The organism is Polyangium sp. y55x31, from assembly GCF_029946505.1.
Lineage (GTDB): Bacteria > Myxococcota_A > Polyangia > Polyangiales > Polyangiaceae > Polyangium.
The window spans coordinates 576,715-692,057 of record NZ_JARZHG010000002.1; the positions used below are offsets into that span (position 1 = coordinate 576,715).

The 115,343-nt window shown below is 69.0% G+C and carries 84 protein-coding genes (1 of these 84 running past the window's edge); 28 read left to right on the forward strand and 56 right to left on the reverse strand.

Going from position 1 to position 115,343, the window contains the following annotated elements:
* Both QHF84_RS05475 and QHF84_RS05480 read left to right on the forward strand, forming a co-directional pair.
* Positions 1–751, forward strand: the 3' portion of a protein-coding gene (locus tag QHF84_RS05475) for an SUMF1/EgtB/PvdO family nonheme iron enzyme (RefSeq protein WP_281312103.1). 437 nt of this gene lie to the left of the window's left edge; the window shows 751 of its 1,188 coding nt (coding positions 438–1,188); the start codon falls outside the window, past its left edge; the stop codon is at positions 749–751.
* A gap of 27 nt (positions 752–778) precedes the next feature.
* Positions 779–1,468 (forward strand): SDR family oxidoreductase, encoded by a 690-nt coding sequence (locus tag QHF84_RS05480; RefSeq protein WP_281312104.1) that lies wholly within the window; start codon positions 779–781, stop codon positions 1,466–1,468.
* Here QHF84_RS05480 and QHF84_RS05485 read toward each other — a convergent pair whose 3' ends face one another.
* The 4 genes from QHF84_RS05485 to QHF84_RS05500 all read right to left on the reverse strand — a co-directional run bounded on the left by QHF84_RS05485 (position 1,469) and on the right by QHF84_RS05500 (position 7,612).
* Positions 1,469–4,432, reverse strand: a complete 2,964-nt coding sequence (locus QHF84_RS05485; RefSeq protein WP_281312105.1) for a hypothetical protein — start codon at positions 4,430–4,432, stop codon at positions 1,469–1,471.
* A gap of 19 nt (positions 4,433–4,451) precedes the next feature.
* Positions 4,452–5,093, reverse strand: a complete 642-nt coding sequence (locus QHF84_RS05490) for a serine protease (RefSeq protein WP_281312106.1) — start codon at positions 5,091–5,093, stop codon at positions 4,452–4,454.
* 131 nt (positions 5,094–5,224) lie between these two features.
* Positions 5,225–6,790, reverse strand: a complete 1,566-nt coding sequence (locus tag QHF84_RS05495; protein WP_281312107.1) for a family 1 glycosylhydrolase — start codon at positions 6,788–6,790, stop codon at positions 5,225–5,227.
* 84 nt (positions 6,791–6,874) lie between these two features.
* Positions 6,875–7,612 carry an SDR family oxidoreductase gene (locus QHF84_RS05500; protein WP_281312108.1) on the reverse strand — a complete coding sequence of 246 codons (738 nt, stop codon included), beginning with the start codon at positions 7,610–7,612 and terminating at the stop codon, positions 6,875–6,877.
* Between the two features lie 164 nt (positions 7,613–7,776).
* On the opposite strand from QHF84_RS05500, the gene QHF84_RS05505 reads away from it, so the two are divergent.
* Positions 7,777–8,109, forward strand: a complete 333-nt coding sequence (locus tag QHF84_RS05505) for an FKBP-type peptidyl-prolyl cis-trans isomerase (RefSeq protein WP_281312109.1) — start codon at positions 7,777–7,779, stop codon at positions 8,107–8,109.
* Positions 8,110–8,255: 146 nt separating this feature from the next.
* On the opposite strand, the gene QHF84_RS05510 is transcribed toward QHF84_RS05505, so the two are convergent.
* Genes QHF84_RS05510 through QHF84_RS05520 form a run of 3 tightly spaced genes read right to left on the reverse strand, consistent with a single transcriptional unit; the run spans position 8,256 to position 16,360 of the window.
* Positions 8,256–12,770 carry a serine/threonine-protein kinase gene (locus QHF84_RS05510; RefSeq protein WP_281312110.1) on the reverse strand — a complete coding sequence of 1,505 codons (4,515 nt, stop codon included), beginning with the start codon at positions 12,768–12,770 and terminating at the stop codon, positions 8,256–8,258.
* Between the two features lie 49 nt (positions 12,771–12,819).
* Positions 12,820–13,062 carry a hypothetical protein gene (locus tag QHF84_RS05515; RefSeq protein WP_281312111.1) on the reverse strand — a complete coding sequence of 81 codons (243 nt, stop codon included), beginning with the start codon at positions 13,060–13,062 and terminating at the stop codon, positions 12,820–12,822.
* A 34-nt stretch (positions 13,063–13,096) separates the two neighbouring features.
* Positions 13,097–16,360: a serine/threonine-protein kinase gene (locus QHF84_RS05520; protein ID WP_281312112.1), complete on the reverse strand. Its 3,264-nt coding sequence runs from the start codon at positions 16,358–16,360 to the stop codon at positions 13,097–13,099.
* A 293-nt stretch (positions 16,361–16,653) separates the two neighbouring features.
* On the opposite strand from QHF84_RS05520, the gene QHF84_RS05525 reads away from it, so the two are divergent.
* The 6 genes from QHF84_RS05525 to QHF84_RS05550 all read left to right on the forward strand — a co-directional run bounded on the left by QHF84_RS05525 (position 16,654) and on the right by QHF84_RS05550 (position 23,291).
* Positions 16,654–16,965: a hypothetical protein gene (locus QHF84_RS05525; RefSeq protein WP_281312113.1), complete on the forward strand. Its 312-nt coding sequence runs from the start codon at positions 16,654–16,656 to the stop codon at positions 16,963–16,965.
* Between the two features lie 41 nt (positions 16,966–17,006).
* Positions 17,007–18,221, forward strand: a complete 1,215-nt coding sequence (locus tag QHF84_RS05530) for a hypothetical protein (protein ID WP_281312114.1) — start codon at positions 17,007–17,009, stop codon at positions 18,219–18,221.
* 34 nt (positions 18,222–18,255) lie between these two features.
* Positions 18,256–20,571 carry a hypothetical protein gene (locus QHF84_RS05535; RefSeq protein WP_281312115.1) on the forward strand — a complete coding sequence of 772 codons (2,316 nt, stop codon included), beginning with the start codon at positions 18,256–18,258 and terminating at the stop codon, positions 20,569–20,571.
* A 62-nt stretch (positions 20,572–20,633) separates the two neighbouring features.
* Positions 20,634–21,899 (forward strand): serine/threonine-protein kinase, encoded by a 1,266-nt coding sequence (locus QHF84_RS05540; RefSeq protein ID WP_281312116.1) that lies wholly within the window; start codon positions 20,634–20,636, stop codon positions 21,897–21,899.
* 88 nt (positions 21,900–21,987) lie between these two features.
* Positions 21,988–22,914, forward strand: coding sequence for a hypothetical protein (locus tag QHF84_RS05545; RefSeq protein ID WP_281312117.1), 927 nt, complete (start codon positions 21,988–21,990; stop codon positions 22,912–22,914).
* The gene (locus tag QHF84_RS05550) at positions 22,914–23,291 is read left to right on the forward strand and encodes a hypothetical protein (protein WP_281312118.1); all 378 of its coding nucleotides are present in this window, start codon (positions 22,914–22,916) and stop codon (positions 23,289–23,291) included. The genes QHF84_RS05545 and QHF84_RS05550 overlap by 1 nt, the downstream gene beginning before the upstream one ends.
* 297 nt (positions 23,292–23,588) lie before the next feature.
* Here the strand turns inward: QHF84_RS05550 and QHF84_RS05555 are convergent, their stop codons facing one another.
* From QHF84_RS05555 to QHF84_RS05570, 4 genes are all read right to left on the reverse strand, one after another.
* The gene (locus QHF84_RS05555) at positions 23,589–24,017 is read right to left on the reverse strand and encodes a biopolymer transporter ExbD (protein ID WP_281312119.1); all 429 of its coding nucleotides are present in this window, start codon (positions 24,015–24,017) and stop codon (positions 23,589–23,591) included.
* A 41-nt stretch (positions 24,018–24,058) separates the two neighbouring features.
* On the reverse strand, positions 24,059–24,472 hold the full coding sequence (locus QHF84_RS05560; protein ID WP_281312120.1) for a biopolymer transporter ExbD: 414 nt from the start codon (positions 24,470–24,472) through the stop codon (positions 24,059–24,061).
* An 87-nt stretch (positions 24,473–24,559) separates the two neighbouring features.
* Entirely contained in the window at positions 24,560–25,276 is a 717-nt protein-coding gene (locus QHF84_RS05565) for a MotA/TolQ/ExbB proton channel family protein (protein WP_281312121.1), read from the reverse strand.
* A 93-nt stretch (positions 25,277–25,369) separates the two neighbouring features.
* Complete coding sequence (locus QHF84_RS05570) at positions 25,370–26,137, reverse strand: energy transducer TonB (protein ID WP_281312122.1); 768 nt, start codon at positions 26,135–26,137, stop codon at positions 25,370–25,372.
* Between the two features lie 496 nt (positions 26,138–26,633).
* Here QHF84_RS05570 and QHF84_RS05575 point away from each other — a divergent pair, with 496 nt between their 5' ends.
* Together QHF84_RS05575 and QHF84_RS05580 are read left to right on the forward strand one after the other, a co-directional pair.
* A complete protein-coding gene (locus QHF84_RS05575; protein WP_281312123.1) occupies positions 26,634–29,894 on the forward strand; it encodes a TonB-dependent receptor in 3,261 nt (1,086 codons plus the stop codon).
* A 26-nt stretch (positions 29,895–29,920) separates the two neighbouring features.
* On the forward strand, positions 29,921–30,796 hold the full coding sequence (locus QHF84_RS05580) for a hypothetical protein (RefSeq protein WP_281312124.1): 876 nt from the start codon (positions 29,921–29,923) through the stop codon (positions 30,794–30,796).
* A 117-nt stretch (positions 30,797–30,913) separates the two neighbouring features.
* Here QHF84_RS05580 and QHF84_RS05585 read toward each other — a convergent pair whose 3' ends face one another.
* The gene (locus QHF84_RS05585; protein WP_281312125.1) at positions 30,914–32,392 is read right to left on the reverse strand and encodes a thioredoxin family protein; all 1,479 of its coding nucleotides are present in this window, start codon (positions 32,390–32,392) and stop codon (positions 30,914–30,916) included.
* An 86-nt stretch (positions 32,393–32,478) separates the two neighbouring features.
* Here QHF84_RS05585 and QHF84_RS05590 point away from each other — a divergent pair, with 86 nt between their 5' ends.
* On the forward strand, positions 32,479–33,168 hold the full coding sequence (locus QHF84_RS05590; RefSeq protein ID WP_281312126.1) for a hypothetical protein: 690 nt from the start codon (positions 32,479–32,481) through the stop codon (positions 33,166–33,168).
* 19 nt (positions 33,169–33,187) lie between these two features.
* Positions 33,188–33,592, forward strand: a complete 405-nt coding sequence (locus QHF84_RS05595; RefSeq protein ID WP_281312127.1) for a hypothetical protein — start codon at positions 33,188–33,190, stop codon at positions 33,590–33,592.
* On the opposite strand, the gene QHF84_RS05600 is transcribed toward QHF84_RS05595, so the two are convergent.
* The 3 genes from QHF84_RS05600 to QHF84_RS05610 form a co-directional block, all read right to left on the reverse strand.
* Positions 33,582–34,829 (reverse strand): hypothetical protein, encoded by a 1,248-nt coding sequence (locus QHF84_RS05600; RefSeq protein WP_281312128.1) that lies wholly within the window; start codon positions 34,827–34,829, stop codon positions 33,582–33,584. The two genes, QHF84_RS05595 and QHF84_RS05600, sit on opposite strands and share 11 nt — an antisense overlap.
* Before the next feature lie 70 nt (positions 34,830–34,899).
* On the reverse strand, positions 34,900–36,006 hold the full coding sequence (locus QHF84_RS05605) for a matrixin family metalloprotease (RefSeq protein WP_281312129.1): 1,107 nt from the start codon (positions 36,004–36,006) through the stop codon (positions 34,900–34,902).
* Between the two features lies 1 nt (position 36,007).
* Positions 36,008–36,556 (reverse strand): hypothetical protein, encoded by a 549-nt coding sequence (locus tag QHF84_RS05610; RefSeq protein WP_281312130.1) that lies wholly within the window; start codon positions 36,554–36,556, stop codon positions 36,008–36,010.
* 236 nt (positions 36,557–36,792) lie between these two features.
* Between QHF84_RS05610 and QHF84_RS05615 the strand changes: the two genes are divergently transcribed.
* Both QHF84_RS05615 and QHF84_RS05620 read left to right on the forward strand, forming a co-directional pair.
* On the forward strand, positions 36,793–37,569 hold the full coding sequence (locus tag QHF84_RS05615) for a hypothetical protein (RefSeq protein WP_281312131.1): 777 nt from the start codon (positions 36,793–36,795) through the stop codon (positions 37,567–37,569).
* Positions 37,570–37,771: 202 nt separating this feature from the next.
* Positions 37,772–38,629: a hypothetical protein gene (locus QHF84_RS05620; RefSeq protein ID WP_281312132.1), complete on the forward strand. Its 858-nt coding sequence runs from the start codon at positions 37,772–37,774 to the stop codon at positions 38,627–38,629.
* Between the two features lie 18 nt (positions 38,630–38,647).
* Here the strand turns inward: QHF84_RS05620 and QHF84_RS05625 are convergent, their stop codons facing one another.
* Together QHF84_RS05625 and uvrA are read right to left on the reverse strand one after the other, a co-directional pair.
* Positions 38,648–40,315 (reverse strand): hypothetical protein, encoded by a 1,668-nt coding sequence (locus QHF84_RS05625; protein WP_281312133.1) that lies wholly within the window; start codon positions 40,313–40,315, stop codon positions 38,648–38,650.
* Positions 40,316–40,317: 2 nt separating this feature from the next.
* Entirely contained in the window at positions 40,318–45,702 is a 5,385-nt protein-coding gene (gene uvrA / locus QHF84_RS05630) for an excinuclease ABC subunit UvrA (protein ID WP_281312134.1), read from the reverse strand.
* A 211-nt stretch (positions 45,703–45,913) separates the two neighbouring features.
* Between uvrA and smpB the strand changes: the two genes are divergently transcribed.
* The 3 genes from smpB (at position 45,914) to QHF84_RS05645 (ending at position 48,400) form a co-directional block, all read left to right on the forward strand.
* A complete protein-coding gene (smpB, locus tag QHF84_RS05635; protein ID WP_281312135.1) occupies positions 45,914–46,390 on the forward strand; it encodes an SsrA-binding protein SmpB in 477 nt (158 codons plus the stop codon).
* A 2-nt stretch (positions 46,391–46,392) separates the two neighbouring features.
* Positions 46,393–46,680: a hypothetical protein gene (locus tag QHF84_RS05640; protein WP_281312136.1), complete on the forward strand. Its 288-nt coding sequence runs from the start codon at positions 46,393–46,395 to the stop codon at positions 46,678–46,680.
* Between the two features lie 196 nt (positions 46,681–46,876).
* Positions 46,877–48,400 (forward strand): DUF362 domain-containing protein, encoded by a 1,524-nt coding sequence (locus QHF84_RS05645; RefSeq protein WP_281312137.1) that lies wholly within the window; start codon positions 46,877–46,879, stop codon positions 48,398–48,400.
* Here the strand turns inward: QHF84_RS05645 and QHF84_RS05650 are convergent.
* The 4 genes from QHF84_RS05650 to QHF84_RS05665 are packed head-to-tail and all read right to left on the reverse strand — an operon-like array spanning position 48,378 to position 51,491.
* Positions 48,378–48,923, reverse strand: coding sequence for a hypothetical protein (locus QHF84_RS05650; protein WP_281312138.1), 546 nt, complete (start codon positions 48,921–48,923; stop codon positions 48,378–48,380). The genes QHF84_RS05645 and QHF84_RS05650 overlap by 23 nt on opposite strands.
* A complete protein-coding gene (locus QHF84_RS05655) occupies positions 48,920–49,600 on the reverse strand; it encodes a hypothetical protein (RefSeq protein ID WP_281312139.1) in 681 nt (226 codons plus the stop codon). Before QHF84_RS05655 ends, QHF84_RS05650 begins: the two co-directional genes overlap by 4 nt.
* A 50-nt stretch (positions 49,601–49,650) precedes the next feature.
* Positions 49,651–50,856, reverse strand: coding sequence for an ABC transporter ATP-binding protein (locus tag QHF84_RS05660; RefSeq protein WP_281312140.1), 1,206 nt, complete (start codon positions 50,854–50,856; stop codon positions 49,651–49,653).
* Positions 50,853–51,491: a hypothetical protein gene (locus QHF84_RS05665; protein WP_281312141.1), complete on the reverse strand. Its 639-nt coding sequence runs from the start codon at positions 51,489–51,491 to the stop codon at positions 50,853–50,855. Before QHF84_RS05665 ends, QHF84_RS05660 begins: the two co-directional genes overlap by 4 nt.
* Positions 51,492–51,734: 243 nt before the next feature.
* Here QHF84_RS05665 and QHF84_RS05670 point away from each other — a divergent pair, with 243 nt between their 5' ends.
* Entirely contained in the window at positions 51,735–54,182 is a 2,448-nt protein-coding gene (locus QHF84_RS05670) for a hypothetical protein (RefSeq protein WP_281312142.1), read from the forward strand.
* 3 nt (positions 54,183–54,185) lie between these two features.
* Here the strand turns inward: QHF84_RS05670 and QHF84_RS05675 are convergent, their stop codons facing one another.
* Together QHF84_RS05675 and QHF84_RS05680 are read right to left on the reverse strand one after the other, a co-directional pair.
* The gene (locus QHF84_RS05675; protein WP_281312143.1) at positions 54,186–55,370 is read right to left on the reverse strand and encodes a formylglycine-generating enzyme family protein; all 1,185 of its coding nucleotides are present in this window, start codon (positions 55,368–55,370) and stop codon (positions 54,186–54,188) included.
* Entirely contained in the window at positions 55,367–56,857 is a 1,491-nt protein-coding gene (locus tag QHF84_RS05680) for a sigma-54 dependent transcriptional regulator (protein ID WP_281312144.1), read from the reverse strand. Before QHF84_RS05680 ends, QHF84_RS05675 begins: the two co-directional genes overlap by 4 nt.
* Positions 56,858–57,065: 208 nt before the next feature.
* On the opposite strand from QHF84_RS05680, the gene QHF84_RS05685 reads away from it, so the two are divergent.
* Complete coding sequence (locus QHF84_RS05685) at positions 57,066–58,013, forward strand: tetratricopeptide repeat protein (RefSeq protein WP_281312145.1); 948 nt, start codon at positions 57,066–57,068, stop codon at positions 58,011–58,013.
* Positions 58,014–58,163: 150 nt separating this feature from the next.
* Here QHF84_RS05685 and QHF84_RS05690 read toward each other — a convergent pair whose 3' ends face one another.
* From QHF84_RS05690 to QHF84_RS05725, 8 genes are all read right to left on the reverse strand, one after another.
* On the reverse strand, positions 58,164–58,814 hold the full coding sequence (locus tag QHF84_RS05690) for a CoA pyrophosphatase (RefSeq protein WP_281312146.1): 651 nt from the start codon (positions 58,812–58,814) through the stop codon (positions 58,164–58,166).
* 46 nt (positions 58,815–58,860) lie between these two features.
* On the reverse strand, positions 58,861–59,946 hold the full coding sequence (locus tag QHF84_RS05695; protein WP_281312147.1) for an SPFH domain-containing protein: 1,086 nt from the start codon (positions 59,944–59,946) through the stop codon (positions 58,861–58,863).
* 116 nt (positions 59,947–60,062) lie between these two features.
* A complete protein-coding gene (locus QHF84_RS05700; RefSeq protein ID WP_281312148.1) occupies positions 60,063–61,697 on the reverse strand; it encodes an adenylate/guanylate cyclase domain-containing protein in 1,635 nt (544 codons plus the stop codon).
* A gap of 9 nt (positions 61,698–61,706) precedes the next feature.
* A complete protein-coding gene (locus QHF84_RS05705; protein ID WP_281312149.1) occupies positions 61,707–62,108 on the reverse strand; it encodes a hypothetical protein in 402 nt (133 codons plus the stop codon).
* Positions 62,109–62,122: 14 nt separating this feature from the next.
* Complete coding sequence (locus QHF84_RS05710) at positions 62,123–64,069, reverse strand: YgiQ family radical SAM protein (protein WP_281312150.1); 1,947 nt, start codon at positions 64,067–64,069, stop codon at positions 62,123–62,125.
* 178 nt (positions 64,070–64,247) lie between these two features.
* Positions 64,248–65,546, reverse strand: coding sequence for a glycoside hydrolase family 71/99-like protein (locus QHF84_RS05715; protein ID WP_281312151.1), 1,299 nt, complete (start codon positions 65,544–65,546; stop codon positions 64,248–64,250).
* Positions 65,547–65,623: 77 nt separating this feature from the next.
* Positions 65,624–67,066: an alpha-amylase family protein gene (locus QHF84_RS05720; protein WP_281312152.1), complete on the reverse strand. Its 1,443-nt coding sequence runs from the start codon at positions 67,064–67,066 to the stop codon at positions 65,624–65,626.
* Between the two features lie 305 nt (positions 67,067–67,371).
* Positions 67,372–68,115, reverse strand: coding sequence for a hypothetical protein (locus QHF84_RS05725; RefSeq protein ID WP_281312153.1), 744 nt, complete (start codon positions 68,113–68,115; stop codon positions 67,372–67,374).
* A gap of 217 nt (positions 68,116–68,332) precedes the next feature.
* Between QHF84_RS05725 and QHF84_RS05730 the strand changes: the two genes are divergently transcribed.
* Positions 68,333–68,851: a hypothetical protein gene (locus tag QHF84_RS05730; protein ID WP_281312154.1), complete on the forward strand. Its 519-nt coding sequence runs from the start codon at positions 68,333–68,335 to the stop codon at positions 68,849–68,851.
* 42 nt (positions 68,852–68,893) lie between these two features.
* Here the strand turns inward: QHF84_RS05730 and QHF84_RS05735 are convergent, their stop codons facing one another.
* The 3 genes from QHF84_RS05735 to QHF84_RS05745 all read right to left on the reverse strand — a co-directional run bounded on the left by QHF84_RS05735 (position 68,894) and on the right by QHF84_RS05745 (position 76,175).
* Entirely contained in the window at positions 68,894–70,729 is a 1,836-nt protein-coding gene (locus tag QHF84_RS05735; protein ID WP_281312155.1) for a right-handed parallel beta-helix repeat-containing protein, read from the reverse strand.
* Positions 70,730–71,195: 466 nt separating this feature from the next.
* Positions 71,196–73,268 carry a phospholipase D-like domain-containing protein gene (locus QHF84_RS05740; protein ID WP_281312156.1) on the reverse strand — a complete coding sequence of 691 codons (2,073 nt, stop codon included), beginning with the start codon at positions 73,266–73,268 and terminating at the stop codon, positions 71,196–71,198.
* A gap of 9 nt (positions 73,269–73,277) precedes the next feature.
* A complete protein-coding gene (locus QHF84_RS05745; RefSeq protein ID WP_281312157.1) occupies positions 73,278–76,175 on the reverse strand; it encodes a hypothetical protein in 2,898 nt (965 codons plus the stop codon).
* Positions 76,176–76,859: 684 nt separating this feature from the next.
* Between QHF84_RS05745 and QHF84_RS05750 the strand changes: the two genes are divergently transcribed.
* Complete coding sequence (locus tag QHF84_RS05750) at positions 76,860–77,546, forward strand: isochorismatase family cysteine hydrolase (RefSeq protein ID WP_281312158.1); 687 nt, start codon at positions 76,860–76,862, stop codon at positions 77,544–77,546.
* Between the two features lie 38 nt (positions 77,547–77,584).
* On the opposite strand, the gene QHF84_RS05755 is transcribed toward QHF84_RS05750, so the two are convergent.
* Both QHF84_RS05755 and QHF84_RS05760 read right to left on the reverse strand, forming a co-directional pair.
* Positions 77,585–78,010, reverse strand: coding sequence for a hypothetical protein (locus QHF84_RS05755; RefSeq protein WP_281312159.1), 426 nt, complete (start codon positions 78,008–78,010; stop codon positions 77,585–77,587).
* A 414-nt stretch (positions 78,011–78,424) separates the two neighbouring features.
* Complete coding sequence (locus QHF84_RS05760; protein WP_281312160.1) at positions 78,425–78,691, reverse strand: FG-GAP repeat protein; 267 nt, start codon at positions 78,689–78,691, stop codon at positions 78,425–78,427.
* Positions 78,692–79,315: 624 nt separating this feature from the next.
* On the opposite strand from QHF84_RS05760, the gene QHF84_RS05765 reads away from it, so the two are divergent.
* Both QHF84_RS05765 and QHF84_RS05770 read left to right on the forward strand, forming a co-directional pair.
* Positions 79,316–79,756 carry an acyltransferase gene (locus QHF84_RS05765; protein ID WP_281312161.1) on the forward strand — a complete coding sequence of 147 codons (441 nt, stop codon included), beginning with the start codon at positions 79,316–79,318 and terminating at the stop codon, positions 79,754–79,756.
* Between the two features lie 65 nt (positions 79,757–79,821).
* Positions 79,822–80,190 carry a hypothetical protein gene (locus QHF84_RS05770; RefSeq protein ID WP_281312162.1) on the forward strand — a complete coding sequence of 123 codons (369 nt, stop codon included), beginning with the start codon at positions 79,822–79,824 and terminating at the stop codon, positions 80,188–80,190.
* 313 nt (positions 80,191–80,503) lie between these two features.
* Here the strand turns inward: QHF84_RS05770 and QHF84_RS05775 are convergent, their stop codons facing one another.
* From QHF84_RS05775 to QHF84_RS05810, 8 genes are all read right to left on the reverse strand, one after another.
* A complete protein-coding gene (locus QHF84_RS05775) occupies positions 80,504–82,003 on the reverse strand; it encodes a L,D-transpeptidase (RefSeq protein WP_281312163.1) in 1,500 nt (499 codons plus the stop codon).
* Positions 82,004–82,115: 112 nt separating this feature from the next.
* Complete coding sequence (locus QHF84_RS05780; protein ID WP_281312164.1) at positions 82,116–82,940, reverse strand: hypothetical protein; 825 nt, start codon at positions 82,938–82,940, stop codon at positions 82,116–82,118.
* 29 nt (positions 82,941–82,969) lie between these two features.
* A complete protein-coding gene (locus QHF84_RS05785) occupies positions 82,970–86,392 on the reverse strand; it encodes a hypothetical protein (protein ID WP_281312165.1) in 3,423 nt (1,140 codons plus the stop codon).
* An 81-nt stretch (positions 86,393–86,473) separates the two neighbouring features.
* Positions 86,474–89,062 carry a hypothetical protein gene (locus QHF84_RS05790; protein WP_281312166.1) on the reverse strand — a complete coding sequence of 863 codons (2,589 nt, stop codon included), beginning with the start codon at positions 89,060–89,062 and terminating at the stop codon, positions 86,474–86,476.
* A 21-nt stretch (positions 89,063–89,083) separates the two neighbouring features.
* Positions 89,084–90,502 (reverse strand): hypothetical protein, encoded by a 1,419-nt coding sequence (locus QHF84_RS05795; RefSeq protein ID WP_281312167.1) that lies wholly within the window; start codon positions 90,500–90,502, stop codon positions 89,084–89,086.
* A 100-nt stretch (positions 90,503–90,602) separates the two neighbouring features.
* On the reverse strand, positions 90,603–92,024 hold the full coding sequence (locus QHF84_RS05800; protein WP_281312168.1) for a zinc ribbon domain-containing protein: 1,422 nt from the start codon (positions 92,022–92,024) through the stop codon (positions 90,603–90,605).
* Entirely contained in the window at positions 92,021–93,850 is a 1,830-nt protein-coding gene (locus tag QHF84_RS05805) for a hypothetical protein (protein WP_281312169.1), read from the reverse strand. The genes QHF84_RS05800 and QHF84_RS05805 overlap by 4 nt, the downstream gene beginning before the upstream one ends.
* A 67-nt stretch (positions 93,851–93,917) precedes the next feature.
* On the reverse strand, positions 93,918–95,378 hold the full coding sequence (locus QHF84_RS05810) for a glycogen/starch synthase (protein ID WP_281312170.1): 1,461 nt from the start codon (positions 95,376–95,378) through the stop codon (positions 93,918–93,920).
* Positions 95,379–95,493: 115 nt separating this feature from the next.
* Here QHF84_RS05810 and QHF84_RS05815 point away from each other — a divergent pair, with 115 nt between their 5' ends.
* Positions 95,494–96,606 (forward strand): RluA family pseudouridine synthase, encoded by a 1,113-nt coding sequence (locus tag QHF84_RS05815; protein ID WP_281312171.1) that lies wholly within the window; start codon positions 95,494–95,496, stop codon positions 96,604–96,606.
* On the opposite strand, the gene QHF84_RS05820 is transcribed toward QHF84_RS05815, so the two are convergent.
* The 9 genes from QHF84_RS05820 to QHF84_RS05860 all read right to left on the reverse strand — a co-directional run bounded on the left by QHF84_RS05820 (position 96,600) and on the right by QHF84_RS05860 (position 107,900).
* Positions 96,600–97,310: a hypothetical protein gene (locus QHF84_RS05820; RefSeq protein WP_281312172.1), complete on the reverse strand. Its 711-nt coding sequence runs from the start codon at positions 97,308–97,310 to the stop codon at positions 96,600–96,602. The two genes, QHF84_RS05815 and QHF84_RS05820, sit on opposite strands and share 7 nt — an antisense overlap.
* 37 nt (positions 97,311–97,347) lie before the next feature.
* Positions 97,348–97,653: a hypothetical protein gene (locus QHF84_RS05825; RefSeq protein ID WP_281312173.1), complete on the reverse strand. Its 306-nt coding sequence runs from the start codon at positions 97,651–97,653 to the stop codon at positions 97,348–97,350.
* 11 nt (positions 97,654–97,664) lie between these two features.
* Complete coding sequence (locus QHF84_RS05830) at positions 97,665–99,041, reverse strand: ParA family protein (protein ID WP_281312174.1); 1,377 nt, start codon at positions 99,039–99,041, stop codon at positions 97,665–97,667.
* A 215-nt stretch (positions 99,042–99,256) separates the two neighbouring features.
* On the reverse strand, positions 99,257–100,834 hold the full coding sequence (gene purH / locus QHF84_RS05835) for a bifunctional phosphoribosylaminoimidazolecarboxamide formyltransferase/IMP cyclohydrolase (RefSeq protein ID WP_281312175.1): 1,578 nt from the start codon (positions 100,832–100,834) through the stop codon (positions 99,257–99,259).
* A 78-nt stretch (positions 100,835–100,912) separates the two neighbouring features.
* Positions 100,913–103,405, reverse strand: coding sequence for an endopeptidase La (gene lon / locus QHF84_RS05840; RefSeq protein WP_281312176.1), 2,493 nt, complete (start codon positions 103,403–103,405; stop codon positions 100,913–100,915).
* A 129-nt stretch (positions 103,406–103,534) separates the two neighbouring features.
* The gene (gene clpX / locus QHF84_RS05845; RefSeq protein WP_271924572.1) at positions 103,535–104,791 is read right to left on the reverse strand and encodes an ATP-dependent Clp protease ATP-binding subunit ClpX; all 1,257 of its coding nucleotides are present in this window, start codon (positions 104,789–104,791) and stop codon (positions 103,535–103,537) included.
* Positions 104,792–105,232: 441 nt separating this feature from the next.
* A complete protein-coding gene (locus QHF84_RS05850) occupies positions 105,233–105,946 on the reverse strand; it encodes an ATP-dependent Clp protease proteolytic subunit (protein ID WP_281312177.1) in 714 nt (237 codons plus the stop codon).
* A 270-nt stretch (positions 105,947–106,216) separates the two neighbouring features.
* Complete coding sequence (tig, locus tag QHF84_RS05855) at positions 106,217–107,482, reverse strand: trigger factor (protein ID WP_281312178.1); 1,266 nt, start codon at positions 107,480–107,482, stop codon at positions 106,217–106,219.
* Between the two features lie 247 nt (positions 107,483–107,729).
* Positions 107,730–107,900: a transcriptional regulator gene (locus tag QHF84_RS05860; RefSeq protein WP_281312179.1), complete on the reverse strand. Its 171-nt coding sequence runs from the start codon at positions 107,898–107,900 to the stop codon at positions 107,730–107,732.
* Between the two features lie 457 nt (positions 107,901–108,357).
* On the opposite strand from QHF84_RS05860, the gene QHF84_RS05865 reads away from it, so the two are divergent.
* From QHF84_RS05865 to QHF84_RS05875, 3 genes are read left to right on the forward strand one after another with little or no spacing between them, the layout of a single operon-like run.
* Positions 108,358–109,155, forward strand: a complete 798-nt coding sequence (locus QHF84_RS05865) for an AAA family ATPase (protein WP_281312180.1) — start codon at positions 108,358–108,360, stop codon at positions 109,153–109,155.
* Positions 109,152–110,060 carry a ParB/RepB/Spo0J family partition protein gene (locus QHF84_RS05870; RefSeq protein ID WP_281312181.1) on the forward strand — a complete coding sequence of 303 codons (909 nt, stop codon included), beginning with the start codon at positions 109,152–109,154 and terminating at the stop codon, positions 110,058–110,060. Before QHF84_RS05865 ends, QHF84_RS05870 begins: the two co-directional genes overlap by 4 nt.
* Positions 110,061–110,086: 26 nt before the next feature.
* Positions 110,087–110,638 (forward strand): VTT domain-containing protein, encoded by a 552-nt coding sequence (locus QHF84_RS05875; protein WP_281312182.1) that lies wholly within the window; start codon positions 110,087–110,089, stop codon positions 110,636–110,638.
* On the opposite strand, the gene QHF84_RS05880 is transcribed toward QHF84_RS05875, so the two are convergent.
* From QHF84_RS05880 to QHF84_RS05890, 3 genes are read right to left on the reverse strand one after another with little or no spacing between them, the layout of a single operon-like run.
* Positions 110,639–111,649 carry a tetratricopeptide repeat protein gene (locus tag QHF84_RS05880; RefSeq protein ID WP_281312183.1) on the reverse strand — a complete coding sequence of 337 codons (1,011 nt, stop codon included), beginning with the start codon at positions 111,647–111,649 and terminating at the stop codon, positions 110,639–110,641.
* Positions 111,646–114,432 carry a [protein-PII] uridylyltransferase gene (gene glnD, locus QHF84_RS05885; RefSeq protein WP_281312184.1) on the reverse strand — a complete coding sequence of 929 codons (2,787 nt, stop codon included), beginning with the start codon at positions 114,430–114,432 and terminating at the stop codon, positions 111,646–111,648. Before glnD ends, QHF84_RS05880 begins: the two co-directional genes overlap by 4 nt.
* Positions 114,429–115,241 (reverse strand): CheR family methyltransferase, encoded by an 813-nt coding sequence (locus QHF84_RS05890; RefSeq protein ID WP_281312185.1) that lies wholly within the window; start codon positions 115,239–115,241, stop codon positions 114,429–114,431. The genes glnD and QHF84_RS05890 overlap by 4 nt, the downstream gene beginning before the upstream one ends.
* Positions 115,242–115,343: the final 102 nt, after the last annotated feature.

Genomic DNA, 115,343 nt, shown 5'->3' on the forward strand with positions numbered 1-115,343 from the left:
CCGCAAGGAATGCCGCGAAGCGCGGAACACGGCCGGGGGATTCGAGCAGGACGAACCCGCGTGCGGCGCGCCGTTCATGACGCCGATCTACGACGCGCTCGCCGGCGAAAAGGAGGCGGACGCGCGGGTCTGTATCGATCGGTACGAGTTTCCCGGCATTCCGTGCGAGCACCCGGTCACGGGCCCGACGGCGAAGGAGGCGGCCGAGCTCTGCGCGGCGATCGGAAAGAGGCTCTGCGACGCGCACGAATGGGAGGGCGCGTGCGCGGGCGCGGTGCACGCGCCGGAGGTCGAGTATTCGTTCGGCAAGCCGCGCAAGGAATCGAAGGATCTGCACAACCGCGATCGGGAGATCGTCTGGGCGTACGGGCGCGAGAAGGACCATTCGAAGTGCGCGACGAAGAGCCGCAAGACGAAGGGGTGCACGTCGAGCGGATGGAAGCGCTGCGGGACGAATTCGTTCCCGGCTGGATCGTTCCCGGAGTGCAAGAGCCCGTTCGGCGTGTACGATCAGCATGGGAACGTGGCCGAGCACATGAACTTACCGCTCCGCCCCGAGGAGATGACGAGCCACGGGGGCACGGGTCAGACCGAGATGAAAGGGAGCTGGTTCATCTTCTCGGACTTCGAGGCGCACCCGGACGATTGCCGGTGGCGCGCGCCCGACTGGCACGGCACTCGCGTGACGGATCCCAACAGCCACGGCAATTACCACCTCGGTTTTCGCTGCTGCAAATCGATCGGGAAATGACGGAGAAGCCGTGCTAGACCCCACGGCATGCGAGTCGTGATCACTGGAGCGAACCGAGGCATCGGCCTCGAGCTCGCCCGTAGGTATCTGGAGCGCGGCGACCACGTCGACGCCGGTGTCCGAAACCCCGAATCCGCCCACGATCTCGCCGCGCTCGGCCAGGGAGCGGGCGGGCGGCTGCGGGTGTTCGCCTGCGACGTCGCGGACGATACGAGCGTGCGGGCCTTCGCCGCCGCGATCGGCGACGTGGCGGTGGACGTGCTCATCAACAATGCGGGCGTGATGGGCAAATGGCTTTCACTCGAGGACCTCGATTTCGAGGACGTGACGCGGACCTTCGACACGAACGCCGTGGGAGCGCTGCGCGTCACGTCGGCGCTGCTCCCGCACCTCCGGAAGAGCTCGGTGCGCAAAGTCGTGAACATGTCGAGCCGCATGGGCTCCATCGCCGAGAACACGGACGGCGGGGCGTACGCCTATCGCACGTCGAAGGCGGGGCTGAACATGGCCACGAAATCGATGGCGATCGACCTGCGGGGCGAGGATTTCACGGTCGTCGCCCTCCACCCGGACTGGGTGAAGACCGATATGGGCGGGCCGGACGCGCCGATGTCCGTCGAGGAGTCGGTCACCGGCATCATGAAGCTCGTCGATCGCCTGTCCCGCGCCGAATCGGGCGGCTTCTACCATTTCCGCGGCGATCCCATTCCGTGGTAATCAATCCGCGGCTCGGCCCGTGAAGAGATCGAAGAGCGTGACGTCCACGCTCGCGGCCACGCCGAACTGCAAGGCGTGCGCGCCCGGCATGCTGAGCCCGGACTCCCACGCGCGGAGTCCGGGCCGGAGCACGCCGTACACGCCGAGGTTGAAGGGGCTGTCGAACAGGCCCGCGCGCAGATACACGCCAGGCGCGAGCAACGTGAGGAGCTGCGCCCCGGGCAGACGGCCGGCCTCTTCGACGTCGTATTGCAGGTAGGCCGCCGGATCGATCAACGAGATGAAGGCGCCGAGGTTGTAATCACCGCGGCCGGTCGCGAAATCGAGGCCGATCGGCATGGCCAGGGTCGGCGCGACGACGTGTGGCACGCCGCCGCGCTCGGTGGTGGTCCCGTAGGTGCCGAAGCGCAGCTCGCCGCCGACGAACATGCCCGGGAATGCGCCGAGCGAGATCGTGGTCGCGCCGGGCGTGTTTTTCCGTCGCCAGCCGCCGATGGGCATGGCCGCCGCGTCGAGGGCCTCGGCGATACGCGAGGGGTCGGACTCGAACGCAATCGTCGCGAAGAGGCCGCTGTTTCGCGCGATGGCGTCGAGGGGGCGGCAAGGCCCCTTCCCCGCCGCGCAGAGCTTCTTGCACTCCTCGTCCTGGCACATGCGCTCGAGGTCGGCCCGCGCGGCCGCGATGACCCGCGCGACGACGCGGCCCCAGTCCTCGGCGAGCGCGGCCTCGAGGGTCTCGAGGCTCGCCGCGAGGCGCGCGAGATCGGCCCGCGCCGCGACGAAGATCGGCGTGATCTCGCCGGTCGAACAGGTGGCGGCCTTGCAGAGGCCGGGAAACGAGACGGCCTCGGAGAGCTGCTCGCCGGCCGCGACGAAGGCGAGCGCGAGATCGAGCGACGCGCGGGCGAGGACGACGGCGGCGCGCTGGAGGGCGAACGAATTGGTTTGGCTTGCCAAGCGTGACGTGTCGCGAGCGTACGCTTCGAGGGCCCGCACGATCTCGCCGATCTTCTTCCCGTCGACGTCGACGCCGATCTGCAGGGCCGGCGGGCTCACGAGCTTCGGATCGACCGTGGTTCGGAGCGCTTCGGCGGCAGCACGATAGGCGTCGAAGGCCGTGAGGACGGCGCTCCAGCGGGTGCCGATCTCGGCCGCGGGAAAACGCACGAAATTCGACCAGCGCGCGATCGTCGAGAGTTTTTCGAGGGGCGCCGTGGCTTCGAGCGACGAAAAGAGCGCCGCGTCCACGTCGCCAGAGGTGGCCGGGTCTTTGCGGTGACACGCGTGGGATCCGGTCGCGTCGGTGCTCGCGGAAAATGCGGGGCAATCGTTCCGGGAAAAACCTCGGCCGACGAGGGTGAAACACGCGGGGGACGTGGTGAGCGCGGCGAGCAGGAGCGCCTCGGTCTCCTCCGCTCGGCCGGGGCGGGTCTGGCGGACGAGCTCGCCGTATTCCTGGAAGACGTGCGGGAGAGATGCAGCGCACGCCGCGACTTCGAGGCGCTGGCTGAAGAGCCGCCGCGGCGTATTGCGAAAGAGGCGATATCCGTTCGCGCCGTCGAGCTCGTCGCCGAAATGGGAGAGGCTCAGGGCGGCATTCGCGCCGGTCGAGAGATCGGAGACGAGCTTGGATGCGGCCCCGCGCAGGCGTACTTCCGCGCCGCAAACGAGCCGCCGCTGGGCGCGGGCCTGGCAGGTGACGCGATCGGGCGCGCCGGCATCGCAGATCACCGGAGCGGTCGGGTCATCCGCGCACGAAAATAGGTTTCCGGCGAGGTTCACGTCCGCCCACAACGACGCGCCGAAGCCGAGGCCGAGGGCGACGCCGGGCCAGTTCTTCACATCGGAGGCGACGGCGCCGCGCAGCGCGCCGAGCAAGCTCTCGCCGCCGCCATATTGCGCGAAATCGAGGCGGCGCGTGGAGAGCGCGCAGGTCGTCGGGAGCCAGAAGGACCGGATCTCCCGGTACGAATCCCCCTGCGCGCCGGCGGGCGTCATCGCGGGGCCGCAGGCGTCTTCGTGCAATCGCTCGAGGAACCACACGAGCGCCTCGCGCCGGGCCCGATCGCCGACGAAGCTCGCGAGCGCGCGGACGCCGACGTCGAGCGTGGCGGCCGTGAAGGCGGCGACTTCGAGGCCGGTGTGCTGCACGGTGAAGACACGCATCGCCGCGGCGGGCACGTCGAGAAGGGGATATCGGCGGGCGAGCAGCGGGTCCGCATCGCCGATCTCGGCGAGGGAAAGCACGCTGCGATCCGCGAGGACGACGCGGATCGGCTCGAATTTACGGGATACGTACCGCGCGACGGCCTCGACACTGCGTTGATCCGCGATGACGGCCGCATTCGCGAGCGCGGGCGCCGAGAAAGCGCAAAGGTTGACCGGCGACGCGGCCGTATCCCCGCCGGCGCAAAGCTCGGCGCAGAGATCGACGCGCAGGCCCGTGAGGCTACGCGCGGGCTCGTCGAGCCTGCCCGCGACCTCCCGCCGCGCGGCGTCCTCGATGGCTTTCCGTTCGCGTTTCGTTGCCTCCAGCGTCGCGTTCGTACGCCCATCGAAAGGTTTTGCCGCGACCTCTTGCTCCAGCTTCTTTTGCCGCAATTCGACGGCCTCGATGCCCTTTCGCTGGGCCACGAGGCGCGCCGCGGCCTTTTCGAGCGCGGCTTTGGGATCGTCGCTCGCCGGCGCCGCGCAGGTGGCCCGCAAAGCGCGCGCGAACGAGGCGAGGGCGTCGACCCGGCCCACGTGAACCTGAATGGGATCCCCCGCGTCGCCCTGAGGCGCGATCGGGGTCGCCGCGGGCGACGTCACGGCTTGCGCGGAAGGCGCCGGGGTCGGGGGCGGCGGGAGCTGATCCGAGGGGACGACGACGGGCGTGACCTGGGCGCTCGCGTCCGCGAGCGGGACCAAGGCCAAAAGCGCGAGCCCGAATCCGACGATCGATGATTTGGTCCTCGTCCTCATGGCGTCTCTTTGCAAAGAATCAAGCGCAACCCATCGCGGCTTCCATGCTGGCGAGCACCGACGGGGCGGCGAGGGCCTGCGCCCTTCCACCGCCATTCGGGGCAGGTCCGAGGTAAATGCCGACGACCGCAGTGGGCGGCCCGTCGCCGACGACGGCGACCACGGGCCCGCCGCTCATGCCGATGCGGCCCTGGCGATCGAGCACGACCTTCCCCTCGCTCGGCCGCACCTTCGCCGGCACGACGAGAGGCGCGCGCGGCGCCTCGTTCCCGAGCGGATACCCCCATACCTGGCCGGCGACGGGCGCGTCGAGCGTGGCCATGCGCAGGGCGCTCGAGCACCGCGCGTTCACGCGGACGATGGCCACGTCGTCGGCCGCGACGCCGCCCGACGGATACGCGACGGCCACGGCCTCGAGCTCGACCCAGCGCCCGCCGGCGAGGACGCGCACCAAGACCTCCGCGGGCGCCGCGCCGTCCGCGAGCGCGACGACATGCCGGGCCGTGACGATCGAGGAGAGCCAGTCGGCGATGAAGAACCCGGTGCCCGAAGCCGCCCAGGTCTTGCCGAAACGCGCGCGGATGCGCACGACGGGGCCGTCGAGGCGAGGCTCGGCCGGATCGACGGTGGCAGCCCGGAGTTTCTGCGCGACGAGGCTCATCGGCCACGTCCCCGCGCGCGGGCGCCTTCGAGGTGGGGAGAGCGGGGCGAGGCGTGGAGCACGCCTCATCTTAACGCGCCCGGCCCCGGATGGGGCGTTTGCTGCGAAGGGTCCGGATGGTGGCCGGGCCCTCATCGCGGCGCCGGATACGCCACGAGGAGCTCGGGCGGGATCCGGCGCTCCTCGGCGATGATGCCATAGGTCTCGGCCGTCTTGCGCGGGGTGCGGTTCTTCTGCGGATCGGACGCGTCGACCGCGTAAAGCCCGAAGCGCGGGGTCATGCCCTGGTTCCACTCGTAATCGTCGACGAGGCTCCAGAAGAAGTAGCCGCGCAGGTCGATCCCTTCCTGCATCGCGCGGCTCGCCCAGGCGAGGTGACGGACGAGGAAGCTCGGGCCCGCGTCCTCGTCGTCGAGAGGGTGATCGAGCCCGTTGCCCGTCACGTAGAGGGGCAATCCATATTTGCGATGGGCGAGCTCCAGCATGTCGTGAAGGCCCTCGGGATCGACCTCCCCGCGGCGCACGTCCAGCGGATCGAACGTGCCGAGCGGCGTGACCTCCAGCAAAAGGGGCAGGCTCGTGCCCCGGACCGTCGCGCGTGTACCATAATTGATGCCGAGCCAATCCATGCGGCCCTCGAGATCGGCGCGCCGCGCTCCTTTGCCCGCGAGCTCCGCGTCGAGCTCCCCGTTCGCGACCGCATCGAGATAAGCCCAGTTGTAAAGGTAAAACATGTTCTCGGCCGCCTTCACGTCGAGCGCGCTCTTCGGATCGGCCGGGGAAGCGGGGGTCATTGCATACACGAGGCCGATGTCGGAGGGCATTCCATCGCCGTCGGCGTCGGCCGTGTCGTTCTCTTTCACCGCGTCGTACATGCGCGCGTGCGCCTCGACGAGCGCGACGAACACGTCTTTCACCGCGCCCGACGCGAGCGCGACGGCCGGCGGATGGCTGCGCTCGGCGCTCGGCGCGAGATAACCGGACAGGAGGACCGCAAAAGGCTCGTCCAGCGTGGCCCAGCGATCGACGTCCGCGCCGAACTCCCGCGCGACGAACCCCGCATACTTGGCGATCTCCGCGACGGTTCGCTCCCGATCGAGCCATCCCCGCGGCGAACACGTGGCGAGGTTCAGGTGGCACCCGACGGCGTCGTGAATCCACGCAGGGAGCGTACCGTGATTCAAGGTCACGATGGGGGACATCCCACGCACCCGCAGCCCGTTCAGCATCGCATGATAATGCGCGATCGCCGCCTCGTTCGCGACGGAGCGTAATGCCTCGTAACCCGTGATGCCATCGGTCGGCCCGGGAAAGATGCGACTCCATTCGATGCTGAAGCGGAATGCCCCATTGTGGAGCTCCCCCTGCGCGCGGTCGAGATCCAGCTCGTGGAGCTCCCAGAAGCCCGGGCCGACGACGGCCGGATCCTGCCCGGACAGGTATGTCATGGCAGAGTGCATCGTTTCGGACGAGGTGGCGAACGCATACCAATCCGATCCGTTATCGACGCAACCAGCGAGGCCGGGCGTCGGGCACCCCATGTCGGCCTGGAACCCGCCGATCGCAGTTCCGAAGAGAAATCCCTCGGGAAATGAGAGATCCTCGGCCACCTCGGGGACCTCGGTCACCGGAGGATCCTCCCCACACGCGGCCAGCAACAGCGTCATCGGTATGGCGAGGCGGAAATCGGTTCTCATGAAGGGGAAACCTAACATGGAACGGAAAAACCGCTGGGTGAGGTAATTCGGAAAAACGGCGTATGATCCAGCCTCGACGAACCCTCAAACAATCGAACGTCCACCGTCCACGGCGAGCACCTGCCCCGTCACGAAGTGGTTTTTCGCAAAAAACACCACCGCCCGCGCGACATCCCCAGGATCGCCGATCCGCCCGAGCGGTATCGTCCGGCAGAGCCGCTCGCGCCCCTCGTCGTCGACATCCGCAGGCGGGAGGACCGTGCCCGGCGAAACCACGTTCACACGTACGTCGGGCGCGAGCGCGAGGGAGAGGCCCCGCATGGCCGAGACGAGCGCGGCCTTGGAGATCGAATACGGGATGTAATGCTCGCACGGCCTTTCCGCGCTGACGCAGCCGATCGCCACGACGGACCCGCGCACAGCCCGGAGCTCCGCCGCGAGCGCGAGCGTGAGCAAATAAGGTGCCGTCGCGTTGAGCGCCATGGCCCGATCCCAGGCGCCCGCGTCGAGCGCGTCCGGAGAAACACGCTCGAAATGGGCGGCGTTGTGCACGAGGAGGTCGAGTTTGCCCGCGCCGAACCTGCGCGCCCGGGCAGCAAGGGCGCTCACCCCCGTTCGATCGGAGAGATCAGCCCGGCAGAGCTCGACGCGCGCGCCACGCGAAAGGAAGTGCTCCCGCGCCCCGCGCGCGCTCTCCTCGCTCGCCGCATAATGAATGAGGACCTCGTATCCGTCATCGACGAGCGCCTCGACGATCGTCCGCCCCACACGCACCGCGCCGCCCGTGACGAGCGCGATACGTCCCCTCTTCTGATCGCTCATAACCGAGGATCCTACCGCGCCCGCGAGCCCGCCGCGCACCTGGAATCGAGCAAGGTCGGAAAAAGACAGCACGCCCCGCGGCAGGGTAAGCTCGATTCGCTTGACGAGCGCCCCAGAGGCCGGTCGAATACCGGCCAACCACGGAAGAAGAGAGGAGAATCGACATGGCGACCGGTGAACTCGAAATCGAGACGCTCCAAGCAGGACACGGCGCAGAAGCCAAGGCCGGACACAAGGTCCAGGTACACTACGTGGGCACGCTCACGAACGGTAAGAAGTTCGACAGCTCTCGCGATCGGGGCCAGCCCTTCCAGTTCCAGCTCGGCGCCGGGCAGGTGATCAAGGGCTGGGACCAAGGCGTGGCCGGGATGAAGGTGGGCGAGATCCGGAAGCTCACGATCCCAGGGCACCTGGCCTACGGCGAGCGCGGGTTCCCAGGGCTCATCCCGCCGAACTCGACGCTCGTCTTCGAGGTCGAGCTGATCGGCGTGTCCTGAGGAGGGTGTTTCACGGCGTCGCGCCGGGGTTTCACCCCGGGCCCGACCAGGGGCTGTTCGCCCCTGGACCCGAACCAGGGCGCAGCCCTGGACCAAGGGTGCATCGACCGCGATGCGGTCGATGCACGCAGGGCCGTGGCCGGCGATCACTGTTGAAGGTCGAGTCGGCCGCGATCGACGCGCAAGTTCGATAACGTCCGCCCGACCGCGTCCGCAAGCGGCCGGCCCCGAGGGATGATCTCGCCCTCCACGCCCCCCGGCCGATCAAACGACCACACGAGCACCGATCCCCCCGCATCCCAAGGCACGAACCGCGTGCGACCCCGGAGCGGCATGCTGCCCACGATCTCGCGGCGCGCAACGTCGAGCGCAGCCACGCGATCAGCCGAGAGGAGGAGCATGGAGCGGCCATCAGGCGCGACGGAGACGTCCTCCCAGACAGTGGCGCCCGAAGCTTCGAGGAGGCGTTCCGGCCCACGCGCGCGGAGGACGACGACCCCCGTGTCGTCCGCATAGACGAGCTCCCCCGGCGAAGGTCCGTCGCCGAGCGCCGTCGCGCGCGGGCTCGCATACCCGAGGACACGGACCTCCGACGTGGCCTCGTCGATCCGCGCAAGCGCGCCAGAGCTCACCGCGATCCAAACGCCCGCGCCAACCGCGCCGCGCGCCGCGCTCGGGCGCACGTCGTACACGTAGCCGTCCGCCGAAGCGATCACGCGGGGCGCGGCAAGCGAAGCACCGTCGAGAGGCGTCGCCACGATCGCCCCGTCGAGCCGCTGCGTGTAGAGCATGCGGCAAACCGCGTCGACGGCGAGGACGAGGCCAGGCTCGTGGGCGACGTTTCCGATGGTCGCGCCGCTGCGGGCATCGAACACGTGCCAAGCCTCGCCTTCATGCTCCCACGCGGCGACGCGACCGTCCTGGCAACGGCGCAGCAAGTTGCCCTTGCGGCCAAGCTCGCGCTTGCCGTCGGCGACGCGATAGAAGCGGACCTCGTCGTCGACCTGGAACGCGACGACGTCGTTGCTCTCGCGGACCACGGCGCGCACCGAGCTCGTCGACGAGGGCGCGGGGCCATCGGCGGCGCGGAAGCGGACGAGCGCGTCGATCGCGCCGGTCGCGCCGGAGAGCAGGACGAGGTCGCCCGTCACGACGTGGCCGTTCTCCAGGCGATGGCCGCCGAGGAGATCCCGCGGGCCGATGGGGACACGCGCGAACGCGGGGACCTCGTCGGGCGAGGTGATGGGCGTGGGGCGCCTGGGGCGCGGCGCAGGCGAGCAAGGAGCGCCTTTGGGCAGCGCGTCGCCGGGCGCGCGGCCGCCGGGGCGGAGGTAGTGGAAGCGGCCGATGATCGACTTGTCGGGGCCGGTGGGATCGGTGCCGCAGACCGCGAGGTCGAGGCCGCCTTCGTCCCAGCGCAGGAACGAGGGCGCCTCGACGCTGGGGCCGCGGAAGAGCGGAGCCTCGGGCCGCGCAGGATCGACGATCTCGAAGGCGCCATGCTCGGCGAGGGCGAGCAAGGGCTCGCGCGGGCCGAAACGCGCGAGGACGACCGCGCTCGTCGGCTTGACCTCCGTGATGCTGCCGTCGGCCGGACGCCAGATCACGAGCTTCGAGCCGGACGCGGCCGCGACGAGCGAGCCGTCCGGCGAGACGTCGAGCACGATGCCCTGGAACGGATGCATTTCGACTTCGCCGGAGCGGCGGAGATCCCAGCGGAGCAAGCCGTTCTCCGAGGCACAAGCCAGCACGGGCGCCGCGTCCGCGGCCTCGAGCGCGCCCGTGCAACGACGCGGCGCGATGGCCGCGAGCATGACCTCACCGTCGGGACGAAGCCGGAAGATGCGCACCTCGCCGGTGACGGAGCGCGTCGCGAGCGCAGTGTCGAAGGGGAGCGGGACACGCTCGACGAACGGAGCGTCGTGGGGGCGCACGACGAGCGCGCGCGGATGCAGCTCCGCGGCCGCGGTCGGCTCGGCGCCGTCGGGCGGCGTGGCCTGATAGAAGGGGTCGAAGCGGAGATCGACGACGACGAGGCGCGTCTGGCCCTGCGTCGCGACGAGCCATCGATCGTCCCAGGGGAACGCGGGGTTCGTCGAGGGTTCGAGCGTGAGGAACTGCGCGCGCGGCAAGCCCGTGCCCGCGCGGAGCAGATCGAGCGGGAGCGCCGGATCCTCCGCGCCGAACTCGATGGCCTCCGCGATCCAGGCCGCGCGATGGTACGGGTCGTCGACGCGGCGTGATCGGAAGAGGACCTCGGCGACGTAGGCGCGCTCCTCCGCCTCGACGCGCGCTCGCTCGGCGCGCGCTTGCTGCTCGTCCATCGCGCGCTTCAGCGCGGCGGCGCCGAGGACGATCGCGAGCAAGAGGACGATCGAGGCGCCCTTCAGGATCTTGCGCCGCCGCGCGAGGCGCCGGCTCCTCTCGACGAGCTGGCGTTCGAGCGTGGTGAGCAAGCCGCGCGTCCAGGTGGGCCTGCGCTCGACTTCCTCGAAGAGCCAGCCCGTGAGCAGGAAGTCCGGGTGGTAAGCCGCCCGATCCCAGGCGATCGCCGCGTCGCGGAGCCGCTCGAGCAAGACGAGCCGCTCGGCCTCGCGGCTGCGGACCAGCTCGATCCGCGGGACCACGGCAATCGAGGGGTGCGAGAGCTCGACGCGGCCGTCGCGCCGCCGGAGCAGGCCCTCGCGTTCGAGGCGCGTGATCACGCGTCGCACGAGCGCCGTGTCCTCGCCGAGGACCGACACGAGCTCGTCCTCGTCCCAGCGGACAGGCTTGTGATCGGTCGTGGAGAGCCGCAGCACCGCCTCGATCGCGATCCCGCGCTGAGCGTCGTCGAGCGAGGCCAGGAGCTTCTCGGCGTGCTTGGCGAGCGCGCCGACGAGGCCGCCGAGCGCGCGCCACTTCTCCGCGGAGAGCACGCGTTTGTCCCAGAACGCGGCGAGCGCGAGCGCGACGAGCGGCAAACGATCATCCGCGCCGCGGAGCTCGCGCTGCACGTCGGCGACGATCGCGTCGGCGCCGATCATCCGCACGCCTGCGATCCGCGCCGGCCCCGTCACGATGTCGTGCACGGCCGCGGCCGGCGGCGGCCCCACGAAGCGGAGCGCGGCGCGCAGGGACGCGAAGGGGGCCGCGGGATCCGCCAGGTTCGCGACGTATGTTTCCCCGAGCGTCGCGAGCACGCGCAGGCCCGGCCGCTCGCCGCCCTCGGCGAGATCCGCGAGGAGCCGAGCGAGCCGCGTGTTCGTGCCTTCCGGCGCGGAGAGCGCGTCTTCGAGCGGATCGACGAGCAGCACGAGCCCCACGGACGAGCTCGCCGCATGACGCGAGACCTCCGCGGAGGAAGCGCCCACGAGCGCCGCGTCGACGGTGCCGAGCGCCGCGTCGAGCGCGTGATCGGGATCCTCGCCGGGACGAACGGCCACGGCGATCCAGTCGTCCTTGCCGTCCACCGCGGCGCGCGCGAGGTGCGGGACGAGGCCCGCCCACGCGAGGGAAGACTTCCCCGCCCCGCGCGGCCCATACAACACCACGACCGGCTCGAACGCGAGCTCACGACCGAGCCGCGCGACGTCGTCATCCCGCCCGAAGAGCTGTCCCTCGGCCTCCTTCGGCAGCGCCGCGAGCCCTGCGTACGGCGGATCCATCACGCCGTGCGGCCGCTCCCACGCCTCGTCGAAGAGCGCCGCGAGCTTGCCCGGCGTCACCCCTCGTTGCAGCGGATCCACGGACAGGAGGCGCACGAGCAGCGCCACGAGCCCGCGCGGAAGACCGGCCGGATCGGCCGAGAGATCACGCAGGCGACCACGAAGCGTCGCGTCGCGCAGATCGGACCACCACGCGCTCATCGCGGCGGCGTCGGACAGCTCCATCGGCTCGTCCGCGACGTCCTCGTACGGCATGCGCCCCGTCGCGAGTTTCACGATGGTCGCGGCGAGGGCGTACGCGTCGGCCGCGGGCGTGGGCTCGGCGAGCTCGAGGATCTCGGGCGCCATGTACCCCGGCGTGCCCACGACGGCGCGCCCCGAGCTTTGCGCGCGCGTCGGCTGCGACGATCGCTCGTCCTGCGCCGCGACGAACGCCGCCGTCTCGAGCCCCGCGGCGTCCCCGCCGGCAAACTCTGGCGGCGCGATCTCGGGCGCCTTCGAGCCGGCCCGCCGCGAGATGCCGAAATCGAGCACCTTGAGCGCGCCGTCGTTCGAGACGAACAGGTTCGCCGGCTTGAGATCGAGGTGCACCACGCCGCGCACGTGGATCACGTCGAGCGCCGCCGCCGTCGCGCGCGCCCAGCCGAGCACGCGCCGCCACGGCACGCGCTTTCGCTGGAGCAAGACCTCCGCGAGGTTTTTCCCCTCGAGCAGCTCCATCGCGACGAACGGGACCGCTTCGGGCGCGCGAAGCACGCCCGCGGCGTAGATCGTCACGAGGGAGGGGTGCCGGAACGAGGCGAGCAGCTTCGCTTCCTCGGCCCAGTGCGCGGCGTCGTACGCCGTTCGCTGCAGGAGCTTCAGCGCGACCGTGCGCAGCGGCACGCCGTCCGGGAGCAGCTCCTCGGCGCGCCAGACGTCGCCGAACCCGCCACGACCGAGCCGCTCGAGGAGCAAGAACCGACCGTCGAGCAGCTCCCCCGGCGCGTAGTCCCGCAGCGCTTTGGCGGTCATGCGCCGACGAGGCTATCACGACCCCGCGCGGAGGCGTGGAGCCGCGCCGCTACGAGGCGAGCTTCCCCTGCGCGAAGGCCTCGGCCTGGGCCATCGCGATCTCGGCCTCCTCGTGGAGCTCGTCCGATTGGATCGGCTCCTTGCCTTCTTGCTCGGCTTCCCACTTGAAGCCGCGCCGCTCTCCCGGAGCCTCGGGTTTCCACGTGAGCTTGAGCTTGTAACCGTTCAGCTCGGCCACGTAGGTCCCGTCGTGCTCCCTCTGCCAGATGGAGACATTCGCATGAAGCCGCATCCCAACCTCGTCCTCGTCTCGCCCCGCGCGCTCCTCAGGAAGCTCGTTCCATCACGAGCCGCAAGAGGGGCGGGAGCCTTCGCACATCGCCCGGCACCTTGATGGAGGGGCCGCCGACCACCGAGCTCATGAGGCATGTCCCGGCGCGCGGCAGGTGTTCCATCCAGTACACGTCGAACTTGTCCTCGTGGGCCACGCGCCGCAAGAAGGGTTCGAGCGGCAGCACGAGCCCCTCGCGCCAGCGCGCCAGGTACGTCACGTTCGCGAGCCGCATGGGGCTGTTCAGCCCGAGCCGACGCCGCGTCCCCGTGTTGAACGGGCCCGTGTGGTCGATGAACTCGACGGTCTGCAGATCGCCGTAAAGATCCGGCTCCGTCTTCTCGACCGTAACGAGCGTCCACGCGCAGAGCGGCCGGAGGGCCCGCAGGAGCGTGCGCGTCATCTGCTCGAACTCGGGCAGATCCGCCGCCGCGCGGGCCTCGTTGTAGTGACCGTGCGCGAAGCTGTTGCGCTCGACCTGCATCAGGTTCGAGAGCGTCTCGAACGTCTGGTTCTGCGAGAGCCGGACGCCGAGCACGTCGCGCACGAGCGCGCCGATCGGATCGTCGCGCCCTTCAAAACCCTTCGCCGCGGCCCGCGCGATCTCCCGCCAGGTCCCGAGCGCAAAGCCGTCGCGGCTGCCGTGCCGCTTGTAGAGCTCGACCATCGCGTCGAACCCCGGCGCGACCTCGCCGCCCTCGGCCGGCCGTCGCGCGAAGTACGCCGAGAGCAGCACCGTCGCGATGAACCGCCAGGTGCCTTCGAGCACGTCGAAGAGCATCTTCACGCGCTCGATCGCGCTCGACGCGGCGATCGCGGCGTGCACGCGCCCCGAGATCGGATACGGCAATCCGCCGCTGAGCGCCGAGAGCACCCCGTGCGGATCGGCGCACTCGCGCGCGAGCTCCTGCGCCCGCGTCTGCACGTCGCCGTGCAAGACCTCCCACGAGAGCGTCCGCGGCAGCTCCACCTTGCCGTCGAGGATCGGCGGCCGCGCGTGCCAGTCGCACTGCACCGCGCTGCCGAGCGCGACCGCGTCGACCTTCCGCGTCACGCACGCAGCCACGACGCCCGGCGCCATCGGCGCGACGAGCGCGGCTTGCCCCGCGTGCGTCGCCGCCACGGCCGCGAGCTCCTTCTCCAGCGCCGCGATCACGTGCGGTCCCACCGCTTCGAGCGCCTTCTGCTCCTCGATCGCGAAGAGCAGCGTCGTGCGCTTCGTGTCGATCGACGCGCCGAGGACCTCTTGCACGCTCGACACCCGCGCGCCCGGCACGCTCGAACGGAGCGCGGCGACCGTTTGCCCCGACGTCTCCGAGAACGCGGTCATCGCGTGCAGCGCGAGCTCGAGCTCGCGCCCCGCGTCGCTCCCGTCGCCGGAAAGCGTCCAGTACCCGCACGCAAACGAGCGCCCTTCCGCCGCCGTACGCGCCGACGCGGCCGCCGCGCGCCCCTTCTCCGCGATCTCCGCGGCCTCGCCGGTCACGAGCGCCACGGCCGTCTCCTCGACGAGCCCCACCGCGATGCTCGGCGCGCCGCGATGCATCGCCACCGCCGCGATCGCGCCCGGCGGATACTCCGCGCCGCCCGGGCGCACCGCCGACGGCTGCGCCTTCACGAGCAGGAGCGCGCCGCTGCGCTTGCGCTGCAGGAACGACGCGATCTCCTGTTCGAGCCCCGCGCGCCCGAGCAGACCCGTCGTCGGGTCCACGGTCCCTGCGGGCACGGTCGGCGTCACGTAGCGCCGATCCACCATCGTCGCCCGCATGCCTCCGACCTGCACGAACGTCCCGTGCACGAGCGCCGCCTCTTCGCCCCGCGCCAGCGAATGCGCGCCGACCTGCACGGGCACGCTGCACTCGGTGCGACGCCGGAGCCACCAGCGCACGCCGTCATGCCGCAACGTGGCGGCGAGGCGCGAAGCCACGTCCGGATACACGAGCTCGTTCCGCTCGTCGCCCACACGCTCGACACGACCGAGCCTGAGCACGCCCACCGGCGAAAGCCGCAGCTCGAACAAGCCGCCGTCCCGCGTCTCCACGCGCAGCCGATCCGGCGCGTTCACCTCGCCTCGCCAGAGCGAGAACGCAGGCGACGCGCTGAGCCACAACGTCGCCCCTCCCACGGTGTACGTGCGTAGCTCCGCGCCCGGCGCCTCCGCGCCGCTGTCGCTCTTCTCGGGTGACGCCTCGACGTCTCCCGGCGCGGTCGGTCCCGGCCGAACGTTCATCGGCGTATCGGCGTCCGAGGTCGGCATCGGCGGGCGCGGCGGCGCGGCGTCCGCGCGCATCGACCCCGGCCCTTGCGAGCGCTCGAGATCCGGCACGGCTTCGAGCAGCGCCGTGAGAAACTCCTCGGCCGTCGAGAATCTCTCGCCTCGATCCCGCGCCATGGCGCGCCGCACCACGCGCCGGAGCGCCTCGGGCAGCCCTGGCACGAGCGCTCCGAGCTCCGGCGGATCCCGATGGCAGATCGCGATGACGAGCCGCGCGAACGTCGGCTCGGAGAACGGCGGCGCGCCGGCGAGCGCCTCGTACAGGATCGCGCCCATCGACCAGATGTCCGTGCGCGGATCGATGTCGTCGAGCGCCTCGATCTGCTCGGGCGACATGTAAAACGGCGTCCCCACCGGCGTCCCGACCCGCGTCAGCGGATCCTGCGCGGACAGGCTCGACGCCGCCACGAGCTCGGCCTCGCTGCCGAGCACCTTCGAGAGCCCGAAGTCGACGATCTTGACGTGCGTCTTGCCGTCATCGGCGTCGGCGAGGAACACGTTCTGCGGCTTCAGATCCCGATGCACCACGCCCGCCGCGTGCGCGCGCCGGAGCCCACGCAGCGCCTGGGCCGCGATCGCTGCCGCTTGCGGCACGCTCATGCGCCCGAGGCGCCTGAGCCGCGTCGCGAGATCCTCGCCTTGCAAGAGCTCCATCACGAGGAACGGCTCTCCGGCCTCCGTCTCCCCCGTGTCGAAGATCTGCACGATGTGCGCGCTCTCGATCGCCGACACCGCGCGCGCCTCCCTGTGGAAGCGCGCCCGCACCGATGCATCCGCGCCTGCCGGCGTGCGGAGGAACTTCAGGGCGACGCGCTTTCCGATCGCGACGTTCTGCGCCTCGTAGACGCTGCCCATCCCGCCGCGCCCGATCAGGCGCAGGACCTTGTATTTCCCGGCGGCAAGCGTACCGATTCGAGGGTCCGTCCCGCTGCTCTCCGCGCCCGTCACACGTAGGCCCGTCCCTGCGCGGCTCCGTGCCGCCACTCTGTATCGGGCCACCATCGCCCGGCGGGGTCAACGTCATTCACCATCGCCCTCACCGAGCCCGCGGATCCTCGGGATCTCCGGTGCGCCCGTGAAGCTTTCCGGCACACCCTCGTCTGACGCCAGCGCTCGCCAGGGGGCGGAAAGCGCTTCGCGTGCGCGAGCGTTCGTGGGGCGCCGAACGACATCACATCCCGGCATTCCCCTTGCGGAACCGGGCCTCGGGTCCGGTATTCTCGCGGGCAAGGCGGCGAGAAGGGAACGCGCACGCCGCACACGTTGTCAGGAGCCGTATGGGAGACACGCACAAGGATTTGGTCTTCTCGATCCCCCTGCCCGGCGGTCGCGTCGCGCGGGTGCCGATCGACGTGCTCGAGCAATACGTCGACCCGAGCGCCCGGATCTCGCACGGCGGCGAGCCCGAAGAAGAAGACGTGACGGCGCACTCGATGTCGGTCGATCCCACGACCGGCGCCAGCGTCTGGCACACCGACTGGGAGCTCGGGCAATGCGATTACACGGACGAGAACGGCTTCCCGCAGTCCGCATACGCCTGGCACCGCCACCCGCTCGGCAACGAGTACACCGAAATCTACCAGAAGTGAGCTCGATCCCTCGCTCCTCCGCGCCTCGTCGGCCTGGCCGCATGCGGTGTGCGGCGCTCGGCGCCTCCTTCCTCGTCCCGCTCGCGTTTTCGGCCTGCATCGAGCCGGGGTATCCGCTGGCCCCGAGCGGGCAAGTCGACATCCGCGTCCACGTCGCGGGCTCCCTCTTCGCGGCCGACACGCTCGACGAAGCCGGAAAACCCGTCCTGCCACGCCAGCAGCCCTTCCAGACCGGCGTCACCTTGTTCCTCGCGGAGGGCGGCGCGCCGGCCTACGGCGGGTTCGTCACGGTACGCGTCGACCCGCCCGAGGCCCTCGTCCTCGAGCCCTACCCCGACGAAACCGACCCCTCCTGCCACGAGGTCGAGGGCGCGTTTCGATGCACCGCGTCGAGCGAGGGGTACGCGCGCTTCGTCGTCGCCTCGCAGAGCGACTGGTCCGGCGAGGCGGCCATCATCGTGAGCTGGGCCGAGCAAACGAAGGAAGAGGCCATCCAGATCCTGCCGGCCGGCCTGCCGGGCACCGCCACGAACTTCACGATGCTCGTCGCCGGCCTCGACGAGTCGCTCGACGGCGCGCGTGTCCTCCCGACCTTCCTCGCGCTCAAGTGCACCGTCGGCCCGCTGCCCGATGATTTGGGCTCCAAGTGGCGGCCCGGCGCCATCCGCTCCCGCGAAGCGTTCGTCCGGGCCACGCCGCCCTCGAACGCGCCCGGCGTCGTGGAGAACGCGCCCGTCATCATCGAGTCCCTCTTCAGCGAGGCTGCCCTCTCCACCACGTCCGACTGCGCCGATCGCAAGACGCGCCTGCGTGTCCTGCTCGGCGCGACCGGCGAGAGCGAGCGCTTCTTCCTCTGCTTCAGCGACATCGGCGGCGAGGCCGACTTCGCGGTCACCTCGGGCCAGAAGCAGATCGATCCCGGCCCGAAGGTCGTCGTCGATCCCGAGCCGCGCCTGCTCCGCGTCCGCGCGCTGCAGAGCGTCGTCGGCCTCGGCGAGGAGGTCGATCTCTTCGAGGTCAGCGCCTTCGACGTGAACCGCGTCCGGCTCGTCATGCCCGTCGATCTCCGCGTCGACGACGATCAGCTCCTCGGCATCGATCAGGCCAGCGTGACGCTCGACAAGGAGCCGAACCCCGCGACGGTCATCCCCGCCACGCCGAAGTCTCCCGGCAGCGTTCGCCTCCACGTCACGCCGCGGCTCCTCTCGAGCCCCGACTGCGCCTCCGACCCGATCAGCATCGTCGAAGCGCCCTGACCTTCGCGCCGCCTCCAACCGAGCGATGAACCCCATGCGACACGCCCCCCTCGCCGCCCCTCGCGTCCCCGACGAAAGCGCCGCGCGCCCCCGCCCCGCCCGCGCGGCCTGGCTCCGCTTCCTCGCGCTCTTCGGCGTCGCAGCATCGCTTTCGCTCTCGCTCGCGGGCCCCGTCGCCGCGCAGGACGAAGACGACGACACGGGCGGCGACGACGGCACCGACGCGCCCGAGCCCACGACGACACGCGTCAACACGAAGACCTCGGGCTCGGCCCCGATGCCCGCGGATTTCAGCGGCAGCCTGCAGATCGTGCGGGGACCGGCGACCGCGAACGGCGGCGCCACGCCCGGCACCGCGCCCGAGATCTTCCCCGAGGCGAGCCGGGTCTTCATGAGCGTCCGCGACACCGACCCCGTCCCGATCGAGACCGCGCGCCGCGGCGGCCCGTGGCTCTGCTCCACGGGGCAGTGCACGACCACGCTCGGCGAGGCCGGCCAGAGCCGCATCGGCGACGACATGCTCCGCTCGATCAAGCTGCAGACGCCGACGCTCCCCTTGCCGCTCACGATCTGGGGCCGCCTCGACGAGCAGGGAAAGCGCACGCTCGACTTCGACCCCGTCCTCCTCGGCCGCCGGGATTATCGCCACGTCTGCGCCTACCCGCCCGTCGGGCCGGACGACAAGCCGGGCGCGCGCAAGGTCGAAAAAGCCCCGCTCTGCCGCGACGACATCCCCGTCCCGCCCTTGCCCGACTCGGCCGAGGTCCTGCTCGGCATGCAGTGGCCCAAGCAGTCCGAGATGGCCGACTTCCGCTACCTCGCCATCGTCGATAGCTGCGGCAACGCCCGCGTGCAGCCCTTCCAGCGCACCTTCACCGTGCCCGTCTTCGAGGTCGCCTCCGGCGGCTGCGGCAAGGCCGACGGCAAGGTCCTTCGTATCTTCCCGAGCGGCGGCTGGCTCCGCGTGACCGCGTTCAACCTCGACAACACCGCCGCCGCCACCGTCGTCAACGCGACCTACCGCGTCTCGATCCCGCCGCTCGAAAACCTCGTCGAGTCGAACCCGGCGCGCATGCTCTTCCCCGATCCGCAGCTCGAGGACCTCAAGGTCGACTGCGGCCCCGCGATGCGCCGGCCCTCGGGTCTGCCGTCCGCGCCGCCCTCGAGCCCGTCCTCGCCTCCGCCCGGCGTGATGCAGAAGCGCGCCGCCGCCGCGCCTCCGCCCGACGCGACGCCGAAGACCGCGCCCCGCGAGCCTGAAGCCTCTGGCCTCACGCCGCGCAACGCCCCGAAGCCCGCGGACAAACCCGACGTTCAGCCGGCCGACAAGAAGCCTGCGCCTGCGCCAAAAACCGGGCCCGTCGCGCCCAAGCTCTCGCCGATGGGGCCGTCGCGTCCGTCGCTCCCGATGAAGGCCACGGCGCCCGCAGGCCCCGGGCCGCAGCCGCTCGCGCACATGTCGCTCGTCATCGCGCCCGAGCCGCTTCGCCAAGGCGTTTGTCGCGTCCGCCTCTCCGGCTCGACCAAGGGACGCCTCGTCGCCCCGCTCGCGCTCTACGTCTCGCTCACGCGCACCGATCGCACCTCGAACGGCGCGCCGATCGAGCTCTTGAACGATCACAAGTGGATCGTCACGCCGAACTCGGCCGAGTTCCAGCTCCCGCCCCTCGCCGAGAACTTCGACGGCGACTCGCGCCTCAGGCTCGCGGTCTACAGCGATCCTTTGAACACCGACGGAAAGGTCGTCCTCGTCTCCGACGCGACGCGCGTCGCGGCCTCCTTGCGATCGGGCGGCGAGGCCACCCCCGAGTCGGCGCGTCGGCTCATCGGCTCGGCCACCATCCACTCCGTCCCGCTGTGCGGCGAGTCGAACTTCGAGACCCTCGAAGCCGCCGGGAGCTGCCTCCGCGCCTACCTCACCATCCCGGCCATGCTGGCCACGCTCCAGATCACGCGCGCCCCCTGGCTCGAACGGCCCCTCGTCACGCGCAGCGTCCTCAGCGCCGTCGGCGTCGCCCTCGCCGTCGACAGCTACGACCCCGTCCGCCGCCGCGCCTTCCCCATCGCCGGCCAGCTCGGCGGCTCCATCCAGCAGCTCGGCGACGGCCGCGTGGGCCTCCTCGGCTACCTCGGCGTCGCCCCCACCATCCCGGTCCTCGGCGACGGCGGCAACACCACCTCCTTCGGCTTCCTCGCCGGCCTCGGCCTGTCCTACATCACGAACGAGAGCGGCCCCGACGAGGGCCTCAAGCCCGCCGCCTTCCTCTCCGTCGTCGTGCAAGTTGGGCAGGCCACACCACAAGTCTCCAGTTCCGGCAGGGCTGTGTTCGGCACTTACCAGGGGGAGTGATAAGCTCGTCGACCAGGGCTCCCGCCCGACCCCACACGCTTGCCGCACTTGCCGATTCCCACGTGAACGAAGGAGACCTCGTCGCCGGACGTTACCGACTCCTCCGCCCCATCGGGCGGGGTGCGATGGGCACGGTGTGGGCTGGCCGGCACGAGCTGCTCGGGCGTGACTTCGCCCTCAAGTTCGCGAGCCTCCCCGTCCGCGCCGGCCCCGAGGCGCGCGCGCGTTTCCTCCGCGAAGCCCAGGCCATCGGCCGCCTTCGCCATCCGAACGTCGTCGACGTCGCGGACTTCGGCGAGGTCGCGCCCGGCGGCGGCCTCTACCTCGCGATGGAGCTGCTCGAAGGCCAGTCGCTCGCGGCGCGCATCGAGGAGCAAGGCGCGCTCCGTCCCGCCGAGGCCGTCGCGATCGCGGCCGAGATCGCGCGCGGCCTCGCTGCCGCGCACGTCGCCGGCATCGTGCATCGCGACATCAAGCCCGAGAACATTTTTCTCGCCCGTGGGATGCGCGGCGGCCTCGTCCCAAAACTCCTCGACTTTGGCATCAGCAAGCAACGACAAGCCGACGAGACCCTCGCCACGATGAACGGCGTGCCCTTCGGCACGCCCGCGTACATGAGCCCCGAGCAGGCGCTCGGCGAGCTCGACGTCGATCACCGCACCGACGTTTGGTCGCTCGGCGTCGTGCTGCACGAGATGATCTCGGGCAAGCATCCGTTCGTCGCGCCGAACTACCAGGCGCTCATGACGAAGATCGCCGAGTCGCCGCCCGCGCCGCTCGACACGTCGGTGCCCGAGGTCGTGCGCGGCATCGTGACGAAGTGCCTCCAGAAAAACCCCGCAGACAGGTTCGCCGACGCCGACGCGCTCGCGACTGCGCTCGAAGATGCGCTCGTGAAGATCGGCCCGGGCGACGTCGTGATCGAGCGGCCGCGCGCCTTGCCTTCGTTGCGCCCGCCCGCGAGCGCCGACGCGGCGCAGCCTGCCTCCTCGCCGAAACGTGGACCTGCGCTCGCTCTTGCCCTCGTCGTGGCAGGCTTACTCGCGGGCCTCGCCGTGGTCGGCCTCGCCGGAAAGCGCGACGCAGATCCCGTCACGCCCGCGCCTTCCCCGAGCGCGCCGAAGGCCGAAGCTCTCCCCACGCCGCACGAAGCCCCGCTCCCGGAGACGCCTCCGAGCGCTGCGCCCGCAGCCACGACGACGCAAGCGCCAGCAGCCGCGCGAAGCGCCAATGCCGTGACGCACGCTCCTTCGGGATCGGCCTCGGGAAAGGCCTCGGGACCGACGGGGAAACGCCCCACGACGAACGTCAACGACCCTGGTTTCTGAGGCCCACGTGCACCCGGCGCATGGCGAAGCGTGGTACCATCGATTTCGAGGATCCGTTTTGCGCCGGTTTCACGCTCAGGCAGCCTGCGTGGGGATCGCCTTGCTCGTTGGCACCTCGGGGCCGACGCGTGTGTGGGCGAACGAATCCCCCACGGCCGCGGAGCTGAAGGAGGCGCGGGAGCAATTCACGCGGGGGCGAAAGCTCGAAGACGAGGGCAAGTTCGCCGACGCGCTCGCGCTGTTCCAGGCCGTGGGTCAGGTGAAGATGACCCCGCAGGTGCGCTTCCACATCGCGCTTTGCCTGGAGCACATCGGCAAGCTCGTCGATGCCCTGGAGACGTTTCGAATGGCCGCACGTGAGGCGACATCCACCGCGCCGAACGTCGTGACCGAGGCGAACCAGCACATCGACGCGCTGGAAAAACGTGTGCCCACGCTGACGGTCGTGGTCGCGAAGGGCCGCCCGGGCGACGAGATCTCGGTCGATGGGCGGAAGGTCACCGCGGGGTCCGCGCTGCGTGTGGATCCGGGAGGGTACACGGTCACGTTGCGGCGGGACGGCGCGGTCGCGAGCGAGGAGCGCGTCACGCTGGAAGAGGGCAAGAGCCTGCGGGTCGCGCTCGCGGCGACGCCGGGCGGTGAGGCCGGCGGCGGGCCGGTGCCTTCATCGCTGCAGCGAACGCTCGGCTGGACGGCGATCGGCGTGTCGGCGGCCTCGCTCGTGACCATGGGCGTGTTCATCGGGCTGCGCGCCGATCGGCTCTCGAAGGTCGAGGCCGCTTGCCCGACGCTCACGAACTGCGATCCGTCGGTCGCGCCGATCGCGAACGAGGGCGCGACGTACGCGACGCTCGTCAACGTGTTCGCCGGCCTCTCGGGGGCGACGGCCATCGCCGGCGTCGCGCTCTTGCTCACGGCGCCGACGCCCGCGGCGGGTGCCCCGCGCGCGGGCCTGCGCTTGAACCCCGTCTTTGCTCCCGGTGTCGGATTTCTATCGGTTGAAGGGAGGTTCTGATGCTGCGAACGAGCCCTCTGCGCTCCCCGCGTTTGTTCTTCTGCTGCCTGCTCCTCGGCCTCTCTGCGTGCACGTTCCCGGCGATCGATTACGTCGAGCCGGACGAGGCCGATGTCGAGAGCGCCGCGTGCGTTGCCACGCCCAAATGTGCGACCGACGTCGAGGCCTGCTCGAAGCAGGCCTCGGGGCAACGCAGCCAGTGCGTGTTCCAGTGCCAGAAATCCGGGCCGATGAACTTGAACCCGGATTGCTCGACGTGCGAATCCACGTATGCGACGGAGATGAACATCTGCGTCGCGCAATGCGAGTCGTGCAGCGCGGCCGCTGGATGCACGAACGCGACCGACAGTTGCCGCGCCCTGCTCGGCCTCCCCTGACGCGCGCCTCGCGCGCCTTCCCTCACGGCTTCCGTGACGAGCACGCCAACCACGTGTGACAGCCGTGTGTCAATCCTTTTCTTCGCGCGTTCATTGAGCAGTTTCGTCCGGAATGAAATAAACTGGTCACGAGAAAGACCAGGATATCGAAAATATACCGTAAAAAGCGGTTTGGCAGGGATGGTCGCCGCAATGACCATCGTTGAAATGCCGGATTCGTGCAGTGAGGACTGAAAAAGACGAAGCCCCGACGTGCACGGGCACGCCGGGGCTCTTCGCGAACCGCACGAAGAAGCTTTACTTCTTCTCTTCCTCTTCGGGGGGCGTCGTCATCATGCCGAGCACCTTCGCGCCGGCCTGCTTCGCCCCGTCGAGCGCGGTGATCAGGCGCGCGTAGTTCGCTCCATCGTCGGCGATGAAGAAGACGATCTTGTCGTCCTCTTTCCGCCGCTCGAGCTTCGCCTTCAGCTTCTCGACGTATTCTTCGTTCGTGACCTTGTCGTAGTTGATCTTGAAATCACCCTCGGTCCCGATACGAACCACGAGCTGATCGGGCGGCACTTCCGTGACCGTCTCGACCTTCTCCGTCTCGGGCACGCGTACGTCGAGGTTCTTCTCGAGCAGCGGCGTGACGACCATGAAGATGATCAACATCACGAGCACGACGTCGATGAGGGGCGTGACGTTGATGTCCGAGTTCGGCGGATTGGCGGGTTTGATCGCCACCCTTCTCGTCTTTCTGCTCATCTCGTTCGGCTCCGCTGGCTCTACTTCTGCTCTTCAACGCCGAGGGCCACGCTCTTCGCGCCTGCCTTCCGCGACATCTCCATGACCTCGCGCACGTCGCCCACGGTCAGCGAGTCGTCGCCCTTGAGCAGGATCTTCCTCCCCGGCTTCGCGTCGAGGACCGCCTTGAGTGCCGGCGAAAAGCCCTCTTTGTCGTACTCGCTGCTCTCGATGAAGATGTGCTTGTCCTTCGTGACCGAGAGGATGATCGGATCGCTTTCCTTGTTTTCCTCGTCGATCGACTTGGACTGGGGCAGCTTCACGTCCTTGCCACGCTGAAGCATGGGCGTGATGACCATGAAGATGATCAGAAGAACGAGCACGACGTCGACGAGCGGCGTGACGTTGATGTCGTTCTTTACGCTGCCCTTCTTCGGGCCGACTGCCATTCCCATGAGAACACCTACTCCCTCTCAGGGGTCGCCCTCGCCGGAGCCAAGCGCGCCCCGAAAGGCGCGCCCGCTGCCGCGAGGACGGGCTTTTCAGGCCGCAGCCTCGCTCTCCTCGCCCTCTTCCTCCTCCTCCTCCTCGCGCGGCCCCTCGGCGAGGCGACGCGCCACGAGATCGAGGAACTCGTTCGAGGACTCGGAGATGTCGACCGCGCGCGCGTCGACCCAGCCGGCGAGGAAGTTGAAGGCCATGACGGCCGGGATCGCGACGAGGAGGCCGAAGGCCGTCGTGATGAGCGCCTCGGCGATACCCGCGGAGACCGTCCCGAGACCGCCGGAGCCGCTCGCGGCCATCTTCTCGAAGGCCGTGACGATACCCATGACGGTACCGAGAAGACCGACGAACGGCGCCGTCGAGCCGACCGTCGCCAGCCAGCCGTGGCCACGCTTCAGGACCGCGAGCTCGCGGGCCTGCTGACGCTCGAGGGCGCGCGCGACGGACTCGAAGCAGAGGTCCTTGTCACCGTGAACCGAGCCCTTGTAGGCCACGAGGCCCGCGCGGATCGTGCGACCGAGGTAGCCGATGTCCTTGCCGAACTTCGCGTCCGCCGCGCTATCGAGATCGCCGTTCGCCAGGAGGGAGGCCATCTTCGCCGCGAACACCTTCGAGTCGGACATCGACTTGAAAGACATCACGAGCCTCTCGCCCAGGACGAGGAGGGACGTGAGGCTCATGACGCCCATCACGATCACGACCAGGCGGGCAAAAAGCCCCATTTCACGCCAAAGTCCACTCAGTGAAAAATCCATGGTTTCGGTCGCGCCTCCCTCGCGCGTTCTCTTGATGACTCGAGTGTTCGGTGCTCTGGAGATGGCCCGCACGGCCGTGCGTGGCCCGCGTCTTCAGCGGTTGGGCATCACCAGGCGAATCGTAAAGGTGTAGTTGACCCGCTGCGCTTTGCCGTTGAACATGACCGGCGTATACCGCTGCGAAGCGAGCGTCCGGAGAACGGCAGCGTCCATGTGGGGCAAGCCCTTGATGATGGAGCACCCCTCCACGCTGCCCGACTCCGTGATCACGCAGCGCGCGATCATCACGCCCTCCACGCGCGCGGCCAGGGCCTCGGGCGTGTGGCGAATCTCGGGACCCGAGACCTTCGACGGACGGGTCATACCCGCGCCGAACGGGATCGTCACGTTCTGCGGAGGCGGAGGAGGCGGCGGCGGATTGCCGAGCACACCACCGACCACGCCACCAACCACGCCACCGGGAACGCCGCCCGGCACGCCGCCGGGAACGCCGCCCTCCTCGCCCTCGCCCTCTTCTTCTTTGGCCTCGGGCTCGGGCTCCTTCTCCGCCGGCTTCTCCTCCGGCTTGGGCTCCTCTTTGGTCTCGACGATCGTGTCCGGCTTTTTTACCGGTTTCGGTTTCTCGATCGGCTTGACTTTTTTTGCGCCTCCCGCGGGCGGAGGAGGCGGCGGAGGCGGCGGTGGTGGCGGGGCTGCCGCCATGAACGTCACCTCCGGAAGATCCACCTTCTTCTCCACCGGTCTCGTCGTGATGTAGAGGACGAGCGCGAAGATGAGGGCGTGAACCACCACCGACAGCACGGCGCCCGTGCCGAGGCGGCTCTTGGGGATGTTGTCGCGGCCTAGAACCGAGTCAAACATGAGCCTTGAGCCCTGATAGTCGAAATCGTCTGCCGGCGCGAGCCAAAGAAGACGACGACCCCGCAGATCTTGCGGTTGGGGGGGAAACGAATTCTAGAGAGCCCCCCCGGGGCGGGTCCGGGGATGGGTTGTTCCGTCTCCTTCCCACTTCCGGACACCCCCCGAACGGGGTGAGTTCGTAAAAGAGTGACCAACCGAGTGACCAACCGAGTGACCAACACGCGGGTGCGTCGCGCCGGACGCTGCGCGCGCATCGCGCGACGGGCCGCGTCAGGGTGCGTCGCGGAACGCCTTCACGGAGGGCTCGCCGGGGGGTGTGTCCGGGCGTCCCACAGAAAGAGTTACGCGAAGGCCGCAGAAAGTGTTGTTGACGGTCACGGAACATGGGTATAGTCGGCCGCCTTTTCGACACTTGGCCCACTTCTGGAGGGATGGAGGGCTCGTGATATTCAGAGACAGACTAGGCCTGTTGGCCGCGATTGTGCCGTCAGTCGTCATGGTCGCCGGCTCGGCGTATGCAGCCGACGGCGTGATCACCGGCCAGGTGCGTAACGCGGCCACGAAAGCACCCGTTGCGGACGTCGTCATCACGGTGACGTCCCCCGCGCTGCAGGGTGAGCAGATCGTCGTAACGGATGCGGGTGGTAACTTCCGCATTCCGCAGTTGGCCCCCGGTGAGGGTTATACGGTTCGCGCGGACAAGGAGCAGTACAAGCCCTTCTCGCGCGGCGGTATCAAGCTCACCAGCGGCTCGACGATCCGCGTCAACCTGGAGCTTCTGCCGGAGAACATCCAGGCGGGCGAAGAGATCGTCGTCGTCGGCAAGCCGCCGATCATCGACGTCGGCTCCTCGCGCGTCGCGGTGACCATCGACAGCGAGTTCACGCGCCGCGTGGCCGTGAACCCGCCTGCCGCCAAGGGCGGCGCGACGCGCTCGTTCGAGAGCCTCGCGGCGGTCGCGCCCGGCGCCAACGCCGATACGTACGGCGTGTCCGTGAACGGCACGTCGTCGCCCGAGAACGGCTTCATCATCGACGGCGTCTCCGCGAACGACCCGGCGTTCGGCATCCTCGCGGTGCCGCTCTCGGCCGAGTTCGTGAAGGAGGTCAACGTCATCACGGCCGGCTACCTGCCGGAGTACGGCCGCAGCGCCGGCGGCGTCATGGACGTCGTCACGAAGAGCGGTTCGAACGAGTTCCATGGCTCGGTCTTCGGTGCGATCACGCCCGGCGCGTTCGAGGGACAGCGTACGCTGATCCCGCGCGCGGGTCAGACGATCAACACGAATCCGACGCTCGGCTCGGTCCGTGACTTCGGCTTCGAGATCGGCGGCCCGATCCTCAAGGACAAGCTCTGGTTCTACGCGGGCTTCAGCGTGGCGCTGCAGCGCTACCGCCTCGAGCGCACCTTGAGCCGCCTGAACCACACGTACGCCGATACCCTGATGCCGAACCCGAACTACGATCCGAACGATCCGGATAGTAAGGAGTTCATCCCGGGGACGGACGGTATCAACGACGTGGCGACCCCGGTCATCGACGAGTCGACCGGCTTCCAGACCGCGACGCCTCTCACGGGTGTCGCGCCGCAGATCTACTACGCCGATCAGCAGACGATGCAGTACATCGGCAAGCTGACCTGGAACATCAACCAGGACCACAACATCAGCGTGACGGTGTTCGGCGCTCCGTCGACGTCCGGCGGCAACGGCACGTACGGCTTCGACGCGCAGGACGGCGGCATCGGCGTCGGCAACCTGATCGGCACGTACAACTCGCTCGGTCAGACGACGGACGTCTTCAACAACAGCGTCGTCATCAAGAGCTCGTCGGCGTTCGCGAACAAGAAGTTCCTCGTCGATGCGACCCTCGGCTGGGTCTACAACAGCGTCCAGATCGGCGCGGCGGACGGCTCGAACGTCAACGACCTCAACGATCCCACGAAGCTCGCCTACATGCCGGGCATGACGTGGCGTCGTACGTCGAACCCCGGCCTGCACCCGATCACCGACTTCGAGTCGCTCCCGCAGTCGGCCATCGCCGACTGCAACGCGGGCGGCGCGCAGTTCGCAGCGACCAACTGCCCGGTGGCGACGTACCGCACCGGCGGCCCCGGCCAGATCAACATCGCCACGAGCAACCGCTACCAGGGCCGCGTGATCGCGACGGCGCTGCTCAGCGCGCTCGGGCAGCACGTCATCAAGGCCGGCGTGGACTTCGAGGTCCTGAACTACACGAACACGAAGGCCTTCGGCGGCGGCGTGTTCTTCCGCGAGAGCACGAACGGCAACAACGTGGCGGACTTCCGCCGCTACGGCTTCCTGCAGGGGCCGGACGACGTCGTGAACCTCCCCGTCTTCGAGGCGAACTCGATCTCGACGACGGTCGGCGGCTTCATCCAGGACTCCTGGAACATCCTCGACCGCGTCACGGTGAACCTCGGCGTTCGTTACGACGCGCAGATCGTGACGGGCAACGACGGCAACGTCGGCATCGCGCTGCCGAACCAGTGGTCGCCGCGCATCGGCGCGATCTGGGATCCGACCCGCGAGGGCCGGGCCAAGATCACGGCGAACTTCGCCCGGTTCTACCAGGCGATCACGCTGAACATGGTCGATCGCTCGTTCCCCGGTGAGCTCGGCCTCCAGAAGAGCCGCTCGCTCAACTACCCGGACGGCAACCCGCCCAAGAACGGCGTCTGCAACCCGCTCGATCCGCTCCAGGCGCGCGGCCCCGAGTGCAACAGCGTCGACAACCTGATCACGCTCACGGGCCCCACGCCGTACGATCCGAACCTCAAGTACCTCGTGACCGGCTCGGACCGCGTCCCGGTCGACCCGGACATCAAGCCGCAGTCGTCGGATCAGATCGTCATCGGCGGTGAGTACGAGATCATCACGGACGCGCGCATCGGCGGCGCCTACACGCGTCAGTGGCTGAACTACGCCATCGAGGACATGAGCCGCGACGAGGCGTCGACGTACTTCATCGGAAACCCGGGGTACGGCATCGCGAAGGACTTCCCGAAGGCCACGCGCGACTACGACTCCTTCATGGTGTACTTCCAGAAGGCCTTCTCGAACCAGTGGCTCGCGCAGGTCAACTACACCATCTCGTGGAACCGCGGTAACCTCGCGGGTCTGTTCCGGCCGGAGACGGGCCAGCTCGATCCGAACATCAACTCGGACTTCGACCTGATCTCGCTCCTCCCGAACCGGACCGGCGATCTGCCCGGTGACCGTCGCCACGTGATCAAGCTGTTCGGCGCCAAGGAGTTCCAGCTCCCGGCGAACGTCACGATCAACGTCGGCCTCGGCTACCTCGGCCGCAGCGGCACGCCGCTGAACGTCCTCGGCTCGCACGTCCAGTACGGCGACTCCGAGGTGTTCATCCTGCCCCGTGGCGCCGGCGGTCGTACGCCGTGGCTCCACAGCATCGACACGAACATCACGTTCGGCTACCGCTTCTCGAAGGACAGCGCGCTCACGGTCGGCGTGGACGTCTTCAACCTGTTCAACTTCCAGCAGGCCACGGGCTTCGACCAGCGGTACACGCTGGCCGACGTCCTGCCCGTCGAGAACGGGAACGAGGCGAACCTCTACGGCAAGAAGGGCGAGGCGCCGACGGACACGAGCAAGAAGCTGCTCTACTCCGACGGTACGGAATTCCAGGCCACGGACGTCAATCCCAACTGGAAGAACCCGACCGGTTATCAGACGCCGCGGCAGATCCGCATCAACGCGCGCGTGACCTTCTGATGGTTGGACGGGAAAGGAAGCTCACCATGAAGCACCGAATCCACAGTGTCCTGGTCGGCGCGATGGGGCTCGCCAGCGCGGCGTTCTTCGCGTTCTCCGGGGCCTCCTGCTCGCAACCCACCATCCAGTGCGTGGTCAGCCATTACGCGTACTTCGCGAAGTACGAGCTCATCAGCGGTGATGAGGCGTGCCTCGGTCTGAAGGGCGAAGACATCGGCATGTCCACGTACCTCGCGCCGAACGCCGACAAGACGCTCGCGAACTACGACGACCGCAGCATCGCGATCCAGTCCACCACCCTCGGTGAACTGGCGCGCGCGCGCGAAGGCGCGGGCTACGATCTCGGCAAGGACAAGGCGTACGCGTTCGGCAAGTTCACGACCGCCCCGGATGCGAACAACATCTGCTACACGGGCGGCGCGAATGGCACGGCAGCGCTCGCGGTCGCGGACGCGAACGTGGAGGAGTTCGACACGGGCGACGTCGATAACATGGGCAACCCCATCATCGAACCGGCCGTGCACCTTCAGCAGGAGTGGCGGAACGTCAAGGTGTACGTGACCGCAGGCGCGCCTGGTACGCAGGCCGTCGGCGAGATGGTCTACCGCGACGTGACGGCGGGCTGCGAAGCCACGTACAAGTTCATCGCCCTCTCGCCGTCGGTGTACTGCGGCCTCGACGTCGACGACGACGAAAACCCCGACACGAAGGCCAGCAACGACGATGCCGATCCGGCCAACCCGGATCCGCCGGTGCCGTACGATCTGTACTGCGACGCGGAAGCGCATCCCGACCTGGGCATCTCCGTCGGCTCCGGCATCAACCCGGACTTCCCGGTCCGCTGCGATCCGGAAACGCTGCACTGCATCCTCACCGGCGATCCGCTCCCCGGCAGGCCGTAACCCTCCCCTCCCCTCACCCTCCAGAAACGACCCGAGCCTCCCGCTGCGCGACCCGCGGCGGGAGGCCCTCGTGGCGTCTTTCGGGACGCCGGGAAAACGCCTGCGCCCGCGGGCGCTTCACCGCTTGGGCGCCGCGTTCCCTTCGCCGAGCGCCTCGCTCAGGCGTCGGCGCGCGTCCGCGAGCGCCGCTTCATTACGTTGCCCCGGGCCGAGCGCCTCGTGCCCCGCGACCTCCTCGCGCAGCGTGGCGATCTGCCCCTGCTTATCGCCCATCTTCGCCTGAAGCTCCGCGCGTTGCTTGAGGTACGCGAGCCGCCGCGGCCCATACGAGAGCGCAACGGCGCGGCCATTCGCCGCGAGCGCGGCGTCGAGGCGCCCCATCTTCGCGAGCACGTTCGAAAGGCGCGCCGGCGGATCGTACGACTTCGGCATCTCGCGCTCGCGTTGCTCGAGCATGCGCACGGCTTGTTCGCCGCGGCCGAGCGCCACGTACGAGATCGCCCGACCGTAATCGTACGTCGCCGCGATCTCGGGCGTCTTCGCCTCGGCCGCGGCCTTCTCCATGATCACGAGCCGCTTTTCGTGCGCCGCGCGCGCGCCCTCCGCGTCGCCGAGCTCGCTCTTCACGCCCGCCAGAATCGCGAGCGCGTCGGCGCGATCGTCGACCGTGGACTCGGGCGGCGGCGAAGCGACGAGCGCTTCGAGCCTGGCCATGGCCTTGCGACGCGCGAGATCCTGCGTCGAGCTCTTCGCGAGCCGGCTCGCGCAGCTCAGGAGCACGGCCGCGAAATCGGCAGGCGCCGCGGCGCCACGAATCTCGTCGACGTGCTCCGCGCCGAATCGCGCGCATCCATCGACGTCGCCGCTGCCGGCGAGCGCGGAGAGCTTTCCCGCGAGCACATCGTCGCGGCGCGGCCAGCGCGCGTCGACCTTCGCGAGCAGCTCGTCGTAGAGCGCGAGCGCCTTTCGATGATCGCCGGCCGCGCGCGCGGCGCTCGCCTGCGAAAGCGTGTAGAGCGGATCCGACGGCGGCGCGGAGGCATCCATCACGCGCACCGCGTCCTCGATGAAGCCGCGCATCTCGCGCGCCGAGGCCGCGCCCGGCCAGTAAGCGACCACGTCGCCCTTCGCGGGATCGATCACGAAGAACGTCGGCCAGAAGGTCATCTTGTATCGCTCGAGGAATGCGGCGCTCGAGGGGCGATCCGTGTCGATCGCCGCGAACACCACGCGATCGGCGAGCGGGCGGAGCGCCGGATCGACGAGCACGTAGTTCTTCATGCTGAGGCACGTGTGGCACCACGGCGCCCATGCATCGATGAAGAGCGCCTTCTTCTCGGCGCGCGCGCGCGCCATCGCGCCCTCGAGGTCGTCCTCGATGAACACGAGCGGCGCCCCGGCCGCGTCCTTTCCGGCTGCCGCGCCTTCCGCCTTCGTGGGCGCGCCCGATTTCGCTGCGTCGTTCGCCCCGGCCGCGCCGTTCGTGCGGCCGGCCTCGGCCGAGGTGGGTGCGTCGGGGCCGGGCGGCGGGGCTGTGCCGCATCCAGCGGCGAGGGCGACGAGGAGCGCGGCGAGGAAGGTGCGAGGGCGGACCATGCGGCCGAGTGTAGTGCCGACCGGGCGCGTTCGCCCGAACGAGTGCGTGCTCGCCCCGGCGACGGATTGCGTTATGGTGAGCCCTCATGAGCGAGCTCGAGGGCCGCTGCGGGAGCTGTGCGGCGTTCATGCGTCCGCGCGAGGATTCGCGCCTCGGGCGTGTGGGCGACTGCGCGCTCGAGGTGTATCCCTCGCCGATCCGGCAGACGTCGACGTGCTCGCGGTACCGGCCGAAGGGCGCTCCGGCGCCGCCGCCTCCGCCGCGCGCGGCGGGCGAGCCTCGGAGGGCGCGCTCCTCGGCCATCGAGCCACGGCGCCGTGACGCGGACGTCACGCGGCCGTCATCGTCCGAGACCACGCAGGGCGCGCGGGCCGTGAATGCCGGCCCCTCGTTGCCCAGGGAGATCGACATCGACATGGATATCGACGAGTTCAGGCGGGTCTTGCGCGAGGTGCTCTCGGAGGAGCTCGGCCTCGGCCGCACGGAGATGGGGGCGCGCTGGCAGGGCGGGGAGATCGTCCTCCGGCCTGGCAAGGCGGGCACCGCGGAGAAGCGCATCCCGCTCGACACGTTCTTTCACAAGATCGTGATGGTCCGGGACAAACTCCGCGTGCTCGAGGCGAAGCTGAACGCGCACGAGGGGCTCCCCGACACGGACAAGGTGCAGCTCCAAGCGTACATCACGGCCTGTTATGGCACGCTCACGACGTTCAACGTCCTCTTCGCGGATCGCGAGGATTGGTTCGTCGGCGCGGGCAAGGAAAGCGGCGACTGACGGGCATCGAGAGGGACCGATGAAACGCTTTGCTTCTTCGTTCGCGCGTGTACTTTTGCTCCTCGCCGCGGGCGCATGCGCGAGCGAGGTCGACCCCGCGGATTCGGAGCCGACGGGCTACGCGGGGGGCGATCCTTCGGCGGGCGGGCCGCTCGAAGCGCCCGTGCTCGAGGACGTGATCCCGATGTCGAAGGTGCTGCGCGTGCGCTGGAGCCTGGTTTCGCCTTGCGAAGAGGTCGAAGCCGAGCGGCGCACCGACGCGGAGACGTTCGCGCCGGCCTTCACCGCGGAGGGCACGGATACCGATCACGTCGACGAGGGCGCGAACGAGGATCAGGCCTACACGTATCGGCTGCGTTGCGTGCGCGGCGACGAGGCGTCCGGCTTTTCGAACACCCTGTCGGCGAATCCCTTCATCGAGTGACTTCTTTCAACGCGGCCGCGGCCGGGGCCTCGCCGGCCGCACGTTCGCGCGCGCGTTTGCGGGCGGAGGCGCGCGTCCCCGGGTGCGCCATGTCGCCGAGCGCGCGGCGCAGGGCCGCGGCCCAGAACGAGGCGAGCTCCGCGTCGTCCGTGAGGAAGACGTCCATCGGCCCGTGATCGCTGTCGATCTCCACGGCCACGAGGTCGTCGCGCCGAGGCGTCGACACGCCGCGGACCTCTTCCATCGCGATCGCCGCGCCGAGGCGGCCTTCCGGCAAGAGATCCACGGCGCCCGCGCGGCTCACCCACGGCGCGATGCAGTACCGATCGCGGCCGGCCCAGAAAAGCGGCGCGGAGAGGGCGCGGTAGCGGGCGCCGAAGCGCGCGACGCTCACGAACGCGTAACCGGTGAGCGTCACGAGCGCGGCGGCCGCGGAAAGGCCGATCGTCAGGTTGCGATCGCCCGCTCGGAAGGCGCGCGCCGCCTCGAGCCACAGGGCGAGCGCGACGGCAAGCAGGATCGTGCCGAGCACGGTGTTCCGGCGCGCGTTCATCCGCGGCCCCCGGCTGTCGTGATCCCGCAGGACGAGGCGTTCGCCCTCGGGGCGCAGGGCGAACCGCGCGAGCTTGCCGGCCGGTAAAACGGGCCCCTCGGGCTGGGCGTCGGACTCCGCGGGCGGAGGGAGCGTGCCTTCGGCGGCTTCGAGCGGCGCGGCGAAGGCGCGGGCGAGCGGGCTCGCTGCGCGGACCACGCGGGCGCGCGCGCGGTCTCCGTCGAGATCGACCACGGCCGCGACGAGCAGGCGGCGCGGGGCGGCCTCGGCGTCCGCGCGTTCGAGCTCGACCCAGGCCGCGGCGAGGGTGCGGTGGTTCGTGCAGGCGACCGCGTCGCAGCAGGGACGTTCCTCGGTGGTCACGACCAACCGGGCCACGCGGCCGGCGGTCGGGCGTTCCCCTTCGGCGAGGCGGAGCGGTGCGATGCGGACGTCGGCGCCGCCGAGGGTGCCGCGGATCCAGACCGGCGCTTCGGGCTCGGGCCCATGGCGGCTCGACGCGCTGCCGAGGGGCGGCGCGGCGCGGAGCAGGAAGGGGGCCGAGGGGGGGAGGCGGTCGAGGGCGGCGGCGGCTGCGCCGGGGGCCGCGACGGCGTCGAGGGCGGGCTCGGACGTCTCCGCGCCGAGCGCCGAGAGCGCCCGAGCTACGTCCGCATCGAGCTCCGTTCGAGGTTGGAGCGGCATGACCGGCGAGCCATGCCAGGGATCGGGAGAGGCGTAAAGTCTTGGAATTGGTGGCGTTCGGGGAGGCTGCTCAGCGCCGCTTTCGCCGGCGGGCGATCGCGGCGAGGCCGAGGCCGAGGGCGGCGAGGGCGCCGAGCTTGCCGCGCTGGCCCTCGACGGAGCAGCCGCAGCCGCCGGACTCCTCGATCCTGGGCCCCTCGGGCTCCTCCTCGCCCCAGCCGCCGCCGCCTACGCCCCCGGAGCCGCCGGGGCATTCGATGGGGCACGATTTCGAGCAGAGGTTGCAGATGCAGCCCGCGTACGCCTCGTAGGCCTGGACGCCCTCCGGGAATTGCATCTTGCAGGCGTCGAGGCAGGCCTTGTAGTCGGCGGGGGTCTTGGCGATGGGGCAGGACGCTTCGCAGTTGTAGATGCCGACGCACTGGCCAGTGCAGCCCTGGGCGAGCGCGTTGCATTCGGTCTTCGCGGCGTTCGTGGTGCAGGCATTGCAGCTCGGGATGCCGGAGCCGGGGGGATAGAGGGTGCAGACGCCGTCGATGTCGTCCTGCTCGATCGAGGCAATGGCATTGCCGCCATCATAGAAGGGCTCCATCGTCGAGCCCGCGACGTCGGTATGACCGAGGCCGAGGAAATGGCCCTGCTCGTGCGTCGCAATGGAGAGCGTATCGACGGGGCTGCCGCCGACGCAATTGCCGCTCGGGTTCGTGGCGGAGTCGTACCAGCAGAACCCGACGTTGTTGAAGACGATGTCCGCGTCGTAGATGATCGAATTGCCATCGCCGTCGGCCGACCATACCGGCAGCGTCACGCCGATGACCGAATCCACCGGACCGAGCTCGAGCGGCCACGTATCTGGCCGGTTGATCCAGAGCAGCACGTTCTTGTTGTCGTTCGAATTCCAGGTGCCGTCCGGGAGATCGCCGAGGAGCTGCGTCGCGAAATCGGTGCACTCGGGGGTCGCCCAGGAGCCGAACCCGTCGACGAGCCGCTGCTGCGCGGTCGCGGCGATCTCGGGCGGGAACGTGGACGCATTGACGTAGAACTTGACGGGGAGAATGCCCCAGACCGGATAGGGCGGGCCTTCGAGGCCGGTCCAGGCGCGCGCCTCGGTCGGCGCGGAGAGAATGCCGGCCGCGCATGCGGCGAGGAGGGCGGCCTTGCGGAGGAACGATTTCATTTCACTTTCCTCCGGCGAGGCGGACCACGTCCGTCATGAGAGATTCGACCGTCTCGGGCCGCTCCACGTGCCCCGAGGGCTCGAGCTTCTTGCCCACGTAGCGGACGAGCTCGACGCCGTCGAGCTCGCGGCGCGCCATTCCTTTGGCGTCCACGTGGTACACGGAGAGCGCGAGCGCCGTGAAGTACATTCTTCCTTTGTCGTCGCGGCGCAGGAATACCACCGCGTCTTCCCCTGCCTTGAGCGCCGCGTCACCGAGGACCTTCTGCGTCTTGCCCCGGTCTGTCCCGCCGAGCTGCTGCACGACGACGCGTCCCTCGACTTTACCCTTGAGGAGCTGCACCACGTCGAGCTCGGTGCGGGTCACGAGGCCCCGGCCGTCTTCGGATTCGGCCGTGACCGCCTTACCCACGCGCACGCGTACCACGAGGTCCGAACGGTTTACGAGCTCCTCGCGCGAAAGGAAGAGCATGGTCGTCGCGTCCGCCACGGCGCTGACGCCGAGCAGGACGATGGCCGCGAGCACGGCCAAATACTTTCTGAAGCTCATGAAGTGCCTCCTCGATCCGGGCCGCTTCGGCCTTTCGATCCACCATGCCAAGCGTCGCTCGGCGTGTAAAGCGACCCCCTCGTGAAGCCCCTCCGCGTCCAGCGACGATCCAATTTTGATTGCCGGCTGGAAACCTGAGCGCCCGGCGCGTCTCCGTCATGACGAAATTGGGTGGCTGTTTCGAGCCCCGCAGGCTACCTCCGGCGTGTACCTTTCGGGTATCTGAGGAGTCATCCATGAAACGAGCTTCGTTGCGATCGTTCGGCCTCGCCACGCTCTTCGTCGTGGGCACGGCGATGGCCGCTTGCGGGACGGACACCACGGGACTGTTTGCCTCCGGTGGACAAGGGACCGGCGCCTCGGGCGGCGCAGGCGGCGCCGGCGGACAGGGCGGCGCAGGCAACGGCGGCGCAGGGCAAGGCGGCGCCGGGAACGGCGGCTCAGGGCAAGGCGGCGTCGGGAACGGCGGCTCGGGTCAGGGCGGCGCAGGCAACGGCGGCTCAGGTCAAGGCGGCGCGGGCAACGGCTCGTCGAGCTCGTCGAGCAGCATGCAGAGCTCCTCGTCGGGACCGCCGCCTCCGCCCGTCATGGTCGCGTGTGGCGACGTGTCCTGTCCCGTGGACGGCCAGAACGCCTGCTGCTGGGACGAATACGACGTCAACGATCCGCCCCAGGGCGAGTGCGTGAGCGGCCCGGACGACAACGACAACTGCGCCACGGACTTCGGCGGCAACGGCCAGCCCGGCTTCGAGTCGCGCATCGAATGTCAGCTCCCCGAGCACTGCCCGGCCGGCACCGTCTGCTGCGGCGACCTCACCCAGACGCAAAACGGCAACTGGTATCCGCTCCTCCGCTGCGCCGCCACCTGTACCTACCCCGCGCAGCGCGTCGTCTGCGATCCGCAGGCGCCCGACACGGACTGCCCCGTGGTCCAGACCGGGCAGGGCATGGTGCAGACGACCTGCCAGCCGAGCACCATCCTCCCCGACGGCTACAGCATCTGCCGCCCCTGAGCTTGTCGAGTAGGGAAACATCGCACATCCCGCAACGTGCGTTTCAACGGACGAGGGCCGGGGGGTCCCGCGAACGCGTGTTCACGGGACAAACCCGCGGCCCTCGCGCCGTGCGACGAACGGGGATATCCTAGGACGCGGAGGCGCCCGCTGGACCAGGAGCCACGCGGCCGCCTCCTCTCGAGGAGCCCAGGAACGAGCCATGCAGAGTGGAAAGAGTCTGCGCTTGATGCCCGACCCGGCAGGCATCTCCGGCGATCCCGCGGCGGTGATCCCTCTGCTGGAGGAAATCGAAGCGCTGCCCGAGAGCGCCACCGGCGCGCTCGTCTTCGGCCCCCCGACGCAAGGCACGGTGCTGGTCGAGAACGGTCGAATCTGCTGGGCCGCCGCGTCCGGCATGGAGCGAAGGCTCGCGGAGCTGCTCCGGGCCTACGCCGACGAACCCCCGGAGTCGAAGCGGATCGAGGACGTTTACAAGCGCTGCAAGCGCGATCAGATCCCGGTCGTCAAGGCGCTCGTCGACAGCGGTCTCGTGTCGCTGGACGGACTCAAAGAGGTGATCCGGCAGCACACGTCGGAGGCGCTGATCGCGCTCACACGCGAGCCGCTCCGGGAAGCGCCGAACTGGGCGCCGCACAAGCACCAGGGCTACGACGCGAAGTTCACGTTCGATCCGTGCGAGCTCATCGTGAGCGTGGGCGGCGTGTTCCACCCGGATCTCGCGGGGCGCGCGCGCCTGGATTTCGACGGGCTCCTCCGATCGGGCGTGTACGCGGTCTCGTACGCGCGCGCGCCGCAGTCGAACACGCCGGTGCCGATCTACCGATCGCCGGGCGCGTACTTCACGCTGCGCCAGGTGATGTCGCTCGGGCGGTGGGCGTTCTCCGCGCTCGACGTGTGCAACGCCTACAGCGCACGCGCGAGGATCGCGGCGACGCTCGTGGAGCCGGGCGAGTACCTCGTGGCCTGGCAGTCGCGCGGCGTGGTGAGCGTGGCGCAGTGCGAGGACTCGATGAGCTTCGCGTTCATCGTGGGCAAACGCGCGCGCGCAAGTTCCTGACGCGCAACTTCTCGACGCTCAAGGCGAGGCATCGATCTGAGGTTCGGGGCGTACGGCGCCGTCAGGCGACCCGGAGCCCCGAGCGTCGACTTCGAGTTCGAGTTCGAGCTCGGACGGGACGGGACGCAGCGGCAGCGGGACCGACACACGCACGCCGTCGTGCACCGGGACGACGACCGGCAACGCCGCGCGCTGGGAAGGCGCGTCGCGATCGGCGATCGTGCGCGCAGCGACGACGCGCTGCGGCGATAACGAGTCGTTGAAGAGACAAACCTCGAGCGACGCGGACGCGAGCTTGATGTCACACGCGACGACCGGTCGTGCGGCGCGCGTGATGCGCGCGAGGACGGTCTCCTCGTCGGGGCTCGGCGGGCCGAGCGAAGCGAGCACTTCGATCGCGCGCGGATCGCGGAGGTACGCGAGCATCTTCGCGGCGTGGATGCGCACGACACGCTGGCGCGCGTGCGAGAGCTCGAAGAAGGCGTCGGGAGAGGCAGGCTCGCGCCCGGCTTCGAGGAGGCCGAGGCGCGGCGGATCGATGCGCATCTCGGTGCCCGGCGCCTTGAGGTGCCACTTGATCGCGCGGCCCGGGTAGAGCGGCCTTCCCCAGTAAAGGCCACGATCGGTGGCGCCGACGCGGCGGTTCTGATCGTCGCGTCGAGCGAACGTGACGAGGACGCTCACGTCGCGCAGAGGTGTCGCGCCATTGTTCACGACCGAAAGATCGAAGTTGTAGCCACGTCGCTCCGAGGGGACCACGCGGCCGGAGCCATCCTCGGGCCGCGACGCGAGCAGGACTTCGAGCACGGCGAGCCCCTCGTTCCAGAGAGGAGAAGCGGCGCGCGCGCACACGCAACGCGGCAGGCGTGGTTCGCCGGACGATGCATCCGCGGGGGCAGGCGCGGGAAACGTGGTGCCGAGGCGCGCGACGAGGAGCGGCACGTTCGGCGCGACGGTCGCGGGATCGGGCGGTTTGCCGTAACGCTGGAAGAACGAGATGCCGAGCACGGAGAGCGCGGCCACGAGCGCGACGAGGAGCGGCGCGCGCGCCCACGCAGGGAGCGAGGCGTCGGGGACGGGCGGCGCAGGCGGCGGCGCGAAAGGCGCGGTCGCGACGGGGACGAAGCCGAGGCGCTGGCAAAGCGCGAGCTCGAACGTCTCCGCGAGGCGATCGGAGCCGGGGCCGCCCCAGGTGGCGAATCGAAGGAGCTCACGCAAGAGGAGAAAGGTCCCTGCTGCGACGACGAGCCCAACCGCGAGCCGACCGAGGAGACCCGTCACGAGCGAAGCGGGCGAAGCGAGCGCGGCGACGAGGCCGAGCGGCGCGGGCAGGATCGCGACGGAGAGCGCGGCGCGCCTTCGCGCTTCGTACGCGCGCGCGAGGGCCTCGCGTGGATCGTAGGTGAAGCGCGCGAGCGTGAAGCGCGTGTAGGGCGCGGCGATCGAGGGATCGAGCGCGAGGCAGAGCGCGCGGCCGCGCCGAACGAGGCCGCGGACGGCCGTGTACGGCACGCGCATCTCGACGGACTCCGCGACGCTGCCCGGCACGAAGCCGCTGCGAAAGCCGGCCGCGCGCACGAGCTCGATCTCGAGGACGTCGGGCAGGAGCGTCAAACGGACGGCGCCCACCGCGTTTGCACCTTCGGCCGCGAGGGCGAGGGCTCCGACGGTGAACGTGCCCGCCACGATCATGCCTCCGCCGCGAGGGCCATGTCCGGTGCGGGCCGCTCGAAGAGCGCGCGGAGGACACGTCCCGTCGCAGTTGCGCGCCGCGCCACGGCCTCGGGAGATCCCTCGGCCACGACACGACCGCCGCCTTTGCCGCCCTCGGGTCCGAGCTCGATCACGTGATCGGCGGCCGCGATCACGGCGGGGTGGTGCTCGATGATCAGGAGCGAGTGGCCTCGCTGCACGAGGCGATCGAGGACGTTCACGAGGCGCGCCACGTCGGAGAGATGCAGGCCCGTGGTGGGTTCGTCGAGCACGTAAAGCGTGGGCTTGGCGCGCGAGCCGCTGCAGAGCTCGTCGGCCAGCTTCAGGCGTTGCGCCTCGCCGCCCGAGAGCGTGTGCGAGCCCTGGCCGAGCCGCAGGTAGCCCACGCCGAGATCACACATCGTGGCGAGCGGCTCGCGGATCTTCGGGTGCGCCGCGAAGAGCTCGGCCGCCTCCTCGGCCGTACGGAGCAGGACATCGCCAATCGACATGCCGAGGTAACGTACGTCGAGCGTGGCCGGCTCGAAACGTGTTCCGCCGCAAGCCTCGCAGGTCGTGACGACGTCGGGCAAGAACGACATCTCGTGCGAGATGACCCCCTGCCCTTCGCACGTCTCGCAACGACCGCCTTTCGCGGTGTTGAACGAGAACCGCGCGGGATCGTAGCCGCGCATCTTCGCGTCGGGCGTCGCGGCGAACAGCTTGCGGACCTCGTCCCAGACGCCGAGGAAGGTGGCGGGGATCGAGCGCGGCGTGCGGCCGATGGGGGATTGATCCACGGCGACGGCGCGCGCGAGCGAAGGCGGCAAGTGGAGCGCATCGTGCGGGCCGGGATCGGGGCCGGCGAGGCCGAGGGCGCGTCGCACGGCGGGGTAGAGCACGTGACGGACGAGCGTGCTCTTCCCGGACCCGGAGACGCCGGCGACGACGGTCATGCGCCCGAGCGGGACACGCAACGAGTCGACGCGAAGGTTGTGGGCACGCGCGCCTTCGATCTCGAGGAACTCGTCGGCAACGCCGAGCCGCGTGCGGGCCGAGGCGAGCGCGCGTTCGCCGGAGAGGGCCTTCGCGGTGGGCGAGTTCGCCGTGCGGAGCACCTCGGAGGGCGTCCCCTGGGCCACGATGCGGCCGCCGCCGCGCCCGCCGGTGGGGCCGAGATCGATGAGGTAGTCGGCGGCGCGGATGGTGTCCGCGTCGTGCTCGACCATGAGAACGGTGCTGCCCATGCCCGCGAGCTTGCGCAGGTTGTCGAGCAGCCGATGCGTGTCGCGCGGGTGCAGGCCGATCGTGGGCTCGTCGAGCACGTAGAGCGCGCCCGTGAGGCCGCTGCCAAGCTGCGCGGCGAGGCGGAGCCGCTGCATCTCGCCGCCGGAGAGCGTGGCCGCGCGGCGATCGAGCGCGAGGTAGCCGAGACCGACCTCCTCGACGAACGCGAGCCTCCGCGCGAGCTCGCGGTGCGGCGCCTCGGCGACGAGCGCGCGCTCGCCTTCGAAGCGGAGCGACTTCGCCCAGCGCACGGCCTCGGAGACCGAACGCGCGGTCGCCTCGTGATACCGATCGCCGGCAAGGCGCACCGAGCGCGGGACGGGCGCGAGGCGCGAGCCGCCGCACGCCGTGCACGGCTCGTTCGAGGCGTCGCTGAGATCGGCGCCTTCGCTCCCGCCGAGCACGCCCGTCCCCTCGCACGACTCGCAGCGGCCTTGCTTGGTGTTGAAAGAAAACCAGCGCGGATCGAGCTCGGGCACGCCCGCGCCGCAACGAGGGCAGGTGCGCGTGGTCGAGAGGAGTTCTTCCTGGCCACGCGTGTTGACGAGCTTGAGCGAGCCCTTTCCGAAGGTGAGCGCGCGGTCGAACGTGGCGCGATCGAGACCGTCGAGCTTGCCCTCGTGCATCACGAGATCGATCGAGTGCTCGCGCCGTTTGTCGAGGCGCGGCGGATCGTCGGTGCTCGCGCGCGCGCCGTCGACGATCGCCTCCGTAATGCCCGCGCGCGCCGCGGCCGTGAACACGTCGAGGTACGTGCCCTTGCGCGCGACGACCGCGGGCGCGAGGAGCGTGCGCGAGCCCCGCGTGGCGAGCAGCGCGCGGTACACCTCGTCGGGCGCGCGCGCGGTGATGGGGACATCGCACGTGGGGCAGTGCGGATCACCCACCTTGGCGAAGAGGAGCCGCAGATAGTGGGCGATCTCGGTGACGGTCGCGACCGTCGAGTTCGATCCCGATCGCGTCGTTCGCTGCTCCAGCGCGATCGCAGGCGGCACGCCCGTGACCCGATCGACGTCGGGGCGCGGCATCGAAGGGAGGAACTGGCGCGCGTACGGCGTCAGCGTCTCCAGGAAGCGCCGCTGTCCTTCGGCGAAGACGACGTCGAACGCGAGCGTGCTCTTGCCCGATCCGCTCGGCCCCGTGACGACGACGATCTGGCCGTGTGGGATCGACGTGCAGACCTCCGCGAGGTTGTGCTCGCGGGCATGCACGATCTCGATCGCCGACGGCGCGGGCGGATAGACGGACTTCCCGCGACGCGAAGCGTCTCCGTTCGCCTTCTCCTTCCGCCGCGAAGACGAAGGCGGCGATGAAGGTTTCGCGAGGTGCGCCGCGAGCGCGTGTCCCGTTCGCGTGCTCGTGCGCGCGACGTCCTCGGGTGTCCCCTCGGCGACGATCTGCCCGCCGTCGCTGCCCGCGCCGGGGCCGAGATCCACGACCCAGTCGGCGGCCGCGATCACATCGAGATCGTGATCGACGACGACGACGCTCCCGCCGCCGCGCACGAGGTCCCGCATGGCCTGGTTGAGCAGCAGCACCTCTTCCGCGTGCAGACCCGCGCTCGGCTCGTCGAGCAAGAAGAGCGCGCCCGCCGTTCGTTCGCCGAGGGCGCGCGCGAGCTTGATCCGCTGCGCCTCGCCGCCGGAGAGCGTCGAGAGCGGCTGGCCCAGCGCGAGGTAGCCGAGGCCGAGGCGAGCGAGCGGCCCGAGCGCGCGCACGATCGTCGGTTCGCGCGCGAAGACCTCGAGCGCCTCGTCGATCGACAACGCGAGCACGTCGGCCACGGAGCGCCCGTCGACCTTGACCTGGAGGACCTCGTCACGGAAGCGTTTCCCTTGACAAACCGGGCACGTCAGCGAGACGTCGGCGAGGAACTGCATCTCGATCGTCTCGGCGCCCTCGCCCGCGCACGACTCGCACCGCCCGAGCGCGACGTTGAACGAGAAGTGCCCGGCCGTGAGCTGCCGCGCGGCCGCCTCGGGCTCCGCGGCGAACTTCTGGCGGATGCGGTTCCACGCGCCCGTGTACGTCGCGGGGTTGCCGCGCGACGTGCGCCCGAGCGGGGCTTGATCGACGAGCGTGACGACCTTGATCCCGCTCGTCCCCTCGATCTTCTTGTGTGGCCCCGCGGGCTCGATGTCCTTGTAGCCGCGAGCCCGCGCGAGGGCGCGATAGAGCACGTCCTCCACGAGCGTGCTCTTGCCGGAGCCGCTCGCGCCCGTCACGCACACGACCTGCCCGAGCGGCAGGCGCACGCTGACGTCCTTCAAGTTGTTCGCGCGCGCCCCCACGATGGAGATCGATCCATGCGCCGCCGTCCGCTCGTCCGCCGACACGACGCTCGCCGCGCCTCGCGCGAGGGCGCGCCCCGTCGGCAGATCGGCGCGCCGCGAGAGCTCCGCCGGCGCGCCGTCGAACACCACGCGCCCGCCCTGCTTGCCCGCGCCGGGCCCGAGCTCGACCACCCGATCCGAGGCCCGGATCACGAGCGGCTCGTGCTCGATCACGACCACCACGTTCCCGCGCGCCGCGAGCTCGCGCATCGCCTCGACGAGCGGCGGGATGTCGCTCGCGTGCAGCCCCACCGTCGGCTCGTCGAGCACGAACAACGCGCCCGTGAGCGACGTCCCGAGCGCGCCCGTCAACGTCACGCGTTGCGCCTCGCCGCCCGAGAGCGTGCGCGCTTGCCGATCGAGCGTCAGGTACCCGAGCCCCACGCGCTCCAGGTACGAGAGCCGCTGCGCGAGCTCCTTCCGCGCGATCTCCCCCTGCCCCGTCGTCGCCTTCAAGCGCTCCAGAAGCGCGCGCGCCTCGCGCAGCTCGAGCCCGTGCCAGCTCGCGAGATCGAGCCCGCCCACGCGGTAGAGCAAGGACTCCGGCGAGAGGCGCTTGCCATCGCAGGTCGCGCACGGATCGTACGAGCGGTACCGCGCGAGCAGCACGCGGATGTGCATCTTGTACGTACGCGTCTCCAGCCACTTGAACCACGCGCGCACGCCGGGGAACTTGCCGCCGTGGAAGCTGCCTTCGCCGTCGAGCACCTGCGCGCGTTGCGCCTCGGTGAGCTCCTTCCACGGCACGTCGAGCGGGATGCCCTTCTTCTCGCAGAACTTGCGGAGGACCTTGCGCTCCCACGACGTGCTCGACCCCGTCCACGGCCGGATCGCCCCGCCTTCGAGGGTCTTCTCCTCGTCGGGGATCACCTTGCCCCAATCCACGCCGATCGTCCGGCCAAACCCGCGGCAGCCCGGGCACGCGCCGATCGGAGACTGGTACGAGAACAGGCCCGGCCGCGGGGCGTCGAAGCTCCGCGCGCACGACGGGCAGGCGAGCCCACGCGGCACGAGCACGCGCCGCCCCGCGCCGTCCGAGCCCGACCCGCCGACGTAGAGCGCCACGCCGCCCTCGGCCCGCTGCCACGCCTCCTCGATCGCCGATCCGAGGCGCCGCGCGTCCCGCGCGCCGATCTTCACGCGGTCGACGATCACCTCGACCCCGCCGCCCGCGCCGAGCGCGTCGCTCGGTCCGACCTCGTCGATGTCGCGCACCTCGCCGCGCACGAGCAGACGCCGATAACCCGCTTCGAGCAGCGTCTCGCGCACGTCGAGCAGCTCCTCGGTGCCGGCGACGGGCACGCGGTACGTGACGAGCGCGGTCGATCCCTCGTGGCTCTCCACGGCCTTCGACGCGGCCGTCACCGCATCGACGCGGACCGCGGGGACCAGGCACGTGGGGCACACGGGCGTGGACTCGCGGGCGAACACGGCCGACAGGTACGGCTCGAGGTCGGCCATCGTGGCCACGGTGGAGCGCGAGCTCTTCACGGGGGCGCGACGATCAACGGCCACGCCCGCGGCGACCGGATCGAGCTCGTCGATCGGCGGCCGTTCGAGCCGCTCCAGGAACTGCCGCGCGTACGGGCTGAAGCTCTCGACGAAGCGGCGTTGCCCTTCCGAGTAGAGCGTATCGAGCGCGAGCGAGGATTTTCCCGCGCCGGAGACGCCCGTGAAGCAGACGAGCTGCCCTGGCACGAGCTCGAGGTCGATGCCCTTGAGGTTGTGGGTACGCGCGCCGCGGATGCGGATGGGTTGCATGGCTTCGCTCTCTGCGGTGAGGGTGATGCGAGAAGACGCGGACCTAGGCGCGGGCGTACTAGCACGGCGCGCGGGTTTGTCGCGGAACGGATGCTCGTCGACCTATGGACGCAGGACGCACGGCGCGCTAGCCCTACGCGAGCGTCTGCCTGGAGAGCGGCTTTTCGGGCGGCGCATGGCCGTAGCGACAGCGATCAAAGGTGTCAACCACGTGAGCGGGAAAGAAGCGAGCGACGAGAAGCTCATCGTGCGAAACCGGAGGGCCGGCTTCGAGTACGAGCTCGGCGAGCGCTTCGAAGCAGGGCTCGTGCTCGTCGGAAGCGAGGTCAAGATGCTGCGCGACGGAAAGGCCGACCTCTCCGACGCGTGGTGCGCGATCACGAACGGCGAGGCGATCCTGCACGGCATGCTCATCCCCGAGATGCCGGGCGCCGCGTTCGGGCACGTCGCGAAGCGGTCGCGCAAGCTCCTCCTGCACGGCGCGGAGATCGATCAGATCCGCAAGGCCGTGGAGCGCGACGGCATGACGGTCGCGGCCACGCGGCTCTATTTCAAGAAGGGACGCGCGAAGGTCGAGCTCGCCCTGGCGAAGGGCAAGAAGCAGGCGGACAAACGCGAGACGGTCAAGCAACGCGAAGCCGAGCGGGAAGCCCGCGCCGCGATCGGCCGGGGCCGCCGGGCGGAGTGAACATGCCGCATCTGACGCTCGTGAAAGGTGGCTCGGCCGATCTCGTGGCCCTCGACGGCGATCGGGTGAGCCTTCGATCCACCGAGGCCTTCGCGCCGGGAGCGCCGCTCGCCGGGAACCTTCCGGCGAGCACGCTCGTGCGCGTGAAGGTGCACCGCTGCCGAAGGCAAGGCGACGCCTTCCTGGTCGAGGGCCGCCTCGTCGACGCGACGCGGCGCCTTCGCGAAGAGCTCTCCGCCCTGCTCGCTCCCCCCGCAGGCGGCGGCTCGGGCGACGCGGGTTCGTCGTAGACGTCGCCCCATCATCCCGGACCAACGCCGTCGCCCTGCGTGTCGGCTCGAGGTTTTTCGCGTCCACCCAGCGCATGTATCCCAGACACATGAACAGATGTAAAGCTGTTCATGGATTTCGCGGCATTTCCTGGGCCTCGGGTCACCTGGCTGACGGCATTGCCCGATCCGACGGGCCCCCCTAGGCTCAGGGGGCATGAAGATCGCGTCGCGCCCCCGGGTCATCATCCGCCGCTGCCCCACCTACGACGTCGAGCAGATCCGCCGGATCATTCGGGAGGGGCTCGAGGAGCTCGATCTCCGGCCGCACGGCCGCACGCTGGTCAAGCCGAACTGCGTGGCGTCGGGGCCTTATTTCCCGCACGCGTACACGCGACCCGAGTTCCTGGAGGGCGTGCTGCGCGCCTTGCAGGACCGCGACGACGGCCGCGTGAAGGAGCTCGCGCTCGGCGAGCGCTCGGGCATCACGCTCCCCACGCGCACGAACTTCGACGGCGCGGGTTACTACCCGATGCTCGAGCGCACCGGCGTGAAGCACTACCACTTCGAGGAGGAGCCGCAGGTCGAGATCCGGCTCACCCACAAGGAGCGGCTGCGCGACTACGTCTTCACGCCCGAGCCCGTCGCGAAGGCCGACTTCTTCGTCAACTGCCCCAAGTTCAAGAGCCACCCCTGGACCACCGTGACGTTCTCCATGAAGAACTACATCGGCATCCAGGACGATCGGCACCGCCTCATCGATCACGACCACCGGCTCGACGAGAAGATCGCGGACCTGCAGTACATCGTTCAGCCGCAGTTCATCGCGGTCGACGCGATCGTCGCAGGCGAGGGCCGGATGCTCACGCCCATCCCGCGCAAGCTCGGGCTCGTCATCATGGGCAACTCGCAGGCCGCGTTCGACGCGCTCTGCTGCCACATCATCGGCGTCGATCCGTACACCGTCGACCACCTCCGCCTCGCGTCCGAGCGTGGCTTCGGCTCGCTCGATCTCGACTCGATGGACATCAGCGGCGACGTGACGCTCGAAGAAGCGAAGGCGATGGCCAAGGGCTTCAAGGTCGGCCTCGTGCGCGTCGAGAAGTACTTCGAGGGCACGCACATCACCGCGTACGCCGGCGCGCCGCCGGAGCCCGAGCGCACGGACTACTGCTGGGGCGGCTGTCCGGGCGCGCTCGAGGAGGCGATCGAGATCCTGCGGCTCTACGACGAGCAGTGCGACGAGAAGATGCCGCGCATGCACATCGTCTTCGGGGCCTACGAAGGGAAGATCGACGCGGCGCCGGGCGAACGCGTGGTGTTCATCGGCGACTGCGCGAAGTGGTCAGGGCACCTGCACGGCAAGCTCGTGAGCATCGAGAGCCTCTACAGGGACCGCGCGGAGAAGGACCCGTACCACGCCAAACACGACGACATCTTCGCGAAGATGGTGAGCGTGATCCGGAAGATGGCGACCACGGATCCAAACGAGCCGATTCGCCTCGAAGGTTGCCCCGTCAGCGTGGCCGAGCAGGTGCTCACGCTCGTCGAGCTCGGCAAGACGAAGAACCCGTACCTCTCGCCCTCCGAGGCCGTGCGCTTCAGCAAGGGCTACCTCGGCTGGCAAGGCAAGGCGCTCATGAAGCGCATCTCCGGCAAGCCCTACCAGATCCACGGGCCCTGCGAGCGCGGGCACGCCGCGCCCGAGGTCTCTCCGCCTACGACGCCGGACGCAGAGTAACGTCGAAGAGCACCTCGACGTCGTCGCGGATCCGGAACGCGCCGAGCGGCCCCTTCACCTCGCGAAGGCCGAGCCGCTTCATCGACAGCGTGGTGCGTCCGGAGACACGCGTGCGGTCCGCTTCCTCCGTCACGCGCAGAGAGACGGGCTGCGAGAGCCGACCACGCGAGACCTCGACCGTCACCTCCGCGCGATCTCGTGACGTGCCCTTCGCGTGGACACGCACCTCCTTCGTCCCCGGGAACACTTCCTCGCGGATCTTCCGCTCGATGTCCGATCGATCCGAGGTCGAGAGCGCGGACGTGTCGACGCGCTCTCCATGCAGCGTCCCCACGACCTGCAGCGCGGCGACCGGCACGACGAGCTCCGCGGAAAACCCCTCGCCTTCGAGCGTCGCGCGACCCGAGAACGCCGAGGCCGCAATCTCCAGATCGTGCGCGAGGCGCGCCAGCATCCCGCTCGCGCGGGTGTGGACGAGGAGCTTGGAGGACAAACGATCGACGATCAGCGCGGATGCACTCACTCGCGACACCTCAGCGCGGCGAACACCGGAAGCAGCATCGCCATGAGCAGGAGAGCCACGGAGCTCTGCGGCTGCGAGAGCCCGAGCGGGCCCTCGCCGCCGAGCAGGTTGCGTCCGTGCGCGCGTGGCAGGAGGGCTGCGAAGAGGCCCGCGCCGCCGCCGAAGAGGAAGTCGAGGACGAGCGGCACGACGCGGCCTCGGCCACGTTCGAGGAACGTCGCGCCGAACGCGAACCAGCCGCCATACGCGGCGCCGACGAAGGCGCCGATCCAGCCGCTCGTGAAGGCATCCCGCGCGAACGGCGGCGCCGAGGCCGACTGCGCGGACATGACCGCGACGAGGGCGAGCAGCGCGCCGCTCACGGCCGAAGCGAGCACGAGCGAAAGGCCGATCCCGAGCGCGACGTCGCGACGCGCGGCGCCGTAACGCGCGACGGGCCAGGCGGCGTCACGCAACTTCGAGCGATCACATGCGCGCGCCGCGAGCGCGAAGCAGAAGAGCGGGACGACGAGGCGGAACGTCGAGGCGAGCGAACGATCGACCGCGGCCGCGGTGGTCACGCTGCGCTCGATGAGCCCGCCGGCGAGCGCGAGCGCGAGCGCGAGGCTCGCGGTGAGCGCGACGCCGCGCCCCGCGAGCCTGCGAGCGCCCATCGCGGCCCCGAGCGAGATGCCCACGAAGGCGCTCGCGCCGCGAGGCGACGTGGCCTCTGATCGATGCTGCGACGTCATTCTCCTCCCCGTGGCTCGCCGGGATCGTCCGGCTTCTCCGCGACGTCGTTCGTGACGGGCGGCGCCTCCGCGGCCGGCGCCTCGCTCGGCGCGGCCTGGATCACCTCCGGCGCGACAGGCGCGACGGCTCCCGGCACACGCGCGCTCCTCGCGGCCGGCAGCGCGACGGGCGGCCTCTGCGCGAGCCCCGCGGCGCGCCGGAACGTCAAGAGCGCCTCGGCTGCCGCGCGCACCTGCACGATGCCGGGCGACGCCGGCGCGACGGCCTCGATCACGACGCCTGCTTCCACCGCGGCGTCCGTGAGCGCGAGCGCGCAGGTGTCGAGGTCCTCCCCGGACAAACGCAGCTCCGCGGCCTGCGCATACGGCCCCGCGGCTTCGCTCCACGCGACGGCCCGCACCTCCGGTCGATCGGCGAGCAAACGCGCGAGCACACGCACCGGCGATCGTTCGCTCGGATCGTCCGCGGGCCGCACCCACGCGACGAGCGCGGGCTCGCCGCCGGGCAGAGGCTCCGCGGCGTCGGCCTCACCGAGCACGATCCCCTTGTGCAGCACGAGGACCCGATCCCCGAGCGCGCGCGCATCCGCGGGCGAGGACGTCGTCACGACGACACACGCGCCGCCGAGCGCGAGCTCGCGGATCCGCTCACGCACGAGGCCGAGCAGGTTGAGCGCGACGTCGGAGAGCGGCTCGTGCAGCGCGACGAGCAGAGGCGACGGCGTGGTGAGCGCGAGCGCGAGCTCCACGGCGCGCGCCTCGGCGAACGAGAGCGATCGTGGCTCCCGGCGCGCGAGGTGACCGAGGCCAAAAGGATCGAGCACGTCGCCGGCGCGCGTCGTCGGCTCGCCGCGCGCCTTCCGCGAGAGCGCGACGCACGCCTCGACCGAACGCGCATCCGGGAGCGACGGCTCCGCGGCGAGCGCGCCCATCCGCGCCCGCAGCAAAGGCGAACGCGCGGGAGATTGTCCTTCGACGAGGACACGTCCGTGCAAAGGAGCGCGGGCCCCCGCGATCACCTCGGAGAGCGCGAGCGTGCCGTCCTCGGGCGCACCCAGGATGGCAAACACCCCTGCGCCGAGCGCGAGGTTCAGACCCGCGAGGCTCCCGCGGGAGGCACCACGCGGCGCCGCTCGATCCCGCGCATGCACGGCTTCGAGCACGAGCCGCGGCGGCATCATGGGCGAACGCGGCATCGTCATGCGCCCGCTCCGCCGCGGCCAGCGTCGACGAGGATCGAGAGCAGCGCGGAGAGCGCGCCCGGAATCGAGTACGAGCCGCGCCCCGCGAGCTCCGCGAGCATCCACGGCACGATCACGATCGCCGCGAGCAGGAGCCTCCCGCGACGCCCGCCCATACGGGCGGCGAACGTGGCGATCGTGCCGAGCGTGGCCCCGGCGATCGCGGAGAAAGCGAGCAGCCCGATCGCGAACACGATCCTGCGCATCACCATCGATCCGGAGCTCGACAGCGCGACCGTCACGAGCGCGAGCCCGACGAGCGGCAGCGCGATCGCCCTCGCGATCTGCACCATCGACGCGACCCACCGCACCACGTGCAGGCTCTGCGCGTGCACGCCGTGCGTCGCCGCGAGCGCCTCGATCCCGGCCTCGCGATCCTCCGCGGTCCGATCGCTCGCCGCGGCGAGCGTCGTCGGCGCCGCCGCCACCAGCGTGATCGACGCGGCCCCGAGGCCGACGAGCCCTTCGAGCGGCGCGCTCGTTCCTTCCGTCGCGCGGAGCACGATCGCGAGGATCGCGAACGACGCGCCGAGCAACACTCCACCCACGAGGCCGATGCGCGAGAGCACCGTGCGCCCGAGCCGGGTCCGCGACAACGCGACCGCGGCGAGCAAACGCCTCCTGCGGCGCCCACGCGGCGGCCCGGGAGTGCGGCGCAGAGCAGGCGCACCGGTGAGGCTCGGGGGAGTGGACGTCGTCACGATGGTTTCGAGGGTGAACGCGAAAGGCTTCGCATGCCCGCTGCCCTTTCGCGCGGGCGGCGGCAAGGATATCCTGTACGCAGTCCAGTGCTTGACCTGAAAATCCGCCGGGGGCGATGGGCTTCTGTTCTCGGGCTCTTGCTAGCGGGGGGTGCGCTCGGCGTCGCCTGCACGCCGGAGTCCGGCATCGAGCGGCCGACGGGCGCATCCAGCAGCGGGAGCGGCGGCGAAGGCGGCGCGGGCGGTGATGCCGGCGCCTCGTCGAGCTCGAGCTCGTCGAGCAGCTCGTCCTCGTCCAGCGGGAGCGGCGGCGCAGGCGGCGAAGGGGGGATCGGCGGCGCCGGTGGCACAGGCGCCGCCGGCGGTGCTGGCGGCGCAGGCGGCGCAGGCGGCGCAGGCGGCATGGGCGGCGGACCCATGAGCAACTGCCCACCCGACGCGGATTTCGACGGCATCTCCGACGACGTCGAGGGCAAGGCTCAGGGCGTCGACACGGACGGAGACGGCACGCCCGACTACCTCGACACGGACAGCGACAACGACTCGCTCCCCGACGCGCTCGAAGGTCAAACCGCCTCGGTCGGCTGCGCGTACCCGCAGAACTCCGACGGCACCGCGCCGCCCGACTTCCGCGACACGGACAGCGACGACAACGGCCTGCCCGACGCGCTCGAGATCTACCCCGACCAGACGCCCTACGATCCGCAGAAGCCCGCGCCGAACCCCGCGGACACCGACGGCGACGGCGTCCCCGACTACGCCGATCCGGACAACGACGACGACTCGCTGCCGGACACCGTCGAGCTCGTGATGGGCGTCGCCATCAACACGGACGGCGACGCGCTGCCCGATCTGTCCGACGCCGACAGCGACAACGACACGATCGGCGACGCCTTCGAAGGGCTCGCCGACCCCGACGGCGATGGCAAGCCCGCGTTCCGCGACAACGACAGCGACGCGGATGGGCTCTCCGACTACTGCGAGGCCGGGCCGCTGCACATGGTCGCGGATCCGCCGCCCGACGCAGACAGCGATGGCAAATACGACTTCCTCGATCTCGACGCCGACGCCGACGGCATCCTCGACAAGGACGAGGACATCAACCTCGACTGCCAGCTCGGCCCGCTCGAGACCGATCGCACGAAGGCCGACACGGACGGCGACGGCACCTCGGATCTGATCGAGCGCGAGCTCGGCTCGGATCCGCGGGATGCGTTCGTCACGCCCGGCACGCTCGGCAAGTTCTACTTCGTGTTGCCCTACCTCGGCGCGCCCTCGCCGGCCGAGAACATCGTTCCACTTCGTACGAACTTGAACCAGGGCGACGTCGCTTTCCTCGTCGACACGACGGCGACGATGGGCGGCGAGATCCAGAACCTCAAGAGCAACCTCGGCGCGATCGTCGCCAAGCTGAAGGCGTCGATCCCCGACCTCGCCGTCGGCTTCGCGGGCTTCGACGACTTCCCGACGGGCACGTACGGCACCGCGGGCGTCGATCAGCCGTTCTACGTCGCAGGCAGCACGGGACACGTGAGCACCGCGCTCGCGGACAACCTCGCGGCGGTCCTCTCGCTCAACGTGCACGACGGCGGCGACGGCCCGGAGTCACACATCGCGGCGATGTACCGCGCGCTCACCGACGCTTACCTCATCTGGCCCAGCGGTCAGCTCACGCCCGCGGGCGCGCCCAGCGGCCGCTACGGAACGCTGCACTTCCGCGACGGCGCACTCCCCATCCTCGTGCCGATCACCGACGCTCCGTTCCACAACGGCCGGCGCTCCATCGACGCGAGCAACCTCCACGATCCGTACGACTTCAACGGCCAGCCCCCCTTCCCCACGCCCACGGTCGACACGCTCATCAGCACGATGAAGCAGCGCGGCGCGCGGCTCATCGGCATCTCCTCCTCGAACGGCGTGCGCATGGGCGGCGATCCGTACGAGGATCTCGCGTACATCGCCGATCAGACGGGCTCGCTCGTCCCGCCCTCCGCGTTCGGCGGCATGCAGTGCGGCACCGGCCCGAACGGCGCGTTCATCGTCCCCGACGGGCCCGCGAACGTGGAGAACCCCGGCGGGACCTGCCGCCTCATCTTCGACATCAGCACCGACGGCAGCGGCCTCAACGACATCACCCTCGACAACGGCATCCGGGCCCTCCTCAAGTCGATCCGCTTCGACATCCGCGCCCTCGCCACCGCGAGCCTCGCCGATCCCATCGACTCGGTGGACACGTTCATCACGCAGATCTCGGTCAACGCGTCGGGCGGCGACGACGCAGCCGAGCCAGGCGTGCCGTGCTTCTCGCTGAACGCCGTCCAGCAGCTCAAGGACGTCTGGTCGGGCGCGAAGGGCCTCGTCAAGGCGCAGGACGGCGTGAACGAGACCGCCCTCGGGATCGTTCCTGGTCAAAAGATCTGCTTCAAGATCGTGCCCAAGCCGAACACGACGATCCCGCAGAACCAGACCGCGCAGCTCTTCAAGGCCACGCTGACGGTGAAGGCGCAAAACGGCATCTCGCCCTCGGAACTCCTGCTCGGCGTGCCCAAGGAAATCCTCTTCCTCGTCCCGCCCGCGCCGCAGTGACCCTCACCAGGTGGGCTCCTTCTTGCCCTTGCGCTTCTTCTTGCGCTCCTTGTTCCCGATCCCGATCTTCCCCCACTCGTACGACACGCGCCTGCGGAACGCGCCGTTGTCGTCGCCTCCATAGACGAAGAGCTCGCGCGGCGTCTCCGTCTCGCCCACCGTCGGCTGCCAGAGCTCCGTCGGCACGAAGGCCATCGAGACCGGCGCGTCGAAGCGCATGCGCGCCACCACGACCCCGCAGTGCGCGTGATCCGCGGCCTTCGCGCAGCCGCCGCCGAGCACGAGCTCCTCGTTGCCCAGCGGGTGCCACGTCCAGATCCGTTCGACCTCAAACTGATCGTCGGTCTTCCGCTTCTTCACCGCCTCGCGGATCTCCTCCGGCACGAGCGGCGTGAGGGCGCGCGCGAGCTCGACCTTCGTGTCCGCGGGGTGGAACGTGAGCGGCGCGCCTCGGCTCACGTTGAGCACCACCTCGAAGCTGTTGGGCTCACCCGCGCAGCAGCGGAAGCCCACGTCGGCGCGGCGCACGTCGGACCGCACGCCGCGGCCGTTCGCGCACCGGCCCACGAGCTCGCCCTGCGGCGCGTTCCCGCCGCGTGTCGTCCCGAGGTTCGTCTTGCTCGCGTCGCGGCGCCACTGGCTCGACGTCCACTGCCAGACGCCGCCGTGCAGATCGTGGATCCCGAACGCGCTCTTGCACCCCGCGTTCACGCCGTTCGGCACGAGGTTCCGCATCGAGCCCGTCATGCACGTCGTCGGCTTGTACGTGTCGCCGTACGGGTACGCCGCGTTCTGCGGCCCCTTGCACGCGCGCTCCCATTCGAGCTCCGTGCAGAGCCGCTTCTGCTGGGCCGCGCAAAGCTCGGCCGCCTCGGCCTGCGTGACGTTCGTCGTGGGGATCGCGCCGGGCTCGTTCGGGTACGGGAAGAGGTCGATGTAGAAGCCCGACATCACGACCTGCTCGCCCGCCATCTCCTCGTCGGGGACACGCGGCAGCTTGTCGGGCGGCGTGCCCGCGATGAGCGATCCGGGCGGGATCCAGGCCATCCCCGGCCGCGGCTCGGGCTCTCGATCCGCCGTCACCCACGGCGGCTCGGCCTCCTCGCCCGCGTCGGTCGGCTCGGGCGCGAGCCCCTTGTTCTGGCAGCCGAGCGCGAGCAGGGCGGCCGCGACGAGAGCCCTCTTCACGTCGGCTCGTGCTCGCGCTCCCGGAGCCCGAGCTCCTTCATCTTGAGCTGCAGGCCCTTGCGCGAAATCTTGAGCAGCCGCGCCGCGTGCGTGACGTTGCCCTGCGTCTGCTTGAGGGCGCGCACGATGAGATCACGTTCGAGCCGGCTCATCGCGGCCTTGACCTGCTCCTTCAGGCCGTCCGAGATCGACGCCGTCTCGCCTTGCTGCGGATCGGGCGACGACGGCGACGGCGCGCGCGCGCCCTCCGGAGACGAAGGCGCGCTCGCGGCCGCGGCGCCCACCTGCGCCACGTTCGACCGCACCTCCTCCGAGAGATCCTCGAGCCGGATGCGAGCGCCGTCCGCGAACAGCACCGCGCGCTCGATCACGTTCTCGAGCTCGCGGATGTTCCCCGGCCAGCCGTAAGACGAGAGGCGCTCGAGCGCGTCCGGCTCGACGCCCTCGATGTTCTTGCGCAGCCGCGCGTTGAACTTCGCGATGAAGTACGACACGAGCGGCGGGATGTCGGTCCTGCGCTCGCGCAGCGCGGGCAGCGCGATCGACACCACGTTGAGGCGGTAGAACAGATCCTCGCGGAACGAGCCCGCGCCGATCTCGCGCTTCAGGTCGCGGTTCGTCGCGGCCACGAGCCGCACGTCCACGCGGATCGTCTTGATGCCGCCCACGCGCTCGAACTCGCTCTCCTGGAGCACGCGGAGGAGCTTCACCTGCATCTCGTTCGGGATCTCGCCGATCTCGTCGAGAAAAAGCGTCCCGCCCGACGCGAGCTCGAAGCGGCCCGGCTTCGACGCGACCGCGCCCGTGAACGCGCCTCGCTCGTAGCCGAAGAGCTCCGACTCCATCAGGTCCTTCGGGATCGCGGCGCAGTTCACCTTGATGAAGGGCCTGTCGCGCCGACTCGAGTTCTCGTGCAGCGCCCGCGCCACGAGCTCCTTGCCCGTCCCGCTCTCGCCCGTGATGAGCACCGTCGTGGGCGTATCCGCGACACGCTCGATGATCGCGTAGAGGTCGTGGATCGGCTGGCTCTCGCCGATGATGCCGAAGCGCGCGGTACCCTCGCGCGGGGACGCGGAGACGGCGACGTCGCGCGACGCGTCGGCGCTCGCGAGGTCACGCGTGCGCAGCGCCTTGCGGACCACGAGGCGCACCTCGTGCTGGTCGAAGGGCTTCGTGATGTAGTCGAAGGCGCCGGTCTTCAGCGCCTCGACCGCGTTGTCCACCGTCCCGTGGGCCGTCAACATGACCACGGGGCGCGTCGGATCGTCGCGCATGGCGGCGCGGAGCAGATCCATCCCGTCCACCTTGGGCATCCGGAGGTCGGTGATCACGAGGTCGATGTGGTGCTCCTTGAGGAAGGCGAGGGCTTCCTCCCCGTCCTCGGCGGTGTGCACCTCGTAGCCGTCCCGACCGAGCTGCGCGCTGAGCACGCGGCGCAGGTTCGCCTCGTCGTCCACGACCAGGATCTGCTTCTTTTCAGGTAGCACGCGGCGAGGTTACCAGAGCCCGGGGGCGCGGGGGGATCGGCGGCAGGGCCCCCCGGATCGGGCCGGGCAGGGCTCGGCTGGGAGGCCTCCGGCGGGGGGTCCGAGGGGGGAAGAGGCGGGATCGGCGGCATCCTGCTCACCGTGTGCGCGCTTTTTTTCGCGGACGGCGGCGCATGCCATTATGCTCGGTACGAAGGACGAATACCGCATGTGGGGAACGCGCGCGCAGGGGGTATCTCTGGTCGGGCTCGTCGTCGGGGTGACCCTGGCGACGGGCATGGCCATGGCCGATGGCCCGCAGAATCCGTTCGCCGGTAAGTGCAACCGAACGGCAACGGAAGAGGACGTCGAAGGCGCCAAGGGCGCTCACAAGGCAGCAAGGCAATTTTACGAGCGTGGCGAGTACGCCCGCGCGATCCAGTACTGGCGGGATGTCTTCAACCTCGACTGCAACGCGGTCGGCACGCTGCTGAACATCGCCAACGCGTACGAAAAACTCGGCGATCGGCAGAACGCGATCTTCGCGCTGGAGGCCTACCTCGAGCGCGCGCCGGACGCCCCGGACGCGGCGAAGATCCAGACGCGCGTGAAGAACTTGAAGGACCTGCAGCAGAGCCAGACGCCCACGGCTTCCGCATCGGCGACGGCGTCTGCAGCTCCGACGAGCTCGGCCACGATGCGCCCCGAGCTCCCGCCGCCTCCCCCCGTAAAACCCTTCGGCGTCGCGCCGTGGATCACGGTCGGCGTCGGCGGCGCGGCGCTCATCGCAGGCGCGATCCTCTTGCCGGTCGGCCTCGGCAACGTGTCGGGCGTGCAAAAGGGCGCGTCCAACGTCGGCGACAAGACGGGGTGCTTCCGGATCCGGGACGGCATCACCCCGAACAGCCCGCTCCCAGCCGAGCAGGTCGCGACCTCGGGTAGCCAGTGGTTCTGTTACGACAAAGATTCGTACGACCAGGCCGTCCTCGGACAAACGCAGGTCCTCATCGGCAAGATCGCGCTCGGCGTCGGCGGCGCGGCGGTCGCGGGCGGGCTCGTGTGGGAGCTGCTCTTCAACAAGCCCGTGCCGCAGGACGAGCAGAAGTCGAGCCGCGTGCGCGTCACGCCGACCGTCGGCCCCGGCATGAGCGGCGTCCTCGTCCACGGTTCGTTCTGACGAACCGTTTGAGGTCAACCAGTTCGTGACGTCTCGCCGGGGTTTCACCCCGGGCCCGACCAGGGGCTGTTCGCCCCTGGACCCGAACCAGGGCGCAGCCCTGGACCAAGGGTGCATCGACCGCGATGCGGTCGATGCAAAGAGAGCTTCTCAAACGGGCTCTCGATCTCCCCAAGGCATCTCGCGCTCCAGGATCGGCGGCGGCAACGTCGCCCCGATCCCCATCGCGATCTGCTCGACGAGCTCGTGGAAGATCACCGCGCTCGCACCGTAGAGCACGCACGCGTCGAGCCGGAAGTGCGGCATCAGGATCTCCGCGCCGTTCCATGGCACGATCACGCCGCTTCTTGGCGCCTCCCCACGCAGATACGCGCCGAGCGGCAGCTCGAGCAGGCGCGCGATCTCCCCCGAACGCGCCTCCGGCACGAGCGCCTCGTCCACGGCCACGACGTACGGGTGGATCAAGTACCGGCCGTTGTACGTCGGCGTCGGCGTGAGCTCCCCGAGCCGCATGATCCCCGCCCCCGCGAGCCCCACCTCCTCGTCCATCTCGCGCAGCGCCGTCGCGTAGAGATCCACGTCGTCAGGCTCTCGCTTGCCGCCGGGAAACGCGACCTGGCTCGGGTGCTCGCGCAGCTCGGCCGATCGAAGGATCGCGATCACCACCGGATCGGGCGTGAAGCGGATCGGGATCGCGACGGCCGCGGGGCGCGCGTTCGTCTGCAGCATCGAGATCCAGGGGCTGTCCGTCGCCGGCAAACCAGCGAGGGAGCGGCGAACGTCGTCGGGGGAGATCCGCATGCTTCGAGGGGGGATACCTCAAAGGAGCAGAACCGTCCCGCGATGGTCAATCCTTCTTGGCCTCGCTCTTCACGACCCCCGGCAGCGACGCGCCACGCGCGCGGGCCACGTCCATCACCTGATCGAGGCCCGCCGAGAGGAACGAGAACAAGCTGCCGTCGGTCGTCGTCACGTTGACGCGATCGAACGAGGCGCGGAACGCGTTCGCGATCGAGGGCAACGTCTCGGTCAGCATGATCTCTTGCAAACGCGCCTCGCCGAGCTCCGGCACGCTGCGCTTCTTGGCCTCGATCTCGGCCTCGAGCTCGGCCGCCGCCCTGCGCGTCTCGAGCGCGAGCCGCGCCTCGGTTTGCTCGGCCTCGGCCCGCTCGCGAGCGCGCGCGAGCTCCTCCTCGTGCGCCCTCCGCGCGAGGGCTTGCTTGTGCTCGAGCGCCTCCATCTCGCGCTTGCGCTCGGCCGCGATGCGCGCCTCCTCCTCGGCCATGATCGCGCGCCGCGCGTCCTCGGCCGCACGCTTGCGCTCGAACGCGAGCCGGTTCTCCTCGACCGCGACCTCCTCCTTCGCGCGCAACGCCTCGAGCGCGAGCTTCTCGCGATACGGCGCCTGCAGCCGCGTGAAGACCTCCTGCGAGAGCACCTTGACGTCCTGGATCTCGATCGTGTCGATCACGACGCCCCAGCCCGCACTCGTGCCATCCTGCAAACTCCCCTCGCCTGCGAGCACCGGCGTGATCTCGTCCATCAGCGCAGCCGCGACGCGCTCCTTGCGGTGCGTGATGCACTCTTCGAGGCGCAAGCCCGCGACGATGCGCCGCGTGGCCCCGACGAACATCTCGCGCAAGATGTCGGTGAGCCCGTTGCGATCCCGATCGATCATCCGATACGCGAGCAGCGGCTCGACGATGCGGTAGACCGCGAGGCCCGTCACCTCCACGCCCGCCTTCTCCAGCGTCACCTGATCGGCGCGGAACTGGAGCTTTTGAATGGTGGTGGGGATCAGCGTGACGCTGTCCGACGGCCACTTGAAGACGCTCGCGCCTTGACCCGAGCGCTTCACCTTCCCGTCGCGGATCAAGATCAGAAACTCGTGCGGCTCTGCGGTGACTCGACCGAAGTTCGGGATCGTTCGCATGCCGCCCGATGGAGCAATCACCGCGCCAGCGCCGAGATCACGCGCTTTCGGCCACTTGCGGGGCGCCGCATCGCGCGGCGCGCTCCATTCCGGAGCGCGTCGATCCGTTTTGGATCTCAGGCCGGATCGACGACCGCGTACACCACGATCGGCTCGGCCTTGCCGCGCACGGCCACCTTCGGCATCGGCCGCGCCGTGACGATGTCCTTCACCCGCTCGTGGGCCGCCTCGCTGAGCAGGATGTCCGTCCCGAGCTCCTTCGTGAGCCCCTGGATTCGCGCTGCCACGTTCACGACGTCGCCGATCACCGTGTACTCCATCCGATCGGGGCTCCCCACGCTGCCGGCCACCATCTCGCCCGTGTGTACGCCGATCCCGATGCGCAGCGCCGTTCGACCCTCGGCCACCTCGCGCTCGTTGAAGCGGGCGAGCGTCGCGCGCACCCCGAGCGCCGCGCGAACCGCGCGTTCGGCGTGATCCGGCGCCGGCACGGGCGCGCCGAAGACCGCGAGCAGGCTGTCCCCGCCGAACTTGTTGATGAACCCGCCCTCGGCGCGGATCGGCGGGCTCACCGCGGCGAAGTAGCGGTTCAAGAGGCTCACGACCTCCACGGGCGACATCGCCTCCGAGAGGGACGTGAACCCTCGGATGTCGGCGAAGATCACGGTCGCGCGCACGAGGCTCCCGCCCATGGACACGCCGTGCTTCATCACCTCCTCGGCGAGCTCGGGCGACACGTACCGGCCGAACGCATCACGCAGCCGCTCGCGCTCCACGAGCCCGTGCGTCATCCGGTTGAACCCGCGATACGCCTCGGCGAATTCGTCCGTCGAGCCCACCACGAGCTCCGCCGAGACTTCGCCTCGCTCCACGCGCCGCATGGCCTCGACGAGCCCCTCGGCCGAGGCCGCGATGTCGCGCGAGAGCATCGTCGCGAGCAGCAGCGCCACGCTCGATCCGCCGATCACGAGCAGGAGCACCCACACTTCGAGCGGCCCCTCGATCGACGCGGCTTGCTGCATCCCGACCTGTTCGAGCAGGCGGTCGAGCTTGAGCATCACCGTGAACCCGAGCGCCGCGAGCGGAACGCACGCGACGAACGCGAACACGAAGAGGAGCTGCGCGCGCATCCTGAGCGGGAAGACGAGCGGCACCGCGTCGCGCGTGGCCTCGTCCACGTGCGCGCGGATGTGCGGGAGCACCGGCTTCAGGGCCGACTTCACGGCGAGGTACTCGTAGATCGCGTGGCCCGAGGCGAAGACCACGACCGTCGCGTAGACGAGGGCGAACTGCCACGGCGCAAGGCCGAGCCCGAGCCACGCGTTCGCGAGCGAGCAGGCCACCGTGAGGCCCACGGCCAGGATCGGCGCGTGCAGGAAGAGCACGCGCGCGGCCGTGTAGAGCGGCAGGTTCAAGGCGCGCGCGAGCGCCGGCACCGCGAGCGATTTCGCCGAAGGCGCAGGCATCGCCGCGAAGAACGCGCGGATCGGCGCGACGTGCCGCCCGATCACCAGGATGTCGGCGATCATCTGCGGCAGCGAGGCCAGCGGCGCGAGCAGGCCGAGGACGAGCTGCTTCTGGTAGGTGCTGAAGTCGAGGCCGAACAGGAAAAAGAGCGCGCCGGTGCCCGTCGCGGCGAGGGAGGCGGTGAGGTAGATCAGGATCAGGCGCCGATGCAGGAGCCGGCCGAGATCCTCCCAGGCGTGCGCCGGGTCCGTCGTCTCGGGCGTCGTCGCCGGAACCTCCGTCATCGCTTTTCCTTACTCCTCGGCGTGATCCTTCTGGCGCTCCGCCAGCACCGGCGCGGCGAGCGCGGAGAGGGACGTCGCGAGCGTCGTCGCCAGCGGCAAGAGGGCTCGTAAGGCTGGCCCCCCGTCGATGCGCACCACGCGGGGCCGTGGATCGGCGTCCGGGGTGGTCGGCTCGAGCGTCGCGAGCAGCCGCTCCCGCTCGAAGTCGAAGGAGAGCGAGCGGATGACGACGCCGGGCTCGAACGACGCGAGCGCCTCGAAGAGCGGCCCTGCTGCGGTGAGGGCCTGCGCGGCGCGCTCGCCGCGCAGATCGACCCCAGGGCCTGAGAACGGGCAGCCCTCGGCATCCGTCTTTGGCACCACGCGCACGTGGCGGTCCGCGACGCGCAGCTTGAACGAACGGATCTGCAAGGGGCCTCTCGAAGCTAGCGCCGCACCTCGTGCGGCTTCCGACCCTTTGGCTTGTTACGTTCGGCGCGGGCGCGCTGCATCGCGATTGGCATTGCGCCCTTCCCGGAGGCGGGCGGCACCAGGCAATGCGGCTTCGATCCGATGAGGTCTGCGCGACCTGCCTTGATCAAAGCCTCGCGCGCCTCGTCGTGGTGGGCGGGATCCCAGTAGAGCAACAGCGCCTTCTGGAGCCGCTTCTCGTGCATCTCCTTCGCCGTGTACACCGGCGCCTTCGTGAAGGGATCGATGCCTGTGTAATACATGCATGTCGCCATCGACATTGGCGTCGGGATGAAATCTTGCACCTGGCGCGGACGCATTCCCTTTTTCTTCAGCCAGAGCGCGAGGTCGACCATGTCCTTGAGCGACGATCCCGGGTGTCCCGAGATGAAGTACGGCACGAGGAACTGGTTCTTCCCTGCTTCCTCGCTCGCGCACTGGAATTGCTCGGCGAAGCGCTCGTAGCTCTCGATGCCTGGCTTCTTCATCTTGTCGAGCACGTCCTTCTTCGAGTGCTCGGGCGCGACGGAGAGCTGGCCGCCCACGTGCCATTTCGCGAGCTCCTCGATGAACTCCGGCGAGCGCTCGGCGAGGTCGTAGCGGATGCCCGAGGCGATGAACACCTTCTTCACGCCCTCGCTTTCGCGCACGGCCCGCATCAGATCGAGAAGCGGCTCGTGGTCCGTCTCGAGGTTCTCGCAGATCCCCGGGTGCACGCACGAGAGCCTTCGGCATTTGCTCTCGATGGCGGGGTCTTTGCATTTCATCATGTACATGTTGGCCGTGGGGCCGCCGAGGTCCGAGATGGAGCCGCGAAAATCATCCATTCGGCGAAGCGCGCGGATCTCCTTCAGGATGCTCTCGGCCGAGCGCGACTGGATGACCCGGCCCTCGTGCTCCGTGATCGAGCAGAACGTGCAGCCCCCGAAGCAGCCGCGCATCGTCACGATCGAGTGCTTGACCGTCTCGAAGGCCGGGATCGGCTCGCTGTAGCTGTAATGGGCCGCGCGCGCGAAGGGCAGGTCGTAGAGCTCGTCCATGTCCTTCGTCTCGAGCGGGATGGCGGGCGGGTTGAAATAAACCGCCTCCTCGCCGTGCGGCTGCACGAGCGGCCGCCCGTTGCCCGGGTTCGTCTCGTACTGGAAGCGCCGGCTCATGTCGGCGAACGCCTCCTTGTCCCGGGCGACCTCCTCGTAACTCGGCAGGATCACCGCCTTGCCGTCGCCGACGAACCGGCTCGGCTCGATGTCCTCCCATTCGCCTTTCCTCCGGACGTACGCCGTGCCTCGCACGTCGCGGAGGTCGCGGAGGGTCTCGCCACGCCGGAGCCGCTCGGCGACCTCCCAGACGGGCCGCTCGCCCATGCCGAAAATGAGCAGATCCGCCTTCGCGTCGAGCAGCACGCTGCGGCGCACCTGGTCCGACCAGTAGTCGTAGTGGGCGATCCGCCGGAGCGACGCCTCGATCCCGCCGAGCACGAGCGGCACGCCCGGGAAGGCGCGGCGGCAGAGGTTGCCGTACACGATCGTCGCCCGGTTCGGCCGGAGCCCCGTGCGCCCGCCCGGCGAGTACTGGTCCTCGCTTCGGACCTTCTTCTGCGCGGTGAGCTTGTTCAACATGCTGTCCATGTTGCCGGCCGTGATGCCCACGAAGAGCCGCGGCGGCCCCATGCGCAGGAGGTCGTCCGTCGTGCGCCAGTCCGGCTGCGAGACGATCCCCACGCGGAAGCCGCGCGCTTCGAGGAAGCGGCCGATCAGGGCAGCTCCGAACGCGGGGTGGTCCACGTAGGCGTCGCCGTTCACGAGCAGCACGTCGAGCTCGTCCCAGCCGCGAGCCTGCATCTCGGCGCGGGTCGTGGGCAGGAAACGGCGGAGATCACGCCCCGATGCATGGGCGCTCTTGCGGATCTGGACGATGGTCACGGCGTCGTGACCCTAGCTTGCCAGGGGCCCCGCGTCAGCGCCGACGACGACGTATTCGCGTTTTTCCGAGCTGGGGGTCTTGTTTGGAGGAGCGGAGGCCACGCCAACGTCCTGACGACGAGGGGCCCAGCGCTCCGTTTTGGAGCACCTCGCCGGTCCCGTCGCCGCGCCCAGCCGTTCAGTTCGGCGACGTGGGGCGCGTCCAGGTGAACGGAATTTCTTTTCTCAGCATCTTGCCGCCGTCGCCCGTCAGCCGGAGGTAGTAGTCGGACGAGCAAGCCGTGCCGTCCTCGTCGAGCGTGACGAACGTCGCGTCGGTGGGTTTGTCGGACGAGGTCGCCGCTGTCTTCGCGATCTGGTTGCCCTCGTTGTATTCGTCGTACATCGAGACGTAGATGCCGTCGGAGCCGATGTCGATCATGTTGGCGAACTGATGCCACATGAAATCGCCGTGCTTGCGCTGGTGTTCCGAAAGATCGCCGGGCAGGACGCACGGCTGGTAATGGATGCCCTTGTTGTGGCAATAGGCGACGTCGCCCTCGTTGCGCTCTGCGCGGATGCTGTCCGATCCGGCGTCGTCGCCGATGACGCCGACCATCCACGGCGAAATGGCGTCGAGGGCGTCGTACACCTCGCCATACCCCGTCTTGGACCACCGTGTTCCATCCGCGGTGCGCCAGTCGGGGCCCACCCCGCCGATGACGTAGATCCCTTGGTCCTTGAAGAATTTCACGATGTCGAGCGACGTCGTCGGATCACCCGGGCGATCCAGGAATCCCATGCCCCAGATGGCGACGACCGGTTTGCCGTCCTGCTTGGCGTACGCCGGCGAATCGGTCAGGTGCAGCTTCGATTGGATCCGGTCCGTCCAATCGCTTTTGATGCCGGTGTGGAAGTCGGTCCAGCCACTGATGTCGTACATGATGTAGAACTTGCGACCGCGGTTCTGCGCCGCGTCGCGCACGTGGACGGTCACGGTGTCGCGAACATCCATGAAGTCGCCGAAGCGCTGCAGCGCGATGGTGTCGATGCCGTTCTCCTGCATCCAGCGGACGTGCGTGTCGACGGTCGAGAAGTCGTACGACGAGAAGAGCGTGGCCGGCTGGCCATTGCCGAGGTTCGCAAAACCGGTGGCGTACGCCTTTTCGAGCTCGCTCATGTCCGGCCACGACTTGATCGCGATGTTGCTCGCCGTCGGCGTCTTTCGGTCTGCCGTGAAGTGCCACCAGGGAGGCTCGACGCCCGATCCATCGTTTGGCGCGGTGAACCACCCCTGGTAACCGACGGAGACCTTGCCGACGATGTCGCTGGTCGCGCCTCCAGCGCCTCCAGCGCCTCCAGCGCCTCCATCGCCTCCGCCGCCGCCCGATCCGCCGGCCCCAGAGCCGGGGCCGCTCGAGGTCGATCCCCCTCCACTGGATGACGTTCCGTCGGGCGTCGAGCTCGATGACGGACCGCAGCCCGCGACGAGAGCCATGGATACAAGGACCGGAAACGCAGTTAGAAGCTTCAAGGTGCACCTCTCGAATCGCGTCCCCTGACGCGGCGATTCAGCTACAGCTTCGCTTGCACGTGCAGCACGATGGCCGACATGGCCGGCACGTCGAAGGTGGCGCGGCCGGCTGCGTCCACCGTGACGGTCTTGCCCGAGCATCCGCCGGCCGAAAAGTCCCCGCCGTAGACGTCGCAATACGAGCCCGGGGCGAGTCCGGTCGGCAGCGATTGGGCGAGCGGGGCGTCGGTCCGATTGAACACGACGAAGCCACGATCGCCGCGACCATAGGCGATCTGGTTGCCGTTCTTCCATACGTTCGCGATCTGCGGGGCGGCTTTCGTCGCGCGTCGGAACTCGAGCAAATTGGGAAGGAAGCGGCGGCGATGCTCACAAAGCCATGCGCCCGGCGCCGCGTCGACCAGGTTCGTCGCGCAGCTCGGAGCGTTCGTGCCCGGCGCGTAGATGGGCAGCGTGATGCCCTCTGCATCGGAGGTCGGTCCCATCGAACGCCCCGCATCCGTCGATCGATCGAAGGCGTAACCCGAGAGCACGACCGGATGACCGTACGGAAACGTGAGCGCGAACGTGACCGCCAGCTCGTCGAGCGCACCGTCCCCGTAGAAGATGGCGCCGGCGCGGGACGTGTCGTGGTTCGCCGTGAAGACGAGCGCACGATCTCGGGGCAGCATGTCGGAGGCCGCAACCAGCGCATCGAGGCTCTCGAGCGTCGCGCCGCCCGCGTTCAAGAAGGCATTGCTCACGCGGTCGTACTTGAATTCGGTCACGTCGACCACGCTGCCGGCCGCTTCGCCGACACCGAGGTAATCGGATGCGTGAATCGCTTCCCCGCCGCGATCGATGACTTCCAGAAAGTAATAAGGCGGATCGAGCGGCGCGACGGCCGTCGCGACCTTCGCAACGATGGCCGAGAGCTCCGCGGGCGCGATGTGCTTGGCCGCGTCGATGCGGAAGCCGCGCACGCCCATCTTCACGAGGCCGGCGAGGTAGTCGGCGATCTCATCCTGGACTTCGGCCTGTCCGGTGTCGAGGTCCGCGAGATGGAGCAGCTCGCAGCGCTGCACGCGCTCGGCTGAGCTCGTGTAGTCCTCGCCTTGAATGGAGCACAAGGGTTGGTGGAAGTGCGACATCGTATACAGGCCCGGATACTCGTACTTGGTGAACTTGGTGCCGTTCGACCCGGTCCCGTTCGTCTGCGCGGTCATGTGATTGATGACGGCATCGACATGGATGTGGACGCCGACCGCCTCGCAGCGCGACACCATGTCCTGGAACTCGGCAAGCGTTCCGCTGCGGCTCCGATCGAGCGCGTAGCTCACGGTCTGATACCGCTCCCACCACGGATGACCGCTCAGGACCGCGTGCTCGCTGGGGGGTGAGACCTGCACGGCGGCGAACCCGGCCGGCCCCAGGTACGACTCGCATTCGCGCGCGATGTCGGCCCAGCGCCACTCGAACAAGTGCACCACGACGTCGCGCTCCATGCGTGGCACCCCACCCGTCGCCGGCGCGTCCGTGTTGCCTCCGCAGGCGGAAGCGGAAACGAGAGCGCCACACAGCGCCGAAGCAATGGCGATTCGGGATAGGGCCGCCTGCATGTCCGCAGGATGCTCCGAGGCACGTTTGTGAGCAAAGCAAATGATGGTAAAGGTCTTACATTGACCTCGAACGCGCGCCGCGCCGCGACATCCGCGTGAAGCTCGATGCCGAGGCGCGACCAAACCAGACGGCGCAGAGCTTCACCGCGTCTGGCGGCAGCGCGATCGGAGCCCCCGGTTTCGCGGATCGCCTACTTACGCAGCGCCGAGATGCCGTAGGAAAAGCATTGGTGGATTTCCTCGGTCGCGTAGTCGGTGGAGAAGCTGCCGTCACCTTTGGCGAGCTGCTCGAAGGCCTCCACGGCCTGGGCGAACTTCTTCGTTCGAACGCCGGCGGCGCGGAGGTGCTCCACGACGGGCCGGAGCGCGCTGGCGGCCGCGTCGAGCTCGAGCTTTGCCGCGGGGCTCGGCTGATAGCGCCCCATGCCCGGCTTCTGACCTCGAAGTTGCGCTTCGATCTCGGGCTGGACGCCGAGGAAATGGGTGTACGCCGCGGCGACCGCGCTCATGTCGCTCTTCCATTTCGCCGCGACGTTCTCGCGCGCGAGCGTCTCGAAAGAAGGAATCTTCAATGTCTCGCCGGCGCGGAGCCCCTTCCGCTCGTGCTGGTTGTGCGACGAGAGGAAATCTTGATACGTGCGGCTCCCAAAGCAGCGCAGGCTGATCTCCTCGAAGGATTGCCCGCTCTCGACGCGGAGGGTGCTCGGGCACCCATACTGCGCATTGCGCAGCGCCGGCGGAGGCTCCTCGCGGACCTCCGGAGCATTGCTCGGCGACGATGTGCCCGAGGGGGCCGCGGGCGCAACGGCGCTCGGCGCGGCGACGGCGCTCGGCGAAGCGGCGGCGCTCGGCGCGGCGATGGCCGATCCATCTGTCTGGCCACTCGCGCATCCCCCCAAAACGAGGCCGAGGAGCCAACGAGGAGTCCATCGCATGGCGCGTACGCTCCCTCGCATTTTCATTGGAAGGCTCTTGGAAGTATTTCGTCGGGATGTCAAGGGCGGAAGCGCGTCGATTCCGCGCCAGGACACCGTCATCGTCGAGCGCCCCCGCCGCGGCAAGACGAGGAGACCTCCCGCGTCGCCACGAAGTCGAGGCCCCGAGGACAACCCGACGAGGCCATCCGCCCCGCCTTCGTGTTATGTGCCGTTCATGGGAAGCAACACCACGGCGGTCGCCGTCGACATGGATCGGGTGAAGGCGGCATGGGGCTCGAACGACGCGAGCCTCCGCGCGCGCGTCCTCTCGGCGCGGTACAGCAAGTATCTCGCGACGATCGACGATCCGAGCGCGGGCGCGCTCGACGAAATCCTCGCCGGCGCCATCGACGGCGATCACCGTCCGTCGCAGTACGGCTACGCGGTCGTGGCGCTGATGCACACGCTCGGGACCCGGCTCGAGCGCGAGGTACGCAGCATGAAGGCGATCTATGGCATGGACGACGTCGACAGCCCGGATCTCGAGTACCCCGACGAAACCTGGCCCGTTCCCATCCCGAACACCCCGGAGTACCCGCTTTTGACCATCGTCCCCCGGGACCGGCTCGCGGCGCTCGCCGCGAAGATCCCCGCTGCACACGACGGCGAGGGCGCCGAGTTCATCGAGGCGCTCACGGGCTGGGTGGCGAAGACCATCGAGCTCGGCGTGGATCTCGTCATCTTCGATTACTGACACCCGGATCGCGCTGCGATCCACGGGTGCCCGGCAATGCGCTCAGGGCCTGTATTCGAAGGCTCCGACGTCGTACGGGCCGACCTTGCGGGGCAGCCTGTCGAAGTCGGTGGTGAGGCCGAGGCTCGACACGTCGGTCCCGGCGTCGACCGCGCTCGACGTCGAGAGGAGGTGATAATCATCCTTGCCCGCGTCCACGAAATGGCTCTCGAGGCTGCCGGTGGTGACGTTGTTGGATGCTTTCCAGTCGATGCTGGCGTTGAGCAGGTGGATGGCCTCGGACGCGCGCAGGAGCAGGTTGTTGTGGCAGAGGTTCCCCTGGCTGTGCGAGTGGTACATGTAGATGCCGTGCGGGCCGTCGTTGACGATCGTGTTGTTGAGAATGCGGAACGGCCCGTTCTTCGCGCCCGCGTCATTGTCCTGGATCACCAGGCCCACGTCCGTCGCGGTGATGATGACGTTGTTGTAGACGTCGATGTTGCCCGGCCCCGCGATGAACAGGCCAGCATAAGCATCGGTGCCGCGGACGAAGTTGCGATACACCCGGCCCGAAGTCCCGGGGTTGATGTCGAGAGCGCCCGAGTTGTAGGGGCTGTCGCCGGTGGCCCCGGCAATCACGACGTTGTCGTAGACCTCGGTGTCGTAATCGACCGTGCCGTCGTTGTCCGACCACGCACTGCCGACCTGGATGCCGTCGGCGGCGGTGCGCTCCACCCGGTTTGCATACACCCGAACCCCGTGCAGCTCGGGCTCGAACTTGCAGTCGTTCTCGCACACGATGGTGCCATTGCCGGCGTTGACGCCGCACTGGGCATTGCCATTCTCGACCAGCTCGAGAGCGCCCCAGTGCGAGCCGCCGATGTAAAACCCTTCGCCTCCGGTATCGTGCACGTTGTTATGGTGGAGGAAGGTGTTCTCTTGCACGAAGGACTCGCGGTGCCACTTGCAGCTCACGTTGGTGCGGGCCGCGATTCCCGCGTACGCGGCGCTCTTGACCTCGACGAACGCGACCTCGATGTCGGACGACCCGTCGGTGATCTCGAGGCCGTTCGCGCCCTGGTTGCCCGAGGTGGCAATGGTGATCCCATACGGCTCCGCCGCGGCTCCGACGCCCACGATGCGCACGTAGCGTGACTCGAGCACGCCCAGGGCCGCATTGGCGTGGCTGTGCGCGAAGTCGGCCCGACCGCCGCAGTTCACGAGGGTGACAGGCGCCTCCGGGCTGCCCTCGAAGCCGCGGATGTTCAGCGTGTCGTAGGCGCCGGCCTGGAGGCAGACCTTCGAGCCCGGCTTGATGTCGAGGAGCTTCTCGTAGTCGGGGGTGCCGTCGCCATTCGCGTCGTAAAAGTGCTTGGGGGTCGCATAGAAGCCGCTGGATGTCGTGAGGATGAAATCGCACGTGCCGCCGTCGGCCACGAGCTTGCACGCCGTCGGCTCCGGGCCCGTCGTGGCCATGTGGAAGCTCGCCTGGGTCGGCGTGTCCTGCCAGTTGCCGGCAGCGTCGCGCCCGATGATCTTCAGCGTGCGCTTGCCGGCCGCGACGGATGGAATCGAGATCGGCGCCGCCACCGGCTGCTCGTCGCTGAAGGCGCCGTCGTCGATGGCATAACGGTAGTGGGTGACGTCGTCGCCGGCGACGCCGACCGAGAGCGGCACCGCGTCGACATACCAGTACGCCGGCGGGGCCGGAGCGAAGATCGCGGTCGGCGGCTCGTGATCGTCCGGTGTTCCTCCGCTGCCTCCGCTGCCGTTTCCTCCGCCGCCGTTTCCGGAACCTCCGTCTCCACCTCCGCTCGCTGCATCAGGGTTCGGAGCGCCGTCGCACCCGACCCCGATGAGCAGTGCCAAACCGATGCTCCACAAGAGGTGTATACGCATTCGAATCCTCCAATTTTTTCACTCGTCACCCGCCGCTGACACGAGCGTACGCCAAGAGGTCGCACGAGCGCGTGGTTTCCATGCGGCGGGTCGACATGCCACCAGCCGGTATCGTCGCGGTCTACGCCGACCCTGGTTGGCTTTCGAGCTGCCTTCAAAGGCGCGGGCATTCTCCAGTTTTGGTGAAACGGGTTGAGCGCCAAGCAGCACGCCTCTTCGGGCGACCCGAAGGATGCCTCATGGTGCCTACACGGAACCACAACGTAAGTTCACCCGGATCCCTCGTCGACGAGACCCCGGAGGAGGTCGGACCTCGTCGGGTGCCTGGCGGACGAGGCCCCGGCGAGGTCCGATCACGGCCGGGGGCTCGCGGACGAGACAGGTGACGGAGTCCGATCAGGGCGGGGGCTCGCCGACGAGGCTGGCGGCGGAGTCCGATCACGGCGGGGTGTGCTGATGCCGGCGTTCAGGGCTTCCAGAACGAAAGGAGCTGCCGCATCGCCTGCGAGAGCTCGGCTACTCGGTGGCGGCTGATGAATCGGCACAAATAGATCACGGAGAATCCGCGCTCCGGTCGCCCTGACGCCTTCCAAGGAACGAGCCCGACGCGACACTCGATCGCCCCCCAAGCCTCATCCTGCATCCGGCCTTCGATCTGCCGGGCCCCAGCGTCACTGATGCACGCGGCGTCGTGAACCGTGAAATCATCGACCTCGCCGCCATCGAGGCTTCGCATCTCGATGCGCGTCGGCTCGCCCTCCAGCAGCCTATCGAACAGGTAACACCTCCATCGATAGAGACATTGATCATCGAAGGAGGGCGGCGCGGGTTGCAACCGCACCCTGAAGCTGGGCCGAATCGAACCAATGGGTAGGGCCGACGCCAAGCCCTCCGGAAACGAGGGGACGATCACGGATTTTTTCTCCGCCGTACGCTCCCAAAGGGAACTCATCGGGATGCTGGCTCCGGACCAGCCACGAACATGGTCGTAGACAGGAAAGAAGCGGAGCTTGTGCCCGCCGCCGCCTCTCCGACGCGCGATGACCCGGAACCGGTCGGCTTCGTGCGATAGGTACTCGGCGCTCACGGGAGATCTGAGGTGCTCTGTCCACAGCCTGCGACGAAAATCGGAGACGAGCTTCTTGTCGAGAATGATGGCGCTCAGCTCGGTATCGGGCCCATCTGCCCCGGGACGGTGCCCCTCCAGCGAGATCCCACCGGCGTTGGCCGAGCCGATGAGGGCCCAGCAATCGTCGACGATCAAGATCTTGGAATGAACATAAACCTGGGCCACGCCTGCGGTGGAATTGGCCGGGTACGGTTGCAGGAGGGAGTACATCCCGAACCGGTCGCCGATGTGCGTGGCCACCCTCCGGATCTCGTCGCTGTGATCGACGTCCTGGTTCGCCCCGAATCCAGCGGCGGCGAGGGGCTTGTTGGGGAGCATCACGATGATCCGGAAGTCTGGATTCTGGCGATTCTTCTGCGCCGACTCCGCCAAGGCCGCCCAGATGTGTTCGTCGGAGACCCACTGGTTCTCGAGATAGATGTAGCGCTTCGCGGCCTTGATTCCGAGGAGGTACGCATCCTTGCAGGAGCGCTCCCAATCCTCCCCGCTCTTGCTCCACGCCGGTTTGCCTTCTCGTGCATAATGCGCCGGCATCGAGCGGACGATCTGCACCAGACCCGGCTCGTCCCCGGTGGGCGCGGGGTATGGCTTGGCTCGGTGAAAGGCCGCCAGGGCGGGACGCTCGGAGCCATCCCGCACAGGCTTCGCCAGGATGGCCCCGGTCGCGTCTTTCGAAAGCCAGTGGAGATTGCCATGATTCCACCGCTGGATGAAGTTGTCGCGAACGAAATCGACGGCAGGTCCACGAATTCGACAGTGAATGTCGTGCCAGTATTTCTCCGTTCTCGACGAGTTCCGATGGGCCGTATCATGGATCCTCGTATCCCACCGGTCCCCGTCGATGTAGGTCAGGTCGATCCCACCCAGAAACGCGACCTCGCCGTCGATCACGACGGTCTTTTGATGATGCGTACCGAACGTGCCGGTCTTCGGATGTATGTCGGTACGGCAGGTGACGTTTGGAACCCCCTTGAGCGCCGAGAAGAGCTTGTACGTTTCCCCTAGGTAGTTGTGGAGGCCGCCTTCCTCTATGAGAAACTGTCGCAGCCCTTCGCGCCAGGTCTCCAGGTTGATCATCCCCAGCAACATCCCGCCGCCCACCTCTGTGGAAGCCATTCGACGCCTCACGTCGTCCTCGTCGGACCAGAATTGATTGACGAGGAGGTACACGGAGACGCCGCGCATGCCGGCTTCGGCCAGGACCGACGCGAGCTCGGTCTTCATGTCCGCGCGGGGCAAGTGCCCCCTGACGAGCCTGAAATCCGCCATGAAATGCAGGCCCGTCAGGAAGACGGAGCGCCTCGCGTTCCTGATCGCGAGGTAGAGATCCTGGCAGTACTCCTGGCCGTCCAGGTAGATCTGTACATTGTTGCCCGCCGTGACGGGCAATCCCTCGACGAACCAGGTCACGATTGCCTCCTACTCGCCGTCGTCCGGCAGCCAGTTCCCCTGCGGATCCTTCGTCCAGACGGGCAGCGAATCCCCTGCCCGGAGACGGACGAGCGTCGTGGGGAGACGAACCTCCCACGGATCCCCGAAAGGCTTCTCCTCACCGGGCGCCTTGGCCCGCTCCTTGAGCTCGTCGAGGATCTCGACGTAATCCTCGTCCCCGATCATCGGCGGCTCGCCGCCCTCCCACACCTTCCCGGTGTTCCGGTAATGCGCGAGCGCCTTCTCGAAGCCCGGGCGCACGGGGACCACGACCCGAGCCGCGCCCGCCTTGAGGAACTCGGCGTGCTGCGGGTCGACGTCCTGAAGGGCCACCCGCTCCTGCCACAAGCTCTTGCGGCCCCAGTAATACGGGTAGAACACGTAGGTCATGTTCTCCCATTCGAAGGCCTGCTCGAAGAACCGGATGTGGGCGGCCTGGTAGTGCACGGTGCTGAAATCGATCCCTGCACCTCCGTCGAGGACGGCGTCGAAGCCCTGGAAGTTTCGGCCCCTCACGAGCGCGATGCATTGCCTCTTGAGCTCCGCGCGTTCGATCAAGCGATTCTCGAGGGGGCTCCGCCCGACGATCTCCACGCCCGCCTGCGCGGCGGCCTCGGAGAGCTTCGCCTCGTATTCGGCCTTCTGCTTGAGGTAGGCCTGGGAGATCGCCTCGTGCGTCTTCAGCCGCCAGTTCTCCCACATTCGCTTGTCAGGCCTGCACATGACATCGAGCGTCAGCGCGAAGTGCCGTCCGAACGGGAGCGAGACGGCCAGGGAAAGGGAGTCCCGGCCGTCGAACATCGGGTAGGACGCCTCCCCAGCATCGATCAAGCCAAACGTCCTGCCGCCGACGAGGAACGTTGGGAGTGGAATGTAGTTGGGCTCGATGTCGATATTTTTGGGGTCATCGATGGGCAGCCCCTGCGTGTAGAGGGGGTTGTCCTGCTTGCGCCACGTGCTGTAATCCCAGTTCATACGGACCCACCACGGGTAGTAGCCCGAGGGCATCTTCACCTCGTCATCGCTCTTGACGAGGGAGTACACGAAGCCCTCGGATTGTCCCGACCAGGAGAGAGATACGGACTTCACGCGCTCCGGCGGCGCCTCGACGCCAGGGACTCGATACTTCCGCACGTAATCGTCGTAATTCGTGGGCGTGAGGGCGCTCGGAGACAGGTTGAACTCCTCGGGCTCCTCGAGATCCTCCGCGTGCGCGGCCTTCAGGCCCCGCAGCAGGAACGCGGCGGGCTCCGGCACGACGAAATCGAAGAACTCCCTGAGGCCGTAATCGAAGATCTGGGCCTCGTAGACCTTGTCGACCCACTGGTACACGCCCACGACGTGCTGCGTCCCGGCCTTGTTGTCGAACCCGTGCTTGTTCGACTCCTCGTACTCTTCGATGGTCCGCGTCGTGCGCTCGCGTCGAACGCGCTCCGAGATGCGAGCGACCGTTCGCTCCGTGACGTCCTGGGCCACGCTCACCGCCCGCTTCTCGGCCTCGTTCTTTGATGTATTGGTCGAATAACCGACGTTCGCGTCCACCTTGAAGAAGGGGCCGTACGAGGCCGAGACGGAGGCGCCGGCCTCGAACTCCTTGTCCTCCTGCACGGTCTTGGAGGCTTCCAGTTGCAGCTCGAAGCGGTCGGTCGTTTGAAGATCGCGCTCCTCCTCGCGGGTGGTCTCTTCCGCGGTGACCACGGTGTCCTCCGTCCGGCGGAGGCGTCGTGTCGCCCGCTCCTTGAATTCGCCCTTCAAGACGTTCTCGATATGGGCGAGCTCGCCTCCCTCGTACCGCTTGATCTGCATCTTGATCCGCAGCAGGTTCCCGAGGCCGACGGGCTTGACCTGCCCTGCCATGTTCTTCTCCGGCCCGGCCGCCTTCACGTCCTGCAAACCCGCCGGGAGGACCGAATGTGCAGACATGAGGGATCGGCCCACACGGACTCGCTTTTGAAGGGCCTTCGTAGGCGTGAGCTGACGAAGGCGCAGACGAACCTTGCGCTCCTGCGTCTCCAGGCGGGACACGGCCGCCGCGACGGTGGTCAGGTTCAGGTCGATTCTCTGCTCCGCGAGCACGTCCGCGACTGCCGGCGGAAGCTCATCGATGACCGCTCGCTTCAGGAGGAGTCCCTGCGTCTCATTGGTCGACGTGCCCGTCGTCCCGCCCGAGGTCGAGGTCGTGGCGGGAGCGTAGTCCTCCGCGGAGAAATCGAGCAAGTGCTCCACCGTATCGGCAAGAGCGGTCGCCTCCCGCTGAAGGTCGTCGAGCTCCTCCTGATTGTCCGGCGGCTCCTCGCCGCCCGTCGTGGTGCCCGAAGAGGCCTCCGGCGGCAGCGGATACACCGGGTAAGGGATGACCAGCGTCATCTCGGTGAGGACGCCGGCGACGGCGCCGGGGATTTCCAGCACATCCTGTCGACTGGCCAGCCGGTCCAGGAAATCGACGGTGCGGAAACGGTCCGAGAGGGTCGCGAGGAGCACCGCATCCGTCTGGGTGACCGTCAGCGCGAGGATGCTATCGGACAGCGTGCTGAACGCGCGGCTATAGTCTGTCGTGCTTCGGATGGTGAGGGACGGCTGGCCAAGGATGGTCGTGACGATCGCGTCGAGATCGTCGAGATCCGTCGAATCCTCGGCCAAGAGGGCGGTCCTCAGCGAATCGAGGCCGGCAGCCAGCGTGAGCTTCGTCGGGGAATCGATGAAATCGGCCGTTTGCATGAACGCATTCGCGGCCACCACCATCGCCTCCCGAGGTTGCGACGTCGCTCGGGCGCTCACGAGCGCCAGAAAGAATGTGGACGGCGTGGGTCCAACCACGCGACGCTTGAAGGACGGAAGGCCCCGCTGCGGGGGGCGAATCATCACAAACCGCAATATCTCGCTCATCGTGACCTCTCCTATGCCGACGCCGACCACCGAAGGTGGCGCGCGGACGCTGGACGGTATGAAGCCGTTCCCCCCAGCCGAGACGGTGAAATCGCGATCGATATGCCGCATTTATAAAACGGGATCCGTCGCGAATTGTCAAGCAACTCAAATCATTTTCATTCGATGCGGGCCGTCGTGGAGGATATCATCCCAAAGCAAAAAGAAGTAATCCAGGCGCCGGGAGAGCGCCGATGTGAAATGATGCCATCCCATTGGACGACACCACGCCCGTCGACGCGTCACCGCCTCGCGTGCCAGCACGCATTCGAAATCGTCTCCATGCCAGCACAACACACCTTCATTCTATTCCTTGCTCGTTCCTCTTCCTCGCAACGCAGCCCACCACCGCATCCCGATCGATACAAACCGGTGGAGGCATCCGTCCGTTTCCTGCTGCGCGGCGCCGACGCCGATCCCGCCTCCGCCCCCTCGCAACGCCCCCGGAACCATCTCCCCCGCGGTTTCTACGTCGCGCAATACGACCCGCCGCTGACGTCCGCCTCGTTTCCCGGCAAACGATTGCTAAACCGGATCTCCGAATGGAGCGGAACCGATGCGGTTGGCGCCGCACGGGAAGCATGCTACGCGCCGAGGAGGCAGAAACCTTGGTTTCATCGTCCTGCGCGCACAAGGGAGACGACCATGCACAAACTCACGTTCGACAAGGACGTCACGGGCCTCCTGGTGATCGACCCGTACAACGACTTCATATCCGAGGGTGGCAAGGTCTGGGATCGTCTCAAAGGCGTCGCCGACGCAAACCAGTGCGTACCGCACATGCTCGCAGTGCTCACCGCCGCGAGGTCGGCAGGCATTCGCGTCTTCTACGCACTACACCATCGCTACCGTCCCGGCGACTACGAGAGCTGGAACCACATCGCGCCAATTCAGCGGGCAGCGCAGACGCGGCGGACATTCGAGGCCGGTACATGGGGCGGGGAGATTCGCCCCGAGCTCGCCCCGCAACCGGGCGACGTCGTCGCACAGGAGCACTGGTGCTCGAGCGGATTCGCGAACACCGACCTGGATCTCCTGCTCAAACGCCACGGCATCCAACAGCTCATCGTGATCGGACTCATCGCACACACCTGTGTCGAATCGACGGTCCGCTACGCCGTAGAGCTCGGCTACGCCGTGACGATGGTGCGCGACGCCACGGCAGACTACTCCGACGACGCCATGCACGCCGCGCTCGACGTGAACCTCCCCAACTACGCGAGCGCCATCGTCACGACCAGTGAGATCCTGGCGTCAATGGCAATCGACGTGCTCGGGGTGACGTCGGCAACCCCTGCCACGGCGGCCTTACCTGGCGACGGCGCCAAGTAGGGCCGACAGCCAGATGCATCATCGGACACTCGGGGCTGTCACGGCCTCGTGAACTGCGCAACGAGCAGCACAATCCAGCCAGCAAGGATCGCGACGGAGCTCGTCCCCGCGAAGGCAGATGCAGCACGCTGGCCAAGACCCCCAGCAAAGGCAAATGCGTCGACACCAAGCGCGCGGAACACATACGCCGTCGGGTTCACCCAGCCTCCATACACGAGCAAGACCGCAACCGTCGTACCGCCATTCGACACCGGCCAGCGATCGAGCAAGAACGCGGCCACAGCCTGCATGAACGCAAGCATCAGCCAGTCGAGGTGTGCAGCAGTCATCGCCTTGTGACGCAGGACGCGCGCGCGCTCGTGCATCCACGGTTGCCGCGCAACGACCATCGACCAGCCAAGAAGCGAGGAAAACACAATCTGAGCGCCCGCGTTCAACGCGAGCAAGCGAGCAGGATCGAACATGCGACCGTATTACTGGCACATCCGGTCGAGTGTCATGAACGATCTGGCCCGGGGCTGAGCATGGGTCTCATCGTAAGCCGCCGCGCCGGGGCGCCGCCCCGGACCCCGCGGGGGCTGTTCGCCCCTCGACCCGAACCAGCGCAAGCGCTGGACCTTTTGTGGAAGAACTGCGCGGTGCGCAGTTCTTCCACCAGGCCGGTGGCAAGACCAGGGACGGCGTTGCCAGACGTGTACGTCAGCGAAGGCTTGTCGATCCCCTTCGCGCAAATGGCTGAAACTGCCTACGGATTTGAACGGATCCGGGAGCCCTTCGAGGTGCGGCGCCGCAGGGCGAGCAAGCCGAGCGCAAGGAGGCCGAGCGAGGCTTGCCCACTGCCCGGGGTGGACGAGCCCACGCGGCAGCCGCAGCCGTGATTAGGAGGCCCCTCCTGCGACGCTGTCCGCCGACGCCCCCACGAGCGCCGTGTCCCCTGACAGCACCACTTTATTGCCGAAGAAGTCGTTTGCTTTCCCATTGCTCGCAACGAGCTTCGCCTGCTGCACCCCGACCAGCGGCGCGATCGCCGCGCCCACGGGAGCCTCGACCGCCCCACCCGGCCCCGTATCGGTCCCGCATCCGGCCAGGAGGGCCGCGATCGCCGCGCAAAGGCGCTGCCGATGGTTCGTCGTCCGTCGTGTCACTTCTTCGAGTTATCTTGCCTCTCGAATGTAACGGTCCCGGAAACCAGGACGCTTTCCAGGCGCGGCGTCCGCGCATCAAGAGGTTGGCAGCTTTGCGTGCACTTCGCGACCCGGTCAGCCTCGCGGAACCTACGCCTCGCATTCGTCTTCGAAGCCGCAACCAGCGAGCAACGCAAAGGCAACCAATCCACCAACGAGCCAAGAGAGAGGACGCATGGGAGACGGCTGAGTTTGTCGAGGTGTCGGGAACCGCTCGACACGCTGACACGAGCACACGACCCGCGGATGCGCTGGTGCTCGCCCTCTTGGCCGCTCGTTGGTGGTCCCGCGACGGAGATGAACCAGCTCGACGCGCGCACGACGGTAAGCTCGCCGCCCCCGAGCGGCCTTCCCTACCTCCCCCCTTCCCTTGCACGTGCCCTTGACTTTGGCCCGCACGTGCGCCCCCACGCCCCCGCCACCCTGTGCATCGTGACAGATCGTCCACGACGCTGGGACGTCGGGCACGTTCGAGACTCACCTGCCTCTTGCGGTCTCTTGGTGTTTCGTCCAAACATCGCTTGGCGGACGGACGCCACAAAAGTTCGCCAGGTCCGAGCGACCGGGATACTTCCAGGTACCATCATGAACCACTCGCGTTACATCACCGCCCTCTGCGCTGCCGTACTGCCCTTCGCTCTGCTCGTCGTGGCCAATGGCTGCGGCAACAAGGAAGAAGAAACCCCGCCGCCCGTGCAGTCGGCCGCCCCGGCCCCGACGCCGACGCCGGCCCCGACGCCGACGCCGCTCGTGGTCGAGGAGGACGCAGGCTCGGACGCCTCGGACGCCGGCGAGGACGCGGACGCGGGCAAGAAGGTCGTCGGCACGGGCGATTCGACGGGCATCCGCGCCTGCTGCGCCGCCCTCCGTCAGAACGCGAACTCGGCGCCGCTCGATCAGAAGGCCAGCTACCTGGCCGCCGCCGGCATGTGTGACGGCCTCGTCAACTCGCCCGAGGGGCGGCAGGCGCTCACCGCGGTCCGCAACATGCTGAAGGGCGCCGGCGCGCCCGCCGCTTGTAAGTGAGACGCCCTCGCGTCCCGAGCGCCCCAAACCGCCGTTCGGCGGAGGCGAGCCCGCGCGCACGTCGCGTGGCCCTCGCCGCGGCGCTCGGGTTCGTGCTCGCGTCGCTCCCTTCCCGCGACGCGAGCGCGCTCGAACCCCCGCCGAACCCGGGCCGCACGAAGATCACCTCCGGCATCGCCTTGATGGTGAGCGGAGCGGTCGTCACCGGTCTCGGCGCGGGGATCTACGTCGCGAACGAAAACGCCGATCGCGCCGCATGTGTCCCCTGCGCGAAGTCGTCCTGGATCTTCCCGACCGTGCTCATGGGCATCGGCGGCGCCATGTTCGTCGCGGGCATCCCGGTGTTCGTCCTCGGACAGGTCGAACGTTCCCGCGAGCCCGCCGCCGTCGTCTCCCTCGGCCCGTTCGGCGCGTCGGCGCGGTTTACGTTCTAGGACCCGTAGCGCCGGGGTTTCACCCCGGACCCGAGCAGGGGCTATCCGCCCCTGCACCCGGACCAGCGCAAGCGCTGGACCCGTGGCGACAGCGCGCGATGCGCGCTGTCGACAGGGAAGACGTCGCCAGCACGCAGGGCAGCGCTGCTATCTCGATAGGCAACGCCGCTCGTGGTCTTGCCACCGGCCCCGTCGGAAGAACTGCGCATCGCGCAGTTCTTCCGCCCTCGGTCCAGGCCGTGCCTGGTCCGGGGTGCAGGGGGCGGACAGCCCCCTGCTGGGGTGCGGGGCCACGCCCCGCTCCGCTCCGCTCTCAACCGCCGTGGGTCCAGACGAGCGTCCCACCTTCGAGGTTGACGGCGCCGTGCCATTCGGGGGGGACGACTGGATCGGTCCAGTCGAAGAGCCATTTGGCGTCGGCGGGGGCGAGGTTCACGCAGCCGTGGCTGCGCGGCTTGCCGAACTCGTCGTGCCAGTACGCGCCGTGCAACGCGTAGCCCTCGTGAAAGTACTGGATGTAGGGCACGTCGCGTAGGTCGAACGAGTCCGACCCCTCCTCGCCGTCCATCGTCCCGGAGACGTGCTTCGCGTGCACGTAAAACACTCCGCGCACGGTGGCCGTCGTCTTCTCGGGATCACTCATCCCGCCGCGCCCCGTGGACACGAGCGTCGCGAACACCGGCCGCGTCCCCTCGTACGCCACGAGGAACTGCTTCTTGATGGAGACGTCGATCCACTTCTTGCCCGCGCGCGCGTGCCCGACCGGATCCTCGCGCGGCGTCGCGATCAGCATCGTCTCGGCGGGCAGCCAGAACCCCTCGGTCGTCTCCCACAGCCCGCGCTCGCCGCCCTTCGTTTTGCCCGTCAGGATCCAGCCGGATCGCCAGGGCGCGATGCCGCTCTCGTGCATCCGACCGTCCGCGCCTTCCACGAGCTTCGTCGCGCCGTGGGAGATGACGATGCCGGGCACGCCGGGTTTGTCCACGACCACGCCGTGGTGCGCGCTGATCTTCGCGGGCTTCGTGCGATCGAGCGGGATGAGATCGAGCTCGGTCGTGAGGCCGAACTTCCGTTCCGTCCACTCGAAGGCCGTGACGAGCCCGAAGGCCGACTCCTCCTTCGCGCGGCCGGCGTGCACGGTGTAGCGGAGCGGCTCGACGGCGCCGTAGGGCTTCGGGAGATCACGGCCTTCGGCGAGGAAGGTGGGCACGGTGTCGAGCGGGACGTTCGGCGTGATCGCGAGGCGGATGTGCTCGCGCACGGTGGGCCCTTCGACGCGGCGCTGATCCTTGTCGGTCGGCAGACGGAAGTAGAGATGCGGCGCGGGGGAGCGCGACATCACGTAGGCGTAGGGCAACGTGGCGGCGCGGTCGGGTCCGCGCAGGGCGGCCTGGATGACCTGGTGGTCGAGCGAGAGCGTCGCGCCTTTGCCCACGCACACGTAGCCGCGCGGCACGATCCGGTACCAGCCGCCTTCGCAGCGCTTGGTGCCGGCGGACTTTTCGGCGCGCTCGACGACGGCGCCGGCGCGCAGGTAGCCGAGCTTCGTCGAGCGATCGTCGGGCGCGACGTAGATCCAGGTCCGCATCGCGATGCTGCCGATCTTCGCGCCGTGACCCGGCTCGGTCTCCTCCTCGGTGCGTTTGTCCGCGGCGACGGTGCTTTCGGGCTTGTCGGGGCGCTTCAGCGTCGTGCCGGGCAGGGCCCGATCGAGGACGCGCCCCGGCGGATCCTCGACGTTGCCGCAGCCCGGGAGAGCGAGCAGCAGGGCGAGGAGCGCAGGCCTTCGGGAGGGACGCGCGCGCAGGGACATCGGGGAGGTTCGCCGCTGCTTAGGACGAACGCGGCGCTTGGGCAACGTCTTGGCGAGGGGACCGCCGGGAAGGGTGATTCAGGTCACGGAGAGGCGAACGGGCGGGCGTGGCTCAGCCGCAGGTGCCGTTGGAGCACGACATGCTGAGACAATCCGTATTCTTGAGGCACTTCTTTCCGGGGGCGCATTTCACGCAGCTCCCCGCGCAATCGACGTCGGACTCGGCTCCGTTCTGCACGCCGTCGTTGCAGGTCGGGGCGATGCACGCGCCGTTGATGCATACCTTCGAGTCGCAATCCGCCCCGATTTTGCAACCTTGGCCGGCGCTGCATCTCTGCGCGCAAGATCCGCCGCAGTCGACGTCGCTCTCGTCGCCGTCCTTGATGCCGTTGGAGCACGAATCCATGCAGACGCCGTCCTTGCATTCGGCGACGCAATCGGCCGTCACCATGCACGCCTGTCCGCTCTGGCACCGCGCGATGCATTCGCCGCCGCAATCGATGTCCGTCTCCGTGCCGTTCTTCACGCCGTCGTCGCAGGCGAAGCACTGGTTCACAGCCACGTCGCACGTATAGCCGAGCCCGCAGTCGAAGGTCCCGAGGCACTGGACGCAGACGCCTGCGAGGCATCGCCCGAACCCCTGCGGCGCGGATGCGTTTGGACAAATCCCCGCGCCGACCGGCGCGTGCGCGGGAATCCCTCCCGCGCAGGTGTCTTCCGTGCAGGGGTTTTCGTCGTCGGGGATCTCGGTGTCGTCCGGCGCCGAGACGTACGCCCCGTCCTTGCATTCCATGCGGATGCAATCGCCGGGATCGGTGGGGTCGATGGCCCCCTCCTCGCACGGCCCCGGGCCGTTCGCTTCGAGCTCCAAACATCCGCCCATCCAGACGACCACCGCCGTCAAGAGGAGCCCCCCCACGCGACGTCCCGCTGCCATGCGCACACCTCGCCCGCGATTGGCCTCGCTTACGGCTCGCACACGTCGTTCACGCAGTTGTTCGAGAAGCACTGCTCGTTGCCATTGCATGCGAAGCCCGTATCCCCGAGGCACACGCCTGCGCCGTCGCAGACCTCGAGATCCGCCGCGGCGCACGTCCCGTCGGTCGTGCCCGCCGGGACCGGCATGCATTGGCCCTCCATGCCGCCGAGGCCGCAGGAGAAGCAATCGTCGGCGCAGGCCTCCATGCAGCAGAAGCCGTCCGCGCAATGGCCGCTCGCGCAGTCCGCGCCGTCGGCGCACGTGTCGCCGATCTCGCCGATGCACATGCCCGCGCCGTCGCAGGTGCCGGGCATCGTGCACTCCATGTCCGGGTCGGTGCCGAGCGTGATCGGCCCGCAGACGCCGTCGACGCCGCTGCCTTTTTTCACCGCCGAGCACGCCTCGCAGGTGCCCGCGCAGGCGTCGTCGCAGCAGACGCCGTCCACGCAATTGCCGCTCAGGCACTCGGCGTCCGCGCCGCAGAGCTTGCCCTGCGTGGTCTTGCACGCGCCGGCGCCGTCGCAGACCTCGTCGGCCGCGGCGCATGTGTCGTCGTTTTGGCCGCTTCCGACGAGCGAGCAGACGCCCGGCGTGGCCGCGAGGTCGCATGCCATGCACGTGCCCGCGCACGCCGTATCGCAGCAGACGCCGTCCACGCAATGCCCGCTCAGGCAATCCGTGCCGTCGCTGCAAGCCGACGCGTTCTCTTGTTTGCAAGAGCCCGCGCCGTCGCACGACTCGGTCGTCCCCGTGCACGTGCCCGGATCATCCTGCCCATCCGCGACGAACGAGCAGACGCCGACCGAGCCCGCGACGTTGCATGCCAAGCAGGTGCCCGTGCACGCCGTGGCGCAGCAGACGCCGTCCGCGCAATGCCCGCTCAGGCAATCCGCGTTGCCCGCACACGCCGCCGCGTTCTCCTTCTTGCAACCGCCCGCGCCGTCGCACGACTGAGTCATCCCGGAGCACGTGGCCGTATCGTCCTGCCCCGCGGGGACGAACGTGCAGATGCCCTGCGAGCCCACGAGGTTGCATGCCTGGCAGGTGCCGCCGCACGCCGTGGCGCAGCAGACGCCGTCCACGCAATGGCCGCTCAAGCAGGACCCATTGTCCGCGCAGCCCTCGCCGTTGGCGAGGGCACAGCCCATCGCGCCATTACAAGCGCTCTCGAAGGGGCACTCCCCGTCCGGGTTGCCGCCCAGCGGGATCGGGCTGCAGACGCCGTTCACGCCGCCCGTCTTCGCCGCCGAGCACGCCTGGCACGTGTCCCCGCAGGGCGTATTGCAGCAGACGCCGTCCGCGCAGAATCCGCTGAGGCAGTCCGCGGCCGCGGCGCACGTCTCCCCTGCGATTTTCTTGCAAACGCCCGCGCCGTCGCAGGACTGGTTCGCCCCGGCGCACGTGCCCGTGTCGTCCTGCCCATTCGCGACGAACGAGCAGATGCCTGCCGACCCCGCGAGATTGCACGACTTGCACGTGTCCGTGCAATCCGTGTTGCAGCAGACCCCATCCACGCAATGCCCGCTCAGGCAATCGCCGGAGGCCACGCAAGCGCCGCCGTCCTTCGCCTTGCAGGCGCCCGTCGCGTCGCAGGACCGGCTCCCCGCGCAGATGTTCGTGGGGTTCGTGTCCTCCGCAGAGACGAGCGGCGCGCAGGTGCCGACACTGCCCATCAGGTTGCACGCGAAACACGCGGTATCACAGGCGCTGTTGCAGCAGACGCCATCCGCGCAGAAACCGCTGACGCAATCGACGGCGCCCGTGCACGACTGGCCGCTGTCCCTCTTGCACGTGCCCGCGCCGTCGCAAGCATTCGTGCCCGTGCAGGTGGGCGCGTCCTCCGCCGCCGCGGGCACGTTCGTGCACGTGCCGAGGTTGCCGGGGACGTTGCACGCCTTGCACGTGCCGCTGCAGGTCGTGTTGCAGCAGACGCCATCCACGCAGAACCCGCTCAGGCAATCGACGCCGCTGGCGCAGACCTGCGAGGGGCCCTTCTTGCACACGCCCGCGCCGTTGCACACCGTGCCGCCATTCTGGTTGCACGCGGCGTTGACGGGCCGGTTCGGGTTCGACGGCACCCCGGCCGAGCTGCACACGTCGTCCGTGCACTCGTTGTCGTCGACGGGTTTGTCGTTCGTGTCGGGCGACGTGACGATGTTGCCCTGGCCGTCACACTCGACGACCTTGCAATCGAGGGCCGTCTGCCCGTCCGGCAAATCCGTACCCTCGGCCGTGTAGCTCACGCCGCACTGGTTGTCGATGCACGTGCGGACCTTGCAGAAATCGTCGGTGCCCTCGCATTGCGCGGCCTCGTTGCAGCCGACGCATTTCCCGCCGCCGTCGCAGTAGAGCCCGGCGCCGCACGCCGTATTCAGCGCCTCGTTCGGGAACGTCGGCGTCCCGTTCGTGCAGACGTTCTTCGTGCAGGCGTTGTTGTCGTTCGGCAGGTCGGTGTCGTCGACGATCTCCTTCGTCGCGCCCGCGCCGTCGCACACGACCCGCATGCAATCGCCGGTCGTCTGGCTGTCGAACGTGGTCCCGTCCGGCGCGAACGTCTGCCCACAGACGTGATTGTCGCACGTGCGCTTCTGGCAGACGTCGTCCGGCGGGAGGAGCACGCAATCGGCGGGCTCGTTGCACTCGACGCACGTCGACGCGCCGTCGCAGACCTCGTTTTTCCCCGGCTCGCAGGGCTCGCCCGCGGTCACGGGCGGGTTCGTCGGCGCGCCCATCGTGCACACGTCGAGCGTGCAGGCGTTCATGTCGACGGGCAGGTCCGTATCGTCGGCGACGGCCGTGTCCTCGCCCGCGACGCAGATGTGCTGCAAGCAATCCCCGGGCACGGGCACGTACCCCGGCGTCGGCAGGCCGTCGAGGTCCGTGAACATGCAGAGGCTCGTGCCCGCATTGCAGGTGTCCTCGGTGCAAGGATTGCCGTCGTCGCACGGGTTCTGCGGGCTGCACTCGACCGAGCACGCTCCGCCCTGGCACGTGCCCTGCGCCGTCCCGAAGAGGCAACTCGTCCCGTTCTGCGCCGGCGTATGGACGGGCGCGCCCATCGCACACGTGTCGCCCGTACAGCTCTCGCCGTCGTCCTTGATGTCGGCGTCGTCGTTCGTCGTGGTGAGGACGCCCGCCACGCAATCGATCCGCTGGCAATCGCCGGCGGTTTGTCCAGGCAATGGCCCGTCCTCGAGCGGCACGAGGACACACGTCCCGTCATTCCCGCATACGTCGACCGTGCAGGGGTTCTGGTCGTCGCAGTTCGCGTTGACGACGCAGGCCTTGGTGTCCTCCGGCGGTAGGGACCCGTTGGTATCGAGCCCACAGGAGGCGATCTGGGCGACGACCGCGGCGGAGAGGAGCGTGGTGAGGAGGACGGAAAGGCGACGGGGGCGGTTCGGCATCATTTTTTACGTTTACGGAATCGAAGGTCGAACGAAGGCGCCGCCGCCACGCGGCATGGCGGCGGCACGATTCTCACGAGCCGTCTACTGGCACTTGTTCGAACCCATGTTGCAATTGTTGCTGGCGCAATCGCCGTCGGCCGAGCAACCCTGGCCGTTGTCGAGCTTGCACGCGCCCATGCCGTCGCAGCTCTTTTCGTTCGTGCACGTGTTCATCGGGGAGTTGTCCTCCGAGAACTTCATGATGTTCACGCAGGAACCCGACGAGTTGCACTGCATGCACGTATCGTTGCACGCGCTCATGCAGCAGACGCCGTCGGCGCAGAAACCGCTCAGGCAATCGGTCGCGCCGTTGACGCAGGCCGCGCCGAGCTCACCCTTGCACTCGCCCATGCCGTCGCACGATTGAGACGCGCCGACGCAGGCGTTCGCCGGGAAGGTGTCGTCGTTGCCCGGCGGGATGTTCGAGCACATACCGGGGCTGGCGGGCACGTTGCACGCCTGGCACGTCCCCGTGCAGGCGTTGTTGCAGCAGACGCTGTCGACGCAGAAATTGCTCAGACAATCGGTGCCCATGGAGCACGAGGCGCCGTTGTCCGTCTTGCAGCCGCCATTGCCGTCACAGGACTTCGTGCCGGTGCAGGTCATGCTGGCGTTGTTGTCCTCCTGGCCGGAGGCGATGTTGACGCAGAGCCCCTCGCTGCCCGTGATGTTGCACGACTTGCACGTCCCGGTGCAGGCATTCTCGCAGCACTTGCCGTCGACGCAGAAATTGCTCAGGCAATCGCCGGCTGCGCCGCAGGTCGTCCCATTGGATTTCTTGCAGACGCCGGAGCCGTTGCACACGCTGCCATTGTCGCACGTCATGCTCGCGCTGACGTCCGGCTGGCCCGCGGGGATGTTGGCGCAATTGCCCTCGCTCCCCGAGACGTTGCACGCCTGGCAGGTCGTGTTGCATGCGGACACGCAGCACCGGCCGTCGACGCAGAAGTTGCTCACGCACTCGTTCGCGGCGCCGCACCCTTGCCCGTCGTCCTTCTTGCAGGCGGAGTTGCCGTTGTTCGTGCCGTCGCACGAGCTCGCGCCCGTGCACGACGGCGCGTCTTCCTGCCCCTTCGGGACGGGGCTGCACGTGCCCAGGCTCCCTGCGAGGTTGCACGCGCGGCACGTGCCGTTGCAATTCGTCGAGCAGCAGACGGAGTCGTTGCAGAACGTGCTCGCGCAATCGGCCCCGGCCGCGCAGCTCTTGCCGGGCGACTTCTTGCACTGCCCTGCGCTGTTGCAGACGTCGCCGCCGTTCTGATTGCACACCGCGCCGGCCGGCTGGTTCGGGTTCGACGGCGTGGTGCCGTTGCACGTATCCTGCGTGCAGTCATTGCCGTCGACCTTGGGATCCGTGGGATCCGCGACGGTGACGACGTTGCCCGCGCCGTCGCAGACCAGGCGCTTGCAGTCGTCCTCGGTCTGGCCGTTCGGCAGCGCCGTGTTGTTCGCCGTGTACTCGAAGCCGCAGGTGTTGCTGATGCACGTCCGCTTCTTGCAGAAATCGTCCGTGCCCTGGCAATCGGCCGCTTCGTTGCAACCGACGCAGTTGCCTGTCGCATTGCAGACCTGGTCCATGCCGCAGGACGTGCCCTGCGCGATGGGCGTGGACATCGGTTTGCCGCCCGAGCAGCTATCGTTCGTGCACGCGTTGCCGTCGTTCGGCTTGTCGGTGTCGTCCGTGACCTCCGTCGTCCCGCCATTGCCGTCGCAGACGATCTTCTTGCAATTGCCCGCGGTCTGGAGGGCCGGGCTCGCGAGCGTGTCCGTACCCATGTAGCTCTTTACACAGGTATGGTTCATGCAGGCGGCCTTCGTGCACTCGTCCTCGGCGATGATGCCGATGCAATGAATGGCCTCGGTGCACTGGACGCAGTTGGCCGCGCCGTCGCACACGTCCGTGTCCTCGGGCGTGCAGGGCGTGCCCGAGGACGTGGGCGGGTTCGACGCGGCGCCGTTCATGCAGACGTTGTCCGTGCAGGGATTCACGTCGACGGGCACGTCCGTGTCGTCGATGACGTCCGTGTCCTTGCCAGCGACGCAGATCTTCTGCTTGCAATCGCCCGGGGGCTGCGTGGCGCCCGGCGTCGGCAGGCCGTCGATGTTCGTGAAGACGCACGTGCTCGTGGCGATGTTGCAGAAATCATCCGTGCAGGGGTTGCCGTCGTCGCACGGGTTTTCGGCGTCGCACGTGATCTGACACACGCCCATCTCGCACGTGCCGGTCTCGTTGCCGCGCTGGCACGCGCCGCCGTCGGGCTTGTGCTCGTTGCTCGGGGTGCCGGCCGTGCAGGCGTCGTTCGTGCAGGGCTCGTTGTCGTCGGGGATGTCCGCGTTGTCGGTGACGGTGACCTCTTTGCCAGCCGAGCAATCGATCCGCTGGCAATCGCCGACGGTCTGGGCCGGGTTCGGCCCATCGGCGATCGGCGTGTAGACGCAGATCTTCTCGTCGCTGCACGTATCGACGGTGCAGGAGCTTTGGTCATTGCAGTTCGCGGCGGACTCGCAGGGCTCCGTGGTCTGCGCGGGCTTCGAGCCTTCGGTCTCGAGGGCGCAGGACGCAGCTTGCACGAGGGCGGAGGCCACGAAGGCCGTGGCGAGCAGGGCGGATAAAAAGCGGGGGCGGGTCATCGTTCGGCCTTCGGAGAGGGTTCAGTTGCAGATATTGTTGACGCAGTCGTTGATGCAATCGTTGTTTCCGTTGCACTTCTTGCCCGCCGGGCAATCCGAGCACGGGCCACCGCAGTCGATATCGGTCTCCCCGCCGTTCTGGACCTGATCATCGCATACGGCAGGGGCGCACGTGCCGCCCTTGCAGACACCATTGACGCAATCCGTCCCCACGTTGCAGGTGTCGCCGTTGGAGCACTTCTGGCTGCAGATGCCGCCGCAATCGACGTCGCCCTCGGTGCCGTTCTTCGTGTTGTCCGAGCAATCCACGCAGAGGCCGCCGTCGCATTCGCCAGCGCAATCACTGGTCACGTTGCACATCTGGCCACGCTCGCACCGCTCGATGCACTCACCGCCGCAGTCCACGTCCGTCTCGGTGCCGTTCTTCGTGTTGTCGTCGCAGCTGAAGCAGACGTTGACGGTCGTGTCGCACGTGTGCCAGTTCGGCCCGCCCCCGCAATCGGAGGTCTGCGAGCACCCGAGGCAAACGCCGTTGCCGTCGCACTTGCCCATCCCCGTCGGGTTGTCCTGCGTGGCGCATTGCGAGAGCGCCGGGAGCGCGGGGTTCACCGGGGCATTCATGTCGTTGCACTGGTCGGCGGTGCAGACATTGCCGTCGTTGAACGGATCCGACGTATCGGCGTTCATCACGATGGCCCCGCCCTGGCAGACCTTGATCTTGCAGTCGCCGGTCGACTGATCACTCGTGGGCAGAGGCATCCCTTCATTGAGCGGCGTGGCGACGCATTGCTTGTCCTTGCACGCCCAGTCGCTGCAGAAATCGTCGACGGGGCAATCCGTGTCGCTGCCGCAGCCGATGCAGACGCCCATGTCGTTGCACGTGCCGTTCGTCCCGCAGGGCTCCCCGCTCGCCGGTACGTGGCTCTCCTTGCCGCTCGCGCACGCGTCGGTCGTACACGGGTTCATGTCGTCCGGATCCGCGTCGTTGTCCGGCGTGAACATGCAGACCTTACCGATACACGCGTCGGTCGTGCACCGGTTCTTGTCGTCGCAATCCGCCGTATCCATGCACGGGATCTCGCATTGCCCGGACACACACTGGCCCATGCCCTGGCCGAGCTGGCACATCGTGCCATTCACCGCGGCATGCTGCGGCGCGCCGTCCGAGCAGGTGTCCTGCGTGCAGGGATTCGCGTCGTCCGGGACCTCCGTGTCGCTCGCGACCGTGACGAACTTCCCGCCCTGGCATTCTTTGCGCACGCAATCGTCGGGCGTCGTGGGATCGGTCTGCCCCGTCGTGCACTCGGTCGAGGGGTTACTGCCCTGCTGATCGAGACACCCGGGCGCGGACGCGACCATCGCGGAGGCGAGCGCGAGGATCGACACCAAGCCGAGCGAGCGAAGCTTGCTCCTCTGGAGGGAAGTCGCGGACGTGGTCATGGACAACTCCAAGGTAAGGCGCCGATGCAGGGCGCCGTCGCCAGTTTCGCCGATCTCGAGCTTCATGGGCGCAAAAAATCGGCGTTCCTCGGCCTCAATCTCAGGGCCGCCGCAAGACCGTCACGACGCGCGCCGACGTCGCCGCCACGAGCGCGAGACGCCCCGTGGGAGCGACGGATACCACGTGCGATCCCTCCCCCGTTTGCAGCGTCGAAACGATACGCAGCGGCTCGCCCCCGAGCACGACCGTGGTCGCGCCCTTGCCACGAGGCCCGCCGCCGAGCGCGACGAGGATCGTCCGGCCCTCCGGCGAAAGCGCGGCCGAAGAAGGAACCCCGCCGAGCGCGACCGTGGCGAGGACCTCGCGATGTTCGAGGGACACGAGCGTCGCCTCCCCCGCCGCGCCAATGACCACGGCGCGATCCCCGGGCCACGGGAATGCCGCGATCGGCTGCGGACCCGCAGGCGCGAGGCGCGGCTCTGTCCCCACGGAAAACCCGAGGACCTTCGCCGTCGCCCGATCGAAGAGGAGCGCGCGCTCGGACGACGCCGCCGGAGGGACGGCCGAGGCGCGTGGTTCGAGGAGCGAGGTCCAAGCAGCACGCGCGCCGCCAAAGGGTTTTGTCGCGGGATCGAGCACGATCACGGAGCCCGGCTCGGTGGGCGCGCGCCCGTCGAGGAGCACGAGGAGCCGATCGCCGGCCGAAGACGAAAGGGGCGCGATGCCACGAATCGGGGTCGGGAAGAAGATTTCGCCGTCGGCCGCGAGCTCGGGGCCCGCGAGGCGGACGACGCGGCTGCCCTGCGCGCTCGCGACGATGACGACGGCGGGATCGCCGCTCGCCGCGACGTCGAGCGCGCCCTTCACGTCGATCTTCTTCGAATGGGCCGCCGGCGCCGCGCCCGAGAGCCACGACGCCGTGTTCACGACCGGCAGGCCCGTGGAGACGCCGAGCACGGCGAGCCGGCCCCCGGGGAGCCGCCGGAGGCCCGTGCCCTTGCCCGGGAGGCGCGCGCGGGCCTTCTCGGCGCCGGAATCGAGGGCGTGCGCCCGGAGCGTGCCGTCCTCGCAAAGCACGAAAAGCATCGCCTCGTCGTCCGCGACGGCGACGTCAATGGGCGGCGCGTCGAGGCGAAGGGTCGTGGCCACGGCAAACGCGGCGGGCGCCTCGGGCGCAGGTGGCGGCGTGTCCGCGGCCGGGGCGGCCGAGGCCGAGGACGCAGCGCTCGCGGAGGCCGCCGGGGGCAGCGCCGCGGACGAGGCGGCGAGCGCAGGCGGAGGAATCGTGACGGGCGGGCGTTTGCCGCCGAGGCGGCCTTGCGAGGCGAGGACGGCCGCGCCGCCGGCGAGCATGCCGAAGCCGCCGAGCCCCGCCGCGAGGAGCACGAGCCCGAGCGCGCCGAACTGCACACGGCTGCCCGCGAGCTTGGGCGAGCTCACCCACGCGCGGCACGAGGGGCATTTCGTCGCGCCCGACCGGATCGTGAGCGATCCGCATTTGGGGCACTTGGTCTTGCTCACCGGAGCACCCACACGCGGCGCGCACGGGCGGAAAACGCCGTCGCGCTGCCGGAGTCCTTGCCGAATCGGATGCTCGTGACCTCGTCGGTGACCTCGACACGCACGGGCTCGCCGGTCGCGAGATCGACGACGTACACTGCGGGGGAAGGCGCGCCCGTCACGACGAGCGCCTGATCCCCGGCAGGCGAGATTTCCAGCGCCGTGACGGGGCTGCCGAGCTCGAGGCGCGTGTCCTGCGTGAGCGTGGCCGGCGCATGCAGCGAGAGCGCGCGTCCCGCTCGGCAGCCGACGACGAGCGTGCGAGGGGCGGCCCGGACGAACACGGGATCCGTGCAGGTGTCGCGAGAAAGATCGGGCGGCGCGAGCAGGCCCTTTCCTTCGAGCGGGACGCGGGCAATACGCGAGGAGCCGAGCGCGACGAAGGCAAACCCCGACTTGACGGCGACGGACGCGACGGGATCACCGAGCGAGAGGCGGCGGACGAGCTGCGCGCTCGGCGGCGTGAGCGGCGCGAAGACCTCGATCGCGTCGGGATAGGCGCGCGGGCGTGGATCGGCGACGCCCGCGACGGCCCAGGTGCCTTCGGCGTCGACCGCGACGGCGCTCGGAATGGCGCCTCCGAAGCGGAAACGCGCGATCTCGACGTGGTGCTCGGTGCCGACGACGAGGACGCTGCGATCGACGGCCGATGGGAAGATCGCGAGGCCGGCCGCGGCGGCAGCGGCGCCCGGAAGGAGCTGGGTGCGAGGCTCGATCCAGCGCAGGACACGGAGCGTGTCGGGTTCGAGCGCGCCGATGCGGGTCTGGCCGAGCGCATAAAGCGCGCCGCCGACACGCTCGATCACGCGAGCAGATTGCGCCTCGCGCGAGCTCGTCATGACCACGCCGCTCTTCGGATCGACGACGTCGAGCGCGGCGCGACGCGCGACGGCGACGTGGCCTTGTGGCAGGAGGATCGCGGCTTCCGCGTCGGCCGCGACGTCGATTTTCGCCGCGACCTTGCCTTCGAGTCGCTTCGCTACGGCCGGCGCGGGCGCAACCCGTGCGTTTGCCGAAGGATCGGCCGGCGCGCTCGTTGCGCTCGTCGCCGCGGACGCGCTCGATCCCGGCGAGGCCGATCCGCCCGGCGAAGACGCGGCGTTCGCCGAGGGAATCTCGACCCCCGCGCGGAGCCCGTCCCCGCGCACGGAGAGCGCGCCTCCGAGGAGCGGTGCGAGCACGATCGCGAACCCGAGGCCCACGAGGCCCGCCACGCGCGAAAGACCGAGCCGCGGCTTCGCGATGCCCACGAACTCGCCGCACATGAGGCAGCTCGTGCTGCCGACCATGACCGGTTCGAGGCAATACGGGCACGTGAACGTCGACATCGGGCGCTTGCGGATCGCGGTCGCGCCTTCGAGTGCGGCAGGAAAAACGGCCGTGCCGCGAATCCAGCCGGGGACGCTGACGAGCGAGACGCCCGAGGAGATCGGGATGCGGCCGGTCATGAGGCCACGCACCACGAACGCGCCCGTCACGGGGCCCATGACGCCGTCGGTATCCTCGACGAACCAGAGGAGCTTGTCCCGCGCCTGGGGATCGAGCTTGGCGAGGTCGCGCGGCAGCGCCTCGGCGACCGTCCCCTCGGGCGCATCGGGCGGGCTCGGCGACGGGAAGAGGTCCGAGAGCGGATCCCACGCGGCGCCGGGGAGGAACCGCTTGCAGCCTTCCATACGGAAGAGCGGGTCCTTCAGCGTGCCCCCGCCGATCTCGCGACGGACCGCCTCCAGCCGCATGGGTCCGCGGATGTTGCCCTGCTCGGAGACGAAAAATTCGACGTTGGACACAAGCGCCCGAAAGGGGCGCATGGACTGTACTACGAAGCGTCCGTCCGCCGCATCTTCTCGGCGAAAGCTACGCCATGCGCTTCGCGACAGCCGAGCGATACACGTGCACGTAGCGGCGCGCCGGTCGATCCCAGCCGAGGTCGAGCCGCATCACCCGGCGACGCAGAGCCGGCCACCGGGGCGAGGTCATGGCGGCGAGGGCACGCTGGACCGCGCCGACGAGGTGCGTCGAGGTCGGTTTGTCGTACAAGAACCCCGTGCCCGTCTCGAGCGCCGCGTCGCAATCGACGATCGTGTCGAGGAGGCCGCCCGTCCGATAGCCGACCGGGAGCGCGCCATAACGCTGCGCGTAGAGCTGCACGAGGCCGCAGGGCTCGTACCGCGACGGGACGAGGACGATGTCCGCGGCGGCATAAAGGCGGTGCACGAGAGCCTCGGCGGCCTCGCCGAGGAAACGCGCGCGCTCGGGCGCCTTGGCGACGGCGGCTTCGAGCTTCGTGACGATCGCGCGATCCCCGCCGCCCGCCACGACGACGCTCGCGTCGCTCTTCAGGATCTTGGGCAGCGCGGTGGCGAGCAGATCGCCGCCCTTCTGCGGGGAGATGCGGCCGACGGAGACCACGAGCGGGCGCTCGATGTCGATCGGGAGCCCGAGCTCGGCGAGGAGCGCGCTCTTGCAGCGTGATTTGTTCGTCGTGTCCTCGGCGTCGTACCGCGCAGGCAGCGCCGGATCGGTCATCGGGTTGTACACGGCGTAATCGATGCCGTTCACGATGCCGACGATCTCGTTCTCCTTCGCCCGCGCCGCGAGCACGCCGTCGAGGCGCTCGCCCTGATCGGGCGTGAGGATCTCGCGGGCATACGTCGGCGACACCGTGGTGATGGCGTCGGCGGCGAGCAGGCCCGCCTTGAGGAAGCTCACCTTGCCGTAAAACTCGAGCAGCGAAGGCTGGAAGTGCTCGTCGCCAAGGCCGATGACGCGGAGCGCCTCGCGCGGGAAGAGGCCCTGGCGCGCGAGGTCGTGGATCGTGAGCACCGCGGCCGGGCGCGCGTCGCCCTCGCGATCACGCAGGAGGTACGGGACGAGCGCCGACGGCCAGTCGTGCGCATGCACGACCTCGAACGGGGTGCCCGCGAGCGCGCGCTGGCGGACGAGCTCGACGACGGAGAGCGCGAACACGCCGTACCTCCGCGCCGCGGCGAGATCCCCGTCGTCCTCGTCGGCGATGCGCGACGGGCCCTCGCTGAAGAGCCCCGGCACGTCGAAGAGCACGAGCTCCACGCCCGATCCGAGCCGCCCGTCGAAGACCGTGACCTCCACGCGCTCGCCGCCGATGGTCAGGACGAGCGGGGTCAGCCTGCGCGCGATCATCACGCCGGAGGCTTCGATCCCAGGGTAACGCGGCAGCGCGAGGGTGACCTTGTGCCCGAGGAGCCGGAGCGCCTTCGAGAGCGACGCCACGACGTCGGCGAGGCCGGTGACCTTCACCATCGGCGCGATCTCGGAAGCGACGAAGAGGATGTCCATGCGCGGGCGGGTGTAGCACGACTCGCGGCCGCGACGTAGAGCGAGCGTGCATCAGAAGGCCGACCGACGAACGCGGGCGGTAGCCCCGAGCGGCAGGCAGGCTAGGATGGCGACCATGACGCGCATCAGCGCGCGCGAGCTCGGCTCCACGGAAGGCCCGTTCGGGCGAGGGATCAAGGTCGTACGCCCGGACGAGGTGCCCGAGGGGTCCGTCGTCTCCATCCTGCGCGTGCCCCCGGAGGCGAAGGGCATGCGGCTCGACCGGTTCGTGCAATCGCAGCTCAAGCGGACGAGCCGGACCCGCGCCCAGAAAATCATCGAGCACGGCGCCTACGCCCCGGATGCGCGCCGCCTGCGAGGCAATGACCGCGTGCAAGCCGAGCAGCTCATCCTGCTCTGGCGTCCGCCCTGGGACGAGAAGGCGCCCGACGTCACGCTGCGCATCCTGCACGAGGACGCGCACCTGCTCGCGGTGGACAAACCCGCGGGGATCCCCGTGCATCCGACGGCGCGTTACCACCAGAGCACGGTGGTGAAGCTGCTCGAGAACGCCCGCGACGGCGAGCGGCTCATGCTCTCGCACCGCCTCGACCGGGAGACGAGCGGGGTCCTTCTGCTCGCGCGGACGAGCGAGGCGGACCGTCACGTGAAATGGCAGTTCGCCCGCGGCGCCACGCGGCCCGGCGCCGAGGAGCGCAGCGTCCACAAGGAGTACCTGGCGATCACCTGGGGCGCGGACGACGAGGACTCGTTCCGTGTCGATGCGCCGCTCGAGCTCGATCCGACGAGCCGCTACGGCGTGAAGATGCGCGTCGCCCGGCCCGGCGAGGGTTTGCCCTCGGCCACGCGTTGCGCCGTGATCGGGAGGCGGAGAAACCCCGCCACCGGAAAACTCTACGCGCTCGTGCGGTGCACGCTGGAGACGGGACGGCAGCACCAGATCCGCGTGCACCTCGCGTCGCGCGGGACGCCGGTCGTCGGGGACAAACTGTACGGCCCGGACGACGAGCTCTTCGGTCGTGGCGCGGACGGGCTGCTCACGGACGAGGACCGATCGCTCCTCGAGCTCGATCGGCACGCGCTGCACGCGGCGGTGCTGGAGCTCGATCACCCGGCGGAAGAAGGGCGCAGGCTCCGTGTGGAGGCGCCGCTGCCGCCGGATCTCGAAGACTTCTGGGCGAGCCTGGAAGAGGCCGGTCCTTCGGTTGCTCCACCAACGGATCAGTAAAGCGGGATCTGATCCCCCGAAGGCGGCCGAGGCGCCGGAGGAAGCGCGCCGCCACGACGCCGACCCACAGCACCGAGCGCCCCGCCGAACGTGGCCGCGAGCAGCGAGATCACGGCGCCCGCGAAGGTGAGCCACGCGGCACGGACGAGCTCGCCCCGGTCGATCCGGAACGTCGAGCCGAACGGCTCGGTCGTCCGCTGGGCGAACGTGAACGCCGGCTCGAAGCCCGTCGGCTGCCCGAACTCCTGCGTGCCCCAGAACGGCTGCGCCCCGTTTCCCGCGACGAACACGAGCAGCGCGAGCGAGACGGCCCAGGTGAGCACGCCCGAGAGCGCGCCGTCCCAGCGACGAATCGCGCCGCCGAGCTTGGCCGCCGCGTAGCTGCCCACGAAGAGGGCGACGAGCGAGGCGAAGGACATCCACAAGGCCATGCCCACGCCGAGGCGCTCGAGCGACGTGCGGCCCCTCGGATCGAGGACGGACACGCCGGTCGCGAACCCGAACAGCCCGAGGAGCACGAGCGTGCCGAGCGCCAGGAAGAGCCCGGCGAGCACGGAGCTCCACCGGATGCGCGAGAGGTCACGCTCCTCGAAGGCGTCGAGCATCTTCCGCACGCCGGACGGCGGCATCTGCTCGTCGATCGTTGGCGTCGCAGGGACCTCGCCGAGATCCTGCGGGGGTGGCTTGATGGGCGCGTTCGACATCGCCCCGGCGCGGTGCAAGCGCCGAGCCGCGGACGGATCAGATGCCCTTCGGCACCTTGTCCAGATCAACCTGCTCGAGCGCGTGACGGATGAGCGCGCTGCGGCTCGCCTTGGTCAAACCACGTGCCTTCAAGGCCTCGACCATCTCGTCCAGACGCTCGAGGTCGTCCGTGTACATCGAGATGCAGATGACCTTGTAATGCGTCGGGCGTTCCGCGGCGGGCTTCTGCGCGCGCGCCGGCTTCCCCGCGGGCGTGTAAAACGCCCCGGAGAGGACCCCTTCGACCTCGTCGCGATCGAGGAGCGCGTGCGCGGCCTCAGAGAATTCGCCCTCGTGCTTCATCGTCCTCTCTCCTAAGCGGTCGCTGCGGCGCGGCTCGCGGGCTTCGCGTCCTTCGTGTCCTTCGCGCCCTTCGCCGCGCCCTCGCGGCTCTGGATGATGCGGTCCACGACGACGCCGTAATCGTCTGCGGCGGGCGTGCCGGCGGCGTACTCGAAGATCGTCTGTCCCTGCGCCGGCGCTTCCTTCACCTTGATGGCGGCGCGCACCGGGGGCAGGCACCGATCGCCGAAGTGTTGCTTCAGCGTGGTGACGGCCTCGCGGCAGATCTTCGCGCGCGCATCGAAGAACGTGGGGAGCACGCCCCAGATCTGCACCGGGTGATGCAGGAGCGAGTTCACGTTCTTCACGGTCTTGATGACCTGACGCACGCCGACGAGCGAGAGGTAGTCGCAAGCGACGGGCACGAGCACGCTGTCGGCGAAGACAAGCGCGTTTTGGTTCATCAAGGACAGGCTCGGCGAGCAGTCGAGCACCACGTAGTCGTAACCCGCGGCCGCGGCGCTCAGGCGCTCGCAGAGCACACGGTCGCGGTTTTGGCGGCCCGCGAGGTAGAGCTCGGCGGCGGCCAGCGTCTCGTTGGAGCCCAAAAGGTCCAGGTTCGGACGAACGACACGCGTCGCGTCCGCGACCCGAAGGCCCATCACGAGGACGTGGTAGAGCGAGCGCTCGACGTTCGCGCCGAGCGAGACGGACACGTTGCCCTGCGCGTCCGTGTCGACGAGCAGGACCTTCTTGCCGCGCGACGCGAGGCCTGCGGCGATGCTCACGGCCGTCGTCGTCTTGCCCGTGCCGCCCTTGTGGTTGAACACGGCGAGGTAACGCGGCACGGACGCGTCCGCGGCCTGCTCCTTCGGCGCCTCGGGCGCGGCGGGTGCGGCCTGCGAGGCTTGCGCCGCCGGGGTGGTCCGCTTGTTCGCGACCTGCGGCACCACGGGTACGGCCACGGCCGGCGAGGTCGACGAGGACGCGCGCTTCGTCGGCGTCGCGGAGCTCGCCGGGCCTGCCGCGCGTGGCGCCACGGTCCGCGGCACGGACTGCGGCGGCGGCGAAGGCGCGACGGCCTGCGGCGTGACCTCGGCGGCGATCTCGCCGAGCCGGACACCGCTCGCTTCCCGCTGGAGCTGCGTCCGGCAGGGCATCGAGCACGCGTAGGTGCGACGTCCGTTCAGGTACATCACCTGGGACGCGAGCTCGGGCTGGAACCGCTTCGCGCAGGCGTCACACGTGGCGAGCTTGTCGCCCTGCCCTTCGCCGCCGAGCTGGCTCTTCTCCAGGCACTTCTGGGAGCAGTAGAACGAGAACCCACCGTCCCGCTCCTCCATCTGGTAGCGGAACTGGACGTCGAACTCCGACCCGCAAACGCTGCACGACTCCCTGATCCCGGCCACCGCCACGCTCCTTGAAGCTCGCCGCGGCGCCCCGCCGCGACGCTGTAAGCCACCAACAGCACAGCTAGATCGGGGTGGCCAAATTTTTTGTGTGCGTTTTTTTGCCTAGATCCGTGAGGCTGGATCCATCGGCGGTGCGGAAGGACGCCGCGAGGGGTCGAGACGGGGCGTTTGGCGGGGCGCGGGGGCGGCGGCGAGGGAGAAAAAAGCCGCGATCAGTGCCGGAAATGCCGGACGCCCGTGAAGATCATCGCAGCGCCGGCCTTGTCCGCGGCCGCGATCACGTCGGCGTCCTTCACGCTCCCGCCCGGCTGCACGAAGGCCGTCACGCCATGCTCGAGGGCGAGCTCGACGCCGTCCGGGAACGGGAAAAACGCGTCCGACGCGAGCACGGCGCCGCGGGCCTCGGCCTCGGCCTTGCGGCAGGCGATGCGCACGCTCTCGACGCGCGACATCTGCCCCGCGCCCACGCCGACCGTGCGGCCCTCCTTGGCGAGCACGATGGCGTTCGACTTCACGTGCTTGCAGACCTTCCACGCGAGGTCGAGCGCAGCGAGCTCCTCGGGCGTCGGCGCGCGCTTCGAGACGACCCGCGCCTTCTCGACCTCACCACGCGCAGTCGCGTCGCGCCCCTGCACGACGAGGCCGCCGCCCACGCGCTTCCAGGTGAGCTCGTCGAGCTCGGCCGGCAGGAGCACGCGCGTGGCGAGGAGGCGCAGGTTCTTTTTCGCGCGAAGGACCGGGAGCGCGTCGTCCGCGAACGAAGGCGCCACGACGCACTCGAGGAACGTCTCGGCGAGCGCCTCGGCCGTCGCGCGATCGACGGGCCGGTTCAGCGCGACGATCCCACCGAACGCGCTGAGGGCGTCGGCGTCGCGCGCGAGCCGATAAGCACGCTCGATCGAATCGGCCACGGCCACGCCCGAGGGGTTCGCGTGCTTCACCACGACGGCCGCGGGCCGCTCGTGCTCACGCACCGCTTCGAGCGCGGCATCGACGTCGACGAGGTTGTTGAACGAGAGCTCCTTGCCGCCGGCGCCGAGCGAGTCGGCGAGCGAGAGCGAGCCCTCGGGCGCGCTGCGCTCGCGGTAGAACGCGCCCGATTGATGCGGGTTCTCGCCGTACCGAAGGCCGTACGCGCGTTCGAACGTGAGCGTCAGATACCGCGGATACGCCTCGCGCTTCGGAGGCGCCTTCTCCTCGGCCGGATCCGGATCGCCGAGCGACGACAGGTACGCCGACACCGCGCCGTCGTACGCGGCCGTGTGCGCGAACGCCTTCGCCGCGAGCTTGCGCCGCGTCGCGGCCGACACCTCGCCGCTCGCCTCGAGCTCGGCGAGCACGGCCTCGTAATCGGCCGGATCACACACGACGGCGACGCGATCGTGGTTCTTCGCGGCGCTGCGCACCATCGCGGGCCCGCCGATGTCGATCTGCTCGATCACCTCGGCGAGCAACGCGCCCGGCTTCGCGACGGTCTGCGTGAAGGGATAGAGGTTCACGGCGACGAGGTCGATCGGGGCGCCGCCGAGGCGCTCGAGGTCGGCCTGGTCGATGTCGCCGCGCATGAGGATGCCGCCGTGCACGCGCGGGTGGAGCGTCTTCACGCGCCCGCCCATCACCTCGGGCGAGCCCGTGAAGGACTCCACGCTGGTGACGGCTAGCCCCGCGTCTGCGAGCGCTTTGAGCGTGCCGCCGGTCGAGAGGATCTCCACGCCCCGCGCCGCGAGCGCGCGCGCGAACGGAAGGAGTCCCGCCTTGTCGTAGACCGAGATGAGGGCTCGTCGGATCATGGCGGCGAGCGACTAGCGCGCCGCCGCGATCCTTGCCAGCAGGGAGATGCGAGGAAACGAGGAGGGCTGCGACCTGGCCTAGGCGCCAGGCTGTTCGGCCGGCGAATCGGCCGGGAGCGACGGCATGGACGGAGCGGGCGAGCCGTTCGGCGTGACGAGCTCGCCGTCGCGGTACTCCAGGCGGGCGTGCGGCGGGCCGAACGTCGCCTCGGGGTCCTTCACGATGAGCGCCTCGCGCAGGACGTCGTCGACGTGCTCGACGAGCACGAGCCGCAAGGCACGCAGCACGCGGCGCGGGACGTCGCGCAGATCCTTGCGGTTCTCCTTGGGCAGGACGACGGTCGAGATGCCGCTCCGGTGCGCCGCGAGCAGTTTCTCCTTGAGCCCGCCGATCGCGAGCACGCGGCCCCGCAGCGTGACCTCACCCGTCATCGCGAGGTCCTGACGAACGGGGACCTTCATGAGCGCGCTGCACACGGCCGTCACCATCGTGACGCCCGCGCTCGGCCCGTCCTTGCGCACGAAGTCGGGGAAGTGCACGTGCACGTCCGCCTTCTGGTACGCGTCGCTCGACAGCCCGAGCCGCTCGAGGTGCGAGCGCACGTAGCTCATCGCGGCCTGTGCGCTCTCCTCCATGCCCTTCTCGATCAGGCCCGTCACCACGAGCTTGCCCTTGCCCGGCAGGACCACGGCCTCGGCGGGCAGGAGATCGCCGCCGACGCTGGTCACCGCGAGGCCGTTCACGAGGCCGACCTCGTCCTTCTCGGCGCGCCGGCCGAGCCGGTACTTGGGCACGCCGAGGAACTTCGGGATGCTCTTCGCGCTGATCTCGATGGGTTTGTCCTTCCCCTCGTTCACCACCTTGCGCGCGACCTTGCGGCAGACGCTCGCAATCTCGCGCTCGAGAGAGCGCACGCCGCTCTCCTTCGTGTAGTGGTGGATGATCGTCCGGACCGCGCCCTCGCTGAAGTTCATGTTCACGTCCTCGAGCCCGCACTCCTTGCGCTGGCGCGGCACGAGGTACTTCAGCGAGATGTTGAGCTTCTCGAACTCGGTGTAGCCGGAGAGCTGGATGATCTCCATGCGGTCCTGCAGCGGTACCGGGATGCCGCCGAGGGTGTTTGCCGTCGTGATGAACATCACGTCGGAGAGGTCGTAATCGAGGTCGAGGTAGTGATCGTTGAACGCGTGGTTCTGCTCGGGATCGAGGACCTCGAGCAGCGCCGCCGCAGGGTCGCCGCGGAAGTCGGTCGACATCTTGTCGACCTCGTCGAGCAGGAAGACGGGGTTGTTCGTCCCGGCCTTCTTGAGGCTCTGGATGAGCTTGCCCGGCAGCGCGCCGATGTACGTGCGGCGATGGCCGCGAATCTCGGCCTCGTCGCGGACGCCGCCGAGCGAGAGGCGGACGAACCTGCGCCCCGTGGCGCGCGCGATGCTCTTCGCGAGGCTCGTCTTGCCGACGCCGGGAGGACCGACGAAGCAGAGCACCGGGCCCTTGAGCTTCTTCGTGAGCGCCTGGACCGCGAGGTACTCGAGGATGCGCTCCTTGATCTTGCGCAGCCCGTAATGGTCCTCGTCGAGGATCTTCTCCGCCTCCGCGAGGTCGAAGCGCTCCTCGCTCTTCTCGTACCAGGGCAGGTCGAGGATCCAGTCGATGTAGTTGCGCACGACGGTCGCTTCCGCGCTCGTCGGGTGCATCATCTTGAGCTTCTTCAGCTCTTTCTTGACCTTCGCGGTGGCCTCTTTGCTCATCCGCTTGGTCTTCAAAGCTTCTTCGATCTCTTGGATCTCGTTCTTGAACTCGTCGCGCTCGCCGCCGCCCAGCTCCTTCTGGATGGCCTGCATCTGCTCGTTCAGGTAGTACTCCTTCTGCGTCTTCTCCATCTGCTTCTTGACGCGGGAGCGGATCTTCTTCTCTACCTGAAGGATCTCGATCTCGGCCTGCATCAGCTCGATGAGGCGCTCGAGCCGCTGCTTCGGATCGTCCGTCTCGAGCAGGCTCTGGCGATCGGCGAGCTTGATGGTCGGCAGGTTCGCGACGATGGCGTCGGCGAGCCGCGAGGCGTCGTCGATGGCCTGCACGGCCATCAGGACCTCGGGCTGGATCTTCTTGTTGAGCTTTACGTAGACCTCGAAGGTGCTCTGCACGCTTCGCATGAGCGCCTCGACCTCGACGCTCGACGCGGCCTTCTCGGGGATCTCCTCGTACTCGACGAGGAAGAAGGCGTCCGACTGGACGAACTTCTTGATCTTCGCCCGACGCTTGCCCTCGATAAGCACCTTCACCGTCCCGTCGGGCAGGCGGAGGAGCTGCATGATCACGCCGACGGAGCCGACGGCGAAGATGTCGTCCGCCGTCGGGTCGTTCGTCTTGGCGTTGCGTTGCGCCGCGAGGAAGATCTCCTTGCCCCGGTTCATCGCCTCGTCGAGCGCGGCGATCGAGCGCTCACGGCCGACGAAGAGCTGGGAGACCATATAAGGAAAGACGATGATGTCCCTGAGCGGCAGGAGGGGTGCGACCCCGCGCTCCGGGGCGGACTTGCCGCGATCGCTGTCGTTCTTGAAGAACATCCGACGTCTTTCTCGCCCCGGCGCGCGGCCGGGGCAAACGGGCCTACGGGTGATCGCTCGCTCGTGAAGATGAGCGAGGCGACGCGAGGAAGAGGGAAATGGAGTGGGGGAGGACGTCCTCCCCCGGCGCTAAGCGAGCTCCGCTTCTTTCTGGTAAACGATCAGCGGGGCTTCGTGCTTGAGGATGACATCCTCGCTGACGACGACCTCCTTCACGCCCGCGCGTGAGGGGACGTCGTACATGATGTCGAGCATCGCCGCTTCGAGGATGGCCCGCAGGCCACGCGCGCCGCTGTTGCGATCGAGCGCCTGCCGCGCGACCGCGGTGAGCGCGCCCTTCGTGAACTTGAGCTTCACGCCGTCCATCTCGAGCAGCTTCTGGTACTGCTTCACGAGGCTGTTCTTCGGCTTCGTGAGGATGTCGATCAGCGCGTCCTCGTTCAGCTCGTGCAGCGTCGCGATGATGGGCAAACGGCCGATGAACTCCGGGATCAGGCCGAACTTGAGGAGATCCTCGGGCTGGACCTGCGAGAGCAGGTCGCCGAGCTTGAACTCCTTCTTCGACCTGATCTCGGCGCCAAACCCGAGCGTGTTCTGCCCGACGCGGCGCTGGATGATCTGATCGAGCCCGACGAAGGCGCCGCCGCAGATGAACAGGATGTTCGTCGTGTCCACCTGCAGGAAATCCTGCTGCGGGTGCTTGCGGCCGCCCTTCGGAGGCACGTTCGCGATCGTGCCCTCGATGATCTTCAGGAGCGCCTGCTGCACGCCCTCGCCCGAGACGTCGCGCGTGATGCTCGGGTTGTCGCTCTTCCGGCTGATCTTGTCGATCTCGTCGATGTAGACGATGCCGCGCTGCGCGCGCTCGACGTCGTGATCGGCGTTCTGGAGGAGCTGGACGATGATGTTCTCGACGTCCTCACCGACGTAGCCCGCCTCGGTCAACGTCGTGGCGTCAGCGATCGCGAAGGGCACGTTGATGATCTTCGCGAGCGTCTGCGCGAGCAGCGTCTTGCCGGAGCCGGTCGGGCCGAGCAAAAGGATGTTCGACTTCTGCAGTTCGACGTCGTCCGAGTGCACCCGGCTGTCGATGCGCTTGTAGTGGTTGTGCACCGCGACCGAGAGAACCTTCTTCGCTCGGTGCTGCCCGACCACGTACTCGTCGAGGATGGCCTTGATGTCAGCCGGCTTGGGGATCGGGGCAGAGCCGGCGTACGGCTCGTCCTTCTCGACCTCCTCGGCAATGATGTCGTTGCAGAGCCCGATGCACTCGTCGCAGATGTACACCGTCGGCCCAGCGATGAGCTTCTTCACCTCCTTCTGCGATTTGCCGCAGAAGGAGCAGCTCAGATTGCCGTTCGAGTGATCGTCCCGCCTTCGCTCCACTTCGCCTCTCGCCTCTCTCGCCTCGCCGTGGCCCCAGCGCCTTGACGCCTCGGGCCCTTTTCCTTCGAGCATGCCCGGTGTCCGCAGCGGCGTTCACCGAGGCGCGCTCGACGACGAAAACGATGCTGAAAATCCGCGTTTTTCCAGCGTATCGCCGTGAGCGGATTCTAGTCCCCTACCCTGTGACCCGCAAGTTAACGCTCGTGCTTCGCGCGCTCGGTCGCCGCCCGTCCCTACGGCTACGGGCGGCGCGAGGCGTGCATTTCATGCACCTCGTGGCGCATTCATCTGACCGCAAGTGCCATCCGCGGCACAAGACGACGCGTACGGACGGATTGGTTTCGTCCAGGGCGCGTTCCCATCCACGCGGCCCGAAAACAGCCCGGGCCGCGTGCTCCCAGCCGAGCGCCCGCCCTTCGCGGGCGGGCGTCAAATCCTGCTTCACAGGGCCTGGGGCGAGCCCTTGATGCGCTTCGGCAGGACCTCGTCGATCAGGCCGTACTCCTTGGCCTGCGGCGCGCTCAGATAGAAGTCGCGCTCGATGTCCTTGGCGAGCTCCTCGCGATTCTTGCTCGTCGCGTCGGCGAGGATGTCGATCAAGGTCTCTTTCATCTTCTTGATCTCACGCGCCTGGATCTCGATGTCCGTCGCCTGGCCGCGCGCGCCGCCGAGAGGCTGATGGATCATCATGCGCGCATGCGGCAGCGCGTAACGGCGGCCCTTGTGGCCCGCCGCGAGCAGCACCGCGCCCATCGACGCAGCCTGGCCGATGCACATCGTCGAGACCGGGCAACGGACGTACTGCATCGTGTCGTACATCGCGAGGCCGCTCGTCACGATGCCACCAGGGCTGTTGATGTAGACCTGGATGTCCTTGTCGGGATCTTCGCTCTCGAGGAAGAGGAACTGCGCGATGACGGCGTTCGCCACGAAGTCGTCGATCTCGGTCCCGATGAAGACAATCCGGTCCTTGAGCAGACGGCTGAAGATGTTCCACTCGCGCTCGCCGCGGTGGGTCACCTCGGTGACCGTCGGCAGCACATACCCCTGCTCCCGGAGCGTGGTGAGGCCCGACGCCCGGTCGCGTTCCACCGCATCGTGGTCCCGCTCGAGAAACTCCATCGCCTGCTTACGTGTCTCGACTCGTCGGATCATCCAGGGCTCCGCTGTGGTTCGGCAAAAGGGTGCCGGGAGGCCCTAGTCGTGAGCCAGAAGCCTGCCGTTCGCAAGCCCGAACCGTGGGGTCGGTGTGAAGAAATGCGGCGGCCGAGCGTGAGCCGTTTTCGCGCTTCCGCGAGGGAATTTCGTTCGTGGTGGGAGAGGCTCGAAAGCCTGGAGAGACTCTCGGCGACGTGAAGACGAAAACGGGCGTGCTGGTGACACCAGCACGCCCGCTCGTGATGCCGCAGATCGTGTGCGAAGCTCTCAGGCTTCCGTGATCTTCGCGGCGGCCTCGATGAGATCGAGGATCTTGTCTTCCAGGATCATGCCGATCAGCATCTCCTGCTTCTTCGGATCGCGGTACTCGGCCTTGACCTTGGCGACGTTCTTGCCGGTCTGCTCGGCGAGCTCCTCGTAGCCCTTCTCGATGTCCTGCGGCGTGACCTGCACGGTCTTCGCCTTCGCGATCTCGGCCATGAGCAGGCCCGCACGGACCTTCGTCTCCGCGTCGGCATGCACGCGCGCGCGAAGCTCGGGCGTCATCTCGAGGCGCTGACCCTGACGGCGCGCCGCCGTGACGAGCTCGCGCTCCGTGAGCTGCGCCTGCTGCTCGACGAGCGAAGGCGGCACCGGGATCGGGTTCGCCTTGCAGAGCTCGAAGACGAGCTTCTCCGCGACGGAGTCGGTCGCCTTCTGCTTGAGCTCCTTCTCGATCTTCGCCGAGAGCGCGGCGCGCATGGCCTCGAGGTTCTCGTGGCCCACGTCCTTCGCGAACTCGTCGTCGACCTCGGGGAAGTTCCGCTCGCGGACCTCCTTCAGCGTGACGTGGAACGTGCCCGTCTTGCCGCGGAGCGACTCGTTCGTGTGGCGCTCGGAGAACTGGACCGTGGCGTCCTTGCTCTCGCCGACGTTCATGCCGGTGAGCACGTCCTCGATCTCCTTGAAGACCTGGCCGCTGCCGATCTCGGTCTCGATCTCCTGCGGCTTGTCCTCACGCGACTTGCCGTCGACGTCGAGGGTGAAGGCGATGCGCACGACGTCGCCGGCCTTCGCAGGACGCTCGGGCTCGGGCGTCGAGAGCGTCGCATGCTCGCGGCGAAGGCGCGCGACCTCGGCGTCGATCATGTCGGCCGAGACCTCGGTCTTCGGGCGGCTGACCTCGAAGCCCTCCCACTTCACCTCGGCGATGTCGGGACGGACCTCGAAGCGCGCCTTGTAGGAGAACGACTCCTCGGGGCGGAGCTCGACGGGGGCGATGTCGGGCTGCGAGAGGGGCTGCACCTGCTGCGAGGCGAGGGCTCGATTGAGCGTGGTGTCGACCAGCCGGCGAGCGACGTCCGCATGGATGCTGCCCGAGTAGAGGTGGGCGAGCACGTGGCGCGGCGCCTTGCCTTGGCGGAAGCCCCTCACGCGGGCGGAGCGCTGGAGGTTGGCGTAGGCCTTGTCCACCTCGGTGCGAACCTGCTCGGCAGGAATCTCGACCTTGAGCTCGACGAGGACCGGGGAGAGCTTTTCGACGGTGACTTGCATGGGCGTTCGTTGGAAGGAACGGCGCCATGCCATGCACGGCGAGAGGGGTCAAGCGAGGGCGGGTTTGAAGACAAAAAAAGAGCCCCGACGGAGAGGCGCCGTCGAGGCTCGGTCGGGTCCAAGCAACCCAGGAGGTCCTGGCGAGAACGTAGGGCTCGGTCCCCCGATGCGTCCGATGCCGCAAGGCATCAGGTGAACGCTCGGACGCATCGGGGGACGGAGGCCCGCTCGCGGCGGGCCCCCGGCCTCAGAAGTCGCGCATCGACGCGAAGGGATCGTCGTCCTGGTCGAGCTCGATCTCCTCCTCGAAGGAGGTGTCCTCGACGATGTCCTCGAGGCTCAGGTTGACGCGGGTGCCCCCACGGATGATCTCGCGCTCGAACTCGGCGAAGTTCTGGAAGCTCTTGGGCAGCGGCATGGCTCTCTCCTCGGCAGCGCGCGGGTTCGGCAGCCCGGGCGCGGAAAATCGGCTCAGGTCGATCGGCGGTCGTGGTTCGGGAAAAGCGGGAGGACGCGCGCAGGCGCGGTCAGGCTCGGCGCGGCCCAGAAGGCCCGCGCGAGCACGCGGTCGCACGCGGTCGACTCGTGGTGGGCGGCGAGGGCGCTCGCGAGCCGAAGCCCGCGGGCCCCAGGGCCCCTCCGGCCCCCAGAGCGGCGCGACATCGTTGGCGTCGACGACGTTGTCCCACATGCACCCACAGCGAGCGACATGTGCGCCACTGTAGATACTGGTGCGTCGAGGGCCAAAAAAACGTGATCGACGCGCCCTCGACGGGGGGGCGAGGGTCGTGTAAGCAGCCGCTACCCACGGGACCGTCCCCCGGGACGGACGACCCGCCTCCGCGCCCAAAGGCGCGGCGTTCCCGGCACATTTCATGGCCCCTTCGCCCCTCATCTATGCCGTCGCCAACCAGAAGGGCGGCGTTGGCAAAACGACGACCTCGGTGAACCTGGCCGCGAGCCTCGCCGCGGCGGAGAAGCGGACGCTGCTCGTGGACTGCGATCCGCAGGGCAACGCTTCGAGCGGCGTCGGCGTGCGCCGGCCGAGCATCGAGCGCTCGCTCTACGACGTGCTCATCGGCCGCTCGACGCTGCGCGAGACGGTGATCTCGACGTCGGTGCCGCGGCTCGACGTGGTGCCGGCGACGCAGGACCTCGTCGCCGCGGAGATCGAGCTCGTCGACGCGCCCGACCGCGCGACGAAGCTGCGCGACGCGCTACGGCCCCACGCCACAGGCTACGAGTACGTGATCCTCGACTGCCCGCCGAGCCTGGGCCTGCTCACGCTGAACGCGCTCGTGGCCGCGGACCGGGTGCTCGTGCCGCTGCAGTGCGAGTACTACGCGCTCGAGGGCCTGACGTACCTGATGGCGACGATCGACCGCGTGAAGGCGGCCTTCAACCCGGACCTCGGCGTCGAAGGGATCGTGCTCACGATGTACGACGGGCGGACCTCGTTGACGCACCAGGTCGCCGACGAGGTGAAGGGTCACTTCAAGGTCTTCGACTCGATCATCCCGCGAAACGTAAAACTCTCGGAGGCGCCGTCGCACGGCAAGCCCGTGCTGCTCTACGACGCCTCGTCGAAGGGCGCGCAGGGCTACCTGAGCCTGGCGCGCGAGATCCTCGAAGTGAACCGGCCGAAAGGCAAAGTCGCGAGGCCGAGGCCATGAGCACGGATCCGAAGAACGCGCCGCGCCGCGCCCTCGGCCGCGGGCTCGACGCGCTCCTGCCCGCCGCCGCGCCCCCGTCGCCCTCCGGCGCGTCGTACGGCGACAAGAGCGTGTTCACCTGCCCGATCGAGCGCATCGGCCCGCAGCCGGGGCAGCCGCGGCAGCACTTCGACGACGAGGCGCTCGAAGAGCTCGCGGCGTCGATCCGGGAGCACGGGATCCTCGAGCCGATCGTCGTGCGCCGCCCGCAGGCGGGCGCGGACAAGTACGAGATCATCGCCGGCGAGCGGAGATGGCGCGCGGCGCAACGCGCGGGCCTGAAGGACGTGCTCGTCGTGGTGAAGGACGTCTCGCCGAAGGAGGCGTTCGAGCTCGCGCTCGTGGAGAACGTGCAGCGCGAGGACCTGAACCCGATCGAGCTCGCCGAGGCGTTCGACCGGCTCTTGAAGGAGCACGGCTACACGCAGGAGTCGCTCGCGGAGCGCGTGGGCAAGAACCGCACGACGGTGACGAACAGCCTGCGGCTCCTGAAGCTGCCCGCGCGCGTGCGGTCGATGGTGATCGGCGGCGACCTCAGCGAGGGCCACGCGCGCGCGCTGCTCGGCGCGCCCGACGACAAGGCGATGGAAGACATCGCCGACAAGGCGGTGCGTGGTCGACTGCCGGTGCGCAAGGTCGAGGAGCTCGTGCGCTCGGCGCGCGGACCGAAAGAGGGCGGCGGCAAAGGCAACAAGGCCGACGGGCCCGCGCCGAAGTCGCCGGGCGTGAAAGACCTGGAAGCGCGGCTCATGCGCAAGCTCGGCGCGAAGGTCGAGGTCCGCGACAAGGACGGACGCGGCGAGATCGCCGTCGCCTACGGCTCGCTCGACGAGCTCGATCGAATCCTGAACCTGCTCGGCGCGTGAAGCGGATGTGAGGGCGGGCGCTTGCGGTGCCCGCCCGCTCGCCGCACGATGCCCTCGTGCCGGACGTCGTGCCTGCGCTCGCGATGTTCTTCGGGCTGATGGTGCTCGCGGCCTTCATCCCGCAGCCGCTGACGCCCGCGACGCTCCTGGCCGCGAAGGCGGCGCCGCCGTGGGCCCTCGCGCTCGTCGCGGCCGTCGCGGCGGCGCTGGCGGCCTTCCTCGATCACCGCCTCGTGCGCACGACGTTCCAGATCAAGGCGCTCGCGGAGATCCGGAAGAAGTCGCTTTTCCAGCGCGCCGAAGGCTGGGTGAAGGTCGCGCCGTTCCTGACGACGGCGGCCTTCGCGGCCTTGCCGCTGCCGTTCATCATCGTGCGGGTCTTGATGCCGCTCTCGGGCTACCCGGCGCTGCGATACGCCGTGGCCGTGGGGCTCGGGCGCGCGCCGCGCATCTACGTGATCGCGGTCGTGGGCAAGGAGCTCGACATCCCGACGGAGCTCCTGGTCGGGGCGATCGCGCTCGGCGCGCTCGTGTCGCTCGCCGCGTTCGTGCGGCAGAGGTGCGCGCCGAGAGCGTGATCAGCGCTTGTTGATCGCCTTGATCTCGCGGAGTTTGTCCTTCGCGGCCTTGCCGATGGGCGAGTCCTTCCCGAACTCGACGGCCTTGCCCATGGAGAACTCGGCGCTCTGCGGCTTCTGGAGCGCGAGCTGCGCGAGGCCCATGTAGTAGTACCCCGCGGCGTAGTCCGGCTTCACCTTGACGGACTCCTGGTAGTCCGCGAGCGCGCCGTTCTCGTCGCCGAGCTCGTGCTTGCATGTGCCACGACGGACGAACCACTCGGGGTCAGTTCCCTTGAGCTTGATCGCGCGGTCGAACGCGGCCACGCAGTCGCCGAACGCCTTGCCGTAGCCGAGCATGCGGCCGACCGTGACGAGCATCGCGGGATCGTCCTTCGTGCCTTCGAGGACCTTCTTCAGGTGCGGCACGGCCTTCTCGTGTTGCTTCGCCTCGGCGAGCATGGCCGCGTACTCGAAGCGCACCTCGACGCTGTCCCCCTTCGCGATGGCCGCATCGTAGGCCTTCGACGCGCCCTCGACGTCGCCCTTCAGGCCGAGCGCATAACCGAGGTTGCGGAGCATGCCGACGTCGCCGGGCGTCTTTTCGAGCGCCCCACGGAGGTACTTGATGGCGTCGTCGGCGCGCGGCGGGCTCGTCGAGAGGTAGATCGCCGCGAGGTTCTGCGCGGCCGCGGCGAGGCCCGGCTTGAGCTGGAGCGCGGCGAGGTAGGACTTCTCGGCGCCGGCGAGGTCGTTTTCCTTCTCCAGCACGAGGCCCATGTACGCGTGCGCCTCGGCGTTGTCCGGCGAAGCCTTGAGCGCGCGCTCGAGGTGGACCTTGCCGGCCGCGTACTGCTCCTTGTCGATGTAGGCGACGGCGCGCTGGAAATCGGTCTGCGCGGCGCCCTCGTTGATGCCCTCGGTGCCGCCGAGCGGCGGATCGGCGACGAGGTCGGGATCCTTCGGGGGCGGCGTGCTGCCGCATGCCGCGAGGAGAAGCGCCGTGACGCAAGGGAGGAGGAAGGCTCTCATCGCTCTGCGCGAGGAGGAGGAGGAGAAGACCATGGCCCGCTGTTTCCTTCTTGCTCGAGCGATTCGAGCACCGACTCGATTCGTTGCCGCACCTCGGCAGCACGCTTGCCCGGCGCCACTTTACCGCCATCCGCCTCGCTGACGTAGAACACGTCGGCCGCGCGTGTGCCCTCGGTGTTGATCTTGGCCACGATGATGCTGAGGCCGAGGCGGTAAAGCGCGTCGGAGATGGCGTGGAGGAGGCCCGGGCGATCCCGGGTCATCACCTCGATGACCGTGTGCCGCGGCGAAGCGCGATCGTCGATGGAGACCTGCGTGCGCACGCGCGGCGTCGCGCGGCCGGGCAGCGTGCTCTTGCCGCGCTTGCTCGCGAGCTCGGCCGTGGTCGTGCGGCCTTCGAGCACGGCGTCGAGGTCCCGCACGAGGACCGGCAACGCCCGCGCGACGCCCTCCACGCCCTCGGCGCGATCACGCACCCAGAAGAGGTCGACGGCCTCGACGGTGCCGCCTGGGAGGTGGCGCGAGTGAATCTGCGCGGCGTGCACTTCGAGGCGCGAGGCCGTGAGCGCAGCCGTGATCGACGCGAGGAGGCCCGGACGATCCGCGGCGATGACGCAGATCTCGGCGGCCTGCGGGTGCCTCGAAGGGACGAGCGCGACGCTGACCGTCCGGCCCTCGTGCTTGCGCGCGAGCTCGGCGTGCGCGGCGATCGCCGCGGGTGCGTTCGAAAGCAGGTAACGCTCGGGCATCGACGCGAGGTACGTCGGGACGAACGCTTGCCGCGCTGCCTGCTCCTCGTCCGAGGACGCGGGCAGCATGAGCGCGGCTTCGAGCACGGCCGACTGCGCGCGCGCGGAGCGCTCGTCCTCGCCGGGGTTGCCCGCGAGGGCGCGATCCGCGGCGAGGTAGAGCTCGTCGAGCATGCGCGCCTTCCACGAGGTCATCGACGTGGGGCTCGTCGTGGAGAGGTCGGCGACCGTGAGCAGGTAGAGCTCGGAGAGCGAGTCCCGATCGGGGATCACGCGTAAAAACTCTTCGATCGTCGCGGGATCGTCGAGGTCCCGCCGCGTCGCGACGTGGTACATGACGAGGTGCTGACGCACGAGGTGACACGCGGCCGCGACGTCCTCTGCCGGAAAGCCGAGGCGCTTCAGGATGACGTCGGCCATGACGGCGCCGCGCTCGCTGTGATCCTTGCCGCCGATCGCCTTGCCCACGTCGTGCAGGAGCGTCGCGAAGAACAGCATCGTCTTGCGCGTCGCCTCGGCCGCGAGACGGCACGCGAGCGGGTGCTCGGCCGTGAGCTCGCCACGCACGAGCGCCGCGAGCCTGTCGACGGCGGCCACCGAGTGAACGTCGACCGTGTACACGTGGTAGACGTCGTGGTGCACGCGCCCGACGACGGGCAAGAACTCGGGGATCATCGCGAGCAGGAGCCCGAGGTCGTGCATCTCGGCGAGCGGAGAGCCGCGCTTCAGGCGGGTCTCCTCGGTGGTCGAGACGAGCGCGCAGAAAAGGCGCGCAGCCTCGGGGCTCTCGCGCAGGCTCTCGGTCCAGGAAGGATCCGCCGCGGCGCGCGCGATCGCGTCGCGGGCCCACGGAAGGAGCGGCGCGCGGCGCTCGACGGCCGCCGAGAGCATACGCAGCGCGAGCGCGGGATCCTTCGTGACGAGCTCGAGCTCGCTCATCGTCACGCAGCCGTCGAACATGCGCACGCCGCCGCCGAGGTCCTCCTCGCGCGGCTTCTTCTTGCCGAGCAGCGGCGCGGCGCGCGCGAGCATGGTCTCCCGCGCGCTCGAGATGATGCGCGCGCTGCGGTAGTATGCGCTCATCATCTTCTCGACGGCCTCGCCGCCCTCGCCGTAGCCGAGCAGCGCCGCGATCGACTCTTGCTCGTCGAACGTGAGCCTGTCGCTGCGCCGCCCCGCGTGCGCGTGGAGCAGGTTCCGGATGCGGAAGAGCAGCTCGCGCGCAGCGGCGATCTCCGCCGATTCGCGCGGCAAGAGCGCCCCCACGCGCACGAGATCGTCGAGCTCGTGCACGCCGAAACGCGCCTTGCCCGCCCAGCCCGCGATGTCGAGATCACGCAGACCTCCCGCGCCGTTCTTCACATCCGGCTCGAGCAGGTACACCGATCCGCCGAACCGCGCGTGCCGCTCGCGCACCTCGTCCTCGAGCTGCGCGAGGAACCGAGGCAGCTCCGCGTGCGCGAAGAGGCCGGCATCACACCGCGTCTTCAGCTCGTCCGAGAGCGCGCGGCTCCCCGTGATGTGCCGGTAGTCGAGCAAGCTCGTCGCCGTGGGCAAATCCGAGCGGGCCGCTTCGACGAGCTGCTCGACCTTGCCGACCTGATGACCGATCGGCACGCCCATGTCCCAGAGCGGGTAGAGCAACGCCTCTGCCACGGCCACAGCCGCGCCGAGGTCGCGCGCGAGGAGCCGCACGTCGAGGTCACTGCCGAGCGCGAGCGCGCCGCGCCCGTACCCGCCCACGCCGCCGAGCGCGACCTCTTCGAACGCGTCGGCGACCTCCTTCGGTGCGGCCTCGCCGCCGGGCAAACGCAGACGTCCTTCGCGCGCCTCGGTCTGCAGGATCTCGAAGAGCCGCGTGAGGAGCTCGTCGCAGAGCCGCGCGTGCTTTCGGCCGAGCACGAGCCCGCATGCGTCGAGCGGCGCGGGGTGGCTGCTCGAAGGCACGAGCGCTTCGAGCTCGGCGCGTCGCGCGGACCATTCGCGGCGAAGATCCACGAGCGCGCCCGTCGGATCCTTCACCTCGGCGGTCATGCTCGTCGCTTCGGGGGACGGAGCGCGGTGACGGTGGGCGCGAGGCGCAAAGGCTCGAGGCCCATGCTGCGCAGGCGCAGGACCTCGCTCGCGGCCGAGAACAAAAGTCCCCCGTCTTCGAGCTCGTTCGCGAGCCGCATGGCGACCTGCTCGCCGGCCTGCGTCGTCAGATAGAGCAGCACGTTCTTGAACAGGATGATGTGGAACGGCCCCTGCGGCACGCGCTTGACGAGGTCGCACTCCTCGAACTCGACGGAGTTGCGCACGAGCAGGCCCACGCGCAGGCGGCCGTTCTGTTCGTCGCAGAAGCGCTCGACCCACGCGGGCGGGATGTCGCGCGCCGCCTCGCGGCCGTACGTCGCCTCGCGCGCGACCGCGATCGCCTCGGCCGAACGATCCACGCCGAGCACGCGGAAGCGACGGCGCGCCGCCGTGAGCAACATGCCCATCGTGTACGCCTCTTCGCCCGTGCTGCAGCCGGCCGAGAGCACCGCGAGCTCCACGTCCGCGGGGAAGAGCTTTTCGAGCTGACGCTCGATCACCTCCCACTGCGCGCCATCCCGATAGAAGCGCGTCTCGCCGACGCGCAGCGAGGTGACGATCTGCTCGACCGCCGCCTTGTCCTTGATGAGCTCCCGCGCGACCTCGTTCATGGACAGGCCGCTCTTGTACGACTGATGCTCGAGGTAGCGACGCACGCGATCGCGCACCCATCCGGGCGTAGCGCCGCTCGAGCCGAAGCCGAAGAGCTCTTCGGCGAGCCTCAGCGCGACGTCGACGGCTCGATCGCCCGAGTCAGGTCCAGACACGGATGAGCCCTTCACGCGCGCCATGCAAATCGTGTTCGCTGTCGAGAAGCTCGCGCGGCGCATGCGCTCTCCGCCACGCGCCGTCCCCGAGGCGCGCGCGGG

Bases quoted from the DNA above. Each gene is read 5' to 3' on its own strand.
- QHF84_RS05490 (WP_281312106.1), bottom strand. From the start codon at position 5,093: ATGAGCCTCGTCGCGCAGAAACTCCGGGCTGCCACCGTCGATCCGGCC.
- QHF84_RS05860 (WP_281312179.1), bottom strand. From the start codon at position 107,900: ATGCCGCTGCCCAAGAGCTTCCAGAACTTCGCCGAGTTCGAGCGCGAG.
- QHF84_RS05870 (WP_281312181.1), top strand. From the start codon at position 109,152: ATGAGCACGGATCCGAAGAACGCGCCGCGCCGCGCCCTCGGCCGCGGG.
- QHF84_RS05745 (WP_281312157.1), bottom strand. From the start codon at position 76,175: ATGAGCGAGATATTGCGGTTTGTGATGATTCGCCCCCCGCAGCGGGGC.
- glnD (WP_281312184.1), bottom strand. From the start codon at position 114,432: ATGACCGCCGAGGTGAAGGATCCGACGGGCGCGCTCGTGGATCTTCGC.
- QHF84_RS05610 (WP_281312130.1), bottom strand. From the start codon at position 36,556: ATGAGCTTCAGAAAGTATTTGGCCGTGCTCGCGGCCATCGTCCTGCTC.
- QHF84_RS05695 (WP_281312147.1), bottom strand. From the start codon at position 59,946: ATGCGAACGATCCCGAACTTCGGTCGAGTCACCGCAGAGCCGCACGAG.
- QHF84_RS05530 (WP_281312114.1), top strand. From the start codon at position 17,007: ATGCGGTGTGCGGCGCTCGGCGCCTCCTTCCTCGTCCCGCTCGCGTTT.
- QHF84_RS05775 (WP_281312163.1), bottom strand. From the start codon at position 82,003: ATGTCCCTGCGCGCGCGTCCCTCCCGAAGGCCTGCGCTCCTCGCCCTG.
- QHF84_RS05605 (WP_281312129.1), bottom strand. From the start codon at position 36,006: ATGAAATCGTTCCTCCGCAAGGCCGCCCTCCTCGCCGCATGCGCGGCC.
- QHF84_RS05525 (WP_281312113.1), top strand. From the start codon at position 16,654: ATGGGAGACACGCACAAGGATTTGGTCTTCTCGATCCCCCTGCCCGGC.
- QHF84_RS05580 (WP_281312124.1), top strand. From the start codon at position 29,921: ATGAAGCACCGAATCCACAGTGTCCTGGTCGGCGCGATGGGGCTCGCC.
- QHF84_RS05785 (WP_281312165.1), bottom strand. From the start codon at position 86,392: ATGATGCCGAACCGCCCCCGTCGCCTTTCCGTCCTCCTCACCACGCTC.
- QHF84_RS05685 (WP_281312145.1), top strand. From the start codon at position 57,066: ATGTGGGGAACGCGCGCGCAGGGGGTATCTCTGGTCGGGCTCGTCGTC.
- QHF84_RS05720 (WP_281312152.1), bottom strand. From the start codon at position 67,066: ATGGAGCGCGACGTCGTGGTGCACTTGTTCGAGTGGCGCTGGGCCGAC.
- QHF84_RS05820 (WP_281312172.1), bottom strand. From the start codon at position 97,310: ATGTCGAACGCGCCCATCAAGCCACCCCCGCAGGATCTCGGCGAGGTC.
- QHF84_RS05600 (WP_281312128.1), bottom strand. From the start codon at position 34,829: ATGCCGCTCCAACCTCGAACGGAGCTCGATGCGGACGTAGCTCGGGCG.
- QHF84_RS05585 (WP_281312125.1), bottom strand. From the start codon at position 32,392: ATGGTCCGCCCTCGCACCTTCCTCGCCGCGCTCCTCGTCGCCCTCGCC.
- QHF84_RS05815 (WP_281312171.1), top strand. From the start codon at position 95,494: ATGACGCGCATCAGCGCGCGCGAGCTCGGCTCCACGGAAGGCCCGTTC.
- QHF84_RS05810 (WP_281312170.1), bottom strand. From the start codon at position 95,378: ATGGACATCCTCTTCGTCGCTTCCGAGATCGCGCCGATGGTGAAGGTC.
- QHF84_RS05765 (WP_281312161.1), top strand. From the start codon at position 79,316: ATGAACCACTCGCGTTACATCACCGCCCTCTGCGCTGCCGTACTGCCC.
- QHF84_RS05550 (WP_281312118.1), top strand. From the start codon at position 22,914: ATGCTGCGAACGAGCCCTCTGCGCTCCCCGCGTTTGTTCTTCTGCTGC.
- QHF84_RS05825 (WP_281312173.1), bottom strand. From the start codon at position 97,653: ATGAAGCACGAGGGCGAATTCTCTGAGGCCGCGCACGCGCTCCTCGAT.
- QHF84_RS05640 (WP_281312136.1), top strand. From the start codon at position 46,393: ATGCCGCATCTGACGCTCGTGAAAGGTGGCTCGGCCGATCTCGTGGCC.
- QHF84_RS05850 (WP_281312177.1), bottom strand. From the start codon at position 105,946: ATGATCCGACGAGTCGAGACACGTAAGCAGGCGATGGAGTTTCTCGAG.
- QHF84_RS05485 (WP_281312105.1), bottom strand. From the start codon at position 4,432: ATGAGGACGAGGACCAAATCATCGATCGTCGGATTCGGGCTCGCGCTT.
- QHF84_RS05535 (WP_281312115.1), top strand. From the start codon at position 18,256: ATGCGACACGCCCCCCTCGCCGCCCCTCGCGTCCCCGACGAAAGCGCC.
- QHF84_RS05780 (WP_281312164.1), bottom strand. From the start codon at position 82,940: ATGGCAGCGGGACGTCGCGTGGGGGGGCTCCTCTTGACGGCGGTGGTC.
- QHF84_RS05660 (WP_281312140.1), bottom strand. From the start codon at position 50,856: ATGACGATGCCGCGTTCGCCCATGATGCCGCCGCGGCTCGTGCTCGAA.
- QHF84_RS05615 (WP_281312131.1), top strand. From the start codon at position 36,793: ATGAAACGAGCTTCGTTGCGATCGTTCGGCCTCGCCACGCTCTTCGTC.
- QHF84_RS05790 (WP_281312166.1), bottom strand. From the start codon at position 89,062: ATGACCCGCCCCCGCTTTTTATCCGCCCTGCTCGCCACGGCCTTCGTG.
- QHF84_RS05590 (WP_281312126.1), top strand. From the start codon at position 32,479: ATGAGCGAGCTCGAGGGCCGCTGCGGGAGCTGTGCGGCGTTCATGCGT.
- QHF84_RS05495 (WP_281312107.1), bottom strand. From the start codon at position 6,790: ATGAGAACCGATTTCCGCCTCGCCATACCGATGACGCTGTTGCTGGCC.
- QHF84_RS05865 (WP_281312180.1), top strand. From the start codon at position 108,358: ATGGCCCCTTCGCCCCTCATCTATGCCGTCGCCAACCAGAAGGGCGGC.
- QHF84_RS05700 (WP_281312148.1), bottom strand. From the start codon at position 61,697: ATGACGGAGGTTCCGGCGACGACGCCCGAGACGACGGACCCGGCGCAC.
- QHF84_RS05715 (WP_281312151.1), bottom strand. From the start codon at position 65,546: ATGGCTCTCGTCGCGGGCTGCGGTCCGTCATCGAGCTCGACGCCCGAC.
- lon (WP_281312176.1), bottom strand. From the start codon at position 103,405: ATGTTCTTCAAGAACGACAGCGATCGCGGCAAGTCCGCCCCGGAGCGC.
- purH (WP_281312175.1), bottom strand. From the start codon at position 100,834: ATGATCCGACGAGCCCTCATCTCGGTCTACGACAAGGCGGGACTCCTT.
- QHF84_RS05500 (WP_281312108.1), bottom strand. From the start codon at position 7,612: ATGAGCGATCAGAAGAGGGGACGTATCGCGCTCGTCACGGGCGGCGCG.
- QHF84_RS05510 (WP_281312110.1), bottom strand. From the start codon at position 12,770: ATGACCGCCAAAGCGCTGCGGGACTACGCGCCGGGGGAGCTGCTCGAC.
- QHF84_RS05560 (WP_281312120.1), bottom strand. From the start codon at position 24,472: ATGGGAATGGCAGTCGGCCCGAAGAAGGGCAGCGTAAAGAACGACATC.
- tig (WP_281312178.1), bottom strand. From the start codon at position 107,482: ATGCAAGTCACCGTCGAAAAGCTCTCCCCGGTCCTCGTCGAGCTCAAG.
- QHF84_RS05505 (WP_281312109.1), top strand. From the start codon at position 7,777: ATGGCGACCGGTGAACTCGAAATCGAGACGCTCCAAGCAGGACACGGC.
- QHF84_RS05570 (WP_281312122.1), bottom strand. From the start codon at position 26,137: ATGTTTGACTCGGTTCTAGGCCGCGACAACATCCCCAAGAGCCGCCTC.
- QHF84_RS05595 (WP_281312127.1), top strand. From the start codon at position 33,188: ATGAAACGCTTTGCTTCTTCGTTCGCGCGTGTACTTTTGCTCCTCGCC.
- QHF84_RS05880 (WP_281312183.1), bottom strand. From the start codon at position 111,649: ATGAGAGCCTTCCTCCTCCCTTGCGTCACGGCGCTTCTCCTCGCGGCA.
- QHF84_RS05725 (WP_281312153.1), bottom strand. From the start codon at position 68,115: ATGCGATGGACTCCTCGTTGGCTCCTCGGCCTCGTTTTGGGGGGATGC.
- QHF84_RS05795 (WP_281312167.1), bottom strand. From the start codon at position 90,502: ATGACCACGTCCGCGACTTCCCTCCAGAGGAGCAAGCTTCGCTCGCTC.
- QHF84_RS05515 (WP_281312111.1), bottom strand. From the start codon at position 13,062: ATGCGGCTTCATGCGAATGTCTCCATCTGGCAGAGGGAGCACGACGGG.
- QHF84_RS05735 (WP_281312155.1), bottom strand. From the start codon at position 70,729: ATGCGTATACACCTCTTGTGGAGCATCGGTTTGGCACTGCTCATCGGG.
- uvrA (WP_281312134.1), bottom strand. From the start codon at position 45,702: ATGCAACCCATCCGCATCCGCGGCGCGCGTACCCACAACCTCAAGGGC.
- QHF84_RS05480 (WP_281312104.1), top strand. From the start codon at position 779: ATGCGAGTCGTGATCACTGGAGCGAACCGAGGCATCGGCCTCGAGCTC.
- QHF84_RS05575 (WP_281312123.1), top strand. From the start codon at position 26,634: ATGGTCGCCGGCTCGGCGTATGCAGCCGACGGCGTGATCACCGGCCAG.
- QHF84_RS05730 (WP_281312154.1), top strand. From the start codon at position 68,333: ATGGGAAGCAACACCACGGCGGTCGCCGTCGACATGGATCGGGTGAAG.
- QHF84_RS05620 (WP_281312132.1), top strand. From the start codon at position 37,772: ATGCAGAGTGGAAAGAGTCTGCGCTTGATGCCCGACCCGGCAGGCATC.
- QHF84_RS05690 (WP_281312146.1), bottom strand. From the start codon at position 58,814: ATGCGGATCTCCCCCGACGACGTTCGCCGCTCCCTCGCTGGTTTGCCG.
- QHF84_RS05565 (WP_281312121.1), bottom strand. From the start codon at position 25,276: ATGGATTTTTCACTGAGTGGACTTTGGCGTGAAATGGGGCTTTTTGCC.
- QHF84_RS05750 (WP_281312158.1), top strand. From the start codon at position 76,860: ATGCACAAACTCACGTTCGACAAGGACGTCACGGGCCTCCTGGTGATC.
- QHF84_RS05755 (WP_281312159.1), bottom strand. From the start codon at position 78,010: ATGTTCGATCCTGCTCGCTTGCTCGCGTTGAACGCGGGCGCTCAGATT.
- QHF84_RS05645 (WP_281312137.1), top strand. From the start codon at position 46,877: ATGAAGATCGCGTCGCGCCCCCGGGTCATCATCCGCCGCTGCCCCACC.